General features: G+C 69.2%; 102 protein-coding genes (2 of these 102 only partly in view). 65 read left to right on the top strand and 37 right to left on the bottom strand.

Annotated elements, in window-relative coordinates:
- The 5 genes from ACSYGO_RS06450 to ACSYGO_RS06430 all read right to left on the bottom strand — a co-directional run.
- Positions 1–707: the 5' portion of an alpha/beta hydrolase family protein gene (locus ACSYGO_RS06450; protein WP_460386068.1), read on the bottom strand. It extends 31 nt beyond the left edge of the window; 707 of the gene's 738 nt are visible here — the first part of the coding sequence; the start codon lies at positions 705–707; the stop codon falls past the left edge of the window.
- Positions 698–856, bottom strand: coding sequence for an IS3 family transposase (locus ACSYGO_RS06445; protein WP_435228456.1), 159 nt, complete (start codon positions 854–856; stop codon positions 698–700). The genes ACSYGO_RS06450 and ACSYGO_RS06445 overlap by 10 nt, the downstream gene beginning before the upstream one ends.
- 14 nt (positions 857–870) lie before the next feature.
- Positions 871–1557, bottom strand: coding sequence for a GntR family transcriptional regulator (locus ACSYGO_RS06440; protein WP_460386067.1), 687 nt, complete (start codon positions 1555–1557; stop codon positions 871–873).
- A gap of 171 nt (positions 1558–1728) precedes the next feature.
- Positions 1729–3450 (bottom strand): MFS transporter, encoded by a 1722-nt coding sequence (locus ACSYGO_RS06435; RefSeq protein WP_460386066.1) that lies wholly within the window; start codon positions 3448–3450, stop codon positions 1729–1731.
- Positions 3451–3505: 55 nt separating this feature from the next.
- The gene (locus ACSYGO_RS06430) at positions 3506–3964 is read right to left on the bottom strand and encodes a MarR family winged helix-turn-helix transcriptional regulator (protein ID WP_460386065.1); all 459 of its coding nucleotides are present in this window, start codon (positions 3962–3964) and stop codon (positions 3506–3508) included.
- A 169-nt stretch (positions 3965–4133) separates the two neighbouring features.
- Between ACSYGO_RS06430 and ACSYGO_RS06425 the strand changes: the two genes are divergently transcribed.
- Positions 4134–4673, top strand: a complete 540-nt coding sequence (locus ACSYGO_RS06425; RefSeq protein WP_426679830.1) for a YbhB/YbcL family Raf kinase inhibitor-like protein — start codon at positions 4134–4136, stop codon at positions 4671–4673.
- 66 nt (positions 4674–4739) lie between these two features.
- On the opposite strand, the gene ACSYGO_RS06420 is transcribed toward ACSYGO_RS06425, so the two are convergent.
- Positions 4740–5447: a GntR family transcriptional regulator gene (locus ACSYGO_RS06420; RefSeq protein ID WP_426679829.1), complete on the bottom strand. Its 708-nt coding sequence runs from the start codon at positions 5445–5447 to the stop codon at positions 4740–4742.
- Between the two features lie 112 nt (positions 5448–5559).
- Here ACSYGO_RS06420 and ACSYGO_RS06415 point away from each other — a divergent pair, with 112 nt between their 5' ends.
- The 4 genes from ACSYGO_RS06415 (at position 5560) to ACSYGO_RS06400 (ending at position 10395) form a co-directional block, all read left to right on the top strand.
- On the top strand, positions 5560–6039 hold the full coding sequence (locus tag ACSYGO_RS06415; protein WP_426679828.1) for a MaoC family dehydratase: 480 nt from the start codon (positions 5560–5562) through the stop codon (positions 6037–6039).
- Positions 6040–6066: 27 nt separating this feature from the next.
- The gene (locus ACSYGO_RS06410) at positions 6067–8016 is read left to right on the top strand and encodes an AMP-binding protein (protein WP_460386064.1); all 1950 of its coding nucleotides are present in this window, start codon (positions 6067–6069) and stop codon (positions 8014–8016) included.
- Positions 8016–9179, top strand: a complete 1164-nt coding sequence (locus ACSYGO_RS06405) for an acyl-CoA dehydrogenase family protein (protein ID WP_426679826.1) — start codon at positions 8016–8018, stop codon at positions 9177–9179. The genes ACSYGO_RS06410 and ACSYGO_RS06405 overlap by 1 nt, the downstream gene beginning before the upstream one ends.
- 79 nt (positions 9180–9258) lie before the next feature.
- Positions 9259–10395, top strand: a complete 1137-nt coding sequence (locus ACSYGO_RS06400) for a CaiB/BaiF CoA transferase family protein (RefSeq protein ID WP_460386063.1) — start codon at positions 9259–9261, stop codon at positions 10393–10395.
- Between the two features lie 81 nt (positions 10396–10476).
- On the opposite strand, the gene ACSYGO_RS06395 is transcribed toward ACSYGO_RS06400, so the two are convergent.
- On the bottom strand, positions 10477–13017 hold the full coding sequence (locus ACSYGO_RS06395; protein ID WP_460386062.1) for an FUSC family protein: 2541 nt from the start codon (positions 13015–13017) through the stop codon (positions 10477–10479).
- Positions 13018–13151: 134 nt separating this feature from the next.
- Positions 13152–13607 (bottom strand): MarR family winged helix-turn-helix transcriptional regulator, encoded by a 456-nt coding sequence (locus ACSYGO_RS06390; RefSeq protein WP_426679823.1) that lies wholly within the window; start codon positions 13605–13607, stop codon positions 13152–13154.
- Positions 13608–13868: 261 nt separating this feature from the next.
- Between ACSYGO_RS06390 and ACSYGO_RS06385 the strand changes: the two genes are divergently transcribed.
- The 4 genes from ACSYGO_RS06385 to ACSYGO_RS06370 all read left to right on the top strand — a co-directional run bounded on the left by ACSYGO_RS06385 (position 13869) and on the right by ACSYGO_RS06370 (position 19246).
- Entirely contained in the window at positions 13869–15356 is a 1488-nt protein-coding gene (locus ACSYGO_RS06385) for an aldehyde dehydrogenase family protein (RefSeq protein ID WP_460386061.1), read from the top strand.
- 80 nt (positions 15357–15436) lie between these two features.
- Entirely contained in the window at positions 15437–15778 is a 342-nt protein-coding gene (locus tag ACSYGO_RS06380; RefSeq protein WP_460386060.1) for a hypothetical protein, read from the top strand.
- Between the two features lie 144 nt (positions 15779–15922).
- Positions 15923–17038 carry an NDMA-dependent alcohol dehydrogenase gene (locus ACSYGO_RS06375; protein WP_435229567.1) on the top strand — a complete coding sequence of 372 codons (1116 nt, stop codon included), beginning with the start codon at positions 15923–15925 and terminating at the stop codon, positions 17036–17038.
- A gap of 114 nt (positions 17039–17152) precedes the next feature.
- Complete coding sequence (locus tag ACSYGO_RS06370) at positions 17153–19246, top strand: FUSC family protein (protein WP_460386059.1); 2094 nt, start codon at positions 17153–17155, stop codon at positions 19244–19246.
- 39 nt (positions 19247–19285) lie between these two features.
- On the opposite strand, the gene ACSYGO_RS06365 is transcribed toward ACSYGO_RS06370, so the two are convergent.
- Both ACSYGO_RS06365 and ACSYGO_RS06360 read right to left on the bottom strand, forming a co-directional pair.
- Positions 19286–19750: a MarR family winged helix-turn-helix transcriptional regulator gene (locus tag ACSYGO_RS06365; RefSeq protein ID WP_426679818.1), complete on the bottom strand. Its 465-nt coding sequence runs from the start codon at positions 19748–19750 to the stop codon at positions 19286–19288.
- Positions 19751–19885: 135 nt separating this feature from the next.
- A complete protein-coding gene (locus ACSYGO_RS06360) occupies positions 19886–21238 on the bottom strand; it encodes a phenylacetate--CoA ligase family protein (protein ID WP_460386058.1) in 1353 nt (450 codons plus the stop codon).
- Between the two features lie 286 nt (positions 21239–21524).
- Between ACSYGO_RS06360 and ACSYGO_RS06355 the strand changes: the two genes are divergently transcribed.
- Positions 21525–22724: a CoA transferase gene (locus ACSYGO_RS06355; RefSeq protein ID WP_460386056.1), complete on the top strand. Its 1200-nt coding sequence runs from the start codon at positions 21525–21527 to the stop codon at positions 22722–22724.
- Positions 22725–22728: 4 nt separating this feature from the next.
- Here ACSYGO_RS06355 and ACSYGO_RS06350 read toward each other — a convergent pair whose 3' ends face one another.
- From ACSYGO_RS06350 to ACSYGO_RS06335, 4 genes are all read right to left on the bottom strand, one after another.
- A complete protein-coding gene (locus ACSYGO_RS06350) occupies positions 22729–23433 on the bottom strand; it encodes a GntR family transcriptional regulator (RefSeq protein WP_460386055.1) in 705 nt (234 codons plus the stop codon).
- Positions 23434–23572: 139 nt separating this feature from the next.
- Entirely contained in the window at positions 23573–24382 is an 810-nt protein-coding gene (locus ACSYGO_RS06345) for an HpcH/HpaI aldolase/citrate lyase family protein (protein ID WP_460386053.1), read from the bottom strand.
- Positions 24379–25248, bottom strand: a complete 870-nt coding sequence (locus ACSYGO_RS06340) for an HTD2 family dehydratase (protein ID WP_460386052.1) — start codon at positions 25246–25248, stop codon at positions 24379–24381. Before ACSYGO_RS06340 ends, ACSYGO_RS06345 begins: the two co-directional genes overlap by 4 nt.
- A 223-nt stretch (positions 25249–25471) precedes the next feature.
- Positions 25472–26422, bottom strand: a complete 951-nt coding sequence (locus ACSYGO_RS06335) for a LysR family transcriptional regulator (protein WP_435229833.1) — start codon at positions 26420–26422, stop codon at positions 25472–25474.
- Positions 26423–26712: 290 nt separating this feature from the next.
- Between ACSYGO_RS06335 and ACSYGO_RS06330 the strand changes: the two genes are divergently transcribed.
- The 5 genes from ACSYGO_RS06330 (at position 26713) to ACSYGO_RS06310 (ending at position 33302) form a co-directional block, all read left to right on the top strand.
- On the top strand, positions 26713–27897 hold the full coding sequence (locus ACSYGO_RS06330; RefSeq protein ID WP_460386051.1) for a CaiB/BaiF CoA transferase family protein: 1185 nt from the start codon (positions 26713–26715) through the stop codon (positions 27895–27897).
- Positions 27898–27951: 54 nt separating this feature from the next.
- Positions 27952–29154, top strand: coding sequence for an acyl-CoA dehydrogenase family protein (locus tag ACSYGO_RS06325; RefSeq protein ID WP_426679810.1), 1203 nt, complete (start codon positions 27952–27954; stop codon positions 29152–29154).
- Positions 29155–29221: 67 nt separating this feature from the next.
- Complete coding sequence (locus tag ACSYGO_RS06320; RefSeq protein WP_460386050.1) at positions 29222–30007, top strand: electron transfer flavoprotein subunit beta/FixA family protein; 786 nt, start codon at positions 29222–29224, stop codon at positions 30005–30007.
- A gap of 21 nt (positions 30008–30028) precedes the next feature.
- Positions 30029–30991, top strand: a complete 963-nt coding sequence (locus ACSYGO_RS06315; protein ID WP_460386049.1) for an electron transfer flavoprotein subunit alpha/FixB family protein — start codon at positions 30029–30031, stop codon at positions 30989–30991.
- A gap of 28 nt (positions 30992–31019) precedes the next feature.
- Positions 31020–33302 carry a (Fe-S)-binding protein gene (locus ACSYGO_RS06310; protein ID WP_460386048.1) on the top strand — a complete coding sequence of 761 codons (2283 nt, stop codon included), beginning with the start codon at positions 31020–31022 and terminating at the stop codon, positions 33300–33302.
- Positions 33303–33371: 69 nt separating this feature from the next.
- Here the strand turns inward: ACSYGO_RS06310 and ACSYGO_RS06305 are convergent, their stop codons facing one another.
- Positions 33372–33998, bottom strand: coding sequence for a TetR/AcrR family transcriptional regulator (locus ACSYGO_RS06305; protein WP_460386047.1), 627 nt, complete (start codon positions 33996–33998; stop codon positions 33372–33374).
- Between the two features lie 228 nt (positions 33999–34226).
- On the opposite strand from ACSYGO_RS06305, the gene ACSYGO_RS06300 reads away from it, so the two are divergent.
- Positions 34227–35075, top strand: a complete 849-nt coding sequence (locus tag ACSYGO_RS06300) for an oxidoreductase (RefSeq protein ID WP_460386046.1) — start codon at positions 34227–34229, stop codon at positions 35073–35075.
- A gap of 108 nt (positions 35076–35183) precedes the next feature.
- On the opposite strand, the gene ACSYGO_RS06295 is transcribed toward ACSYGO_RS06300, so the two are convergent.
- Positions 35184–36359 carry a CaiB/BaiF CoA transferase family protein gene (locus ACSYGO_RS06295; protein WP_426682694.1) on the bottom strand — a complete coding sequence of 392 codons (1176 nt, stop codon included), beginning with the start codon at positions 36357–36359 and terminating at the stop codon, positions 35184–35186.
- 215 nt (positions 36360–36574) lie between these two features.
- Between ACSYGO_RS06295 and ACSYGO_RS06290 the strand changes: the two genes are divergently transcribed.
- The 4 genes from ACSYGO_RS06290 to ACSYGO_RS06275 are packed head-to-tail and all read left to right on the top strand — an operon-like array spanning position 36575 to position 41331.
- The gene (locus ACSYGO_RS06290) at positions 36575–38383 is read left to right on the top strand and encodes a CoA-transferase (protein ID WP_460386045.1); all 1809 of its coding nucleotides are present in this window, start codon (positions 36575–36577) and stop codon (positions 38381–38383) included.
- Positions 38367–39551 carry an acyl-CoA dehydrogenase family protein gene (locus ACSYGO_RS06285; protein ID WP_435229797.1) on the top strand — a complete coding sequence of 395 codons (1185 nt, stop codon included), beginning with the start codon at positions 38367–38369 and terminating at the stop codon, positions 39549–39551. Before ACSYGO_RS06290 ends, ACSYGO_RS06285 begins: the two co-directional genes overlap by 17 nt.
- A gap of 54 nt (positions 39552–39605) precedes the next feature.
- Positions 39606–40397, top strand: coding sequence for an enoyl-CoA hydratase/isomerase family protein (locus ACSYGO_RS06280; RefSeq protein ID WP_435229799.1), 792 nt, complete (start codon positions 39606–39608; stop codon positions 40395–40397).
- 37 nt (positions 40398–40434) lie between these two features.
- Positions 40435–41331, top strand: a complete 897-nt coding sequence (locus ACSYGO_RS06275) for an HpcH/HpaI aldolase/citrate lyase family protein (protein WP_460386044.1) — start codon at positions 40435–40437, stop codon at positions 41329–41331.
- A 223-nt stretch (positions 41332–41554) separates the two neighbouring features.
- Here the strand turns inward: ACSYGO_RS06275 and ACSYGO_RS06270 are convergent, their stop codons facing one another.
- Complete coding sequence (locus ACSYGO_RS06270; protein ID WP_460386043.1) at positions 41555–42883, bottom strand: MFS transporter; 1329 nt, start codon at positions 42881–42883, stop codon at positions 41555–41557.
- A gap of 350 nt (positions 42884–43233) precedes the next feature.
- Here ACSYGO_RS06270 and ACSYGO_RS06265 point away from each other — a divergent pair, with 350 nt between their 5' ends.
- From ACSYGO_RS06265 to ACSYGO_RS06245, 5 genes are all read left to right on the top strand, one after another.
- Positions 43234–44430, top strand: coding sequence for an acetyl-CoA C-acetyltransferase (locus ACSYGO_RS06265; protein WP_426682700.1), 1197 nt, complete (start codon positions 43234–43236; stop codon positions 44428–44430).
- A 31-nt stretch (positions 44431–44461) separates the two neighbouring features.
- Entirely contained in the window at positions 44462–44917 is a 456-nt protein-coding gene (locus tag ACSYGO_RS06260) for a MaoC family dehydratase (RefSeq protein ID WP_426682701.1), read from the top strand.
- A gap of 50 nt (positions 44918–44967) precedes the next feature.
- Positions 44968–45738: a 3-oxoacyl-ACP reductase FabG gene (gene fabG / locus ACSYGO_RS06255; protein WP_460386042.1), complete on the top strand. Its 771-nt coding sequence runs from the start codon at positions 44968–44970 to the stop codon at positions 45736–45738.
- Between the two features lie 52 nt (positions 45739–45790).
- Positions 45791–46828: an MBL fold metallo-hydrolase gene (locus ACSYGO_RS06250; protein ID WP_426682703.1), complete on the top strand. Its 1038-nt coding sequence runs from the start codon at positions 45791–45793 to the stop codon at positions 46826–46828.
- A gap of 103 nt (positions 46829–46931) precedes the next feature.
- Entirely contained in the window at positions 46932–49334 is a 2403-nt protein-coding gene (locus ACSYGO_RS06245; RefSeq protein WP_426682704.1) for an ATP-binding SpoIIE family protein phosphatase, read from the top strand.
- A gap of 107 nt (positions 49335–49441) precedes the next feature.
- Here the strand turns inward: ACSYGO_RS06245 and ACSYGO_RS06240 are convergent, their stop codons facing one another.
- Entirely contained in the window at positions 49442–50836 is a 1395-nt protein-coding gene (locus ACSYGO_RS06240) for an MmgE/PrpD family protein (RefSeq protein ID WP_426682705.1), read from the bottom strand.
- 141 nt (positions 50837–50977) lie between these two features.
- Positions 50978–51823, bottom strand: a complete 846-nt coding sequence (locus ACSYGO_RS06235) for a helix-turn-helix domain-containing protein (RefSeq protein ID WP_460386041.1) — start codon at positions 51821–51823, stop codon at positions 50978–50980.
- 196 nt (positions 51824–52019) lie between these two features.
- Between ACSYGO_RS06235 and ACSYGO_RS06230 the strand changes: the two genes are divergently transcribed.
- Positions 52020–52151: a hypothetical protein gene (locus ACSYGO_RS06230; RefSeq protein WP_460386040.1), complete on the top strand. Its 132-nt coding sequence runs from the start codon at positions 52020–52022 to the stop codon at positions 52149–52151.
- 142 nt (positions 52152–52293) lie between these two features.
- Here the strand turns inward: ACSYGO_RS06230 and ACSYGO_RS06225 are convergent, their stop codons facing one another.
- Both ACSYGO_RS06225 and ACSYGO_RS06220 read right to left on the bottom strand, forming a co-directional pair.
- On the bottom strand, positions 52294–52749 hold the full coding sequence (locus tag ACSYGO_RS06225) for an alpha/beta hydrolase family protein (RefSeq protein WP_460386039.1): 456 nt from the start codon (positions 52747–52749) through the stop codon (positions 52294–52296).
- Between the two features lie 255 nt (positions 52750–53004).
- On the bottom strand, positions 53005–53877 hold the full coding sequence (locus ACSYGO_RS06220) for a helix-turn-helix domain-containing protein (protein ID WP_460386038.1): 873 nt from the start codon (positions 53875–53877) through the stop codon (positions 53005–53007).
- 146 nt (positions 53878–54023) lie between these two features.
- Between ACSYGO_RS06220 and ACSYGO_RS06215 the strand changes: the two genes are divergently transcribed.
- From ACSYGO_RS06215 to ACSYGO_RS06195, 5 genes are all read left to right on the top strand, one after another.
- Positions 54024–55004, top strand: coding sequence for an aldo/keto reductase (locus ACSYGO_RS06215; protein ID WP_460386037.1), 981 nt, complete (start codon positions 54024–54026; stop codon positions 55002–55004).
- Between the two features lie 64 nt (positions 55005–55068).
- On the top strand, positions 55069–56118 hold the full coding sequence (locus ACSYGO_RS06210) for an NAD(P)-dependent alcohol dehydrogenase (RefSeq protein ID WP_460386036.1): 1050 nt from the start codon (positions 55069–55071) through the stop codon (positions 56116–56118).
- 96 nt (positions 56119–56214) lie between these two features.
- A complete protein-coding gene (locus ACSYGO_RS06205; protein WP_460386035.1) occupies positions 56215–57057 on the top strand; it encodes an SDR family NAD(P)-dependent oxidoreductase in 843 nt (280 codons plus the stop codon).
- Between the two features lie 32 nt (positions 57058–57089).
- Positions 57090–57503 (top strand): (R)-mandelonitrile lyase, encoded by a 414-nt coding sequence (locus ACSYGO_RS06200; RefSeq protein WP_460386034.1) that lies wholly within the window; start codon positions 57090–57092, stop codon positions 57501–57503.
- Positions 57504–57614: 111 nt separating this feature from the next.
- Positions 57615–58307 carry an NADPH-dependent F420 reductase gene (locus ACSYGO_RS06195; protein ID WP_460386033.1) on the top strand — a complete coding sequence of 231 codons (693 nt, stop codon included), beginning with the start codon at positions 57615–57617 and terminating at the stop codon, positions 58305–58307.
- A gap of 97 nt (positions 58308–58404) precedes the next feature.
- On the opposite strand, the gene ACSYGO_RS06190 is transcribed toward ACSYGO_RS06195, so the two are convergent.
- Entirely contained in the window at positions 58405–59493 is a 1089-nt protein-coding gene (locus tag ACSYGO_RS06190; protein WP_435222883.1) for an aldo/keto reductase, read from the bottom strand.
- Between the two features lie 147 nt (positions 59494–59640).
- Here ACSYGO_RS06190 and ACSYGO_RS06185 point away from each other — a divergent pair, with 147 nt between their 5' ends.
- Positions 59641–60267 carry a TetR/AcrR family transcriptional regulator gene (locus ACSYGO_RS06185; RefSeq protein WP_460386032.1) on the top strand — a complete coding sequence of 209 codons (627 nt, stop codon included), beginning with the start codon at positions 59641–59643 and terminating at the stop codon, positions 60265–60267.
- Between the two features lie 302 nt (positions 60268–60569).
- Here the strand turns inward: ACSYGO_RS06185 and ACSYGO_RS06180 are convergent, their stop codons facing one another.
- Complete coding sequence (locus ACSYGO_RS06180; RefSeq protein WP_435222887.1) at positions 60570–61511, bottom strand: alpha/beta hydrolase; 942 nt, start codon at positions 61509–61511, stop codon at positions 60570–60572.
- A 141-nt stretch (positions 61512–61652) separates the two neighbouring features.
- Between ACSYGO_RS06180 and ACSYGO_RS06175 the strand changes: the two genes are divergently transcribed.
- The 6 genes from ACSYGO_RS06175 (at position 61653) to ACSYGO_RS06150 (ending at position 67715) form a co-directional block, all read left to right on the top strand.
- Positions 61653–62567, top strand: coding sequence for a helix-turn-helix domain-containing protein (locus ACSYGO_RS06175; RefSeq protein WP_460386031.1), 915 nt, complete (start codon positions 61653–61655; stop codon positions 62565–62567).
- 69 nt (positions 62568–62636) lie between these two features.
- Positions 62637–63407: an SDR family oxidoreductase gene (locus ACSYGO_RS06170; protein ID WP_460386029.1), complete on the top strand. Its 771-nt coding sequence runs from the start codon at positions 62637–62639 to the stop codon at positions 63405–63407.
- A 194-nt stretch (positions 63408–63601) separates the two neighbouring features.
- The gene (locus ACSYGO_RS06165; RefSeq protein ID WP_460386028.1) at positions 63602–65065 is read left to right on the top strand and encodes an aldehyde dehydrogenase; all 1464 of its coding nucleotides are present in this window, start codon (positions 63602–63604) and stop codon (positions 65063–65065) included.
- 97 nt (positions 65066–65162) lie between these two features.
- Positions 65163–65696: a cupin domain-containing protein gene (locus ACSYGO_RS06160; protein ID WP_345650985.1), complete on the top strand. Its 534-nt coding sequence runs from the start codon at positions 65163–65165 to the stop codon at positions 65694–65696.
- Between the two features lie 58 nt (positions 65697–65754).
- Positions 65755–66825, top strand: a complete 1071-nt coding sequence (locus ACSYGO_RS06155) for a zinc-dependent alcohol dehydrogenase family protein (RefSeq protein WP_426682719.1) — start codon at positions 65755–65757, stop codon at positions 66823–66825.
- Positions 66826–66968: 143 nt separating this feature from the next.
- Positions 66969–67715 (top strand): nitroreductase, encoded by a 747-nt coding sequence (locus ACSYGO_RS06150; protein ID WP_460386027.1) that lies wholly within the window; start codon positions 66969–66971, stop codon positions 67713–67715.
- 72 nt (positions 67716–67787) lie between these two features.
- On the opposite strand, the gene ACSYGO_RS06145 is transcribed toward ACSYGO_RS06150, so the two are convergent.
- A complete protein-coding gene (locus tag ACSYGO_RS06145; RefSeq protein WP_460386026.1) occupies positions 67788–68669 on the bottom strand; it encodes a helix-turn-helix domain-containing protein in 882 nt (293 codons plus the stop codon).
- A 670-nt stretch (positions 68670–69339) separates the two neighbouring features.
- Here ACSYGO_RS06145 and ACSYGO_RS06140 point away from each other — a divergent pair.
- Positions 69340–69612, top strand: coding sequence for an NAD(P)H-binding protein (locus tag ACSYGO_RS06140; protein WP_460386025.1), 273 nt, complete (start codon positions 69340–69342; stop codon positions 69610–69612).
- A 25-nt stretch (positions 69613–69637) separates the two neighbouring features.
- The gene (locus ACSYGO_RS06135) at positions 69638–70567 is read left to right on the top strand and encodes an alpha/beta hydrolase (RefSeq protein WP_460386024.1); all 930 of its coding nucleotides are present in this window, start codon (positions 69638–69640) and stop codon (positions 70565–70567) included.
- Between the two features lie 187 nt (positions 70568–70754).
- Here the strand turns inward: ACSYGO_RS06135 and ACSYGO_RS06130 are convergent, their stop codons facing one another.
- Together ACSYGO_RS06130 and ACSYGO_RS06125 are read right to left on the bottom strand one after the other, a co-directional pair.
- Positions 70755–71633 carry an alpha/beta fold hydrolase gene (locus ACSYGO_RS06130; protein WP_435222903.1) on the bottom strand — a complete coding sequence of 293 codons (879 nt, stop codon included), beginning with the start codon at positions 71631–71633 and terminating at the stop codon, positions 70755–70757.
- Between the two features lie 119 nt (positions 71634–71752).
- Positions 71753–73132, bottom strand: coding sequence for an MFS transporter (locus ACSYGO_RS06125; RefSeq protein WP_460386023.1), 1380 nt, complete (start codon positions 73130–73132; stop codon positions 71753–71755).
- Positions 73133–73298: 166 nt separating this feature from the next.
- On the opposite strand from ACSYGO_RS06125, the gene ACSYGO_RS06120 reads away from it, so the two are divergent.
- From ACSYGO_RS06120 to ACSYGO_RS06085, 8 genes are all read left to right on the top strand, one after another.
- Complete coding sequence (locus ACSYGO_RS06120; RefSeq protein WP_460386022.1) at positions 73299–74813, top strand: class I adenylate-forming enzyme family protein; 1515 nt, start codon at positions 73299–73301, stop codon at positions 74811–74813.
- 99 nt (positions 74814–74912) lie between these two features.
- Entirely contained in the window at positions 74913–75659 is a 747-nt protein-coding gene (locus ACSYGO_RS06115) for a nitroreductase (RefSeq protein WP_460386021.1), read from the top strand.
- A 96-nt stretch (positions 75660–75755) separates the two neighbouring features.
- Complete coding sequence (locus ACSYGO_RS06110) at positions 75756–77432, top strand: AMP-binding protein (RefSeq protein WP_460386020.1); 1677 nt, start codon at positions 75756–75758, stop codon at positions 77430–77432.
- Entirely contained in the window at positions 77429–78520 is a 1092-nt protein-coding gene (locus ACSYGO_RS06105) for a CaiB/BaiF CoA transferase family protein (RefSeq protein WP_460386018.1), read from the top strand. Before ACSYGO_RS06110 ends, ACSYGO_RS06105 begins: the two co-directional genes overlap by 4 nt.
- Before the next feature lie 83 nt (positions 78521–78603).
- On the top strand, positions 78604–79713 hold the full coding sequence (locus tag ACSYGO_RS06100; protein ID WP_460386017.1) for a CaiB/BaiF CoA transferase family protein: 1110 nt from the start codon (positions 78604–78606) through the stop codon (positions 79711–79713).
- 58 nt (positions 79714–79771) lie between these two features.
- Positions 79772–80893, top strand: coding sequence for an NDMA-dependent alcohol dehydrogenase (locus ACSYGO_RS06095; protein ID WP_460386016.1), 1122 nt, complete (start codon positions 79772–79774; stop codon positions 80891–80893).
- Positions 80894–80907: 14 nt separating this feature from the next.
- A complete protein-coding gene (locus tag ACSYGO_RS06090; RefSeq protein ID WP_460386015.1) occupies positions 80908–81345 on the top strand; it encodes an FAS1-like dehydratase domain-containing protein in 438 nt (145 codons plus the stop codon).
- A complete protein-coding gene (locus tag ACSYGO_RS06085; RefSeq protein ID WP_460386014.1) occupies positions 81342–81761 on the top strand; it encodes a MaoC family dehydratase in 420 nt (139 codons plus the stop codon). The genes ACSYGO_RS06090 and ACSYGO_RS06085 overlap by 4 nt, the downstream gene beginning before the upstream one ends.
- Before the next feature lie 82 nt (positions 81762–81843).
- On the opposite strand, the gene ACSYGO_RS06080 is transcribed toward ACSYGO_RS06085, so the two are convergent.
- Complete coding sequence (locus tag ACSYGO_RS06080; RefSeq protein WP_460386013.1) at positions 81844–83385, bottom strand: aldehyde dehydrogenase family protein; 1542 nt, start codon at positions 83383–83385, stop codon at positions 81844–81846.
- A gap of 325 nt (positions 83386–83710) precedes the next feature.
- Here ACSYGO_RS06080 and ACSYGO_RS06075 point away from each other — a divergent pair, with 325 nt between their 5' ends.
- Together ACSYGO_RS06075 and mftR are read left to right on the top strand one after the other, a co-directional pair.
- The gene (locus tag ACSYGO_RS06075; protein WP_460386011.1) at positions 83711–85318 is read left to right on the top strand and encodes a sigma-54-dependent Fis family transcriptional regulator; all 1608 of its coding nucleotides are present in this window, start codon (positions 83711–83713) and stop codon (positions 85316–85318) included.
- 113 nt (positions 85319–85431) lie between these two features.
- Complete coding sequence (mftR, locus tag ACSYGO_RS06070; protein ID WP_460386010.1) at positions 85432–86052, top strand: mycofactocin system transcriptional regulator; 621 nt, start codon at positions 85432–85434, stop codon at positions 86050–86052.
- A 31-nt stretch (positions 86053–86083) separates the two neighbouring features.
- On the opposite strand, the gene mftG is transcribed toward mftR, so the two are convergent.
- Together mftG and mftF are read right to left on the bottom strand one after the other, a co-directional pair.
- On the bottom strand, positions 86084–87694 hold the full coding sequence (gene mftG / locus ACSYGO_RS06065; protein ID WP_460386009.1) for a mycofactocin dehydrogenase MftG: 1611 nt from the start codon (positions 87692–87694) through the stop codon (positions 86084–86086).
- Complete coding sequence (gene mftF, locus ACSYGO_RS06060) at positions 87687–89123, bottom strand: mycofactocin biosynthesis glycosyltransferase MftF (RefSeq protein ID WP_460386008.1); 1437 nt, start codon at positions 89121–89123, stop codon at positions 87687–87689. Before mftF ends, mftG begins: the two co-directional genes overlap by 8 nt.
- Positions 89124–89356: 233 nt before the next feature.
- Here mftF and mftA point away from each other — a divergent pair, with 233 nt between their 5' ends.
- The 11 genes from mftA (at position 89357) to ACSYGO_RS06005 (ending at position 98528) form a co-directional block, all read left to right on the top strand.
- Positions 89357–89488 carry a mycofactocin precursor MftA gene (gene mftA / locus ACSYGO_RS06055; RefSeq protein WP_426678279.1) on the top strand — a complete coding sequence of 44 codons (132 nt, stop codon included), beginning with the start codon at positions 89357–89359 and terminating at the stop codon, positions 89486–89488.
- A 10-nt stretch (positions 89489–89498) separates the two neighbouring features.
- Positions 89499–89831: a mycofactocin biosynthesis chaperone MftB gene (gene mftB, locus ACSYGO_RS06050; protein WP_460386007.1), complete on the top strand. Its 333-nt coding sequence runs from the start codon at positions 89499–89501 to the stop codon at positions 89829–89831.
- Between the two features lie 26 nt (positions 89832–89857).
- Positions 89858–91087 (top strand): mycofactocin radical SAM maturase, encoded by a 1230-nt coding sequence (gene mftC / locus ACSYGO_RS06045; protein ID WP_460386006.1) that lies wholly within the window; start codon positions 89858–89860, stop codon positions 91085–91087.
- Between the two features lie 52 nt (positions 91088–91139).
- The gene (gene mftD, locus ACSYGO_RS06040; protein ID WP_460386005.1) at positions 91140–92339 is read left to right on the top strand and encodes a pre-mycofactocin synthase MftD; all 1200 of its coding nucleotides are present in this window, start codon (positions 91140–91142) and stop codon (positions 92337–92339) included.
- Entirely contained in the window at positions 92336–93034 is a 699-nt protein-coding gene (gene mftE, locus ACSYGO_RS06035; RefSeq protein WP_460386004.1) for a mycofactocin biosynthesis peptidyl-dipeptidase MftE, read from the top strand. The genes mftD and mftE overlap by 4 nt, the downstream gene beginning before the upstream one ends.
- A 71-nt stretch (positions 93035–93105) precedes the next feature.
- Positions 93106–93921: an N-acyl homoserine lactonase family protein gene (locus ACSYGO_RS06030; RefSeq protein WP_460386002.1), complete on the top strand. Its 816-nt coding sequence runs from the start codon at positions 93106–93108 to the stop codon at positions 93919–93921.
- A gap of 85 nt (positions 93922–94006) precedes the next feature.
- Positions 94007–95488, top strand: coding sequence for an aldehyde dehydrogenase family protein (locus ACSYGO_RS06025; protein ID WP_460386001.1), 1482 nt, complete (start codon positions 94007–94009; stop codon positions 95486–95488).
- A 42-nt stretch (positions 95489–95530) separates the two neighbouring features.
- Complete coding sequence (locus ACSYGO_RS06020; RefSeq protein ID WP_435222940.1) at positions 95531–96649, top strand: NDMA-dependent alcohol dehydrogenase; 1119 nt, start codon at positions 95531–95533, stop codon at positions 96647–96649.
- 132 nt (positions 96650–96781) lie between these two features.
- A complete protein-coding gene (locus ACSYGO_RS06015) occupies positions 96782–97120 on the top strand; it encodes an FCD domain-containing protein (RefSeq protein ID WP_460386000.1) in 339 nt (112 codons plus the stop codon).
- A 40-nt stretch (positions 97121–97160) separates the two neighbouring features.
- Positions 97161–97343 carry a hypothetical protein gene (locus ACSYGO_RS06010; protein WP_426678288.1) on the top strand — a complete coding sequence of 61 codons (183 nt, stop codon included), beginning with the start codon at positions 97161–97163 and terminating at the stop codon, positions 97341–97343.
- Positions 97344–97595: 252 nt separating this feature from the next.
- Positions 97596–98528, top strand: coding sequence for an alpha/beta hydrolase (locus ACSYGO_RS06005; protein ID WP_460385999.1), 933 nt, complete (start codon positions 97596–97598; stop codon positions 98526–98528).
- Between the two features lie 463 nt (positions 98529–98991).
- On the opposite strand, the gene ACSYGO_RS06000 is transcribed toward ACSYGO_RS06005, so the two are convergent.
- Entirely contained in the window at positions 98992–99435 is a 444-nt protein-coding gene (locus ACSYGO_RS06000) for a VOC family protein (RefSeq protein WP_345650928.1), read from the bottom strand.
- 374 nt (positions 99436–99809) lie between these two features.
- On the opposite strand from ACSYGO_RS06000, the gene ACSYGO_RS05995 reads away from it, so the two are divergent.
- Both ACSYGO_RS05995 and ACSYGO_RS05990 read left to right on the top strand, forming a co-directional pair.
- Positions 99810–100577, top strand: a complete 768-nt coding sequence (locus tag ACSYGO_RS05995; RefSeq protein ID WP_460385998.1) for a glucose 1-dehydrogenase — start codon at positions 99810–99812, stop codon at positions 100575–100577.
- Positions 100578–100911: 334 nt separating this feature from the next.
- Complete coding sequence (locus ACSYGO_RS05990) at positions 100912–101067, top strand: hypothetical protein (protein WP_460385996.1); 156 nt, start codon at positions 100912–100914, stop codon at positions 101065–101067.
- Positions 101068–101451: 384 nt separating this feature from the next.
- Here ACSYGO_RS05990 and ACSYGO_RS05985 read toward each other — a convergent pair whose 3' ends face one another.
- Positions 101452–102522, bottom strand: a complete 1071-nt coding sequence (locus tag ACSYGO_RS05985; RefSeq protein ID WP_460385995.1) for an FAD-dependent monooxygenase — start codon at positions 102520–102522, stop codon at positions 101452–101454.
- Between the two features lie 722 nt (positions 102523–103244).
- Positions 103245–103751: a hypothetical protein gene (locus tag ACSYGO_RS05980; RefSeq protein ID WP_460385994.1), complete on the bottom strand. Its 507-nt coding sequence runs from the start codon at positions 103749–103751 to the stop codon at positions 103245–103247.
- An 844-nt stretch (positions 103752–104595) separates the two neighbouring features.
- Here ACSYGO_RS05980 and ACSYGO_RS05975 point away from each other — a divergent pair.
- A complete protein-coding gene (locus ACSYGO_RS05975; RefSeq protein WP_426678293.1) occupies positions 104596–105030 on the top strand; it encodes a (R)-mandelonitrile lyase in 435 nt (144 codons plus the stop codon).
- 385 nt (positions 105031–105415) lie between these two features.
- Here the strand turns inward: ACSYGO_RS05975 and ACSYGO_RS05970 are convergent, their stop codons facing one another.
- The 5 genes from ACSYGO_RS05970 to ACSYGO_RS05950 form a co-directional block, all read right to left on the bottom strand.
- Positions 105416–106891 (bottom strand): aldehyde dehydrogenase family protein, encoded by a 1476-nt coding sequence (locus tag ACSYGO_RS05970; protein WP_460385993.1) that lies wholly within the window; start codon positions 106889–106891, stop codon positions 105416–105418.
- Between the two features lie 55 nt (positions 106892–106946).
- Positions 106947–107963 (bottom strand): alcohol dehydrogenase catalytic domain-containing protein, encoded by a 1017-nt coding sequence (locus tag ACSYGO_RS05965; RefSeq protein WP_426678295.1) that lies wholly within the window; start codon positions 107961–107963, stop codon positions 106947–106949.
- 30 nt (positions 107964–107993) lie between these two features.
- Complete coding sequence (locus ACSYGO_RS05960; RefSeq protein WP_460385992.1) at positions 107994–109937, bottom strand: hydantoinase B/oxoprolinase family protein; 1944 nt, start codon at positions 109935–109937, stop codon at positions 107994–107996.
- A gap of 2 nt (positions 109938–109939) precedes the next feature.
- On the bottom strand, positions 109940–111979 hold the full coding sequence (locus tag ACSYGO_RS05955; RefSeq protein ID WP_460385991.1) for a hydantoinase/oxoprolinase family protein: 2040 nt from the start codon (positions 111977–111979) through the stop codon (positions 109940–109942).
- A gap of 73 nt (positions 111980–112052) precedes the next feature.
- Entirely contained in the window at positions 112053–112262 is a 210-nt protein-coding gene (locus ACSYGO_RS05950; protein ID WP_460385990.1) for a hypothetical protein, read from the bottom strand.
- A 218-nt stretch (positions 112263–112480) separates the two neighbouring features.
- Between ACSYGO_RS05950 and ACSYGO_RS05945 the strand changes: the two genes are divergently transcribed.
- Positions 112481–113336: the 5' portion of an AraC family transcriptional regulator gene (locus ACSYGO_RS05945; protein ID WP_460385989.1), read on the top strand. Its footprint extends 149 nt past the window's final position; the window shows 856 of its 1005 coding nt (coding positions 1–856); it begins with the start codon at positions 112481–112483; its stop codon lies beyond the right edge, outside the window.

The following is a 113336-nucleotide window of genomic DNA, read 5'->3' as shown; positions in this document are numbered from 1 at the left end:
GAGCGGAGCCCTGCTCTCGGCAGTATCGGTCCTGCGGTCGCGGAGGTCACGTGCGCGGACGCTGCTGGGCGCGCCTTGTCGGCGAAGGGGTGCTGAGTTCGTTGCCTTGTCCGGCGGGTTCCGACAAGGCCGGACATAGAAGAGCGGCACCTCCCGGTGCGCCGATGACGATGAGGGGAGGCGGTCGAACCAGCCGATGAGTTTTTCGGGGTGCTGTCCGAAGTAGTTGTAGGCGTAGAAGCGCTGGTTGGAGCCCTCGATCCAGAACAGCTCTTTGTCCTCCGCGCCAGGACACCGCCGAACTCCTCGGGCCAGAAGTTCATCGCGCCGATCGTGGAGTTGGCTCCCATGTACTGGGTGTAGAGGCCGAGCTTCATCGCTGCCGGGCTGTCCTGGCTGCGGACGTGACGCAGCGAACCGACGACGTCGCGGGCCTCGATCGGTCCGAGCCCGCTGGTGACGCCGTTGGTGTCGCTGCTCAGGCCATGGTTGCGAAGGTCGTAGGTGAGGATGTTGTAGTCGGGGTCGTGCAGGAAACGCAGTTCGGTCAGGAAGTCGACCTCGAAGCCACCGAACACACCGAGCTCGGTGTGCCACGGCTCAAGCTGCCCTGGGAATCCGTACCGATTGCAGGCCATCGGGTGGTTGACCACGAGAAGGCGGTCCGAACCTTTGGCGGGGATGTACCAGGCCTCGTTCATGGCCATCGTCTCGGATGGTGGTGCGGATCTTTGCCCCGTCGGGCGCCTTGGAGGCCGAGGTCGCGCATGAGCCGAACGACCGTGCAGCGGGCTGCTGTTATGCCTTCGCGGTGCAGTTGCCGACGGGTGCCGGAGGGTGTGCCCGTGCCGGACATCGGGCGTCCTGGACTCAGGACGCCGCTTTGTCCTCTTTCCAGAGTCCGCGTTCTTCGAGCGTCTCGATGAGGTGGTCGGCGCTGTCGAGGATGTGCTGTTCCATCAGGGACCGGGCCATGCGTGAGCTGCGCCTGCGGAGGGCTTCGAGGATGAGGGGGTGTTCCTCGCGGGTGGCGGTGGCCCGGCCCTCGATGGAGAGGTAGAAGCGGTTGGGCAGTTGCTTGACGACCGAGCGGAGCAGCAGGGCGAGACGAGGGGAGTCGGCCGCGAGGTTGATCTGGCGGTGGAAGGCGTGGCCGTACTCGACCATTTCGTCCTCGTCGCCCGCCTCGATGGCCTCTTCCTGCTGCTTGGCGATGGTTTCGAGTCCGGTGAGCTGCTCGCTGGTGATCTTCTTGGCGGCCCGGGCGGCCAGTTCGCCGCCGAGCTGGGCCTGGACCCAGAACAGGTCGCGTACGTCCTGCTTCGAGAAGGAGGTGACGACGAAGCCGCGGCGGGGGACCAGCTCGATGAAGCCTTCGCTGCTGAGGGAGAGCAGGCCTTCCCGGACGGGCGTGTTGCTGACACCGACCGCTTCGGCGATGGGTTCCATACGCAGGAACTCGCCAGGCTGGACCTTTCCGGAGATGATCAGCTCACGGACGTAGCTCGCCACCTCTTCGGACAGCTGCTGCCGCTTTGAGTCGCGGTCGCGCGTCATGAATGCCTCGTTCCCCGTCGAGTCTCCGGCCGGTCTGGAATAGAAAGCATCATATAGCTTCCGCCTTCGAGGGGACCCTGAGCGGCGGAAACGGCTCCGTGCGCGAGAGCGACAAGGCGGGCTACGGCGCGCGATGCGCACCGCAGCCCGCGGGTGTGTGGCGCGGCCGGCTCAGACCGTGCTGCCGCGCAGCTCCGCCAGGGCTTCCGTGGTCAGGTGCCGGGGCGTGCTGTCGGGATCGACCAGGACGACGGTGCAGCGGGAACTGCGGGTGAGTGCGGTGGTGAAGCTGCCCTCGGTGAACTGGACGACGGGGCCGCGCGGCGAGCGGCCGACGGCCACCGCGCGGGCGTTCACTTCGGCGGCGTGCTGGGCGAGGACGCGGCCGGCGGCGGCGTGGTCGCCGACACTGCTGAGGATCTGGCCGGTGGCGGCGATGCCGCGGGCGGCGAGCCGGTCGAGGTGGGTGGTGACGGCTGCCCGTGCCTGGTCACCGGTCTCGGTGTCGGCGGTCTGCTCCTCGACCACGGCGGTCTGCTGGACGTGGACGACCTCCAGCGGGCTGCCGGTTTCGCGGGCGAGGTGCGCCGCGGCGTCGACGATGGCGGCCGCCTGGTGGTGATCGCCGACAGCGACGACGACCGGAGCCGTGCCGCCGCAGGGCGCGTCGCCGACGGGCGTGAGGGTCGGGACGACCGGCTCTCCTGCGCCGGCGTGCTGCTCGGCCTGACGGAGCAGGCGGTGCCCGCTGGCCAGGACCGGGATGGCGAGAAGGAAGGTACCGGCACCGAGGTAGAAGGGGACGCTCAGGCCGCCGGCGTCGGCGAGCTTGCCGGCGACGTACGGAGCCAGGCCGCCGCCGATGAAGCGCAGAAAGCCGTAGGAGGAGGAGGCCACGGGACGCTCGACCGGGGCGACGAGCATGACGGCCTGGGTGGTGAGGGTGTTGTTGATGCCGATGAAGGCGCCGCTGACGATGACCGCCACGATCACCACGGTCGGGTTGCTCACGCCGGCGGCGATGACGGCCATGACGACACTCAGGCCGAGCAGGTTGGCGTACAGGACCGGCGCGGTGCCGAAGCGGGCCTGCAGGCGCGGGGCGAAGAAGACGCTGAAGGCGGCCACCAGCAGACCCCAGCCGGTGAAGACGAGTCCGAGTTCGTGGGCGCTCAGCTCCATGGGGTACGGCGCGTAGCCGAGCATGGTGAAGAAGCCCCAGTTGTACAGCAGGGCCATGATGCCCATGGTCAGCAGACCGCGGTGACGCAGCGCCTTGAGCGGCGCGACAGGTGAGGTCCGGCGCTCCGGCTTGGGCAGGGAGGGTACGAAGGCGAGGGTCGCGACCAGGGCTATGGCCATCAGGACGGCGACGCCGAAGAACGGGCCGCGCCAGCTGATGGCGCCCAACTCGCCGCCGAGCAGCGGCCCGACGGCGATGCCGAGGCCGAGCGCCGCCTCGTACAGGATGATCGCGCCGCCGAATCCGCCGCTGGCGGAGGCGACGATGACCGCCAGGGAGGTGGCGATGAACAGGGCGTTGCCCAGGCCCCAGCCGGCGCGGAAGCCGACGATGCCGTTGACGGAGCCGGAGGTGCCGGCCAGGGCGGAGAAGACGACGATGACGGCCAGGCCTATGACGAGGGTTCGCTTGGCGCCGAAGCGGCTGGAGAACCAGCCGACGATCAGCATCGCGACCGCGGTCACGATGAGATAGCTGCTGAACAGCAGCGACACCTGGCTCGGCGATGCGTGCAGGCTCTGGGCCAGGGCGGGCAGGATCGGGTCGACGAGACCGATGCCCATGAACGAGATCACGCAGGCGAACGCCACGGCCCAGACGGCCTTCGGCTGCCTGAACGGGCTGGCAGTCTTTCCGTGCGGTCCACTCATTACCGCTTCTCTCCAGTCAGGTGGGGACGGGGACAGAGATCCCGACAGGGCGCGTTCAGGGACGCACTTGGCGATCCCGAATCGCGCGGGCAAGGGCCGGGAGCGCGACCTTCACCACGCGCCGCTCCGGTTCGGTCAGTTGCTCGACCAGCTCCCGCAGGGCGTCGGCACGCTCGGCCCGCCGCTGCCGGAACAGCTCCAGGCCCGTGTCGGTGGCCTCCACCAGCACGCCCCGGCCGTCGGTGCGGTCGGCTGTACGCCGTACCAGCCCCGCACGCTCCATGCGGGTGACGAGCTGCGTCATGTTGGGCTGGGAGACGTTCTCGCCCCGGGCCAGTTCGGTCAGTCGCTGGGGCCCCTCGCGGCCCAGCCGGCCGAGCGCGGACGAGGCCGCACCGCCCAGACCGCCGGCCGTGGCGCTGTGCCGTACGTACCGGACCATCTGCTCCACGGCGGTCATCAGGTCCTCGATGGACGCATCCGAGGAGGCAGGGGCCGCATCCCGATTCTGCATAATCGGATTATGCATCTATGCGTACCGTGAAGCAATCGAACGCGTCACCCTGGCGGGGAGACTGCCGAGCGACGGCACGACCGCCGGGCGGCACCGCATCCGCAGAGTGACGGGTTCATCGCCGAACGGGCGCATTGTGGACAAATATCCGTGGACCAAGGAGACGCGCATGACCCACCCCTTCGATCCCTACAGCGTGCTGCCGCCGGTGCCGCAGTTCACGCTGCGCAGCACCGACATCGCCGACGGGCAGACCCTGGACATCGCCCAGTGCAGCGGCCTGTTCGGCGGCCCCGGGCAGGACCGATCCCCGCAGCTGGCGTGGGAGGGCTACCCGGACGGCACGCGGAGCTTCGCGGTGACCTGCTACGACGCGGACGCGCCGACGGTCAGCGGCTTCTGGCACTGGGCGGTGTACGACATTCCCGCATCCGTGCACGAGTTGCCCGCCGATGCGGGCGCCGTCGGCGGAAAGAACCTTCCCGTCGGTGCCAAGGTGCTGGCCAACGACGCGGGTCAGGCCGGCTACCTCGGCGCCGCACCCCCGCCCGGGCACGGCGCTCACCGCTACATCTTCGTCGTGCACGCGCTGGACGTCCCCACGCTCGACATCGCACCGGACGCCACCCCCGCCTGGCTCGGTTTCCAGCTTCTGGGCCACGCCCTGGCGCGGGCCACGCTCACGCCGGTCTACGCGACGCCGGCCTGAGCAGAGCGAGAGCCCGGGGCGGATCACCCCTGCCCCGGGCTCTCGACCTCATCTCGTGCCCATGCCTCAGTGCGCCGGCTCCTGGTCGTTCCACAGGCCGCGCTCTTCCAGGACTTCGATCAGGCGGTCGGCACCCGCAAGGATGTGCTGCTCCATGAGTGACCTCGCCTTGTGCGCCTGGTGTTTCCGCAGGGCGTCCAGCAGCAGGGGGTGCTCCGTCCGGGTGGCGGCGACCTGCCCCTCGATCGTGGCGTAGAAGCGGTTGGGCAGGTGCTTGACGACGGAACCCAGCAGGAGGGCGAGGCGGTGGGATCCCGCCGCCAGGTTGATCTCGCGGTGGAACGCGTGGCCGAGGCCTGCGACGCGTTCCGTGTCGTCGGCCTCGACGGCCGCTTGATAGCGGTCCAGGATCACTTCGATCCGTGCGATCTGCTGCGCGGTGATCTGCCGCGCGGCGCGAGCGGCCAGCTCGCCGGACAGTCGTGCCTGGGCCCAGAACAGATCGCGTACATCCTGCCGGGTGAACGGTGCGACCACGAATCCGCGGCGCGGGACGAGTTGAACGAAGCCCTCGCTCCGCAGCGCGAGCAGTCCTTCGCGCACCGGTGTGCTGCTGACGCCGACCGCCTCGGCGACGCGCTCGGTGCGCAGGAAGTCACCCGGTCGAACCTCTCCCGAGATGATCAGCTCGCGCACGTAGCTCGCCACCTCCTCGGCAAGCGGCTGCCGCCGGCTCGTACGGTCATGGATCACGACCACGTCGTTGGTTCCCATCGGTCCGTCGCCCCCTCTTCGATCCCGACATCACCCTTGCCTACGCATAATATATTTTGTATGTTCGCTCCGCTCCATTGAGAGTCCACCGAAAGTGAAAGGGCGATCCCTCATGGCAGGTCTTTACTTCGAGGAGTTCGAGCCCGGTGCCGTCATCGAGCACGTGAACCGGCGGACGGTCACCGAGACCGACAACGTGCTCTTCAGCACCCTCACGCTGAACCTGGCCCCGCTGCACCTGGACGCGGAGTACAGCAAGAACAGCATCCACGGTCAGCGACTGGTCAACAGCCTGTTCATCCTGGGACTGGTCTCGGGCATCACGGTTCCGGAGACGACCCAGGGCACCACGCTGGGCAACCTCGGCTTCCAGGAGATCAAGTTCCCCAAGCCGGTCTTCCACGGTGACACGATCCACGTCCGCACCGAGATCGTCGACAAGCGTGAGTCCAAGAGCCGTGACGACTCCGGGATCGTCACCTTCCGCCACCTCGGCATCAACCAGCGCGACGAGATCGTCTGCGACGCCCGCCGGGTCGGCCTGATGCTCAAGCGATCCGCCGCCGAGAAGGCGGACACGGCCGCCTCCTGAGGACGCGGCTCGCAGATAGGAGTCGGTATGCGAAACACCAGCTTGTTCGCCAGGCCCGACCACCCGGTGTGGGTGCCGGGCGAGGCCGAGCGCGAGCGCAGCCGCCTGCTCGCGGCCATGCGCCGATGGGGATACGACAGTGTCGAGGAACTGCACCGGGCATCCGTGGAGCACCCGGAACGGTTCTGGCGTGACGTCGTGGACGACCTCGACATCACCTTCTCGCGGCCGTTCGATCGTGTCCTGGACGACAGTGAAGGCAAGCCGTTCCCCCGCTGGTTCGAGGGCGGACGCCTGAACGCGGCGACGCTGTGCTCCCACCGTCATGCGGTCGGCCCGCTCGCCGACAGGACGGCCGTCGTCTACGAAGGCGACGGAGGCCAGCGGCGCTCGCTGACCTACGCCCAACTGGACACGGAGGTCAGGCGGTTCGCCGCCAACCTCACCGGGCTCGGCGTCAAGCGGGGAGACCGCGTCGTCCTGTTCCTTCCGGTCGTCCCCGAGGCCACCGTCGCCTTCCTGGCCTGCGCGATGATCGGCGCCATCTCGGTTCCGGCCTTCACCGGCTACGGCGCCGAGGCACTGGCCACCCGCCTGCGCGACTCGGAGGCGGTCGTCCTGGTCACCGCCGATGGAACCACCCGCCGCGGCAAGCGGGTTCCGCTGAAGCGGACCGCCGACGAGGCCCTCGCGTCCGCGCCCTCGGTCCGGCACGTCGTCGTGGTCCGCCATCTCGCCGACGGCGTCGACATGGTCGACGGACTCGACGTCTACTGGGACGAGCTCGACCCGCACCCGGCCCCCGTCGACACGGTCGACGCCGACCCCAACGAGCCGCTGACCATCGTCTACACCTCGGGAACCACCGGGGCCCCCAAGGGGATCGTGCATTCCCACGGAGGCCTGGCGGTGAAGGCGGCCGCGGACTTCGGCTACGGCTTCGACGTGCACAGCGAGGACGTCATCGCCTGGATCAGCGACATGGGCTGGCTGGTCGGCCCGCTGCTCATCATGGGCGGCCTGCAGCTGGGCGCCACCGTCGTGTTCACCGAGGGCGTGCCCAACCACCCCACGCCGAAGCGACTTTGGGAGATCGTCGAACGCAACGGCGTCACCCTGCAAGGAGTCGCCCCGACCGCGATCCGCGCCGTGATGGCCGGCAGCGACGGGAAGTTCGGGGACCTCAGCAGTCTGCGCGCGTTCGTGTCCACCGGCGAGGCCTGGGACGAACCGACCTGGCGGTGGCTGTTCGAGACCGTCGGCGAGTCCCGGCGCCCGATCATCAACTACAGCGGCGGCACCGAGGTCGGCGGCGGCCTCCTGAACAGCTATCCCTTCCTGCCCATGGAGCCCGCGTCCTTCAACGGGCCGCTGCTCGGCATCGACGTCGCGATCCTCGACCAGGACGGACGGCCGGCCGTGGACGAAGTCGGCGAGTTGACGGTGCTCAACACGTTCCCCGGTATGACGCACGCCTTCTGGCAGGACCGCAAGCGCTACCTGGAGACGTACTGGAGCCAGTGGTACGGCGTCTGGCTGCACGGCGACCTCGCGAGCGTCGACCACAACGGCACCTGGCGCATCCACGGCCGCTCCGACGACACCATCAAGGTGTCCGGCCGCCGCGTCGGGCCGGCCGAGATCGAGGCGTCCCTCCTCAAGGACCGCCGGATCGTCGAGGCGGCCGTCATCGGCGTCCCCGACGCGCAGCGCGGGCAGCGTGTGGTGGCCTTCGCCGTGCTGGGCGACGCCGACATCGATCCCGACGCCCTGACCACAACCGCGGTGCACAACGTCGGCCGCTCCTTCGCACCGACGCTGCACATCGTGGCGACACTGCCGAAGACCAAGAACGGCAAGATCATGCGCCGTGCCATCCGCGCCCGCTACCTCGGCGCGCCGACGGGCGACCTGTCGTCGCTCGACCCCATGACCCCCCTGGAGGACATTCCCGTCCTCGAAGAAGGAGCCCACTGATGGCCACGACCGAGCTCACCGATCTGGAGCTGATCCGCAAGACCGTCCGCGAGCTGGCGCGCAAGTTCGACTACGGGTACTGGCGGGAGAAGGACAAGAAGGGCGAGTACCCCTGGGAGTTCGTCAAGGCCTTCGCCGACGGCGGCTGGCTCGGCGCGATGATCCCCGAGGAGTACGGCGGCCTCGGCCTCGGCCTGGCCGAGTCCGCCGTCATGATGACGGAGATCGCGCAGTCCGGCGCCGGCATGAGCGGCGGTTCGGCGATCCACTTCTACGTCTTCCCGCCGGCCCCGATCCTGCGGTACGGCTCGGAGGCGATGAAGCGCGAGTTCCTGCCCAAGCTCGCCAAGGGCGAGCTCCTCATGGCGTTCGCCATCACCGAGCCCGACGCGGGTGTGGACACCTCCCGCATCCGCACGCGCGCCGAGAAGATCGACGGCGGCTGGCGGATCAACGGCCAGAAGATCTTCATCACCAACGCGCAGAACGCCCACAAGATCCTGATCGTGGCCCGTACCTCGCCGCGTGACGAGAACAGGCCGCTGGACGGCATGACCCTGTTCTTCACCGACCTCGACCGCTCGAAGATCACCGTGCGCGAGATCGAGAAGCTCGGCCGTGCGGCCATCGACACCAACGAGCTGTTCATCGACAACCTCGAGGTCGGCGACGACGAGGTCGTCGGCGAGGTCGGCCAGGGCTTCCGCTACCTGATCGACGGGCTCAACCCCGAGCGCATCGTCGTCGGCATGGAGGGCATCGGCCTCGGCCGTGCCGCGCTCGAGCTGGCGTCCAAGTACGCCAACGAGCGGGTCGTCTTCAACCGCCCCATCGGCAAGAACCAGGCCGTCGCGCACCCGCTGGCCGACTCCTGGATCCGCCTCGAGGCGGCCGAGCTCGTCGCCATGAACGCCGCCAGGCTCTTCGACAACCAGCAGAACTGCGGCAAGGAGGCCGCCGCCGCGAAGTACCTCGGAGCCGAGGCGGGCTTCGAGGCGTGCGACCGCGCGATGCAGACGCACGGCGGCTACGCGTACGCCAAGGAATACCACGTCGAGCGGCTGTGGCGAGAGGCGCGACTGCTCCCGAACGCTCCCTTCTCCCAGGAGATGGTGCGCAACTACATCGCCACCAAGGCGCTCGGGCTGCCCCGCTCGTACTGAGTCGCACCGACGAGCGGCCGGGCCGCCCACACCGCGGCCCGGCAGGTACGAAGGTCACCGGAGGAAAAGTGAGGACAACATGGGTGACGCGGTGAGCGGCCCCCTGGCCGGAGTGCGCGTCGTCGTCCTGGCGGGCATGGGCCCCGTTCCCTTCACGGGGATGCTCCTGGCCGACATGGGCGCGCACGTCGTACGGGTGACCCGGCCGGCCAACCGGTCCGCACGTGCACTGAGCCAGACCGACGGTCTGGGCCCGGAGCACGACCTGGCCAACCGAGGCGTGGACGCCGTGGCCGTCGACCTCAAGGACCCCGAGGGCGTCGAGACGGTGCTCCGCCTCGTCGAGGCCGCGGACGTCTTCATGGAGGGCTACCGCCCGGGCGTGGCCGAACGCCTCGGCCTCGGACCGGACGTCGTCACGGCCCGTAACGCGGCTGTCGTCTACACCCGCCTCACCGGCTACGGCCAGAGCGGACCGCTGGCGAAGGTGGCCGGACACGACATCAACTACGTCGCCCAGTCGGGCGCGCTGCACGCCATGGCCCGGCGGGGCGAGGCCCCCCGGCCGCCCATCAACCTGCTCGGCGACTACGCGGGCGGCGGGATGATGGCCGCCTACGGGATCGTATGCGCCCTCCTCGAAGCGCGGACGTCGGGACGCGGGCAGGTCCTGGACGCCGCGATGCTCGACGGTGTGGCCGTGCTGACCGCCAAACTGCAGGGCCTGCGGGCGGCAGGTCTGTACGACGACGAACCCGGAACCAACTTCCTCGACTCCGGTGCGCCCTTCTACGACACCTACCGGTGCGCGGACGGACGCTACCTCGCGGTGGGAGCGCTGGAGCCGGACTTCTACCGTGAGTTCACCTCGCGCCTCGGCGTGGACGTCGCCGACTGGCCGGACCAGAACGACCGGTCCCGGTGGCCGAAGCTGCGCGAACTCATCGCCTCGGCGGTCGAGTCGAGGACACGGGCGCAGTGGGCGGACGTCTACGCGGGCACGGATGCCTGCGTCACGCCGGTCCTCTCGTTCGACGAAGCGGCCGCTGACGCCCACAACGCCCAGCGCCAGGTCTTCCAGCGCGTGGACGGCGTGCTCCACCCGTCGCCCGCACCGCGCCTGAGCCGTACGCCCGGGCGGGGCCCCGCGGCGCCGAGCGCCGTGCCCGTCGAGGCGCGCGACCTGATCGAGTCCTGGAAGGCCGGGTCCGTCTGACCGTCCGGTGACCGAGGGGGTGGTGCACGGGAACTCCCGTGCACCACCCCCTCAGCAATCTGCGACGGCCGCCGTCACCTGTTACCCCTCGGACTCCTCGGACTCCTCGGAGGCAAGCGTGATATCGCGGTGCAGGTCGGGGCCGGGTTGGTAGACCAGCAGGGATTCCGCGCGTGGCGGATGCGCCGGACTGGAGACGACCAGTGTGTACGCGCCCGGTGCCAGCCTCGTGACGGTGTAGCGGCCGCCGGCCGTCTGCACCTGCGCCCCACGTTTGCCACGGCTGTCCACCACCGTGATCCGCGCCTCGCAGTTGCCGTGCTCCGGGCAGCGCACCGAGCCCTGCAGGGTCACCGTCCCGTCGACGGCCCGGTCGGCGGCACGCAGGGCGCCGGCCGACGTGCCCGCGAGGCCTGTGCCATGGAGCGGTCGGGTGCCTACCGCTACGGCGGGAGCAGCGGTCGACGTGGTGACGGTCAGGCCACGGTCCTGGGCGATGCTTGCCAACACCTCGTCCAGCGCGGCGAGTTCACACAGCGCCTTGTGCAGGCGGTCGGCGCGAGGTCCCACGGCCGAGTGCAGGACGGCCTTGAGTTCGGAGATCGCGGGGCTGATCCGGACCCAGGTCCCGCCGTCCTCGCCGGTGGTGATCTGCCGGTCGAGCGCGCGAACGGACGTGGTGAGGACCTGCGTGATGTGCTCGACTTCGGTGCGCAGCCGCGGGGCCGGGTCGATGTCGATGTCCGCCGCCGCTGCCAGGGACCCTGCGTGCCGGGTGGCTGTAGCGAGCAGCCCGAGCAGGTTGTCGGCGCCCCGGCCCCGCGTCCCGCGCGGCATCCTGACCAGCGGTTGATGCACGCTCTTCATCTGGTACAGAGCGGCCTCCACGGCACGCGCCGCACCACGCAGCCGCACCGGCGCCTCGGGGTCCGTCCACCGCTCGGCGAGCCGGCCGATCAGCTCCTCCAGCGCGGACAGGTAGCCGTGCGCGGCCTCGCGGGAGATCTTCCGGGTGGACACCGGGAAGATCAGTACGGTGCAGAGGGTGGCCACCAGCATGCCCAGCGCGTTGTCGATCAGCCGGTCCGCCAGCAGCCGGTCCATCTCGTCGTACGGCGTGACGAACCCGTACAGCTGCACCAGCGCGACCACCAGCCCGGTGACCATGTAGGTGTACCGACGCTGTACGCACGCGGCACCCAGGGACAGCCCGGCCACGATGACCAGCAGTGTCCAGTGGATGTGGCCGGGGCCGATGAGGCGCAGCAGCGCGATGCCGATCACCGCGCCGGCGAGCGTGCCCACCACACGGTGTGCGAGCTTGCGAAGCCGCTCATGCGTCGTGTTGGTCCCGAGCATGGCGACCATCACGCCGATGATTCCCCAGTAGTAACGCTCCGGGTTGACGGCATCCGCGATCGGCAGGGCGCTCGCACCCGCGGCAGCGGCCTGAAGGGGAGCGCGCCACGCAGGGACCGCCCGCCGCAGGCCCCGGCCGCTCTGCGCGGACACCACGCGCCGGGCAGCCGGTCCGGCTTCGGGCAGGCGCCCGTTCTCCAGCACGACGCTGGGCTGGAAGGGAACCTTCGCGCGGGTGGTGGGCGTGTTCCAGCCGAGCCGGAGCCACGAGGCGAGCGAATCGGCGAGCGAATCCAGCAGGTCACCGACCCGCCGGGCCAGTGCGCGCACCTCTTCGTCCTGGTCCGTACCCCTCGGTGTGTTCGCGGCGTGGCCACGGATCAGCTCGGCGGCCGGTCGCAGGGCATCGGCCCGGCCCAGGTGGGTGTCGCGGGCGATGGTCAGGCCGACGACCATCGTTTCGCGCAGCGTCGACGGCACCTGGTGACGTGACATCTTCTGCACGGTCTCCCCGATGCCCTGAAGTGCTAGTTCGGCGTCGAACAGGTACTGATGCAGCAGTTCGGCCGCCTCCGGGTCGGCGGCGACCTCGGGCTGCGCGAGCCGCCCGTCGATGATCAGGGTCGTGATGTTGAGCCGGCGCAGGGCTCGCCGCATGCGCTTGATCGCGACAGCCGGGTCCGCGTCCGGGTCCAGGGCGGTGGCCGCGGCGTCGGCGATCCTGCGTGCCTCGACGACGAAGGCCCGCTGGGTCCGCAACAGGTCCTCACGCGGCATCGGGTAACACAGCAGCAAGCGGGCGGCGAGCAAGGCCACCGCCGTCACCACGGAGATGACGAACAGCCGGCCGCACTCGGACAGCGGGACGGCCGCCATCTCTCCCACCACGAGGGCGACGAACACCAGGATGCCGGTCAGCAACCCGAGGGGACCGAACCGGGCCAGCACCATCATGAGGACCAGTGCCACGACGAGGAGGCACAGGCTCAGTAGCCGGTGCGGGTGGAGCCACGCGCTCAGGGGCAGCACGGCGCAGAACGGGACCGGCATCCACAGGACGGCACGTGCCAGTCGCGCGGGGGTGTTCTCGGCGATCAGGAAGGATCCCACCAGCCCCAGCACGCCGCTGACTGTCATACCCAGTACGGGCGGGAGGCCTACGGCGTGGGACATTCCATAGCCCGCGGCCAGGGCGGTGATCATGGACACCAGGGTGCGCCAGGCCGCCTGTATCTGGCCGAGCCCCGGGTCGACCGCGAGCACCCAGTCCCACCAGCGGCGCGGCCCGCCGACCCGGCCGGGAGCGAGTGTGTCCTTAGGTGTCTCAGGGGGAGTGTCTGAAGCGGAGGAAGTCCCGGAGAGGTCGGAGGCGGTGGCCGACGACAGGGGAGGGGTGCTCAAGTAGCCTCGGATTCCAGTGCGTTGAGGAGGGTCAGGACGGTCTCGCGGGCGGCCGCGACGACGCGCTCGGCGTCTTCGACGCTCGGACCCAGTGCGTCGAGCAGGGCCGCGGCGATGCGCTGTCGCCCTTGCCGCAGTAGCTCCTGACCCTGGCTTGTGAGATAGGCGTTGGTCGCGCGCCGGTCGTCGGTGCAGCGCTGCCGCTCGACCAGCCCGCGCTCCTCGAGTTCTTTGAGGAGAACGGTGACCCTCGGCTGGGTGAGCCCGGTGGGGGCGGTCAGGTCGCCCACCCGGTGCGGGCCCGACTCCAGCGCGGTCAGAACGTTGACGTGGCTGTGTGGCACCCCGAACTCGCCGAGGCGGTACATGGTGCGGGTGAGCCTGCCGATGCCGCTGAGCAGGTTCCTGGAGGCCCGAGTGATCCGTTCTTCGTCCTGCGCCCGCGAGTGCATACGCTCATTATATACGCGACTTATGCACTTCCCCTGTTGTGCGGCCGCGTGCCATCGGTGACTCGGGGGAGAGATGCGCCACATAGATAACTCAATTATATAGTGCTATTATGTATCTCGTGCTCATCGCCACTGATGGCCGGCTTCGCCCCTCTCGACGGGCTGGTCGGCGTCGTGGGCGGGCCTGAACGGCCTGGCGTCGCGCCTGGCTGGTTCGCAATCGAGAACAGCGCGAGATCTGGCGCTGGCAGTAGAGGAGAGATGACAGTGACAGCCGACATTCGGACGCCGGGACTCGGCTCGCTCGTCGAGCCGGAGCGCATGCTGATCGGCGACTTCTGGGTTCCGGCCCGGTCCGGTGCGACGTTCCCCGTGGTGGACCCGGGCTCGGGTGACGTGGTGACGCGTATCCCTGAGGGGGACGCCATCGACGTCGACGCGGCGGTCCGGGCGGCTCGGCAGGCCTTCGAGGAGGAGCGCTGGACGGGACTGTCCGGTCAGCAGCGGGCGGTCGTGCTGTGGCGCGTGTCCGATCTGCTGGAGGCTCATGCCGACGAGCTGGCCCGGCTGGAGAGCCTGGACGTGGGCATGCCGGTGTCGGTGGCCCGGGCGATGCTGGGCGAGGCGGTCAACCTCTTCCGGTACTACGCGGGCTGGGCGGACAAGATCCATGGCCAGGCCGTGGAGATCGGTCCCGGTGCGCGCCGCCTGCAGGGCATCACGCTCAAGGAGCCGGTCGGTGTGGCCGGGCTGATCGTGTCGTGGAACGCCCCGCTCATCGGCATCTCCATGAAGCTGGCACCGGCACTGGCGGCGGGCTGCACCTGTGTCGTCAAGCCGTCGGAGGAAGCCTCGCTCTCCGTGCTGGCACTCGTACGCCTCCTGCTGGAGGCGGGCGTCCCCGAGGGCGTGGTGAACGTCGTGACCGGGCACGGTCGGGTCGGTGCGGCTCTGGCCGCGCACGACGACGTGGACAAGGTGAGCTTCACCGGCTCCACCGCGGTCGGCAAGAAGATCGTGCAGGCGGCCGCCGGCAACCTGAAGAAGCTCTCCCTGGAACTCGGCGGCAAGTCCCCGGTGATCGTGCTGCCGGACGCGGAACTGGACCAGGTGATCCCCGGTGTCGCCATGGGCATCTTCTGGAACTCCGGCCAGATCTGCACCTCTGGAACCCGCCTGTTCGTCCACCGGGACATCTACGAGGACGTCGTCCAGGGCATCGCGGGATACGCCCGCTCGCTCAAGGTCGGCCACGGTTCCCAGCCGGGCATGGACCTCGGCCCGCTCATCTCCCAGCGGCAGCTCGACCGGGTCACCGAGTACGTCGAGAGCGGGATCACGGAAGGCGCCCGCGTGGTCACCGGCGGCTCCCGCATCGGCGACAAGGGCTTCTTCTTCGAGCCCACCGTGGTGGCCGACGCCGACCCGTCGATGCGCATGATCCGCGAGGAGATCTTCGGCCCGGTCCTCGGCGTGATCCCGTTCACCGATGTCGCCGAGGCGGTGGCCGCGGCCAACGACACGGACTACGGCCTGGCCGGCAGCGTCTGGACCCGGGACATCGCCACCGCCCACACCGTCGCGCGCAAGCTCCGCACCGGCCGCATCGGCATCAACGTCCACCGCGCGGGCGGAGTCCAGATGCCCGTCGGCGGCTACAAGCAGTCCGGCTGGGGCCGCGAGAACGGCCTGGAAGGCCTCGAGGAATACCTCGAGACCAAGTCCGTCATCACCCTGCTCGACCGCTGAACCCCCAGTCGTCCGTCTTCCGCGGTTCCGCCGAGACGAAGACGAATCACCTGTCCATCACTCATCAAGAAGAAGGCGCAATGCCCAGGTACAGCTATGTCGTTCTGACCAACCCGGTGGAGGGCAAGGAGGACGAATACAACGAGTGGTACACGAACACCCACGTCCACGACGCCCTCGCCGTGCCGGGCTTCGTCAGCGCACAGCGGTTCAAGCTTGCCGACGCCCAGCGCAACGAGGCGCCCTACCCGTGGAGCTACCTCGCGATCTACGAGATCGAGACCGACGACCTCCAGAAGTCGATCGACGAGCTGTCCGCGCGGTACAACACGCCGGCCATGGTGATCAGCGAGGCGCTGAGCCCGGAGCGGCTGGGCCTGATCTTCGAGGCGATGACGCCGCGCCTCGAATCGCAGCCATAGGCCCACAGGCCGGAGGGCCGCATCGACCCTGCGGCCGACAGGGGATCGAATCCCCGCAGACAGGCCCCTCATCGCCGGTGCACCCGCGATGAGGACGGGCCACGCAGCGTACAGCGATATCAGTTCGACAAAGGAGATCATTCGATGCAGACGCGTGGAGCAGTGATTCGCCAGACCCCCGGCGAGCTGGAGGTCGTGGACCTGGAGCTGGACGACCCCCGCCAGGACGAGGTCCAGGTGAAGCTCGTGGCCTCGGGCCTGTGCCACTCCGACAGCCACCACATGTCCGACGTCCCGGTCGGCACCTACCCCTTCGCGCTCGGTCACGAGGGCGCGGGCATCGTCACGAAGGCCTTCCCGAACAGCAAGGGCATCAAGGAGGGCGACCACGTCGTCTTCACCGCGATCCCGTCCTGCGGGCACTGCCGCTGGTGTGCCACGGGGATGGAGAACCTGTGCGACCTGAAGGACGGCATCCTGCGCGGCCCGCGCTGGACCGACGGCTCCTTCCGGCTGCACACCACGGACGGTGCGCCGGTCGGGCAGATGTGCGGCATCTCCACCTTCGTGGAGACGACCACGGTGTCGCTGAACTCGGTCGTGAAGATCGACAAGGACATCCCGCTGGACAAGGCCTGCCTCGTCGGGTGCGCGGTCAGCACCGGCTGGGGCTCGGCCGTCAACCTGGCGCGAGTACAGCCGGGCGAGACCGTGCTGGTGGTCGGTGTCGGCGGTATCGGCGCGGCTGCCCTCCAGGGCGCCCTGCACGCCGGTGCGGCCAACATCATCGCGGTGGACCCGGTGCCGTTCAAGCAGGAGACGGCCAAGCTGTTCGGCGCGACGCACGCCGCCGGGTCGGTCGAGGAGGCCGCCGAGCTCGCCAAGGAGCTCACCCACGGCCAGGGTGCGGATTCGGCGGTCATCGCCATCGGTGTCCGTGACTCGTCCATCGTGGGCGCGGCGCTGCGTGCCATCCGCAAGGCCGGCACCGTCGTGGTGGCCTCGGTGGCCCCGCACTCCGCCGACGAGGCGCCGATCCCGCTGTCCAACCTGACGCTGAACCAGAAGCACCTGGTGGGCTCGCTGTTCGGTGGCACCAACGGCAACCATGACGTCAATCGCCTGCTGGACCTCTACCGGGCCGGCAAGCTCAACCTCGACGACATGATCACCCGGACGTACAAGCTCGACGAGATCCAGCAGGGCTACCACGATCTCCACGCGGGCAAGAACCTCCGCGGAGTCGTGCTCTTCGACTGATCGAGGCCCGTGTCCGGCCAACGGCCGTCGTACACCACCGTCATGAGAGGTGCCGGGTCCGTCCCCGCGTACTCGGCGCCTCCGTGCTCACACGGAAAGAAGTGATACACCGCCATGTGGACCCACTACAGGCGCGCTGTTCTGCACGCCGCGCGCCACGGCTTCAAGCTGGGGCGGCCCCTGCAGAACCCGGAGGCGCTGCTGCGGGTCGCCGTTGCGGTCGTCGTCGCCACGGTCGTCAGCTACTTCCTCAACAATCCGATGGTGACGATCGGCGCCTGGTTCACCGGCATGGGCTCGCTCGTCCCCCGCCGGCGCAACCGCGTGGCCATCTCAGCCGTGAGTACGCTCCTGCTGTGCGTCGCCGGTCCGCTCGTGGGCGTCCATCTGCACGGCACCCCGTGGCTCCTCTACGTTCTGGCCTTCCTCGGCACATTCGTCGGCGGCATGCTGCTGACCCTCGGCATCGGCCCGGGAATGAGGGTGATCATCATGATGATCATGATGGTGGCCTTCGCCGACATCTCGCCCGACATCTCCACGGGGCTGAGCGAGGTGAAGTGGCTCGCCGTCGGCGGCGGCATCGGCTTCGTCTGCCATCTGATCCCGCCCTACGGCCCTCGGTTCGAGGGCCAGCGCGATGCTGTGGCGGCGCTCTACGACGCGCTCGCCGCCGATGCCAGGGCGTACGCGGACGGCGGTGCCCCGGGCCAGCCATGGCCCCAGCCGACGCTCACCGCACGGCAGGCGCTGACCGTCCTGCCGCAGCGCTCCCGCGCCGCGGCCGCACCCCTGTTCGCACTGGTCGGCGAGGCGGAACGCATCGTGCGATACCTGCGCGCCCTCGAGGCGCCCACCGGCCTGGACCCCGACACCCGCAAGGCGCGCTGCGCCGCCGTCGCGGACGTCCTGTCCGAGATCGCCTCGGCCGTGCGAACCGGCCGAACGGTCGCCGCCACGACGGACGAACGCGCGCGGCGCCGGCTGGAGCCGCGACCCGGTGAGCCCCCGGCACGCACGCTGCGGGGCCTCGTGGAGAGCCTCACCGAAGCGGAACGGATCGCCTCGCTGTCCGACTCCGGTGATGCCGGTGCCTCCTGGCAGCACACCGAACTGGCGAAGCAGCACGCCCAGTCCGGTTTCCTCGCCCGTGGACTGCGGCAACTGCGTGCCGAACTCGCCTGGGAATCCCCCGCCTTCCGGCACGCTCTGCGCCTCGCGGTCGCGGCCACCCTCGCCGAGGCCGTCGGCCGCGCCAGCGGTGACTGGGGCGGCATCGGTGTGGCGCACCACGCCGTCTGGGCCTTCCTGACGGCCGCGGTCGTCCTGGTCCCCACCTTCGAGCACACCATCGGCCGCGGCATCAGCCGGAGCGCCGGTGCCGTCGTGGGCGGCTTCCTCGGCTGGGGCCTGACCATGCTTCCCGACGACCGGCTGCTGCACTCCGTCATCGTGGTCCTGCTGATCTTCGGCTACCTGGCCTTCCGCAGCATGGGGCAGCCGCCGACGATCATCTGCATCACGGCTGTGGTGGCCTACATCGGCGGAGAAGGCGCCAGCGCGTGGAGCCGCACCGTGGACACACTGATCGGCGCCTCCATCGCCATGATCGTCTACGTCCTGTGGCCCACCTGGCACAGCAAGCGACTTCCCCGGCTGCTGGGCGACTGGACCCGGATCGAAGGCCGCTACCTCGGTACCCTCGCGGCCGCGTGGGCCGACCCCGCCGGCGCCGACCGTGCGGCCCTGGACAGGATGGGGCACGAAGCCCGCGTCGCCCGCCGTCACTTCCAGGAAGCCGCAGCCGAGGCCACGTCCGAGCCGGTCCACCACCGCGCCCGGTGGAGCGGCCCCGAACTGGAGACACTGTCCCGCTCGACCCGCGAACTCGCCAAGGGATCGGCCCTGCTGGCCGCCCATGCGCCGGGTCCGCGGCAGCCGGGAGTTCCCTCAGCCGCTCGCTACGCGGACTCCTTGCAGGAGGAGTTGTCCGAACTGGCCGAAGCCGCGGAGACGGGCAGGATGCCGGCTCCCGGACTCACCGCTGAGCTGCACGACCTCTTGAGCGTCGAACTCGCGGACACCACACCGTCCGGGATGTACGAGCGTGAGGTCTTCGCCCATGTCACCCACGCCGTGGAGGACCTGGCATCCGCGATCAGCGACCAGCGCGTGACCGGCCGGCACCGGGCGGTCGGAGTGGGGTGAAGGGCTCGCGTCGGGAGAGCACCTGGACGAACAGAAGGTTCAGGAACGTGACTGACGATCCTGGATCGCGCGGGTCAGGGCCGGGAGCGCGACCTTCACCGCGTGCTGTTCCGGCTCGGCCAGCTCCTCGATGAGCTGCTGCAAGGCCTGGGCGCGCTCGGCGTGGCGCTGCCGGAAGATCTCCAGACCGGTCTCGGTGGCTTCCACCAGCACCACCCGGCCGTCGCTGGGATCGGCGACCCGCTGCACCAGCCCGCCACGTTCCATACGGCTGACGAGCTGGGTCATGTTCGGCTGAGTGACTCCCTCGGCCCGGGCCAGCGTGGTCAGTCGCTGGGGGCCTTCCCGGCCCAGTCGGGCGATCGCGGAGGATGCCGCGGTGCTCAGGCCGCCGGCAGTGGCGCTCTTGCGTACGTAGCGGACCAGCTGCTCCACGGCGATCATCAAGTCTTCCGGCGGCACCCCGGGCACCCCAGGGTCGTCAGTTGTAGCCCGCTTATGCATCAACCGATTATATGTGTCCGCCGGTGGGATCACTTTGACGCGCCCCTGGCGGGCGGGCCACCCATCGCCGGGTGGCACCGCGCAGCCCGAGGGTCTGCCACCCTGCGGGCAGTGTCATAGGGCCCAGGGCTGCGGCTACGACGAGACGCGCTCGATCAGTGCGACCTTGACGTGGTCCGGGCGCTTCAGCGTCCCGTCGGGGACGAGCTCGACGACCGTCTTCACATTGAGGGCCGAGTGGATCCGCTGTTCGAGCGCGGCGCGCAGGTCCTGCTGCTGGTCCTGGCTCATGCCGGAGGCGTGCTCGACGACCAGGGGGAGCGGACGCTGGGTCGAGTGCCCCTCGAAGTCCGCCCGGATCCGCATCTCCCCGGTGGTCGCCGGCATCATCTCCAGAACCAGCTGCTTGATCGCGGACGGGAAGACGTTGATTCCGCGCACGATCAGCATGTCGTCCGTGCGGCCGATGCAGCGGACCTTGTAGCCGGTTCGACCGCAGGAGCAGTCGGTTCCGGTGACCACGACGTGGTCCCTGGTGCGGAAGCGCAGCAGGGGAGAGGCCTGGCGGCGCAGGGCCGTGTAGACGAGCTCGCCCTGCGCGCCCTCGACCGGTGCGACCTGCTCACCGGTCTCGGGGTCGATCAGCTCGGCGACCATGAGGTCCGGTGAGAGGAAGTGCATCCCGTCGCCCGCCTCGCACTCACCCCAGTACGTGCAGGCGATGTCGGTTCCCCCGAGCATCTCGCGCGCGGTCGCGCCCCACAACGTCTCAAGGTTCTCGCGCACCGCGGGCAGGCCGCCGCCGGGCTCACCGCCGACACTGATCGCGCGGACACCGAGTTCGCGGGCGGCGCGACCGACGATCTTCGGCGCCTGCTCGGCGAGGTGGGTGAGGAAGTACGGGGTGCCGATCAGGGCGTTGGGCCGCTGATCCGCCTGCACGCGCAGCAGCCGCTCCGCGCCGGCCTCCGCGCCGATCGGGATGTCGACGATGCCCATGTACTGCAGAATCTGGACGATCGGCAGTCCACCGACGAACCCCTTGCTCATGCCGAAGGCGTGCAGCAGCCGGTCACCCGGCCGGAATCCGTTCGCATACAGTGCCCTCGCCCCGAGTTCGCACCAGGTGACGATGTCGCTCGCGGTGAGCCCCACGTACGACGGGCTCCCCGTGGTGCCTGACGAGGCCTGAATCTGCACGATGTCGCAATCGTCCACAGCGACATGAGCTCCCAGCGGCGGAAAACTCGCCAGACTGTCACGGAGCTCCTGCTTCTCGGTGAACGGAAGAGCGGCCAGATCCTCGACCGTCCTGACCTTCGTCACATCGACATGGTGCTGTGAGAACTTCTCGCGGTAGAAGGCGCTGTTCGCGGCCAGATGGGCAATTTGTTCCCGCACGCGCTCATCCTGGACGGCCCGTGCCTCCGCGGCGGAAATGGTCTCGATCGAGTTCCAGTACTTCTCTGAGAACGGAGCACCTGTCATGACGCCTCCCTCTCTTCCAGGGTATTCAGTAATCATATATCTTATTTCAGAGCCGATCCCGGGCTGGTTCGGCGGGGGCGGTGAGATGGATTGCGGGTGGGGTGTCCGGTCCAGCTCGCCGCATCTTGCCCGAGTTTGCGGCCATCCATATGAGCACAGAGTGCGGCCGGGTGTGGCTGCGACTTCGGCGGCCGGGTGACCCTTCCGAGTCTTGTAAATATCATATATGTTAACTGGGTTCCGACAGCGACAGCCCCGCGTACGCCGCCGGGTCGAAGGGATGACCATGCCTCCTGAAGAAGTGCCCCCGAAGGAGGGGCTCCTGTCCGGCCTCAGGGTCGTCGAGATCTCGAGCTACGTGGCCACGCCTCTGTGCGGGCTAACGCTCGCTCAGTTGGGCGCCGACGTGATCCGGGTCGAACCCCTCGGCGGCGCGGCGGACCGGACCAGATGGCCGCTGGCCGACTCCGGAACCAGTCTGTACTGGTCGGGCCTGAACAAGGGCAAGCGCGCCGTCGCCGTCGACATGGAATCCGAGGCGGACCGCCGGCGCGTGGTGGACCTGATCGTGCGGGGCGGTCCATGCGTGGTCGTGAGCAACAGCGACAGATACCCGGAACTGGGCTACGAGGCGCTCAGCGCGCTGCGTCCCGACGTGATTCACGTGGTCCTGCAGGGGCGTGCCGACGGCGGTGCCGGAGTGGACTACACAGTCCAGGCCGCCACCGGGTTCCCTCTGGTCACCGGAGCTCCGGGCACCGCCGCGCCCATAAATCACGTGCTGCCCGCCTGGGACATCGCGGCCGGACTGTATCTGGCGGTCGGCCTGCTCGCCGCGGAGCGGGAGCGGCTGGTCGGCGGCCGGGGCCGGGAGATCCGGGTCGCGCTAGAGGACGTCGCGCTCGCCACGGCGGGCAACCTCGGCTATCTGGCCGAGGCGCAGGTCACGAACCACGAGCGCACGAAGTCCGGCAACGACGTCTTCGGCACCTACGGCCGTGACTTCGTGACCGCGGACGGCGTACGGCTGATGGTCGTGATCCTGACGAAGCGGCACTGGACCAAGCTGTTGACCGCGACCGGTCTGACGGCCGCGTTCGAGGGCCTCGCCGGCGCCCTGGACATCGACTTCTCCAGCGAGTCGCAGCGGTACGAACACCGCGAGCTGATCTCGACCCTGCTGGCGCGCTGGTTCGGCGGTACCCGGTTCGCCGAAGCGGCCGAGATCCTGGACCTTCACCGGATCCTTTGGGAACGCTACCGGAGCTTCGAGGAGCTCGGCCGTGACGGCGGTGCCGCGCTGCGAAAGAGCGACCTGTTCGACGAGGTCGACCAGCCCGGAGTGGGCCCGCACCTGGCGCCGAAGTCACCCATCGTCGTCGACGGCGGGCGCCTGGATCCCCTGCCCGCCCCCGCCGTCGGTGAGCACAACACGCAACTCCTCCCGGTGGTGGGCGAGTCCGACGCTCCCAGGGGCGACGCGTAGGCGCTCAGGACGCCGATTCCCACCTGCTCCACAGCCCGCGCTCATCGAGGGCCTCGACCAGGTGGTCTGCGCCCTCGGTGATGTGTCGCTGCATGAGTGCCCTCGCCTCGCCTGCGTCGCCCGTGCGCAGCGCGTCGAGCAGGAGGGGGTGTGCGTGCCGGGTGGCGGCGACCTGACCCTCGATCGTCGCGTAGAAGCGGTTCGGCACATGCTGGACGGCCGAGTTGAGCAGGAGGGTGAGGCGGTGGGAGTCCGCCGCCAGGTTGATCTCCCGGTGGAAGGCGTGGCCGAATCCGGCGATGCGTTCTTCGTCGCCTGCGGCGATGGCCTTCTCGTGCTCGGCGAGGATCGCCTCGAGCCTGGCGATCTGTTCTGCCGTGATCTTCCTGGCAGCGCGCGCGGCCAACTCGCCGGCCAGGTGTGCCTGGGTCCAGAACAGATCCCGGATGTCCTGCTGAGTGAAGGGGGCGACGATGAAGCCCCGGCGCGGGACCAGTTGGACGAAGCCCTCGCTCTGGAGAGCCAGCATGCCTTCTCGGACCGGTGTGTTGCTGACGCCCACCGCCTCGGCGATGGGCTCGATGCGCAGGAACTCGCCCGCGCGCACCTCGCCGGAGATGATCAGCTCACGGACGTAGCTCGCCACCTCGTCGGGAAGTCGTCTCCGCGTGGCGCCTCGGCCGTGCAGGGTGATTACGTTGCCCGTCATCGTTGTTTCTCGCCTCCTCATGAGGCCCCAGCATAATATACGATCGATCACTCTCTCTTGTTCGTAGCCGAGGCGCAACGAGGTGTTTACGCGCGGCACTGGGCGACCCCTTCGGGGGCCGCCCAGTGCCGCGCGTACCTCAACCGCGGGCGGCCAGGATCCGCCGAGCGCGTTCCAGCACGGGCTTGTCGACCATCTGTCCGTCGACCACGGTGACCGACTCGCCCGCCTCGACCACGGTACGTGCCCACCGCAATTCGCCCTCGGTAGGGGCGAACTGGGCCGTCACGGCGGCGATCTGGGCGGGGTGGATGCACAGCTTCCCGGTGAAGCCCAGGCGGCGGGCGTGCGAGATGTCCGCGGTGAGGGCGTCCGAGTCCTTCACGCTGGTGGTGACGCCGTCGACAGGGGGGCACAGGCCTGTGGCGGCCGCCGCCGAGACCAGTTTCGAGCGCGCGTACGCGAGTGCCATGTGGTCGTCAGGGGAGACGCCGAGCTGGCTGGACAGGTCGGCGTTGCCGAAAGCCAGGCGGACCGCGCCGGGCGTGGCGCACACCGCGAGCGCCCGCTCCACGCCGGCGGCCGTCTCGACCAGCGGGATCAGGGGGCACTTGCGGGCCGTACGACGGGAGAGCTGCGCCAGTACGGTGGGGTCCTCGGACTTGGGCACCATGACGGGGACGCTGAAGCGGGCCGCCACTTCGAGATCGGCGTCGCTCCACGGTGTGCCCGGCGCATTGATCCTGACCACGGCGCTGTTGCCCGCGCCGAGCCATGCGGCCACGTTCTCGCGCGCCAAGTCCTTGTCCTGCGCGGCGACGGCGTCCTCGAGGTCGACGATGACCGCGTCCGCGCCGGCGGAGGCTGCCTTGGCGAACCGGTCCGGTCGGTCACCGGGGACGAACAGCAGGCTGCGGGCGGTCTCGAGCCGGCTTCGGGAGAGAGTCATGCGAAGGTCACCTCGGCCGTGGCGTGGCGCTGTTCACGATGCGTCGCGATGCTCAGGGCGGCGTTCCGGCCCGTCGGCGCCCCGGCCGCCAGCAGGCGCTCGCCCGCGAACGCGGGGCGTCGCAGCCGGTAGGACACGGACCGGACAGGGCGGGTGGGAGCGTTGCGGCGTACCAGTTCGAGCATGGTCAGCACCAGGAGCGGGCCGTGGACGACGAGGCCGGGGTAGCCCTCCACACCCTCGGCGTACGGCGCGTCGTAGTGGATGCGGTGAGCGTTCGCGGTGAGGGCGCTGAACCGGAACAGCAGCGCCGGGTCCGGCTGCAGCGGGAGCTGCCAGGCGTCCTCGGAGTGCGGCCGCGCGGCGATGTCGAGATCCGCCGGATGCTGCCCCGCGCTTCGCCCCGACCGGTAGACGATGTCCTGTTCTTCGACCACGCGCGTGGTGCCGTGCTGAAGGTACTCACTGCGCACGGTGACGAAGAGGAGTTCCCCGGTGGAGCCCTGCTTCGTCGTCACCGTGCTCACGCTGCTGACGCGCTGAGCGGGCTCACCGATGCGCAGCGGTTCGACGACCTTGCAGCGTCCTCCGGCGAACATCCGCTGCCGGTCGGGGATGGGCGGCAGGAAGTGCCCGTGACGGGGGTGTCCGTCGTCTCCCAGGTCCTGCTGCGCCGGCCACTGAAGGAAGTACAGCCAGTGCCACAGCGGGGGCAGCGCGTCACCGGCCACAGCGACCGGCTTCGACTGGTCCAGGAGTGCCGACAAAGCGGCCACCGGGGCGGGGGACAGGACATCGTCCTCGGTGACCGCTCCAGGACTCCACGATTCCACGTAGGAGCCGAGTCCGCTCTGGACGTTGTGCATGGCTTCTCCTCAACGAGTGGCGAGGGCGGTGCGATCGGCCGCGGAGGTCGCCGAAGCGCGACAGGCCTGGTGGCGACGCCGACGGGGCGGCGGCAGGCTCATCATCATGCGCGCTGATGGGTGGTCTTGAGTAATAGAAGTCCCTGATGTCGCTATGCCTCGGCGGTATGGCCGCCTCCACGGACGTACGCCGCCTGGGTGCCGCGCGGTGGGACGGGCGCCGTCACGCTCCCTTCCTCGCGCCCCTGTCGTACAACTCCGCGGACGGCCACCGGCCCTGTCGTACGGCCGAGTGGATCTGGCGGGAGAGTTCCTTGGCCACGACCTCGGCCGCGGGCGTGACCCGCCCCGCCCGGGAGGTGCCGAGCACGATCGAGCGCCACACCTCGGGTTCACACAGCGGCGCCGCGCTCAGCGAACCGTTCGCCACGTCCTCGGCGATGCCGACGCCGGGCAGGATGGTCCAGCCGTGGCCTGCCCGCACGAGCTGTTTCTGCACGAGCATGGAGTTGGTCTGGACGACCAGGTTCATCTCCACCTTGGCCTGCGCGACGGCCGCGTCGATCACCGTACGCAGTCCGTGGCCGGCCGCGGGCACCACCAGCGGACGCGACACGGCCTGCTCCAACGGGACGGGCTCTTCGGCCCGGAGCCCGGCGGACGGCGGCGCGACCGCCCACAGTCTCTCCCGCACCAGCGGTTCCACGTTGAGTGACGGTGTGCCGGCGAGGTTGTACAGCAGTGTCAGATCCAGGTCCCCCTCGTCGAGCCACTGCTGAAGGTGGCCGGAGTACGCGGTGAGCAGGCGCAGCTCGATGCCGGGGTGGTCACGGATGACGGCGGACGCGAGGGGTTCGGCCAGCAGGTCGGTGGCGCTGTCGAGCAGGCCGACGGTCACGATGCCGCTGACCACGTCCGGTGTCGGCCGGATCTCCGCGCGGGCCCGCTCCAGCTCGTTCAGGGCACGCCGGGCGCGCTCCACCATGGTCGTACCGGCCGCCGTGAGCTGCATTCCCTGCCGGGTCCGCTCGAACAGCGCGACGCCCAACTCCTGCTCCAGGGTGCGGATCTGCCGGGTGACGGCCGGCTGGACCAGATGCAGCAGTTCCGCCGCGCGCGTGACACTGCCCGCCTCGGCCACCGTGACGAGAGCTCTGAGCTGTTTGAGGTCCATCGTTCCTTCGCCTTGTTCGTGCTATCTGCGCTGAGCATGGAGCCATCAAAAATCAGCATTTCACCTTCAGCCCCATGAGCATCCATGATGGCACTGCTGCCGGAACGAGGGAGGTTCCCGCAATGCACCGGCTGCACGACGGTGCATCGGGCGGCCGGAGGGCGTCACCGCACCCGTCCTCCGCGTCGGCGGATCTGCCGTATCACCCCGACGGGAGATCCGCCGACGACGAGGCCCCTCCACGCAGCACGTTCCCCGCAAGGCCCTGGAAGGTCCCTGGAGGCCCGAACATGACCGCACTCCCGCTCTCCGGTGTCACCGTCGTGAGTGTCGAGCAGGCGGTGGCGGCGCCGTACGCCACCCGCCAACTGGCCGACCTCGGTGCCCGTGTGATCAAGGTGGAGCGGCCCGGGGGCGGCGACTTCGCGCGCCGCTACGACACCACGGTGCACGGCCAGTCCAGCTATTTCGTCTGGCTGAACCGCTCCAAGGAGTCGGTGACGCTGGATCTGAAGTCCCCGGCCGGCCGGGACGTACTGGAACAACTGCTGGGCCGGGCGGACGTGTTCGTACAGAACCTCGCTCCTGGTGCGGCGGCCCGCCTGGGGTTGGACGCCGAATCCCTCACGCGCCGGCACACGTCACTGATCCCGTGCACCGTCTCCGGATACGGCACCACCGGCCCGTGGGCGGACCGCAAGGCCTACGACCTGCTCATCCAGTGTCAGACCGGCCTGGTCTCGCTGACCGGCACGCCGGAGGAGACCGCCCGGGTCGGGGTGTCGGTCGCCGACATCGCCGCTGGCATGTACGCCTACTCCGGCATCTTGACCGCGCTCTACACACGGGCGACCACCGGCGTCGCGCGGGCCGTGGAGGTGTCGCTCTTCGAGGCGCTGGCGGAGTGGATGGGCCAGCCCGCGTACTACACACGGCACGGCGGCACCCAGCCCCCACGGCTGGGCACCCAGCACGCCACCATCGCACCGTACGGCGCCTACGCGACGGCCGACGGCAAGCAGGTGCTGTTCTCCATCCAGAACGAGCGGGAGTGGGCGGCGTTGTGCGAACGCGTCCTGGTGCGGTTGGAGTTGGTGGACGATCCGCGGTTCGCCATCGGATCGGACCGGGTCGCCCACCGGAACGAACTCGACGTGATCATCGCGGAACGGTTCCTGCGGTCCGGCAGCGACGAGGTCATGAAGCTGCTGGACGCGGCGGGGATCGCGAACGCCGGGGTCAACGACGTACGCGAATTCATCGACCATCCGGTGCTCGCCGAGCGCGGCCGCTGGCACGAAGTGGCCATACCCGGCGCCGTGGTGCCGGCCCTGCGGCCGCCGGCGGACCTGGCCGGAGTCGGGCCGCGCATGGACCCCGTGCCCGCCGTCGGCGAACACACCGAGCGGATCCTGGCCGAACTGGGACTTACCGCAGCCCGGATCGAGGGACTGAGGGCCGACGGCGTCATCTGACAGCACGTCTCGGCACCGAAAGACCTGAACCACCTGAACGACGAGGAGTACACCGTGAGCACCCTGGACGCCCTCTCCGAGGACGAGCAGTTCGTCGTCAAGACCGTACGCGAATTCGTCGACAAGGAGGTGAAGCCCGTCGTCCAGGAACTGGAGCACTCCAACACCTACCCCGAGGCCCTGATCGAGCAGATGAAGAAGCTCGGCATCTATGGGCTGGCGGTCCCCGAGGAGTACGGCGGCAACCCCGTCTCCATGCCCTGCTACGTCCTGGTCACCGAGGAACTCTCCCGCGGCTGGATGAGCCTGGCCGGTGCCATGGGCAGCCACACCGTGGTGGCCAAGCTGCTGGTGCACTTCGGCACCGAGGAGCAGAAGCGCCGCTACCTGCCGAAGATGGCCACCGGTGAGATGCGCGCCACCATGGCCCTGACCGAGCCCGGCGGCGGCTCCGACCTGCAGGCCATGCGTACCGTCGCCCGCAAGGACGATGGGGGCACCTCCCGCTCGAGCGAAGCCGAGAGTGGCGGAGGCTACGTGGTCAACGGGTCCAAGACCTGGATCACCAACTCCCGGCGCGCCGGGCTGATCGCGCTGATGTGCAAGACCGACCCCGACGCGAGCCCCGCGCACAAGGGCATCTCGATCCTCCTCGCCGAACACGGGCCGGGTCTCACGGTCTCCCGCGACCTGCCCAAGCTGGGCTACAAGGGTGTGGAGACCTGCGAGCTGGCGTTCGACGACTACCGAGTGCCCGCGGACGCGGTGCTCGGCGGCGTCGAGGGCAAGGGCTTCTCCCAGATGATGAAGGGTCTGGAGACCGGGCGTCTTCAGGTCGCGGCCCGCGCGCTCGGCGTCGGCCGGGCGGCGCTGGAGGACTCGCTCGCCTATGCCCAGGAGCGCGAGTCGTTCGGCAAGCCCATCTGGCAGCACCAGTCGATCGGCCACTACCTCGCCGACATGGCCACGTCGCTGACCGCCGCCCGCCAGCTCACCCTGTACGCCGCCCGGGAGGCCGAGGCCGGCCGACGGGTGGACATGGAGGCCGGCATGGCCAAGCTGTTCGCCTCCGAGACCGGCATGCAGATCGCCCTCAACGCCGTCCGCATCCACGGCGGTTACGGCTACTCGACCGAGTTCGATGTCGAGCGGTACTTCCGTGACGCTCCGCTGATGATCGTCGGCGAGGGCACCAATGAGATCCAGAAGAACGTGATCGCGGCCCAGCTCGTCAAGCGCGGCGGCCTCGACGCCTGATGGCAGGCGCGAAAGACATGAAGGCGGCCCGGGCCAGGGCTGCCATGGAGAACAGGAGCGCACCCTCATGGTGAATATCGTTGTTTGTGTGAAGTACGTGCCCGATGCCACCGGCGACCGGCACTTCGCCGACGACCTGACCCTCGACCGTGACGACGTGGACGGCCTGCTGTCGGAACTGGACGAGTACGCGGTCGAGCAGGCGCTGCGGATCGCCGAGAACTACGACGGCGACGCGGAGGTCATCGCGCTGACCGTGGGGCCGGAGGATGCCAAGGACGCGCTGCGCAAGGCCCTTTCGATGGGTGCCGACAAGGCCGTCCACGTCGAGGACGACGATCTGCACGGCACCGACGTCATCGGTACGTCGCTGGTGCTGGCGAAGGCGATCGAGAAGGCCGGCTTCGACCTGGTGGTCTCCGGCATGGCGTCGACGGACGGTACCGCCGGTGTGGTCCCCGCGCTGGTGGCCGAGCGCCTGGGCGTCCCGCAGGCCACGCTGCTGTCCGAGGTGTCGCTCGAGGGCGGCACGGTCAAGGGACGCCGGGACACCGATGCCGCCACCGAGCAGGTGGAGGCCTCGCTGCCCGCGCTGGTGTCCGTGACCGACCGGTCCGGTGAGGCGCGGTACCCGTCCTTCAAGGGCATCATGGCGGCCAAGAAGAAGCCGGTGGAGTCCTGGGACCTGTCCGACCTCGACATCGAGGCCTATCAGGTGGGACTCGACGGCGCCTGGACCAAGGTCGACTCGGCGGATCAGCGTCCGGCTCGCACGGTGGGCACGATCGTCAAGGACGAGGGCGACGGCGGCAAGCAGCTCGCCGAGTTCCTCGCGGGCCAGAAGTTCGTCTGAATCGCTAGGAGTTGCTTTCCCATGGCTGAAGTTCTTGTCTACGTCGACCACGTGGACGGTGCCGTCCGCAAGCCCACCCTTGAGCTGCTGACACTCGCCCGTCGGGTCGGTGAGCCGGTCGCCGTCGCGCTGGGCGCCGGTGCGGAGAGCGCGGCTGCCGCGCTGGCCGAGCACGGTGCGACCCGTGTCCTCACCCACGAGGCGCCCGAGTACGCCGACTTCCTGGTCGTACCGAAGGTGGACGCGCTGCAGGCCGCCTACGACGCCGTCTCCCCGGCCGCCGTGCTGGTCCCGTCCTCCGCCGAGGGCAAGGAGATCGCGGCGCGGCTGGCGCTGCGGATCGGTTCGGGCATCATCACGGACGCCGTCGACGTGGAGGCCGGCGAGGAGGGCCCGGTGGCCACCCAGTCGGTGTTCGCCGCCTCGTTCACCACCAAGTCCCGTGTCGTCAAGGGCACCCCGGTCATCACGGTGAAGCCGAACAGCGCTGCCGTGGAGGTCGCTCCGGCGGCCGGTGCGGTCGAGGCGCTGAACGTGTCGTTCTCGGAGCAAGCGACCGGTACGAAGGTCACGGGCCGCACGGCACGTGAGTCGACGGGCCGTCCGGAGCTGACCGAGGCCGCGATCGTGGTCTCCGGTGGCCGTGGCGTCAACGGTGCCGAGAACTTCTCGATCATCGAGGCCCTCGCCGACTCCCTCGGCGCGGCCGTCGGCGCCTCCCGCGCCGCGGTGGACGCCGGCTGGTACCCGCACACCAACCAGGTCGGCCAGACCGGCAAGTCGGTCTCGCCGCAGCTCTACATCGCCAACGGCATCTCCGGCGCGATCCAGCACCGCGCCGGCATGCAGACCTCGAAGACGATCGTCGCCGTCAACAAGGACGCCGAGGCCCCGATCTTCGAGCTGGTCGACTACGGCGTCGTCGGCGACCTCTTCGACGTCGTCCCGCAGCTGACCGAGGAGATCAAGACCCGCAAGGGCTGAATCCCGCGAGAAACAGAAGGCGTTCTCCATGCAACTCGCCGCGATCATAGTGTCGTTGGTCCTGGCCGCGGTCGGCTCGGCACTGTTCGCCCGGGCCATCGGCCGGATCTACCGCTTCGTGCGGCTCGGACAGAACGTGCCCGCGGGCACCCGCACCGACAACCCGAAGCAGCGCAGTCTGACCCTGCTCAGGGAGTTCCTCGGCCACACCCGCCTCAACCGCTGGGGCGTCGTGGGCGTCGCGCACTGGTTCGTGGCGGTGGGCTTCTTCACCCTCGTCCTGACCCTGGTGAACGCCTTCGGACAGCTCTTCCAGGCCGACTGGTACATCCCGATCATCGGGAACTGGGCACCGTACGAGGTCTTCACCGAGCTCATCGGCCTGCTCACCACGCTCGGCATTCTCACGCTCATCGGGATCCGCCAGCTGTCCCACCCGAGGCGAACGGGCCGCAAGTCGCGGTTCACGGGTTCCAACATCGGCCAGGCGTACTTCGTCGAAGCCGTCATCCTCACCATCGGTCTGGCGATCCTGACGCTGCGCGGTCTGGAGGGCGCGTTGCACGGGGTGGGCGGGTACGGGGCCTCCTACCTGGTCTCGTACCCGCTGGTGGTGGCCTTCAAGGGGCTGGGCCTGAGCACGCTGCAGAACCTGGTCTACCTGGTCGCGATGATCAAGATCAGCGTGTCGTTCATCTGGATGATCGTGGTCTCGCTGAACACCAACATGGGTGTGGCCTGGCACCGTTTCCTGGCGTTCCCGAACATCTGGTTCAAGCGCAACGCGGACGGTTCGACCGCGTTGGGCGCGTTGCAGCCGATGACCTCGGGCGGCAAGCCGATCGACTTCACCGACCCGGGCGAGGACGACGTCTTCGGTGTCTCCCAGGTCGAGCAGTTCTCCTGGAAGGGCCTGCTGGACTTCTCCACCTGCACCGAGTGCGGCCGCTGCCAGTCGCAGTGCCCGGCCTGGAACACCGGCAAGCCGCTCTCCCCGAAGCTGCTGATCATGTCGCTGCGCGACCACGCGCACGCCAAGGCCCCCTACCTGCTGGCCGGCGGCGGCAAGACCATGGAGGGCGAGGAGAAGGCGTCCGAGGAGCAGCTCAAGGACGTGCCCGCCGCGGCCCTCGCCGAGGCCGAGCGCCCGCTGATCGGCACCGCGGAAGAGAACGGCGTCATCGACCCGGACGTCCTGTGGTCCTGCACCACCTGCGGCGCCTGCGTCGAGCAGTGCCCCGTCGACATCGAGCACATCGACCACATCGTCGACATGCGCCGCTACCAGGTGATGATCGAGTCCGCGTTCCCGTCCGAGGCGGGCACGATGCTCAAGAACCTGGAGAAGAAGGGCAACCCCTGGGGCCTGGCCAAGAAGCAGCGCCTGGAGTGGCTCAAGGAGCTCGACTTCGAGGTGCCGGTCGTCGGCAAGGACATCGAGGACCTCACCGAGGTCGAGTACCTGTACTGGGTCGGCTGCGCCGGCGCGCTGGAGGACCGGGCCAAGAAGACCACCAAGGCCTTCGCCGAGCTGCTGAACATCGCGGGCGTCAAGTTCGCGATCATGGGCGGCGACGAGAAGTGCACCGGTGACTCCGCCCGCCGCCTCGGCAACGAGCCCCTGTTCCAGGAGCTCGGCATGGAGAACGTCATGGCGCTGAACGCGGCGTTCGGCGAGGAGACGGACGACGAGGGCAACGTCACGCCCGAGTCGAAGAAGCCGAGGTCGGCGAAGAAGATCGTCGCCACCTGCCCGCACTGCCTCAACACGATCGGCAACGAGTACCCGCAGATCGGCGGCGACTACGAGGTCATCCACCACACCCAGCTGCTCCAGCACCTCGTCGACGAGGGCAAGCTCGTCCCCGTCACCCCGGTCGAGGGCATCATCACGTACCACGACCCCTGCTACCTGGGCCGCCACAACAAGATCTACACGCCCCCGCGCGAGATCATCGGCAAGGTCCCGGGCCTCAGGAACGAGGAGATGCACCGCCACAAGGAGCGCGGCTTCTGCTGCGGCGCCGGCGGCGCCCGCATGTGGATGGAAGAGCGCATCGGCAAGCGCATCAACAACGAGCGCGTCGACGAGGCGCTGTCGCTCAACCCGGACATCGTCTCCACCGCCTGCCCGTTCTGCCTCGTCATGCTGACCGACTCGGTCAACGGCAAGAAGGCCGCGGTCGAAAGTGGCTCCGCCACGGGCGTCAAGCCCAAGGAATCTATTCAGGTCGTCGACGTCGCCCAACTCCTGCTGGAATCCGTCAGGACCGCGGTCGACCCGGTGGGCGAGCCGGAGCCGGTGAGGTAACCAGAACCGCCCTTACGACGGACGTCCCCCGCGACCTTTCTGGCGCGGGGGACGTCCGTCGTCACCGGTCTACTGGCCGGTGCACTGCCGGTTGCCGGTGATCAGGCGCCGTGCGGCTCCGGCGGCCTTGCGTTCGATGTCCTCAGCGGTGCGCTGGTGTTGTGCGTATGCGCCGAGGTTGTAGAGGGCGGCGTAGCCGTGGGCGAGGGCGACGACCTGGTCGTACAGGTCGAAGACGTCCTCGTAGGTGCTGCCGGCGGAGGCCGCGGTGACCAGTTCGATCTGCAGGTCGGTGAGTTTGCGGGTGTGTTCGTGCAGGTCCGCGTACTTGGAGTCCTGGAGGCCGTCCAGGAAGACGATCTCCAGGCCGACGCGCTGGTCCATGACGTAGCGGGTGTAGGCGCCGACGGCCGCGGCCACGCGCTCGACCGGGTCGCCTCCGGCCCCATCGGCCGCATTCTGGATGCGCTCCGCGAGCTCGTCGGCGATCCGGGCGGCGACCGCGGCGAGCAGGCTCTCCCGGTCCGGGAAGTGGCGGTACGGAGATGCCGAGCTGACTCCGAGGCTGCGCGCGAGCTTGGCGACCGAGAACCCGGCGAGGCCGTCCGCCGCCAGCAGGCTCATCGCCTCCTGCACCAGTGCCGCACGCAGATCGCCGTGATGGTAGGGCCGAGTGCCCGCGGCGGAGTCTCGCATCACTCTTCATCTCCCTCGTTTGACTCCATGCTAGAGCCCTCTTACATTGATGTGAGAGGGCTCTAGCATGCATGTGACATGCAGGAACGTAGCAAGATGCCGATCTTTGCACGCCTCACAGTGCCCGCGGCGGTGGACTTCGGCGGCGGTGACCTGATCCTGTGACGCACGCCGGTATCCGAAGAAGCAGGACAAGGTGCTGCTGAGCGGCTTCTGCGTAAGAAATCAATGGGAGAATGTCAGATGAAAGCATGGTTCATTACAGGCGCCAGTCGCGGACTTGGTCTTGAGGTGGCTCGGGCAGCACTTGAGTCCGGAGACCGTGTGGTTGCCGCAGCCCGCAAGCCGGAGCAGGCCAGTGCGGCGCTGTCCGGATTTGGTGATCGCCTGCTCACCTTGAAGCTGGACGTCACCGATCATGCCGCGGTCCAGGCCGGCGTCGACCAGGCCGTGGAGCGTTTCGGCCGCATCGACATTCTCGTCAACAACGCCGGATATGGTCAGCTCGGTGCATTCGAGGAAATTTCCGCGACAGCGATGGAGCGGCAATTCGCGACGAACGTATTCGGGACGATGGCTGTGACGCGGGCGGTTCTGCCGGTGATGCGGGAGCAGCGTTCGGGCCATGTCTTCACGGTGTCGTCCATCGCCGGACTGATGGGCTTCGAAGGCGCGTCCGCCTACACGGCGACCAAATTCGCGCTCGAGGGCTGGGCGGAGACCCTCGGCCTGGAAGTCGCCCAGTTCGGTATCAAGGTCACCCTCGTCGAGCCGGGATTCTTCCGTACGGACTTCCTCGATCCGAGCTCGGCCTCCTACGGCGACGTGGAGGTGTCGGATTACGCTGACTACTCGGCCGCGCAAAAGGCCGGCTATGACGCGGCGAACCACAACCAGACCGGTGATCCGGTGAAGTTCGGCAAGGCGGTTGTCGCTCTGGCCGTGGCCGATGAGCCGCCGGTGCGTTTTGCCGCAGGGCCTGACGCGTACGAGATCGTAACCAATCGGGCCGAAACGCTACGCGTCAACGCTGAGAAGTGGCGCGACCTTTCCGTCTCGACCGACTTCCAGAGCTGACGAGCCGTGGGCGACGTTCTCGCCCGACATCCACGAACCGGAGTCAACGCCCGTACGGTAGGCGATCACGGCAACCCCGGCGGCCCGATGGCCGCCGGGGTGACTTGTTCAGGAGTCGGTGAACAGGACCCCGGCGGCGACCAGCTCGTCGATGCGCGAGTCGTCGTACACCTCGCCGGCTATCTCGCGTGTGTGCTGGCCGACCCGCGGTGCGACGCCTTCGCGCTCGGGACGGGAACCACCGAATCGCCACGGCGGCCGGAGCAGGGAGACGCCGTTGTGCTCCGGCTCGACGAGCTCGAGCCACTCGGTCTGCGGGTGGTTGATGTACCCGGAGACGGTGAGCACCGGAGCGAAGGGGACGTCCGCCTCGGTCAGCCGCTTCTCCCACTCGCGCGCCGGCCTGGTGAGGAACTCCGCCTCCACGATCTCGACCAGCTCGAAGTAGTTGCGTTCACGGTCCGGGTACGTGGCGAACCGGGGGTCGTCCGCCAGATCACGCCGGTCGAGCGCTTCGACCAGGCAGTGCCAGAACTTCTGCTGCGACGACAGGTGTATCGCGAAGTCCTCCCCGGTGGCGGACTTGAGGCAGAAATTCTGCGCCTGCGGGTGACGGCTCTGCCGGGTGGGGTCCTGGTGCCCGTCGTCGAAGTACTGGCTGATGGCGTCGGCGGTGATCGTGCTGACCGCCTCCATGATCGAGGTCTCCACGTGCTGCCCGGCGCCGGAGGCGGCGCGGCCGACCAGCGCCGCGAGCACACCGGTGGCGGTGGACAGGCCGGTGACCAGGTCCGCGAGGATGGTGCCGGTCAGCTGGGGAGTACCGGTGTCGCCGAGAAGGGAGTACAGCCCGCCGACCGACTGGCCCATGGTGTCGTAGGCGGGACGCTGGGCGAACGGGCCGCCGTTCCCGAAGCCGGTGACGGACGCGTACACCAGATCGGGTCGGAGTGCCGTGCATTCCGTCTGGCCCAGTCCCAGAGAGGCGAGCTTGCCCGCGCGCAGGTTCTCCAGCACCACGTCGAAGCGGGGGACCAGGGCCTTCACGAGCGCCACGCCCTCGGGCTTCTTGAGGTCCACCGCGAGGCTGCGCTTCCCGGCGTTGTACTGGATGAAGTACGGGCTGCGGTCGTTCTTGTGGCGCCGGAAGTCCTCGCCGGTGCCAGGCCTCTCGACCTTCACCACCTCGGCGCCCAGCGCGCACATCAGCGAGCTGGCGTAGGGTGCCGAGATGTATCCCCCGAGCTCCAGGATCCGGATGCCGTTGAGCGGCTTGTGCTGCATCGGTGACCTCGCTTCATTGTGACGGTCGCCAGCTGATGAAGTATGTAAAATATTTTTCCTGCGCGCTGTCAAGGGTTGAGCCCGGTTGATGCCGGATCGTGTCGACCGGTCCGAGCGTCGCGGCAGATGCTTGCGTGACCTGCGTCTCATTGCCCCTGGCGATGGGTAAATATATTTTATTTAAACTTCGCGACTGAGCAAGAGGGAGTTTCGACATGGCGACCACTGCGACGCCTGCCGGCGCCGAACCCGCGCCGCAGGCCGTCGACTTCTGCCGGCTGGACGAAGCGATCTCCCGGTACGTACACCCAGGTGACGCCGTGCACGTGATGATGGGGCACAGCCGCTGGAGCGCCCTGGTGCGGGAACTCGCCCGTCAGTACTGGGAGAAGCCCGCCGACTTCACGCTGATCATGGCGAGTCTGTCCTCGCTGGGGGCCGTGCTCTTCCGTGCGGGCTGCCTGAAGAAGGTCGTCACGGTGTACTCCGGAGACTCCTTCCCGGTCTTCACCCCCAACCCCGTCTTCCAGGAGGCGTACGCCTCGGGAGCGGTGGAGGTCCAGAACTGGTCCTTCCTGACCTTCATCCAGCGGCTGCGGGCCGCGGCCACCGGCGTCCCCGCGGTCGTGACCGGCTCGGTGCGCGACTCGTCGATGACCGAGAACGAGGCCTACCAGGAGGTCGACACCGCCTTCGGGCGGGTCGGCCTGGTCGCGCCGCTGGTGCCGGACGTGACACTGGTGCACGCCGCGGTGGCCGACCGGCAGGGCAACCTGGCGATCGCGCCACCCATGTTCGAAGGTGTGGTGGGAGCACTCGCCTCACGGCGCGGAGTGATCGCCACGGTCGAGAAGGTCGTGGACGACCTGCGGCCCTGGTCGTCCCTGGTGCGCATCCCCGCCCATCGGGTCCTGGGCATTGTCGAGGCGCCGTTCGGCGCGCACCCCGGTGGCGTCTTCCCCGGACCATCCGGAGCACGGCTGCCCGTACGGGGCTATGTGGAGGACGTCCCCTTCTGGGTCGCCGCCCGCGAGGCCAGCAGGGGACCGGACTTCGAGGACTGGCTGCGCGAGTGGGTCCTGGAACCGGCCGACCACGAGAGCTACCTGGCGAAGCTGGGCACGGCACGGCTCCAAGGACTGGTCCGGGGGGCGGAGGGGCCGCCGACACCGCCCGCCGGGGCCGAGCGCGTCGGCCCGCCGACGGCGGCCGAACGGGCCGCCGTGTGGCTCGCCGACCTCGTGAACCGGCGGATCGCCGAGACCTCGGCGGACACCGTGCTCGCGGGGGCGGGCCTGGCGAACCTCGCCGCCTGGGTCGGGGTCGGACAGGCCAAGGCGGCCGGCCACCGGGTGGCGCTCGCGGCAGAGTTGGGGCTGTGGGACTACACCCCCACCCCCGGCGACCCGTTCATCTTCAGCTTCTCCAACTTCCCGTCCTCGTCCATGCTGCTCGATACGGAGCAGGTGTTGGGGAACCTGGTCAACGGCGCGTTCTTCCGGTCCATCGCCTGCGTGGGCGCCGCCCAGATCGACCGGCACGGCAACATCAACACGACCAAGATCGAAGGCGGCCCCTACCTGGTCGGTTCCGGCGGCGGCAACGACGTCATCACCAACGCAGACGAGGTGCTGGTGGTCGGCACGATGGGCCGCCGCCGCTTCATCGACAAGTGCGGTTACGTCACCAGCCCCGGCCGGCGGGTGCGAGCCGTCGTGACGGACCTCGGCACGCTGACGATGCAGGACGGGGAACTCGTCCTCACCCACATCGCGCCCGGACCGGAGCCACTGGCCGAACGGGTCGCCCACGTCCGCGACCAGTGCGGCTGGGACCTGTCCGTCAGCCCGCACCTCGAAGAACTCCGCCCGGTCACGGCCGCCGACGTCGGGGAACTGCGTGCGTACGACCCGGAGGGGCTGTTCCTCGGCCGGGCACGCGCACAGGCCCCGCAGCCGGCCTCGGACTCGGTTCCCCTCTCCGCCCCGAACACAGAAAGGAAGGAAAATGCCCACACCCGTTGAAGAGACGGTCAGTGCGGACGACTTCGCTCAGATCCATGCCCAGGTACGGGAGTTCATCCGGGAGGAGGTCGTCCCCCGGGAACGTGAGATCGCGGACGGTGACACGATCCCGGACGACCTGCGCCAGAAGGCCGCGGCGATGGGCCTGTTCGGCTACGCGCTGCCGCAGGAGTTCGGCGGGCTGGGGCTTGTCATCACCCAGGACGTCGAGCTGGCCTTCGAGTTCGGCTACACGGCACTGGCCTTCCGCTCGCTGTTCGGGACCAACAACGGCATCGCCGGCCAGGTGCTCGCCGGCTTCGGCACCGACGAGCAGAAGAAGCGGTGGCTGGAGCCGATGGCCGCGGGCGAGTGCATCGCCTCCTTCGCCCTGACCGAGCCGGAGGCGGGATCCGACCCGTCCGGCATGCGTACCACCGCCACGTGGTCGGCCGACGGATGGACCATCAGCGGCCAGAAGAGGTTCATCACCAACGCCCCGCTCGCCGACCTCTTCGTCACCTTCGCCAAGGTGCGGGGGACCGACGCCGAGAACAAGATCGCGGTGTTCCTGGTCCCGGCCGGCAGCAAGGGGCTGACCGTCGCCGCCAAGGACCGCAAGATGGGCCAGGAGGGAGCCACCACCGCCGATGTCTACTTCGATCAGGTCCACGTCGGCCACGAGGCGCTGATCAGCGGCGAGGTGGAGACGGGCTTCCGGGCCGCCATGACCGTCCTCGCCCGCGGCCGGGTGCACATCTCGGCACTGGCCACGGGGCTGGCGGAGCGCGCCCTGGACGAGTCGGTGTCCTACTCCGCCCAGAACCGGCAGGGCGGCGTGCCGACCGGGGAACAGCAGCTCGTCCAGGCCATGCTGGCCGAACAGCAGTCGCTCGTCATGGCGAGCAAGGCGCTCGCCCGGGACGCCGCGCGGCACTACCTCGACGGCTCCGACCGACGGCTCGGGCCCTCCGCGGCCAAGCTGTTCTGCACCGAGTCGGCCGGCCGGGTCGCCGACCTCGCCGTCCAGGTCCACGGGGGCAGCGGCTACATGCGGGAGGTCGCGGTGGAGCGCATCTACCGGGACGCGCGCCTGCTGCGGCTCTACGAGGGCACCAGCGAGATCCAGAAGCTCATCATCGGGCGGGAACTCATGCGGCGGGAGCGTGGTCGTGCGTCCCGCGCATGAGAGCCGGGGCCGGCGCGGCCCGGATGCCGGACCACACGATCGGAAGGAACAACCATGAGCCGCTACGCACGCTTCTCCAACCTCCGCGTGGACGGGCCCGACGAGGCCGGAGTGATCGAGCTCGTGCTCGACGCGCCCAAGCTGAACGCCGTGAGCGAGGCCGCCCACGCGGACCTCGCCGAGATCTGGCGTGAGTTCGACGCGGACCCCGAGGTGAAGGCGGTGCTGCTGCGGGGCGAGGGCAAGGGATTCTCGGCCGGCGGGTCCTTCGATCTCGTCGAGAAGCTGACGAACGACTTCGACACCCGTACCCGCACGATGCGTGAGGCACGGGACCTGGTCTACAACGTCATCGACTGCTCGAAGCCGACCGTCTCGGCGATGCACGGTCCCGCCGTCGGAGCCGGACTGGTGGCCGGTGTGCTCGCCGACGTTTCCGTGGTGAGCAGGACCGCGAAGATCATCGACGGTCACACGCGGCTCGGCGTCGCCGCCGGTGACCACGCGGCGATCTGCTGGCCGCTGCTGTGCGGCATGGCGAAGGCCAAGTACTACCTGATGACGTGCCGTCCGCTGACCGGTGAGGAAGCGGAGCGGATCGGGCTGGTCTCGCTGTGCGTGGACGAGGACGAGCTGCTGCCCACCGCCCGTGAGGTCGCCCGCGAGCTGGCTCTGGGCGCCCCGTCGGCGATCCGCTGGACCAAGCAGTCGCTGAACAACTGGTACCGGCAGGTCGCCGGTTCCATCTTCGACGCCTCGCTCGCCCTGGAGTTCTACGGCTTCGGCGGACCCGAGGTACTGGAGGGACTCGCGTCGCACCGCGAGCGGCGCAAGCCGAGCTTCTGATCCGTCTTTTGTTCATGTAAGTAGAGGAGAGGTTCCCATGAAGCCGTACCGTTCCATGCTGTTCGTGCCGGGCCACAAGCCCACGTGGGCCGAGAAGGCGATCGCCGCGGGTACCGATGCCGTGATCCTCGACCTCGAGGACTCGGTGCCGGCCACGGACAAGAGCGACGCCCGCAAGACGGTCCGCGACACGATCGGGCGGCTGCGCGCCCAGGATGTCCGCGCCGACGTCTGGGTCCGCCCCAACAGCGTCGACAGCGGTCTGTTCGGCGCCGATGTGGAGCAGGTTGTGACGGCCGGCCTGGCCGGGCTGTTCCTGCCCAAGGTGTTCACCGCCGAGGAGATCGTGCGCATCGACGCGGTGGTCTCGCACATCGAGGAGCGGGAGGGACTCGAGCGCGGCTCGATCGGTCTGCTCGTCAGCTTCGAGACCGCGGTCTCGATGGCTCACTGCGAGGAGATCGCGGCGGCCAGCCCGCGGGTCGTGAGTCTGCTCGGCGCGACCGGCCCCAATGCCGATGTCGGCCGTGAGCTCGGATTCGAGTTCACCCCGGAGGGCCTGGAGACGCTCTACCTGCGCAGCCGGATCATCCTCGCCGCCCGGGCCGCCGGTCTGCACCACCCCGTGGGCGGCGTCTGGCAGGACATCGCCGACCTCGACGGTTTCCGGCGGTTCGCCGAGGACAACCGCCGCCTCGGCTACCGGGGCATCGTCCTCATCCACCCGTCGCACGTGGCGCTGGCGAACGAGGTCTTCACGCCCGCGCCCGAGACGGTGGACCACTACCGCAGGATGATCGCCGCTTTCCTTGAGGCGGAGGCGGGCGGCAGCGCGGCGGTCACCTTCGAGGGGCAGCACATCGACCTCGCCCACGCCAAGACGGCACAGGGCGTGATCGACCTCGCCGACGCCATCGCCGGGAACCGACCGTAGGCAAGAGGCACTCGGCGCTCCAGGACGGGCCGGTGCCGGACGCGATCACGTCGCGTCCGGCACCGGCCCGTCCTGGATCAAGGGGGAGGCCGCTACGACCGTGCGCCGAGAGTCTGCGGCAGCGACCACCGAGCAGAACGAATGCAGGGCCTCTCGGTGCCGTGGGGACGGTCACTCGCTTCCCCGAGCCACCAGGAGGCCCTGCCTGCCTTCACCCCCGCGCTCAGCTCGACTCGGCGGATTCCTCCTTGGGCAGCCTGACCAGCGGCACCGCGATCAGGCTGACGACCGATGACGCCGCCATATAGATCGACACCGACACGGTGGTGTGCGTCGCCGCCATCAGCGCGACCATGACGAACGGAGCGAGCCCGGCGCCGAGGATGTTCGCGAGCTGGTTTCCGAGCGAGGCTCCGGAGTAGCGCATACTCGCCGGGAACGCCTCGGCGAGCAGTGCGGTACCCGGTCCGAACATCGCGCCCACGGCGAACTGTCCGACGGCCGCGGCGAGGAGGATCCACGCGAAACCGCGGGTGTCCACCAACGGGAACAGCGCGAAGGCCCATGCCCCGGAGAAGGCGGCTCCCGCCGCGAAGACCTTGCGTCGGCCCACGATGTCGGACAGCCACGCGAAGCCGATCGTGCCCGCCGCGAACGCGATCATCGAGAGCATGACCACGGTGAGCATCGTGTCCTTGGAGATCTTCAGATCCTCCGTCGCGTAGTGGAGCACGCCTGTGACGATGCCGTAGAAGGCGATCGTGGCGGGGAGGAAGGTGAACGCCACCAGCAGGAGCTGCTTGGGACGGCGCAGCACCCGCAGCACGGACGATCGAGGAGCGACGTCCTTCTGAGCCGACAACTCCTCAGCGGCTCGCTGGAATTCAGGCGTCTCCTCGAGGTATCGGTGCACGTAGTAGGCGACCGGGAACATCAGGACGCTGAGCAGGAACGGGACGCGCCATCCCCACGCCGAGAACTGGTCGGCCGTGGTGAGGTGGCTGACGAGCAGGAAGACGAGCGTGCCGCTGATCATGCCGACGACCACACCGAGCTGGGGAAGCGATCCGAAGAGGCCGCGGCGATTGGGTGGCGCGCCCTCCAGCGCCAGCAGGGTCGAGCCGCCGAACTGGCCGCCCACCGAGATGCCCTGGGCGACGCGAAGGATCACCAGGATGACCGGCGCCCCCACGCCGATCGTTCCGTAGGTGGGCAGCAGGCCGATGAGCGTCGAGGAGACGGCCATCAGGAGCATGGCCGTCAGCAGCGCCGGCTTGCGGCCGAACTTGTCACCGATGTGACCGAAGATCGCCGCTCCGATGGGCCGGCCGGCGAACCCGACCGCGAACGTGGCGAACGAGGCGAGCGTGCTGGTCAGCGTGCTTCCCGAGGGGAAGAACAGGGTGTTGAAGACCAGCGAGGCGGCCGTACCGTAGATCAGGAAGTCGTAGTACTCGATCGACTGGGCCGCGACGGCGGCGAAGAGGACGCGCCCCCGGCCTGGGGTCGCGGTCACCTCGGCGGTCGCCGGAATACTTCCTTGTACGCTCATCTTCTCCTCAATCTGTAGCGGTGTCGGAGGTCGCCATGGGGACCTCTTCGGGGGCGCCGGGGCAGCGCTTGGGGAGTGGGGAGGCTGGGACCGGTGCCGCGGTCGTCGTCACGGGGCACCCGAGTGGCAAGCAGGATTGTGTATTAAATTTTCTGTGTCTAGGGGGCGGGCGCGAGCAGTTGCCGCCAGAGGGTCGACGTTCAGCGCGAGCGTCTGATGAGCAACGATTTTGACCGATTTGGCGAGATCGCCGCACGGTCGCGGCGGGTGATCCCTGTGAGGTGAGTCCTTGTTCCCGACGGTCAAGGAAGATATTTTATTTTCTGCACCTCCGTGAGAAAGGGCCCCCCATGCGGCGAGCAGCCATTGTCAGTCCGTTGCGCACCCCCATCGGTGCCTTCGGAGGCACCCTGAAGCCGGTACCCGCCGAGGACCTTGCCGCCACGGTCATCAAGGCCGTGGTCGAGCGGACCGGGATCGACCCGGAGCGCATCGACGACGTGTCCATGGCCCAGTCGTACGCCAACTCCGAGGCGCCCTGCATCGGCCGCTGGGCCGCGCTGCACGCGGGTCTGCCGCTCTCGGTGCCCGGCATCCAGACCGACCGGCGGTGCGGCGGCGGCCTGCAGGCCGTGGTCACCGCGGCGATGATGGTCCAGACCGGCGCCGCCGACGTCGTCATAGCCGGCGGTGTGGAGAGCATGTCCAACATCGAGTACTACTCCACCTCGATGCGCTGGGGAGGGCGCGCGGGCAACGTGGCCATGTACGACCGGCTCGACCGCGGCCGCGAACGCTCTCAGCCCGAGCACCGCTTCGGCAGGATCTCCGGGATGCCCGAGACCGCGGAGAAGCTGGCCGAGCGCTACGGCATCTCCCGTGACTCCGCCGACCGGTTCGCCGTCTCCAGCCACTTGAAGGCCGCCAGGGCGTGGGAGTCGGGGATCTTCAAGGACGAGGTGGTTCCGGTCACGGTGCCGCAGCGGCGAGGCGAACCCCTGATCTTCGACCGGGACGAGGGCGTGCGCCCCGACTCGAACGCCGAAGCCCTCGGGAAGCTGCGCACCGTCCTGCCCGGCGGCACTGTCACGGCCGGCAACGCCTGCCAGCAGAACGACGCCGCCGCGGCGTGCCTGGTGGTCGCCGAGGACCAGCTGGAGTCCCTGGGCCTGGAGCCCATCGCCTTCCTGGAAGGCTGGGCGGCCGCCGGCTGCGACCCGTCGGTCATGGGCATCGGCCCGGTACCTGCGGTGGCCAAGCTGTTCGCCCGCACGGGCAAGTCCTTCGACGACCTGGACCTCGTCGAGGTCAACGAGGCGTTCGCCGTCCAGGTCCTCGCGGTGCTGGCCGAGTGGGGCTGGCACGACCGCGACCGGCTCAACGTCAACGGCTCGGGCATCTCGCTCGGTCACCCCATCGGCGCGACCGGCGTACGGATCATGACCACGATGCTGCACGAACTGCGCCGCCGGGAGGGCCGGTACGCGCTGGAGACCATGTGCATCGGCGGCGGCCAGGGCATGGCCGCCCTGTTCTCCGCCGCGTGACGACGACCCCCGAGAGGCGACAGGACCCCCGATGACCAAGGTCTTCCCTTCCCCCGCAGCGCTCGCCGCGGCGGCCGGCACCCATGTCGGCACCGGTGAGTGGATCTCCGTCGAGCAGCGACGGATCGATCTGTTCGCCGACGCGACCGGCGACGACCAGTGGATCCACGTCGACACCGAGCGCGCCGCCGCGGGACCCTTCGGCGCCACGATCGCGCACGGCTACCTGACGCTGTCCCTGCTCCCCGCACTGGTCAGGGAGGTGTACCGGACCGAGGGGGTGGCCATGGCCGTCAACTACGGCCTGAACAAAGTGCGCTTCATCAACCCGGTGCGCGTCGGCTCCAGGATCCGGGCCTCGGTGGACCTGGTCTCCGCCGACCCGGTGCCCGGCGGCTACCAGGTCGTCTCACGGGTGACCGTCGAGATCGAGGGCGCCGACAAGCCGGCCTGCGTCGCGGAGACCGTCGCTCGCGTCTCCGGCTGACCCCACGCCGTACACCCACACGTTCCGCTCAGTCGTCCAGGAGTACCGACATGTCCGAGTCCACCGCCCCCGCCCATCGCGTCGCCATCGTCACCGGTGCCGCCCGCGGCATCGGCGCCGCCACCGCCCGGCGCCTGGCCCGCGACGGCTTCGCCGTCGCCGTCCTCGACCTCGACGAGGCGGCGTGCGCCGACACCGTCACCGTTATCGAGAAGGGCGGCGGTCGCGCCCTGGCCGTCGGCGTGGACGTCGCCGACGCCGAGCGCGTCGAGTCGGCCGTCGCACGCGTCGCCGCCGAACTCGGCCCGCCCGTCGTGCTGGTGAACAACGCCGGCATCACCCGCGACAACCTGCTGTTCAAGATGGCCGAGGCCGACTGGGACGCGGTTCTGGGCGTTCACCTGCGCGGGGCCTTCCTGATGAGCAAGGCCGCTCAGGCACACATGACCAAGGCCGGCTGGGGCCGCATCGTCAACCTGTCCTCCGTCTCCGCGCTCGGCAACCGGGGCCAGGCCAACTACTCCACCGCCAAGGCCGGTCTGCAGGGCTTCACCAAGACCCTGTCCATCGAGCTCGGCAAGTTCGGCGTCACCGTCAACGCCGTCGCCCCGGGCTTCATCGTGACCGAGATGACCGAGGCCACTGCCGAGCGACTGGGCGTGCCCTTCGAGGAGTTCAAGGCCAAGCGGGCCGCCGTCACCCCCGTGCCCCGGGTCGGGGAGCCCGACGACATCGCCCACGCGGTGTCCTTCTTCGCCGGCGAGGGCGCCGGCTTCGTGACCGGCCAGGTCCTGTACGTTGCGGGCGGCCCGCGAGGCTGACCCGGCGAGGCGGCCGACGAGTTCCACGACGCACCATCACTGAGGGAGAGCCATGACGAAGCGGTTCGATCAGGGACCCTGGGCCACGTCGGGCATCCAGACCGTCCAGCCCGGCGTCCACCGGGTACCGCTCCCGCTCCCCAATGACGGTCTGCACGCCGTCAACGTCTATCTGCTGGAGGACCTGACCGACGACGGCGGCCTCGTCATGATCGATGGCGGATGGGCGATACCCGAGGCGCACAAGGCCCTCGAGGAGGCTCTGTCCGCCATCGGCCGCGACCTCGGCGACATCAGGAACATCCTGGTCACCCACGTCCACCGCGACCACTACACGCAGGCGGTGGAACTGCGCCGGCTGCTGGGCGCCCGCGTCCATCTCGGGGCCGGGGAGCGCCCCGGGCTCGAGCTGCTCAACAAGCTGGGCGGCGGCCTCGCGTGCGCCCTGACGATCCTGCGGCAGGCGGGAGCCGACGAAGTGGCCGACCACGTCGAGGCGACCTGTCCCAACCAGTACGACCCCCGCGACTGGGAGGAGCCGGACCGCTGGCTGGAGGCGGAGACCCTGCGCTTCGGCGACAGCGAACTGAAGGTCATCCCAACTCCCGGCCACACCCAGGGACATGTGGTCTTCCTGGACGAACGGCGCGGACTGCTGTTCTCCGGCGACCACGTCCTGCCGCGCATCACGCCGTCCATCGGCTTCGAGGCGGCCGAGCCGGGCGGCCGACCGCTTGCCGCGTACCTGGACTCGCTGCACCTGATGGCCCGGCATGCGGACGCCCGCCTGCTGCCCGCGCACGGCCCCGTCGCGGACAGCACTCACACCAGGGTCGCCGAACTGCTCGCCCACCACGACGACCGGCTGCACAGGACTCTCGTCGTCCTCAAGGACGGTACGCACGACGCGTACGCGGTCGCGCGCCGGCTCGCCTGGACCCGCCGCGAGGTGCCGTTCGCCGACCTCAACCCCCTCAACCAGATGCTCGCGGTCAACGAGACGGTCGCCCACCTGGACGTGCTCGTACTGCGGGGCGACGCGGCTGTGGCGTTCGTGGACGGAGTGAACCAGTACACGCGCCTGCGGTGACCCCGCCGGAGCGCCACGTCGGGCCGGCGCCGTCCGCTGCAAAGCGGGCGTACCCCCGTGGACGTACCGTGGAGAGGTGGGGGCGCCGACCCAGAGGAGCGGGATGCACGGGTTCAGCCCCGGCGCCGAAGAGCACGTGTTCGCGTTCGCCGGCATCGCGACAGCCGTGCTGGACGACCGGGGCACCGTGGTGCGCTGGTCCGATGCGGCCGCCGAGCTCCTGGGCCGGACGGCCGAAGAGGTCTGCGGCCACCCGGTGCGGGCCCTGCTCACCCACGAGTGCCCGGGCGCGGCGAGTGACGCCGGGATGCCGGCCGCGGGCCGTGCGCTGCTGCGGCACCGGTCCGGCGCTTCGATCGACGTCACCTTCAGGGTGCTGCGGACGCAACCCGCCGCCGAATCCCTCGTGCTGGTCGCGCCCACACAACAGGTGACCCACTGGGAGCAGGGCGCGAGTGTCCTGCGGGCCCTGCTCTCCCAGGACCGTGTCGGGATCGGCATGCACGACGTGGACCTGTCCGTCGTGTGGACCAACATCAGCTCCGAGATGTTCGACGGCGCGGCGCTGTCCCGAGGCGGCAGGCTGAGGGACGTGATGTCCGTGGCGGACGCCGAGGCCGTGGAGGCCGCGCTGCGCCACGTGCTGGACACGGGCGAGCCGCTGATCCGCAAGAGCCTGCGCATGCGGTCGCGGCAGGATCCGGAACGGACGTTGGCCCTGTCGCTGTCCGCCTTCCGGGTCGAGGACGCCCAGAAGGCTCCCGCGGGCGTCGTCACGATGGTCACCGACGCCCCGGACCAGCAGCGGGCTCGCCACCGGCTGGACGTGCTGCATGAGGCCGCCGACCGGATCGGTCGTTCGCTCGACGTCACTCGCACCGCACAGGACCTGATGGACGTCCTCGTCCCCGGCTTCGGGGACGTTGGATGGGTGGAGCTGGCCGACGCCGTGATCGACGGGGACGAACCCCCGAAGACCATCGGCGGGGGAGATCTGCAGCTGCGCCGTGCCGCCATGGCCTCGGTCCACGCCTCCGACGCCGCCGCCCTCCTCCAGCCGGGCGAGACGGTACCCCGGCTGCCCTTCACACTGGAACTGGGAGAAGTCCAGCAGGGCCGCCCCGTTCTTCTGGACCCGGAGAAAGTGACGGTCGTGCTCGGCGACCCGACACACCAGCGCCTGTTCCTCCCCGCACGCGGACACTCGGGCATCTGGGCCCCCCTGTTCGCGCGCGGGCTGATACTCGGGGCCGTCACGGTCTGGCGTACCGAACAGCAGGATCCGTTCGAACAGGACGACGCGGACCTGATGGCGGAGGTCGCCTCTCGGGCCGCGCTGAGTGTGGACAATGCCCGCCGCTACACCCGCGAGCACCGCGTGGCGCTCACGCTGCAACGGCGTCTGCTTCCCTCGGCCACGACCGACACAGCGGCGGCGGAGACCACGGGCGTGTACCTGCCCGCAGGCGGGGGAGCGGGCATCAGCGGCGACTGGTACGACGTCATTCCCCTGCCCTCGTTCCGGGTGGCCCTGGTCGTCGGAGACGTGGTCGGACACGGCCTGAACGCCGCCGCCGCCATGGGCGGCCTGCGCACCGCCGTCCGGACCCTCGCCGACCTGGAGCTCGACCCCACCGAACTCCTCACCCACCTCGACGACCTCGTCCAGCGGATCAGCGACGACACGGACGCCGAGAGCCTCGTCGGTGCCACCTGCCTGTACGTCGTCTACGACCCCGTCACCCGCCGCTGCGCCGTGGCCGGTGCCGGTCATCCGCCGCCCGTCGTGATCGGGCCCGACGGAACCACCAAGGTCGTCCCGGTTCGCCCTGGCCCGCCACTGGGGGTGGGAGGCATGCCGTTCGAGTGCGTCAGCGTCGAACTGGAGCCCGGGAGCATCCTCGCCCTCTACACCGACGGTCTGATCGAACAGGACGACGGCGACGTCGACGCCGGCCTGCGGTGGCTGACGGAGAACCTCGCGGCCGCGTACGCCCCCGACCGCCCCCTGGACGACATGGGTCGCGCGGTGCTGGCCGGCCTGGGCGACGCCCCGCCCCGCGACGACATCGCGCTGCTCCTGGCCCGCACCCGCGCCGTCCCGGAGCGGTCCAGCGCGAGCTGGGAGTTCGCCGCAGACCCGGCCGTCGTGGCCGAGGCCCGGCAGGCCGCCACTCGGCAACTCGCCGCCTGGGGACTGGACGAGGCGGCCTTCGCCACCGAACTGATCGTCAGCGAGCTGGTCACCAACGCGGTCCGCTACGCCGGCGGACCGATCGGCCTGCGGCTGATCCGGGACGACGTACTCGTCTGCGAGGTCACCGACCCCAGCAACACCCAGCCGCGCCTGCGCCGGGCGCGCTGGACCGACGAGGGAGGACGCGGCCTGTTCCTCGTCGCCCAGCTCTCCACCCGGTGGGGCAGCCGTTACGGTCGGAACGGCAAGACCATCTGGGTCGAGCAGTCCCTCGTCCCGGACACCATCGACGTCGCGGCCCTCATGTGAACCGACGTCGCATTCCCCCCGGCGATGCATGTGCGAAGGCGCGCGCCGCTGAACGTGATCGATGGTCCCCCTCCCGGCGGAGGGGGACCATCATCGTGTGGCACGTGTCAGATCACCAGCAGGTCGACCAGCGCCGAGGCGGGCATGGTGAGATCGCCCTCGGTGATGGCGAACAGGAGCGCCTCGCTGCGTTCCGTACCCAGGGCCGCGACCGTGAGGTCCCGGAACTTGGCGTCGAGATCGGGCTGCGAGATCGGGTTCTCGGCGGTGCCGCGTGGGCTGTCGACGAACACACTCTCGCTGGTGCCGTCGGCATAGGTGACCGTGATGTCGGCGACCCACTTGCCGGGGTGGGCGGCGTCGAGCTCGGGTTTGGGTGTGATGCGTATCCGGCCGGCGAGCTTCGCGACCGGGCTGCCGTCACCTATGTCGAGATGTCCGGCCATGTACTCGTGGTGCGTGGTGAAGCCGTTGCCGTGGCCCAGGAGCGAGAGGGCGAACTGATAGGGGAGGCTGTACTGAAGGTTCTCGATGCTCTTGGGCGCGAAGGCGCTCGCGTTGCGGTTTCCGATGACGACGTCGCCGCCGGCCTGGATGCCCAGTTCGATGGTGTCGATCCGGTCGGCCCGGTCGGCCAGCTGCCGGGCACCGTCGATGTAGGCGTGGTTGATGCCGCAGCAGCAGTACGGCTTGATCCAGATCCGGGTGATCTCGAAGGGGGCGTCGAGCGCGAACGCGGCGGCGGCGTCGGCCCCCACCTCACGCCGGACGAAGGTGTGGAAGAACCCCTTGTTGCCGGTCAGGAAGGCCAGGGGGCCGGTGATGCCCGCTTCGGCCATCTCGGCCGAGCGGATACCGCCCCGCGTGGCGATGCCCGCGTGCACCCGCTTCACGGAGCCGCCCGACGAGGTGTACTCGGTGGTTCCCGCGGAGTGGCTCATGGCGATGGACAGGGCGTGGAGCGTCTGTTCCAGATCCAGACCGCGCATCTTCGCGACCACCGCTGCGGCGCCGAAAGTCGACAGGAGCGCGTGTGGATGGAAACCGAGCTCCAGCAGTTCCGGCGCGGCGAGCACACCGATCCGCGTGTAGACCTCGTAGCCCGCGACGATGCCGAGCAGCACCTCGCGCATCGTCGCGCCGATCTCTTCCCCGACCGCCAGCGCCGTGGGCACCACGCAACTACCGGGATGGCTGGAGCTGGCACGGTGCGCGTCGTCGTACTCGAAGCCGTGGCCGAAGCTGGCGTTGACGAACGCCGCGTCGGCCGCGCTCATCGCGTCGCCGGCCATGGTCACCCGCGCCGAACCGGGCACGTGGCGGCTCCGCGTCAGGTCGAGGACCGTCCGACTCCAGGGGAGGGCGGCACAGCCGGCCTGGAGGGCCAGCTGGTCCTGCATCAGCCGACGTGCGCCCTGGATGACGTCGGAGGGCAGTGTGTCGTAGTCGAGCTCGGTCACCAGACGAGCGACTGCTGCCTCGACAGGGGGGATGTTCTGCATGATGTCCGTGTCTCGCTTCCGCTTCGGTCGACCGCCGTCCGGCGATCCGGCAAGGCACTCCTCGTGTTTCCTCATCATATATATTATATTTTGGTTGCTGGCAACCATGGCGTCGTGCGCCGCCCGCCGATGCAGGGCTCCTCAGGGCGTGCGCGCGGCCCAGGACGCGAGGATGCGCAGCCCGTCGTGGGAAGGGGTGCCGGGTTCCGCGGTCAGGGTGACGAGTTGCTGGTCCGGGTCGGCAGGGCAGGTGAGGGTGTCCCAGTGGAGCGTCAGATCGCCGGCGACGGGGTGGTGGAGCACCTTGGTGCCGATGGTGCTGAGGGCGACCTGATGGTCGCCCCACCACCGGCGGAAGTCCTCGTCATGGATGCTCAGCTCGCCCACCAGGCCGCACAGGTGCTGGTCCGTCGAGTCGCGGGCGGCTTCCATGCGCAACTGTGCGACGGAGGTGCGGGCGACGTGCTGCCAGTCGGTGTACAGCGTCCGCATGGCGGGGTCGGTGAAGACCAGCCGCACGTAATTGCGCTTCTTCGCCGGTATCCTCGCGAAATCCGTGATCAGGGCGGCGGCCAGGGGATTCCAAGCGAGGATGTCCGTCCGGCGGCCCAGGACGATCGCCGGGGTGTCGACGAGACCGTGGAGAAGGCGCCGCAGCTGCGGCTGGACCTTCTGCGGTACGCATCGGCGGCGCCGGGTCGCATCCTTGTCCGCGAGTTCGTACATGCGTTCACGCTGGTCGTTGTCGAGGTGGAGAACGCGGGCGATTCTGTTCAGTACCGACGCGGACGCCTGGATACGGCCCTGCTCGATCCGGGCGTAGTAGTCGGCACTGATGGCGGCGAGCAGGGCCACTTCCTCCCGGCGCAGCCCCTTGACCCGCCGTCGGCTGTCGCTGTCCGGCAGCCCCATGGCGCGCAGGCTCAGCGCGCAGCGGCGGTCCTTGAGAAATGCCCCCAGCTCGTTGCGGCTCGGGTTGCTGGTCATACGTGCGAGTCTGGCAGAGCGCTCACCTTCTGTGAGGGGTAGGAATCTCTACCACGATTGGGCCCTCGGGAGTGGGACGCTGTCTCCGGACGCCCTGTCCAGATGGCGGCGCCGTGATCTCCCGCCGATACGCGAAGGCGTTGCGTACGCCGCGTCGCACGCCGTACTGCCGGGACCGGGCGACCAGCGGTTCGGCATGCCGGTGGTGATGGGCATCGGAATGGCCCTGCTGGAGCACACCGCGGTCGACCCCCGGGACGGCCATGTCGTCAACGGCAGCCTTGCGGACCATCTGATCCTTTGCCACGCGGACATCGGTGAGCTGTAGGCGATCTTCGTCGTCGACGACGACCCGCATGTCAATCCGCTGGGGACAAAGGGAGTCGGCGAGATCGCGTCGATCGGCGTGGCCTCAGCCATCGCGAACGCCGCCTACCACGCCACCGGCCGGCGGATGCGCAGTGTTCCCATCACGCCGGAGATGCTATGCCCAGGCGTTCGCGGCCGTAGCGCAGGGATCCGATGACGTCGCGGTACTCGAGCCACCCGAGACCGCAGACGCCAACGCTGGCCGCGTCGCTGCGCCCGTGGTTGCGCAGGTCGTAGGCCAGCACGTTGTAGCCCGCGTCGTGCAGGTTCTTGTAGTCGGGAAGGAAGTTGACCTCGAAGTCGACCGAGGGATTGCTGAACTCCGGCAGGTGCCCGGGGTAGCGGTTGGCGGGCATGGGGTGGTTGGCGATGACGAGCTTGTCGGAGTCGGCCGGGATGAACCAGCCCTCCAGCGTCGTACCGTCCGCAGCCGGGAAACGGACACCCTCGTAGGCCATCCCGTACTCGGCGGGACGCCGCAGGATGGGGGTGCGAGCGGAGAACGCGAGCGCGCGGGCCAGGTTGGAGATGATTCCCTCTGGCGTGATCGTCGACATGAACAAAAGCTCCTGGGTCCAGGGGGGGAATGGCCCGTCAGGCGCCGTTCGTCCGGCGGAGGTTGCGGCAGACGCCGGAAACCGCAGGGAACTGAACTCCCGCTCTGGCAGGGCTTCTTCGACTCAACCGCGACGACCTCTGCCACGCCATGGGGGTTCCGGGGTAGGAAACCCGGCCCCCCCCACGCGCACCGGGGTCGGCGGCACCGGGTGCGGTGTGCCTGCCCGGCCCGGAACGGCCGGCCCTCGAAATCCTCAAGCCTTGTCGGTCTGCCACGAAGCGGTCTGCTCCGTGGCGGCCCAGGAGGCGAGGAAGCGCAGTCCCTCGGCCGAAGGCGTCCCGGGTTCGGCCGTCCACACGGTCAGCTGCTGGTCGGAATCGGCGGCTGAGCCGAGACTCTCCCAGTCGAGGGTGAGCTCACCGGCCACAGGGTGACGCATCGTCTTGGTGCCGAAGGCCCTGTGAGCCACGTGGTGACCGGCCCACCACTGACGGAAGTGCGGGTCCTGGACGGACAGCTCCCCGACGAGCGCGGTGAGACGCGGGTCGTCCGGATTCCGCGCGGCTTCCATGCGCAGGAAGGCGACGCAGTCCCGGGCGGTGGTTTCCCAGTCCAGGTACCGGTCTCGCACCGTGGGATCGGCGAAAACCAGCCGCACGTAATTCCGCCGCTCCTGCGGTATTCGGGAGAAATCCGTGAGCAGGGCGGCCGCGAGGGGATTCCAGGCGAGAATATCCATGCGGCGGCCGAGCACCATGGCGGGAATGTCGGTGAGGGAGTCGAGAAGGCGCTGCAGCGGCGGCCGGACCTGCTGCCCCTTCTGTCGGCGGGGGCGTGCGCTCTCCTTGCCCGCCAATTCGAACAGGTAGTCGCGCTGGTCGTCGTCCAGGCGCAGAACCCTCGCCAAGATGGTCAGTACCGGTGCGGATGCCTGGAGACGACCCTGTTCGAGGCGGGTGTAGTACTGAGCGCTGATCGAAGCCAGCTGGGCCACCTCTTCACGGCGCAGGCCGGGAACCCGCCGTAGCGCCCCGGTCTCCGACAGTCCCATGGCCGCGGGGCTCAGCTCGGCACGCCGGGCCTTGAGGAATTGTCCCAGTTCGCTGCGGTTCACGTCCCTGCTCATGCGAGTCAGGCTACTGCCGCCACCAAGCCGGGGCCGCTCCGCTGGGGGGTACAGATTCATACCCTGCAAAGCCGCCTTCCGGCATGCGATTCTCCATAGAGGCAGGAATTTCTCTGTACATATTCGGAGAACGGAACCACTTTCGCATGAAGCACGTTTCTCTCGGCGGACTCGAGGTCTCCCGCATCGGTCTGGGCGCCATGTCGATGTCCGCCTACTACACCGGCGCGGGCAGTGACGACGCCGAATCCGTCCGCACCATCCACCGGGCGCTGGAGCTCGGCGTCACCCACATCGACACCGCCGAGGTGTACGGCCCCTTCACCAACGAGGAGCTCGTGGGCCGGGCCGTGAAGGGGCGCCGGGACCAGGTGGTGCTGGCGACGAAGTTCGGCGGCGGTATCTCCCACAGTGGTCGTGAGGGTGTGGGGCTGGACAGCAGCCCGGCCAGCATCCGCGTCGCCGTCGAGGGCTCTTTGAAGCGGCTGGGTACCGACTACATCGATCTGTACTACCAGCACCGCGTCGACCCGAGCACGCCCATCGAGGAGACCGTGGGGGCGTTGGCCGAGCTGGTGGCCCAGGGCAAGGTCCGGCACATCGGTCTGTCCGAGGCTTCTCCGGCGACGATCCGCCGCGCCCACGCCGTGCATCCGGTGGCGGCTCTGCAGACGGAGTACTCCCTGTGGACCCGTGATGTGGAGGCGGAGCTGCTGCTCGTGCTGCGGGAGCTGGGTATCGGTCTGGTGCCGTACTCGCCGCTGGGTCACGGCTTCCTCACCGGCCAGATCCGCTCCATGGACCAGCTCGCGGCCGACGACTGGCGTCAGGGCAACCCCCGCTTCATCGGCGAGAACCTCCAGCGCAACCTGCGGATCGTCGACGAGGTCGAGGCGGTCGCGGCCGAGGCGGACGCCACCCCGGCGCAGATCGCGCTGGCCTGGCTTCTCGCCCAGGGCGACGACATCGCCCCGATTCCGGGCACCAAGCGTGTCTCCCGTGTGGAGGAGAACAGCGCCGCCGACGGCATCGAGCTGACCGCGGAGCAGATCGCACGACTGGACAGCCTCACCCCGGCAGTCGGCGACCGCCACGACGAGATCGGCATGGCGGTCATCGACCGTTGACGCGGTCACCGCCACGGCCGTGCCGCTCGACTCGACCCATCCCCCCACACAAGGACCATTCATCATGACTGCCGTATCCGCGTATGCCGCCCCCTCCGCCGGAGCGCCGCTCGAGCGCACGACCATCGAGCGTCGCCCCGTCGGTGAGAACGACGTGCTGATCGAGATCAAGTACGTCGGCATCTGCCACACCGACATCCACAACGCCCGCGACGAATGGGGCCGGGGCGGCTTCCCCCTCGTACCCGGCCACGAGATCGCCGGTGTGGTCACCGAGGTCGGTCCCGGCGTGACGAAGTACAAGGCCGGCGACCGCGTGGGCGTCGGCTGCATGGTCGACTCCTGCCGGAAGTGCGAGAACTGCCGGAACGGGCTCGAGGTGTACTGCACGGGCGGCGGCCTCGTCGCCACCTACGCCGACACCGAGAGGTACACGGACGGCGCGCCCACGCAGGGCGGCTACTCCACCCACATCGTCGTCGACGAGCACTTCGTCCTGCGCATCCCCGACGGCCTGTCCCTGGAGCAGGCCGCCCCGCTGCTGTGCGCGGGCATCACCACCTACTCCCCGCTGCGCCACTGGAACGCCGGCCCCGGCAAGAAGGTCGCCGTCGTCGGCCTGGGCGGCCTCGGACACCTCGGAGTCAAGTTCGCCCACGCGCTCGGCGCCGAGGTCACGGTCCTCTCGCAGTCCCTGCGCAAGAAGGACGACGGCCTCAAGCTCGGCGCCGACCTCTACTACGCCACCAGCGACCCGAAGACCTTCGAGGAACTGGCCGGCACCTTCGACCTCATCCTGAACACGGTCTCGGCGTCCCTGGACGGCGACGCCTATCTGTCCCTGCTGCGTACCGACGGCACCATGGTCTACCTCGGCATCCCGGAGAAGCCCGTCTCGGCGAACATCGGCTCGCTCATGATGGGCCGTAAGTCGATCGCCAGCTCCGGCATCGGCGGCATCCCCGAGACCCAGGAGATGCTCGACTTCGCTGCGGAGCACGGGGTCGGCGCCGACGTCGAGATCATCAGTGCCGAAGAGATCAACGAGGCCTACGACCGCGTCGTGCGTAGTGATGTGCGCTACCGGTTCGTGATCGACAACTCCACCATCTGAGCGTCGGTCGTCACCACGGGCGGCCGGGCCGGACCGAACCACGCGGCCCGGCCCGGCCGCCTGAACCACTTCGCGTCTTCTGGAGCGACATCCCCCATGAGCAAGGTTTTCATCATCACCGGTGCCGGTCGCGGTATGGGCGCGGACTTCGCCCGCCGGGCACTCGAGGCCGGCCACCAGGTGGTGGCCACCGGCCGCCGCCCCGAGAAGGTCCTCGAAGCCCTCGGCGGTGAGCAGGACAACCTCCTGGCGGTCGCCTTGGACGTCACCGACCCGGGCGACGCCGAGAAGGCGGTCGAGGCAACCGTCGACCGCTTCGGCCGCATCGACGTCCTGATCAACAATGCCGCGAACACCTACGGCGGGTTCTTCGAGACGATCTCCGACGCGCAGATGCGGGCTCAGCTGGAGACGAACCTGTTCGGCCCGATGAACGTCACGCGAGCGGTTCTGCCGGTCATGCGGCGCCGGCGCTCCGGACACGTCGTCTCGATCTCCTCCCTGGCCGGTGTGGTCGGCCTGCCCGGCACCACCGCATACGCCACCTCGAAGTTCGGACTGGAGGGCTGGATGGAGGCCCTGCGCTTCGACTTGGAGCCGTTCGGTATCCGTACCACGGTCGTCGAGCCGGGCTACTTCCGCACCGAGCTGTTGACGGACGCCTCCTCCAACGTCGCGGAACTGTCCATCGACGACTACGCGGAGCGTTCGGCGGCCATGCAGGAGGGCCGTGCGCGTATGAACGGCCGGCAGCCCGGTGACCCCGTCAAGCTCGCGGACGCCCTGCTGAAGGTCGTGGATCTGGAGGAGCCGCCGCTGCGGTTCGTCGCCGGCTCGGATGCCATCGAGGCCGTCGCGGTCAAGGCCAGGGAACTGCTGGCGCAGGCCGAGGCCTCGCGTGAGCTGGGTATGGACCTGGCTCACACCGACGCCGCCTGACCGGACACGACACACTTTCCAGCGAGGACACCATGGAATTCGTTCAGCGGCAGGCCACGAGCAAAGCGCCGGCGGACTGGTTCACCGGCGACGTGTGGTGGGACGTCATCCACGCCGGCCAGGAGCCGTCCCGGATGCGGGCCAACCTGGTCCGCTTCGCCCCGGGTGCGCGCACGAACTGGCACTCCCATGGGGTGGGCCAGACCCTGCACGTCGTATCCGGCGTCGCACTGATCGGCACCCGTGACGGCACGGTCTTCGAGGCCCACCCGGGCGAGACCGTCACCTGCCCGCCCGGCGAGGAGCACTGGCACGGCGCCACCCCCGACCGCTTCATGGAGCACATCGCCATGTGGGAGGGCAAGGGCGACGGCAGCCCGGAGACCGAGTGGAACGAGCCGGTCAGCGACGACCGGTACAACGGCCCCCGCACCACCAGCCACTGACGCGCAGGCCTCGTCCACAACGCCATTGACGGTGCGACGGCGTCGAGAAGGCGACCTCCTTCTCGACGCCGTCGGCGTACCCGCGTCACCATCCCAGATCGGAGTCACCCCATGCGTCATGCCGTTCTCGGTACCGGCAATGCCGGCCGGACCATCGCTGCCAGGCTCGTGTCCCTCGGGCACGAGGTCGTCGTCGGCACTCGAGACCCGCAGGACACCCTGGCCCGCACCGAGCCGGACAGGATAGGGAACCCGCCGTTCGCCGAGTGGCGGACCGCCCACCCGCAAGTGGGTCTTGCGGCCTTCGCCGAGGCCGCGGCCTTCGGTGAGGCCGTCGTCAACGCCACCGCCGGCACCACCAGTCTGGTGGCCCTCGAGGCCGCGGGCGCCGAGAACCTGGCCGGGAAGGTGCTCGTCGACATCTCCGACCCGATCGACATCAGCCAGGGACCCGTGCTCAACCCGGGCAACACCGACAGCCTCGGCGAGCAGATCCAGCGAGCGTTCCCTGATCTCAAGGTCGTCAAGGCCCTCAACACCATGAACTGCAAGGTCATGGTCGACCCGTCGCGTGTTCCGGGTCCGCACGACGTGTTCATCTGCGGCGACGACGCCGACGCCAAGAAGAGCGTGACCGAACTGCTCCACTCCTTCGGCTGGCCGCAGGACAGCGTCATCGACCTGGGCGACATCATCTCCGCCCGTTACACCGAGATGCTGGCGCCGATCTGGCTGCGGATACTGCAGAAGCTCGGACACACCGATTTCAACTTCCACATCCAGGTCGCCGGCAACGAGGCCTGAGGGATACACAGAAGAACGGTGTCGGTGCCGCCCTAGGGCGGCACCGACACCGTTCTTCTGTTCACCGCGCCGGCGCCGCTCCGTGCGGCACCCGGGCTCAGTAGCGCTGGGCGTCGGTCTCCGGGGCGAAGTAGATCGGCTCCGTCGCCTGGCCGTTCACGGTGGCGCCGGCGTGTGCGAGGTTCGCCGCCGACTGACCGTTGATGTGGGCGGGGAAGTTGAGCGTGGGCGTGGAGAGGCCGTCGAGCGCGGCGATGTGCTCGGGCGCCAGCTGCAGATCGAGGGCCTTCAGGTTGTCCTCGAGCTGCGAGAGCCGGCGTGCGCCGATGATCGTCGAGGTGACGCCGGGGCGTCCCTGCACCCAGGCCAGCGCCACCGCGGCGGGCGTGGTGTTCAACTCGGCCGCGATCTTGCGCAGTTCGTCCACGATGTCGAAGGTCTTGTCGGCCAGGTAGCCGGACACCATCCAGCCGCGGTCGGCGTCGGTCTTGCCGACGTCCTGCCGGGTGTACTTGCCGGACAGGGCACCGCCGGCCAGCGGGCTCCACGGGGTGACGCCCATGCCGAGCTGCTGTGCCATCGGCATGAGTTCGCCCTCGACGGTGCGCTCGAGGAGCGAGTAGTTGAGCTGCAGGGCGACGAGCGGGGCCCAGCCGCGGAACTGGGCGATGGTGTGCGCCTGGGCGGTCGCCCAGGCCGGGGTGTCGGAGAAGCCGATGTAGCGGACCTTGCCGGAGGTGACGAGGTCGTCGAGGGCCCGCATGGTCTCCTCGACCGGCGTGAACGCGTCGAAGTTGTGCAGCCAGTACAGGTCGATGTAGTCGGTGTTCATGCGGCGCAGGGACTGCTCGGCCTGGGCGATGATCGCCTTGCGGCTCGCGCCGCCGCCGTTCGGGTCGTTGCGGTACAGGTTGCAGAAGAACTTGGTGGCGAGCACCAGGCGGTCACGCAGCCCGCTCCGGCCGGCGACGTAGTCACCGATGATCTTCTCGGAGTGGCCGTACGTGTACACGTTGGCGGTGTCGACGAAGTTGCCGCCCTCCTCGATGTAGCGGGCGAGGATGGCCTCCGCGTCGGCGACGCTCGTCCCCCATCCCCAGTCCTCGCCGAAGGTCATGGTGCCGAGGGAGAAGGGGCTGACCCGCAGGCCCGAGTTCCCGAGAGTGGTGTACGAGTCCAAGGACATGGATGGATGTTCCCGTCAGTACGAGGTGTCAGGAGAAGGTGCGGCAACATCGCCGTCGATGGCGGAACCGAGTCCGGGCACCCAATGTAAGTAGGCTCTCGCATCAATGTAAGAGGGCGCTAGCATGGAGTCAAACCAGGGAGGCGAATGGTGACGAGGGACTCGGCCGCGGGCGCTCGGCCCTACCATCACGGCGGTCTGCGTGCGGCACTGGTGCAGGAGGCGATGAGCCTGCTGGCGGCGGACGGCCTCGCCGGGTTCTCGGTCGCCAAGCTCGCGCGCCGCCTGGGAGTCAGCTCGGCATCTCCGTACCGCCACTTCCCGGACCGGGAGAGCCTGCTCGCCGCGGTCGCCGCCCGCATCGCCCAGGAGCTCGCCGAGCGGGTCCAGGACGTGGCCGACAGGGCCGGAGGCGACCCGGTCGAACGCCTGGCCGCGGCCGTCGGCGCCTACACCCGCTACGTCATCGACCACCGCGTCGGCCTGGACATCGTCTTCCTCGACGGCCTCCAGGACCCCAAGTACGCGGACCTGCACGAACACACCCGCAAACTCACCGACCTGCAGATCGAACTGGTCACCGCAGCCTCCGCCGGCAGCACCTACGAGGACGTCTTCGACCTGTACGACCAGGTCGTCGCCCTCGCCCACGGCTACGCCGCCCTCTACAACCTCGGCGCATACGCACAACACCAGCGCACCGCTGAGGACATCGAACGCAAAGCCGCCGGAGCCGCACGGCGCCTGATCACCGGCAACCGGCAGTCCGCGTAGAGGCCCCGTCGAGACGCCCAGCGGCGTGGGAGGCCGCTCAGCCACCACGCCGCTGGAGATTTTGTCCGGCCTGTGGCCGGGTGTTCCGGTCAGGCCTTGGAGAGATGCTCGCCGAAGAAATCGGTCAGCCGATCCACGGCCCGGCTGACGTACTCGTCGTCGTAGAGGTCGACGCGGGTCGTGCCATCGATCGTGGGTGCCCGACGACGGTGGCCGGAGGGGGAGACCCGCCGTTCCGGGGAGCGGCGGGGTCGCCGGGGGCGTCGGCCAGGGGAGGGGAGCCCGGACCGACGCCGGGAAGCTCAGCTCGCGTCGGCGGGCTTGACGGTGAGGTGCTCGCGGAAGAAGGGGGTGGCCTCCTCGATGGCGCGGTCGACGTACTTCGGGACGTCGTAGAAGTCCATGTGGGCGCCGCCTTCGACGACCACGAGCTTCTTGGGGCTGCGGGCGCGGCCGTGCAGCTCGGTGGACATCCACAGCGAGCCGGCCTCGCTGCCGGCCACGATCAGGATGGGCTGGGTGAGCAGGTCCTCGACCATGTGGAAGGCGTCGAAGGTGAAGATCCGCGAGACGCTCTTGGTGAAGAGGAACTTGTTCTTGGCGTTGGGGTGCTGGGCGCGCGGGGTGAGGTAGTAGTCGTGCGCCTCCACCAGGTCACGGGGGGTGGTCTCGTCCGGCTCGGCCGGCACGTAGGGGAGGTAGGCGACCTCGGCGCCCTGCGCTTCGGCGGTGCGCTGCTGGGCGAGGGCCTGGAGCGTGGGCACGGCGGCCGCGTCGGAGTCGGTGCCGTACCAGTTCCGGCGGAAGGACGTGCCGATGTTCAGGCCGCTGGCCGTGGTGACGGCCTTGATGCGGTAGTCCGTCATCGCGGCGTTCACGGCGTAGCCGCCACCGGCGCAGATGCCCAGCGCGCCGATGCGCTCCGCGTCCACGTAGGGGAGGGACTGGAGATAGTCCACCGCGGCGCGTACGTCGTCGACGCGGGCGTAGGGGTCCTCCAGGTGGTGCGGCTCGCCGCCGCTGTCGCCCTGGAAGGAGGCGTCGAAGGCGAGCGCGACGAAGCCCTGCGCGGCCAGCTTGCTCGCGTACAGGCCGGACGCCTGCTCCTTCACGCCACCGCCGGGGTGGACGGTGACGACCGCGGCGTAGCTGCCCTCGGGGTCGAAGCCGGCGGGGAGGTAGAGGTTGCCGGCCATGTCGATCGGGCCGTTGGGGAACGTGATGGCTTCCACTGACTGCTCCATGTGCTGTCCTGATGCGCTCGACCGGTTGGTTCGGGCGACGACATTCAGACTGCGGGCTTTCGCGCGCCGGTGGGAGACGCTGCTTATCGGGGGTACTGGCAGCCTCTCCATAGCGCTCCAGGAGGCACCTAGCCTCGGAGCATGGACACCGTGGAGACCGCCAAGGACATCAAAGACTTCCTGACTACCCGGCGCGCGAAGATCACCCCCGACCAGGTGGGACTTCCCTCGTCGGGACGCCGCCGGGTGCCCGGCCTGCGCCGTGAGGAGGTCGCGTTCCTGGCCGGAGTGAGTGCCGAGTACTACATCCAGATCGAGCGCGGCCAGGTCGCCGGCGTCTCCGACGAAGTCCTCCACGCCATCACCACGGCCCTGCGACTCGACGAGGTCGAGACGACCCACCTGTTCGACCTTGCCCGCGCCGCCACCGCCAAGGCGGGCAGAAGGCAGGGGCGGGCACGTAGCCCGCGCCGGCAGGTACCGCTGAGCGTCCAGGCACTCATCCACACGATGGTCACCGCGCCGACCATCGTGCAGAACGCCCACCTCGACATAGTGGCGGCCAATCCACTGGGCCGGGCCCTGTACGGCCCGGTCTTCGAGCACCAGGCCGAGCCGCCGAACCTCGCCCACTTCATCTTCCTGAACCCCCGTGCCGACGAGGTCTTCCCCGCCTGGCAGAAGGCGGCCGACGACGCCGTGGCACTGCTGCGTGTCGAAGCCACGCGGTCGCCCTACTCCAAGGCCGTCACCGGCCTCGTCGGAGAACTGGCAACCCGCAGCGCCGAGTTCCGGACCCGGTGGGCGGCCCATGACGTGCGGGCCCACCAGAGCGGCAGCAAGGACTTCCACCACCATGCGGTGGGCGATATGACCCTGCGCTTCGAGGCCCTCGACGTCGCCAGCGCCCCCGGCCTCACGGTCATCGGCTACACCGCCGAACCCGGCTCACCCTCACACGAAGCGCTCATGCTGCTCTCCAGCTGGGCCGCGACGGAACAGGGCGCACCGACGCCGGACGGTGCCGAGAGCGCGGACCCGTACGCCCCGAAGTAGCCCCACCGCCTCCTGGCCGCAGGCGCACGGCAGCCCCGCCGCCCGGAGGCTCGCAGAGGAGATCAGCTCATGGACACCACTCCCACCCGCGTTCTCGTCGTCGGAGCCACCGGACGCACCGGACGCCACGTCATGGCCGCGGCCGCAGGTCGTGGTCTCACCCCCGTCGCGCTCGCCCGCGACGAGAAGCACGCCCGCGACGTCCTGCCCGGCGCGGAGATTGTCGTCGGCGACCTCGAAGACACCGCGAGCCTGGCCGGCGCGGTCCGGGACGTCGACGGCATCATCTTCGTCCACGGCTCCGACAACGACAGCCGGGCCGACTCCGTGCGACGCGTCGACTATGGCGGCGTCGTCAACGTCATGCGGGCCCTGGGCGACCGTAAGCCCCGGATCGTGCTCCAGACCTCGATCTTCGTCACCCGCCGCGACCACTATTTCAACGTGGGCGGCCACGCCCTGGACTGGAAGCGCCGCTCGGAGCGGGTCGTCCGGCTCAGCGGCGCCCCGTACACCATCGTGCGTCCGGGCTGGCTGGACGGCGGCGAGACCGGCCACCACGTCACCATCGCGCAGGGCGACACCGGGGAAGGCGGCATCAGCCGCGAGGTCCTCGCCACCCTCCTGGTGGAGGCGTTGCTGACGAAGGACGCGCTCGGCAAGACCTTCGAGGCGTACTCCGGACCCGGCAGGGTCACCCGCGACTGGGCCGCCCTGTTCGGACGGGCAGTCGAGGATGCCGGCGGGGCACTGGACGCCGTCGAGGACACGGCCAACATGCCGCTGGAGGACGAGCCTTCCCGGGTCCGGTCCGACCTGGCCGAGTTCCGCGCCCACTGAACTGGGCGGTCAGCGGTGCGGATTGCCCATGGGTGCCGACTTTCAAGGTCGGCGCCCGGCTGTGTCGGCGGTGGGGAAATCCCAGCCCACAGAGGGGTTGACGCATTTAATATATTGTATAAAGTAGCGCCATCTTACGAACTGCGCGGCTGCGAGGAGACACCCGGGTCGCCGTTCGGCGGGAGGACGAAGCTGTGGTCTGGCAAGGAAATTACGCGCGGTTCTTCATCGGGGGCGAGTGGGTCGAGCCGCGGTCGACCGAGACGATCGAGGTGATCAACCCCTTCACCGGGAAGCCGATCGCCAACGTGCCGGCGGGCTCCGCCGAGGACATGGACCGCGCCGTGGCCGCCGCGCGGCAGGCGTTCGACCAAGGCGAATGGTCACGGACCACGCTGCAGGAGCGCATGCGGGTCCTGCGTCGGCTCAGCGTGTTGATGGGGGAGCGGACGGACGACATCGCCTCGCTCGTGACGGACGAGATGGGCTGTCCGATCACGCTGTCGCGGTCCATGCAGGCCGCCAGCCCCAAGGTGCTGCTGGACAGCTTCCTGGAACTCGCTCCGCAGTACCCGTTCACCGACGTCCGGCAGTCGGCGACGGGGCGGGCGCTCGTGCTGAGGGAGCCGGTCGGAGTCGTCGCCGCGGTGGTTCCGTGGAACGCGCCCCTGCTCATCACGATGCTCAAGCTGGCTCCTGCGCTGCTCAGCGGTTGCACGATGGTGCTCAAGCCCGCCCCGGACACCCCGCTCGACGCCTATCTGCTCGGCGAGCTCCTGGCGGAGGCGGGGCTTCCGGCCGGCGTCGTGAACATCGTCCCCGCTGACCGGGAGGCGAGCGAGTACCTCGTCACCCACCCCGGCGTCGACAAGGTCACCTTCACCGGTTCCACCGCGGCCGGCCGCCGGGTCGCCTCGCTGTGCGGGAACGACCTGAAGCGGGTGACGCTGGAACTGGGAGGGAAGTCCGCCGCCATCCTCCTGGACGACGCCGACTTCGCGGCCGCCGCCGAGTCGCTGCGCGTGGGGTCGTTCCGTAACAGCGGACAGGTGTGCAGCCTCAAGACCCGCATCGTGGTTCCCCGGTCGCGGGAGGCCGAGTTCCTCGACGCCTTCGAGGCCGTCGTCTCCTCGATGCCGGTGGGTGACCCCAAGGACCCGAGCACGCAGATCGGCCCGCTCGTCAGCGCTCGCCAGCGGGAGCGCGTGGAGGGCTACATCGAGGCCGGCCGTGCGCAGGGCGCTCGGGTCGTGCTGGGTGACGGGCGCCCCGCGAACCTCTCGGAGGGCTTCTTCGTGCAGCCCACGGTGTTCGCCGGTGTCGACCCGTCGATGACCATCGCCCAGGAGGAGATCTTCGGTCCGGTCGTGTCGGTGCTGACCTACGACGACGAGGACCAGGCCGTGGCGATCGCCAACAACTCGTCCTACGGCCTGAACGGCTCCGTGTTCACGGCAGACCCCGAACGTGGCGTCAAGCTCGCGCGCCGCATCCGCACCGGCACCATCGAGGTCAATGGCAGCCCGGTCGGATTCCACGCCCCCATCGGGGGGTTCAAGTCGAGCGGTATCGGCCGTGAGGCCGGGCTGGAGGGGTTCGACGCGTACGTCGAGCTGAAGTCCATCGGCCTGCCGCAAGGGCTCGATGTCTCGGCGTGAAGTCGCCGGACAGCAGAAAAGCACCAAACCGCAAGGCAGCAGCAGAGCACCGAACCACATAACAACAGCAGAGCACCGAACCACAAGGGAGTGGGAAGTGAGCGGAGAGCACCTGAAGGCTCAGGCGCGACGTGTGGTGTCCGGCCTCGACGCCGAAGGCAAGTCGGCGATCATAGCCGACGAGCTGACCCCGACGCGGATGGCGGCGCCGGGCTTCACGGTCATGGATGTGTGGCAGTTCGACAGCCTCCCCTCGCGCGTCGACGGGCCCAACACGCTCGGTGCGGACGCGGTCATCGCACCGCCGCCGGAGGGCCTCGTGGTCCGGCTGGCGAGCTTCCCGCCGGACAGCGAGTTCGACGCGGCCGACTACGCCGCGTCGCTCGACGCCTTCGGCGGGGGCGACACCCACGACGGTGACACCAGTGAGGCGGGCGGGGTCTGGCACCTCACCGACACGGTGGACGTCGTCACGGTCATCTCGGGCGAGCTGCACGCCGTCACCGAGACGGGGGAGACCCTCCTCAAGCAGGGCGACACGTTCGTCACGCGGGGTGTCAAGCACATCTGGAGCAACCGGACCACCGAGCCGGTCGTGATCGTGGCGACGATGACGGCGGCCAAGCGGTGACGCGTCGGACGGCTGCTCGGCCCGCAACACAGCCTGACGGCGAGACTGGAGTCATCTGATGCGCGGCGTGGTGTTCAAGGGGAATCGAGAGCTCGAGGTCAGGGACTTCCCGGACCCGACTCCCGGCCCTGGTGAAGTAGTGATCGAGATCAAGGCCTCGGGTCTGTGCGGCAGCGACCTCAAGTTCTACCGCGACCCGCCCGAGGCCGCCCTGAAGGCCCTCGGGTTCAAGGACTTCGCCTCCCGGGGCATGGCGGAGGTCCCCGCGATCATCGCAGGGCATGAGCCCTGTGGCGTGGTGGCCGAGCTCGGCCCGAACGTCGATCCCCGGAGCTTCAAGGTCGGGGACCGGGTCATGGTCTTCCATTACAAGGGATGCGGATACTGCGACCTGTGTCGCACCGGATGGAGCCAGATGTGTCCCCAGGGGGCCACCATCTACGGCGCCACCGCCCACGGCGGCCACGCGAACTTCATGGTCGCGCCCGCCGAGACCCTCGTCCGCCTGCCCGAGGAGATCAGCTTCTCGGCCGGCGCCGCCATCGCCTGCGGTACCGGTACGGCGTTCGGTGCGCTGAGGCGTGCGGACGTGACCGGTCGGGACACCGTTTCGGTGTTCGGGCTCGGGCCGATCGGCCAGTCGGCCATCCAGTTCGCCTCGGCCATGGGCGCCGAGGTGATCGCGGTCGACATCGCCGCCGACCGGCTCGCCCGGGCACGTGAACTCGGGGCTCACCACGTCGTCGACTCGAGTGACACCGACGCGACAGCCGCTATCAGGGAGATCACCGGCGGCAGGGGGGCGACCGTCTCCATCGAATGTTCCGGTGCTCCCGCGGCACGGGTCGCGGCGACGCGATCTCTCGGTCCTTGGGGTCGTGTGGCGCTGGTCGGGCTCGGTGGCGACATCACTTTGGATGTGTCCCCCGACATCATCATCAAGCAGATCTCGCTCATCGGTTCCTACACCTTCTCCAACGTGGGGCTGGGCGACTGCGCCAGGTTCGTGGCCAAGAACGGCATCGACGTGGACAAGCTGTTCACCGATCGCTGGAGCATCGAGGACGCCGACGCCGCGTACAAGGAGTTCGACAAGCAGGTGCGGGGCAAGGCCGTCATCGAGTTCTGACGGCCACGCTCTCCGAACCAGGATGGCCGGCTGATGCCGGCCGTCCTGGCTCTCCCGCCGGGGAGCTCGGTGAACGAAACACGACTCCCCACGACTGATCGGCACAGAAAGGCCGCCGCACTGCGGCAACCGAAGGGAACCTTGTGAGCACGTCAGAAGCCCTCGAAGAGCAGGTACGTTCCGTGGCCGACCGCCCGAGGGGTGGGTCCGCGGAGGCGGCTGCACCCGTCGGGTTCAAGAGGCTGCTCGGTGATCGCTGGAGCTGCCGTGCGTTTTTGCCGGACGAGGTTTCCGACGACGTGATCGCGGAGATGTTCGGGATCGCGCAGCGGACGGCGTCCTGGTGCAACACCCAGCCGTGGCAGGTGTATCTGACGAAGGGCGAGGCGACCGGACGGTTCGCGGCGAGTCTGACCGACCACGCGAAGACCCATCAGCCGACGCCCGACCTGGAGACGCCGGCGGAGTACCGCGGTGTCTACAAGGAGCGTCGGCGCGGGGCGGGTTACGCGCTGTACGCCAGTCTGGGGATCGCGCGGGAGGACTGGGACGCCCGTGAGGCGCAGCGGCTGAGGAACTTCGAGTTCTTCGGTGCGCCGCATGTCGCCGTGATCACCACCGATCAGGATCAGGGTGTGTACGGGGCGGTCGACTGCGGCGGTTACGTCGCGAACCTCATCAACGCCGCCACGTCGCTGGGCGTCGCGACGATTCCGCAGGCGGCGATCGCGATGCACTCGGACCACGTGCGTGAGTTCTTCCGGATTCCGCAGGACCGGCTGATCGTGTGTGCGGTCTCCTTCGGCTACGCCGACACCGAGCATCCGGTCAACCGGTTCCGCACCACTCGGGCGGACGTCGAGGACACGGTCATCGTCGTCGACCACTGACCGTTCACCGCTGACCGCTGACCGCTGACCGCTGACCGCTGATCACGACTCCCGACGACCCGGCGGAGCCCTTTACGAAAGACGTGCCGGAGGGCGGGGGCATTCATCCGAACCCTGCGCGGCCGCGTTGGCCGCCAGGCGGCGAAGTCCCTGTTCCGAGGGACTGCCAGGCTGCGCGGTCCAGACCACGATGTGCTGGCCGGGGGCCGTGGAACTGGTCAGAGTGTCCCAGTCCAGGACGAGGGTGCCGGCCACCGGGTGGTGGAACACCTTGTTCCCCGTGCCCTGCACAGCGACCTCGCGCGCCTGCCACCAGCGCTGGAAGTCGGCGTGCGGGTCCATTCGCGCAAGGAGGTCGCGCAGGCCAGGGTCGTCCGGGTGGCGTGCGGTGTGCATGCGCAGGTAGGCCACGCAGGCGCGGGCGCCGGCGTGCCAGTCGTCGTACAGCGCGCGCAGCGCGGGGTCGTTGAAGAGCAGCCAGACGTAGTTGCGGTCCTCGGCCGGGACCTGCCCGAAGTCGATGAGCAGGGTTGCGGCGAGCCGGTTCCAGGCAAGGACGTCCATCGTGTCGGACAGCACGAGGGCGGGAGATTCCGTCAGCTGGTCGAGCAGCCTGCGGGTGTGCGGTGCGATGGCTCTGCGTGACGGGGCAGGCGGTTCGTCCGGCGGGCGGCCGGCGAGGTCGAAGAGGTAGGCGCGCTGGTCGTCGTTGAGGCGCAGGGCCCGGGCGAGCGCCTGCAGGACGGGAACGGACGCCTGCATGCGCCCCTGCTCGACCCGCGTGTAGTAGTCGGTGCTGATGGACGCCAGCTTCGCGACCTCCTCGCGGCGCAGGCCCGCCACCTTGCGCGGGGTCACGGTGTCAGGCAGGTCCACCTGGAAGGGATCAAGCTCGGCCCGGCGCGCCTTGAGGAAGGTGCCCAGTTCTTTCCGGTCGCCGGCGCCGGTATTCATGGTTTCAGTGTGGCAGCGGCCCGCGTGGATCGCGCTGTCCTCCGTCTTGATGCAACTCGGGTGGGAGGGAGATTTTTGTCCCTGGACGAGTCCCTCCCGGGATGGGGGTCTCCCCTGGTGGATGCGTGTAGTGCGTGCCAGAGTGCTGGATGTGACCCGGAGTGCATCCCGGAGAGCAGGCAGGGCGAGGATCTTCGGTTTCTCGAAGTCACGACTTCCAGTATTCGTGCAGGGAATCGAGCACGCCATCATGAAAACGCAGGTCACTTTCCCGAGCAGGGGTCTTTACCTGGCCGCGATCCTGTCGACGCCCGAATCAAGGCCGTCGCCACGGTCTCCGCCGTCGACCTCGGCGGCATGTTCCGCGATGGAGTGGACGGCAAGCAAAGCCCCGACGTGCTCCACGGCATGCTCGACGCCAGCGCGGCGGCACGCACCGATGAGGCCCGCGACGGGGAGGTACCCGCCCGCTGCTGATGATCGCCGGAACGGCGAGAACCTCTCCGCATAAGCCCCACCCTGTGAGGTTCCCCCGGGCATCCGGCCACCGGATATCGAATCCGGGACGGAATTCCGTCAGTCGTGATGTTGTTGCCGTCGACACATGAATACCCCTGTCGTGGTCGAGAGGGGATATCCAGTGAATTCAGCGGCGAAAGCCGAGAGTGTCATGACCACCATCAACCGCGTGCTCGTCGTCGGTGTCACCGGCCGCACCGGGCGGCACGTCGTCGCGCAGGCGGCCGCGTACGGCCTGACGCCCGTCGCACTCGCCCGCTCCGAAGCGCACGCACTCGAAGCGCTGCCTCCGGGCACCGAGATCGTGACCGGCGACCCGGACGCGCCCGGCGCCCTCGACGCGGTCGAGGACACAGCCAACCTGCCCGTCGACGCCGAACCCGCCCGCGTCCGGGACGACCTCGCACACCTGCGCATCCCCTGACCCCTCCGAACATGAGGAGCACACGATGGAACCCGTGACCTTCCCCAACGGCCCGGTCGCCATGGCGGGCAACCTCTACCTCCCCGCCGGCTTCGACCCCCAGGGCAGCTACGCAGCGATCGTCGTCGTCCACCCGGGTGGCGGCGTGAAGGAGCAGGCCGCGGGCCTGTACGCGAGCAAGATGGCCGAACAGGGCTATGTCACGCTCGCCTTCGACGCCTCCCACCAGGGCGACAGCGGCGGCGAACCGCACTTCCTGGAGGACCCGGCCACCCGGGTCGAGGACGTGCGCGCGGCCGTCGACTACGTGCAGACGCTGGACTACGTCGACGCGGACCTGATCGGCGCCCTGGGTATCTGTGCCGGCGGCGGCTATGCCGTCAACGCCACGATGACCGACCACCGGATCAAAGCGGTCACCACGGTCAGCGCCGTCAACATCGGCGCCAGCGCCCGACAGGGCTGGTACGGCAGCGAACTCGACTCGGCGGCCGTACCCACGCTCGACGCGGCCGCCCGGCAGCGGACCGCCGAAGCCAGGGGCGCAGAAGTCGCCTACGCTCCGTACGTCCCGCCCGAGCCCGACGAGAACACCCCGCGTGACCTGGTCGAGGCGGGCGACTACTACCTCACCCCGCGCGCCCAGCACCCCAACGCGCAGAACAAGATGCTCTTCGCCAAGAGCATCTCGAAGATGGTCGCGTTCGACGCCTTCCACCTCGTCGAGGACCTGCTCACCCAGCCGATTCTCATGGTGGCCGGCGGCGACGCCGGATCCCTGTGGCACACCACCAGGCTGCACGGCAGCGTGACCAGCCCGAAGAAGCTCGTGGTCGTCGAGGGCGGCACCCACATGGACTTCTACGACGTCCCGAAGTACGTCGACCGCGCCATCGAGGAGGCCACCCCGTTCTTCAAGGAGCACCTCACCGTCAAGCCCGCTGACCAGGGCTGACGAACCGCTATCGGCACGACGTCACGGCGGCCGGGCAGATATGAGACCGGCCGCTGTTGCCTGTCCGCCTTTACCGAGCACTCGGTCACGGGGTAGCAGGGCGGGGCGGCCAGAGGCGCGGGCGCGGGATCGCGCTCTTCAGGCCGGACGGGCGGGGGACTCTGTGCCAGATGCCCCCGCCCGCCGCTCAGACGCCGTCGGCGTGCTGGACGCGCTCGGTGAGAAAGCCGCGGAGGTGGGAGGTGAACACGTCGTTGTCGTCGCCCGTGATCATATGGCCCGCCGCGACCTCGACCAGGCGCGCCGAGGGTACGAGTTCGAGCAGTTCGTTCGCGGCCTCGGCGGTGACCATGTCCGAGTGGTCGCCGCGTACCAGCATGGTCGGCACGGTCACGTTGCTCGCCGCTCGGCGCAGCCTGCCGACGGCGAAGTTCCGTTCGTCCGTGCTGGACTCGAGGAACCGCGGGTCCCAATGCCAGTACCAGCGCCCGTCGGCGTGCTGCCGCACGTTCTTCTTGAGCCCTTCCAAGTTGCGTGAGGTGCGGCGACGGGGGCTGTAGGCGTTGACCGCCTCGGCGACCTCCGCCAGTGACGAGAACCCGTTCGGGGCGCTTGCCATGAACGCGCGAACCCTCGCCTGGCCGGCCGCGTCGACTCGGGGTGCGATGTCGACCAGAACCAGACCGGCCGTCGTGCCAGGGCGTTCGCCCTCTGCGACGAGAGCGGTTCGTCCGCCCAGGGACGCACCTATCACCACGGGTGGCCGGTCGAGCGTGTCCACGACGGAGTACAGATCGGCTACGAAGCCGTCCAGGGTGTACTCGCCATCGGCGGACCATTCGCTGTCGCCGTGCCCGCGTGCGTCCACGGTGATGGCCACCCAGCCGTCCGTGGCGAGTTTCCGTACGGTCCGTGCCCATGAGTGCCGGGTCTGCCCGCCGCCGTGCATGAGCAGGACGACCCCGTGTTCGGGGGTTGTCGGGCTCCACCGGTCGGCGACCACCCGCGCACCTCGTGCGCCGCGGAACGCGATGTGCTCGTGATGGAGGTGGTCCTGCGCAGCCACGCTGCCTCCGTGTGTCTACTCGTCGGCCGTCATTGCAGCATCTAGCATTTTATATGGTTGAGTACTCCGGGCGGCAACGAGAGGGGCGTGAGGCTGCTCGCCACCCACGTTCCCATTCCTCAGTGACCCTGCGGTGCGGCCTTGGCCTGGTCGAGATCGAGCCGATCGAGATCGACCATTCGCGTCTCGCGGAGCCGGAAGGTGCAGATCGCTGCCAGGAGGCACAGTGCGGCCAGGTAGACCCCGAACGCAGGCGCCCCGAAGGACTTCGTCATCGAGGGCGCGATCAGGGGTGAGACGGAACCTCCGATGACGGTTCCCAGGTTGTACGAGACCGCTGACGCGGTGTAGCGGTACCGGGTGTGGAACTGCTCCGGCAGGAAGGCTCCCATCGGCGCGAACTGGATGCCGCTGAGGAGCATCGTGACGCACAGCGCGAGCGTGAACGTGAGACCGGAAGCGTGGGAGAGGACCGGGAAGAGGGCGAGTGCCCAGACGGCCGCGGTGACGCTCGCCCCTCCGATGACCGCCCGGCGGCCGAACCGATCGGACACGGCGGCGCCCACCAGACCTCCCAGTGCCAGCATCAATCCGCTGACCGTTCCCGCTGTGAGCACGAACGTCCGGGACAAGCCGAGCTCGCCGTGCGCGTAGTTGGTCAGGTAGGTGCCTGAGACGTAGAAGAAGGCGAACGGCGTGAGGCCGACGCCGGCCGCGAGAACGATCTCTCGCGCCTGGTGCCGGAAGGCGTCGAAGAACGGCATGCGCGCCGCACCGTTGCGAGCCAGTTCCTGCTGGAAGACCGGAGTCTCGTCGATCTTGAGCCGGACGTAGAGGCCGACCGCGACCAGCACGGCGCTCGTGATGAAGGGGATGCGCCAGCCGTAATTCGTGAAGGTCTCGTTGTCCATGCCAAGGCCCGTGGCGAGGAATGTCGCGTTGGCGAGCGGGAAGGACAGCGTCGCGCCGAGCTGGGGGAATGTGGCCCAGAATCCGCGCTTGTCCTTCGGGGCGTACTCCGTCACGAAGAGGTTGGCTCCGGCCCACTCGCCGCCCGCCGCCAGCCCTTGCACGATCCGCAGGGCGACGAGAATGACGGGTGCGGCGGCACCGATCAGCGCGGGCGTCGGCAGCAAGCCGACTCCCGCGGTGGCTATCCCCATCATCAGCAGGGTCGTGACCAGTGTCCTCTTGCGGCCGAGGCGGTCTCCGAAGTGGCCGAAGAGGGCGCCGCCGATGGGTCGTGCCACGAACGCGACACCGAACGTCGCGAACGACGCCAGGACGCCCGCTGTCGCACTCAGAGCGGGGAAGAAGACGGATGGGAAGACCAGCGCCGCCGCCACCCCGTAGATGGCGAAGTCGTAGAACTCGACCAGAGTCCCGATCATGCTGGTGAAGGCGACGTTCCGTCTTGTCGCGGCGAGGGAGCGTTGTTCGTCGCCCGTGTGATCACGCAGACTGCCGTCTGCGGGTGGGGTGTTCTCCGTGTGATTCATGGGGCCTCATCCGCCTGCGTCGTCGAACAGGGAAGAGCTCTTGAGTCCGGCGGACCGTATATTAAATATTCGAGGAGTTCAAGACTTCCGGAGTCTCCCGATGGCGGCCCGAAGAACCCTATATTCCCTGCGACTTGACCCGTTTCCTCTGCCGGAAGGACGAGCAATGCGCACCTGGTCCGAGATGGTTGCCTACCACGCGGCGCGCAGACCCGACGCCCTCTTTGTGCGCGACGACACGGAGGAAGCGACCTATGCGGAGATGTCCCGCCGGCTCGCCCGGCGTGCCACATGGCTTGTCCACCGTGGAGTCGAGCCGGGTTCCCGGGTGGCGCTGCTGGCCCGGAACAGCGTCGCGCTCGTCGAGACCCTTCTGGCCTGCCATCATCTGGGCGCGGTGGGGGTCCCGCTGAACCATCGGCTGTCCGCCGACGAGATCGCCTACCTGATCGGGCACAGCGAAAGCCACCTACTCGTGGTGGCCCCCGAGTTCGAGGGGCTCGCGGGCCGGGCCGTGGCCGGCCACCCCGGATCGCCGGCGGTCGCCGAGCTCCGGCCCGCGGCCGAGTCCGGGCTCGGCGATCTCGCGCCCGCGGCACCGGTGGAGGTGGGGCTCGACGACGTCTGCCGGATCATGTACACGTCCGGCACGACCAGTCGGCCGAAGGGCGTCGCCCTGACGAACCGCAACATCCTCGTCAAGTGTGCCGCGCAGGCACGTGAGTTCGGTCTGAGCTTTCGCGACCATGGTCTGGTCGCGGGGCCGCTCTTCCATATCGCCGCGCTGGACGTCACGCTGACGAACGCGGCGTACGTCGGCGGTTCCGTGCGTCTGCTGCGCAGGTTCGACGCCGACCGGGTGCTGGACCACCTGCGCAACGACGGCGTGACCCACGTCTGGCTCGCACCGGTGATGATCCGCAGAGTACTCGAGGCGGCTCGACAGGCCGGGGGCGTCGTCCTCGGTGAGGGTCCCCGGCTGATGATCGGCGGCGGCGAGCCGACTCCGAGGGAACTGATGGAGCGGATCGCGACGGTCTTCCCGAACACGTGGTACGCCAATGTCTACGGACTGACCGAGACGAGCACGGGGGACACCGTGCTTCCGCAGTCGCAGGCGGGAATGCGCCCGACGAGTGTGGGGCTCGCGGTCGCGGAGTCGACCGTACGGGTCCTCGATCCGGAGGGGCGGCCCGTCGCGCCGGGCGAGCGCGGTCAGGTGGCCATCGGTGGGCCGAAGCTGAGCCAGGGGTATTGGCGGGACCCCGAGGCGACGGCCGCGAGCAGGCACGAAGGGTTCTTCCTGACCGGTGACGAGGGCTACCTCGACGCCGAGGGTTACCTCTTCATCACCGGACGCTTCAAAGACGTGATCATTTCGGGTGGGGAGAACATCGGCGCGGCCGAGGTGGAACGGGTCCTCGTGATGCACCAGGCGGTGGCCGAGGCCGCCATCGTGGGCCGGCCCGACCCGCAATGGGGAGAGGTCCCCGTGGCCTTCGTGGTGGCGCGGCAGGGTGCCTCGCTGGAGGTCGCCGATCTCGACGAGCACTGCCGGGAGAAGCTCGGCCTGCTGAAGACGCCCAAGGAGTACCGACTCCTGTCGGAGCTGCCCCGGACAGCGATCGGAAAAGTACACAAAGCCCAGCTGAGAGAGCTGCTGGGTCGCGGGGAGAGCTGACCCTCTGTTGCGCGCATGCATCAATATATAATATTCCCACGTTCGCTCTTCTCGTCGACACCGACAGGTCGCCGCATGGCGGCGCGCAAAGGGAGTCTCGTGAGCACGTCAGAAGCCCTCGAAGTCCAGGTACGTTCCGTGGCTGACCGCCCGAGGGGTGGGTCCGCGGAGGCGGCTGCACCCGTCGGGTTCAAGAGGCTGCTCGGTGATCGCTGGAGCTGCCGTGCGTTTTTGCCGGACGAGGTTTCCGACGACGTGATCGCGGAGATGTTCGGGATCGCGCAGCGGACGGCGTCCTGGTGCAACACCCAGCCGTGGCAGGTGTATCTGACGAAGGGCGAGGCGACCGGACGGTTCGCGGCGAGTCTGACCGACCACGCGAAGACCCATCAGCCGACGCCCGACCTGGAGACGCCGGCGGAGTACCGCGGTGTCTACAAGGAGCGTCGGCGCGGGGCGGGTTACGCGCTGTACGCCAGTCTGGGGATCGCGCGGGAGGACTGGGACGCCCGTGAGGCGCAGGGACTGAGGAACTTCGAGTTCTTCGGTGCGCCGCATGTCGCCGTGATCACCACCGATCAGGATCAGGGTGTGTACGGGGCGGTCGACTGCGGCGGTTACGTCGCGAACCTCATCAACGCCGCCACGTCGCTGGGCGTCGCGACGATTCCGCAGGCGGCGATCGCGATGCACTCGGACCACGTGCGTGAGTTCTTCCGGATTCCGCAGGACCGGCTGATCGTGTGCGCGGTCTCCTTCGGCTACGCCGACACCGAGCATCCGGTCAACCGGTTCCGCACCACTCGGGCGGACGTCGAGGACACGGTCATCGTCGTCGACCACTGACCACTCTCCACTGATCGCCGCCCCCTGATCCGGACCACCGGCCGCACGACGGACCCGGGGTTCCCGCTTTCGAGGCAGAGCAGAGAGGACGCGCAGATGATGAAGCCGTGGGCCGAGGCAACTGTCCTGGATGTCTTCGAGTCCGCCGTACGGGACCGGCCGAGAGGCGAGGCGGTGGTCTGTGGGTCGGAGAGACTCAGTTACGAGGACCTCGATGCCCAAGTCGACGGGTTCGCACAGGGGTTGAGGGAGCTCGGCGTCACCGGAGGCGACCGGGTCGCGGTGTGGATGGTCAACCGCACCGAGTGGCTCGTCACTTACTTCGCGGTGGCCCGACTCGGAGCGGTCCTGGTCGCGTTGAACCCCCGGTACACCGTTGACGAGTGCCGGCACGTTCTCGACGCCTCCCGGGCGAAGGCCGTTGTTATGCAGGACCGGTTCCGGCGGCACGACTACCTCGACGCGCTCCGCTCGCTCTGCCCCGAGATCGACGCGGCCGGGCCCGGCCGGTGGTCGAGCGTCGCCGTGCCGAGCCTGCGCGAGGTCGTCGTGGTGGGTGAGACCGGTGCGCGGGGGACACGCTCGTTCTTCGAAGTGGCGGAGCGCGGTCGCCGCTCACTCGACGCCGGCGAACCCGCACCGAGAACCGATGTCTCCCCGGATGACATGTTCCTGCTCCTGTTCACCTCGGGGACGACGTCGCGTTCCAAGGGGGTGATGCTGAGCCATCGCAACATCGTCGCCAACAACTTCCTGAGCGGGGAGCGGCAACGGCTGACCCCGGAGGACAGGATGCTGTTCGTGCTGCCGCTCGCCTCGGCGTTCAGCTGCGCCCACGGGCTGATCGCGATCCTCAGCCATCACGGTACGTTCGTGCTGCTCGACTCCTTCTCGGCACCGGACTGCATGCGCCTGATCGAGCAGGAGCGATGCACGACGATGTACGGCGTCGCCTCGATGTTCCAGGACATCATCGACGCGCCGGAGCGGCCGGACTACGACCTGGGCTCCCTGCGCACGGGCGTCGGCATTCTGACACTCGAGGTGGCGGCCGCCATCAGGGAGGAACTTGGCGTTCCCGAGTACCACAACGGCTGGGGCATGACCGAGTCCGGCGGCGTCAGCACCATGACCAGCGTCGCCGATCCCGTCGAGGTCCGCACGGCCACGGTCGGCACCCCGTTGCCCGGAGTGGAGCTGAAGATCGCCGACCCCGGGACCGGCACGGCAGTCGCCGAGGGCGAGGCCGGGGAGGTCCTGGTGCGGGGCACCGCGGTCACCCAGGGGTACTACCAGGACCTGGAGGCGACCGAGGCGCTGATCGACGAGGACGGCTGGCTGCATTCCGCCGACCTCGGCCAGGTGCTGCCCGGCGGTTACCTGAAATACCTCGGACGGCTCAAAGACCTGATCAAGCCGAACGGATTCAGCGTGTCTCCCGCGGAGATCGAGACGGTGCTGTCCACGTTGCCCGGTATCAAGACCGCCGCGGTTGTCGGGGTGCCCGACCGCCGGACGATGGAGGCGGTCTTCGCCTTCGTCGTACGCGATCCCGCCGCGCAGGAACCCCTCGACACCGAGGCCGTGCGGGAGCACTGCGCCCGCCGGCTCGCCGGATACAAGATCCCCAAGTACGTCGAGTTCCTCGAGGACGATCTGCCCCGCAACGACCTCGGAAAGGTACTCAAGAACCGGCTGCGTGAGGATGCGGCGCGACGGATCTCCGCAGGGGCGGCCGGCCGCCGGTTCCCGCGGGCGAGGACGACCGCATGAGCGGGCCCCTGGAAGGCATCCGGGTGCTGGAACTCGCCGGTATGGGACCGGGTCCTCATGCCGGAATGCAGCTGGCCGACATGGGGGCCGACGTCGTACGCGTCGTCCGGCCGACGGCGGCCGTTCACGAGCGCGAGGGCAACGCGTACGTGCAGCGTGGGCGCACCATCGTCGTCGCGGACCTGAAGGACGAGCGTGCCCGCGGCGGCCTTACGGACCTCGTCCGCCACGCGGACGTGCTGATCGAGGGCTTCCGGCCAGGGGTCGCCGAGCGCCTCGGGCTGGGACCCCAGGAGTGCCGGGCGATGAACCCGCGCCTCGTGTACGCGCGGGTGACGGGCTGGGGCCAGGACGGTCCGCTGTCCGGGCGCGGCGGGCACGACATCAACTACATCGCCCTGACCGGCGCGCTCCACGCCATCGGTACGGCCGACGAGCCGGTGCCCCCACTGAGCCTGGTGGGCAACTACGGCGGTGGCGCCATGTTCGTCGTCACCGGCGTACTGGCGGCACTGCTGCAGCGGAGCCGCACCGGACAAGGCGACGTCGTGGACATCTCCACCGTCGACGGCACCTGCACCCTCCTGCAGCCGATCCTCGAACTGCGCGGTCAGGGGTTGTGGTCGGACCGTCGGCAGGACAACCTGCTCGACGGCGGACGGCCCTATTACCGCACCTACGCGTGCAGCGACGGCCGGCACATGGCCGTGGGCGCCATCGAGCCGCAGTTCTACGCGAACCTGGTCGCAGGACTAGGGCTCGACGGGGTGGATCTCCCGGCGCAGGACGACCCCGACGGCCGACCGGTCGTGGAGAAGGCGTTCGCCGACGCGTTCGGGCGGCATCCCCGCGGCCACTGGGAACAGGTCTTCCGGGATCTCGACGCCTGTGTGACGCCGGTCCTCTCGTTCGACGAGGCCGTGACGCATCCGCACATCGAGGCGCGGGGGACGCTCGTGGACGGCCCGGAAGGCCTGGTCGCGGCCGGCGCGCCCCGCTTCTCGTCCGCGGCCGGCACCATTGCGCCGACTCCACCGGTTTCCCGGACGGCGACCCTGGCGGAGGCGGCCGAGACATGGCGGAGCTGAGAGATCGTCAGGAGGACGGTCGTCCTTCGACGACAGGGAGGTGGCCCGCCCCGCCACCTGGTGCTGAAGACGCCGGCGCGCCGTTGCACGGGATACGGGTGCTCGACTTCTCCGCGTTCCTCCCCGGCCCGTTCGCGTCGCTGGTCCTCGCCGAGGCGGGCGCGGACGTCGTACGCATCGAGCCCGCGGGATCCGGTGATCCGCTGCGGTTCTTCGAACCCCTGCTGGGACCGGGGCGGGTCAGTGCGATGTACGCGATGCTCAATCGCGGAAAGCGTGCCTTCGGCGCCGATATGACCGATCCCGGGGACCGGGCTTCGGTCCTGGAACTGGCCGCGGCCGCCGACGTGGTGATCGTCCAGGAGCGGCCCGGTGTCGCCGAACGCCGGGGCCTCGGCTACGACGAGCTCAGCCGGAGGAACCCGAGGCTCATCCACTGCGCGATCACCGGATACGGCTCGTCCGGGCCGCACGCCGAACGGGCCGGGTTCGACCTGGCGTTCATGGCGGACTCGGGGCTGCTCGGCGCCGCACTGTCCGCTGAGGGCGCCCCGGTACTGCCGGCGACGAGCGTGGCGGACATCGCGGGCGGCACCTATCCCGCGCTGATCAACATCCTGTTGGCGCTGCACCGGCGAGAGCGCACCGGGCGGGGGACCTCGCTGGAGATCTCCATGGCCCACAATCTCCAGGCGCTCGGCTACCGGCACTTCGTGCAGCGACAGGCACGGGGCTCCTGGCCCGATCCGCGGCAGGACTTCCTGGGGGGCGGCAGCGCGCGCTATCACATCTACCCCACGGCCGATGGTCGGTTCGTCGCGGTGTACGCACTGCACGACCGTTCATGGGACCGGCTCGTCGCCGTACTGGGTCTGACCGTGGAGGCCGCCGGGGACGGGAACGGCCGTGATGCGGTGAGGCTGTTGACCGACGCCTTTCTCCAGCATCCGGCGGCCCGTTGGCGGGACGTTTTCGCCTCCACGGGCATCAAAGCGACCGTGGTGTCCCACTTCGGCGAAGCCGAACGGTCCGGGCTGATCGACACGGACTCCGCCGACCGGGTCCGCTGCGGGGACGACGAAGTCGGAACCCTGCCGAGCGTCGTCGACCCGAACCTCCGGCGTCCGCCCGGCACGCTGGACTGCCCCGAGCTCGCCGAGCTCGGCACACCGCACGGCAAGGAGGACCGATGACCGCACTGCTTCTTTGGTGAATCGGTCTGTCACACGCACAAAGTACAAGGAGGCAATCGTGAGGACTCGAGCCGCGATCATTCGGAACAGCCCTGGGAAATTCGAGGTCGTGGACCTCGACCTGGACGAGCCGCGTCAGGGCGAACTCCAGGTCAAGCTGACGGCCGCCGGTCTGTGTCACTCCGACGACCACGCCCAGACGGGCGATCTGGTACTCGCTCACTATCCCATCGTCATGGGGCACGAGGGGGCCGGTGTCGTCGAGGCCGTGGGCCCCGACACGCCTGGCTGGGAGGTGGGGGACCACGTCGTGTTCTCCTTCCTTCCCAGTTGCGGGCGTTGCCGGTGGTGTGCCGAGGGCAGGAGCAACCTGTGCAATCTCGGCGCGTACACGCTGCGTGGGTCGCGGTTCGACGACCTCGACAGCTTCCGGTTCAGTCTCGACGGGCAGCCGGTGGGTCAGGTGTGCGGGCTGGGCACGTTCGCCGAGCGCACGGTGGTGTCGACCCAGTCCGCGGTCAAGGTGGACCAGGACCTGCCGCTGGACAAGGCGGTGCTGGTCGGGTGCGGTGTCGGTACCGGCTGGGGTTCGGCGGTGTACGCCGCCGAGGTGATGCCGGGCGAGGTCGTGATCGTGATGGGCGTGGGTGGCATAGGCATCAACGCGGTGCAGGGCGCGGCGCACGCGGGCGCGGGCACGCTGATCGCGGTGGATCCTGTCGAGTTCAAGCGGGAGACTGCCGAGAAGCTGGGGGCGACGCACTCCTTCCCGACGATCGAGGAGGCGGCCGATTTCGCGCGGTCCGTCACAGACGGGCAGGGGGCGGACAAGGCGATCGTGACGGTCGGTGTCACCACGGGGGAGCATGTCGCCCAGGCCTTCCAGGCGATCCGTAAGGCGGGCACGGTCGTCGTGACCGGCCTCGGAGACATGAACTCCACGGACGGGATGCCGATCAACCCGTGGGAGATCGCGATGCTCCAGAAGCGTATCCAGGGGTCGCTGTTCGGCCAGTGCAACCCCAACGCCGACATCCCCCGGCAGCTGCGCATGTACCGCGACGGGCAGCTCAAGCTCGACGAACTGATCACTCGGACCTACCGCCTCGACGAAGTCGGGCAGGGCTACGACGACATGAAGGCCGGCAGGAACATCCGCGGCATCATCGAATTCGACTGAGGAGCGGGACAGTTGTGGACGCCGATATCGTCGGTAAGACCAGTCCCTCGTTCACGATGCTCGTGGAACTCGGCAAAGTCCGCGAGTTCGTACGAGCGGTCGGCGCGACCGATTCCACGGACTCGCCCGACGAGACGCCTTGCGTCCTTCCGACCTTTCTGTGCACCCAGGACCTCTGGCACGACGAGTCGGCCGACCCGATCGCCATGTCGGGGTTGGATGTGACGCGGGGACTGCACGCGGAGCAGGAGTTCGTCTTCTTCGGCCGACCTCCTCGCGTGGGCAGCCGCCTGACGTGTGCGACGAGGGTCGAGGAAGTCTTCCGCAAGACCGGACGCCGAGGCGGGGACATGACCTTCATGGTCGCCGTGACCGAATTCAGAGATGAGGAAGGTCACTTGGTGGCGGAGTCCCGTAAGACGTCCGTCGAACTGGGAGAAGGGCACGCATGAACGCGGGGGACATCCCGGCGCGCCCGGATCCTCTGGTCGTCGGGCCGGTGACGCGGACCGACTTCGTGAGATACCAAGGTGCGTCCGGAGACATGCAACCGGTCCATCACGACGAGGAGTTCGCTCGGCAGGCCGGCCACCCCAGCCCTTTCTCCGTCGGCATGTACCAGGGCGGCCTGCTGGGCGCGTGGGTGGCGCGGTGGTTCGGCGTCGAGAACGTGCGGCGGTATCGCATGCGGTTCGCGGAGCGGGTCTGGCCGGGGGACGTGCTGACGTGCACGGGCGACGTGACCGGGTGGCGGACGGGTGACGACGGTCTCGAAGTGGACCTGGAGCTGCGTTGCACCCGGCAGAACGGCGACGTGGCCGTGGAGGGCTGGGCGATGTGCGTGGTGCCCCGTGCCCGGGCCGCCTGACGGGCTGCCCACCCGCAGGACGACGGCCGCCCGGCAACTCGGAGAACGAGTTGCCGGGCGGCCGCGGTCAGTGGTGGTGTGCTCAGGCGGTGGCGGGCGGTGTGCCGATGACGAGTCCGTACGCGCGTCGGGAGACGTGGCCGGTGAGGTCGATCGTGATGGCCTTCTCCTCGGTGAACTCGTCGAGGGCGTCGGGGCCGAGTTCCCGGCCGTTGCCGCTCTGCTTGTAGCCGCCGAAGGGCATGTGCTGGGAGATGTTGTGCCAGTCGTTGATCCAGATGCTGCCGGCCTGGAGCCGGCGGGCGACGTCGAGTGCGCGCTGGACGTCCTGGCTCCACACGCCGGCGGACAGGCCGTACTCCGTGTCGTTGGCGATCTTGATGGCTTCGTCCACGGAGTCGTAGCGCAGCACGGACAGGACCGGGCCGAAGATCTCCTCGCGGGCGATGCACATGTCGTTGGTGACGTCGGTGAAGACGGTCGGCTCGACCCAGAAGCCCTTCTCGAAACCGGGCCCGCTGGGGCTGGTGCCGCCGTGGGCCAGGGTGGCGCCCTCCTTCTTGCCACGCTCGATGTACCCGAGGATCCGGTCGCGCTGGACGGCGTTCATCACGGGGCCGATGTCGGTGCCCGCGTCCAGTGGGTTGCCGATCTTCAGCGTCTTCAGGCGGGCGATGAGCCGCTCGACGAACTCGTCGTGCAGCGCGGTGGGCAGCAGCAGCCGCGTGCCGGACTCACAGGCCTGGCCGGCGTGCAGGAGGAAGGCGTAGAGGGAGCCGTCGACGGCCGCGTCCAGGTCGGCGTCGTCGAGGACGATGTTGGGACCCTTGCCGCCGAGTTCGAGGGTGACCTTCTTGATGGTTTCCGCGGCGGTGCGCATGACCTCGCGGCCGACCTCGGTGGATCCGGTGAAGGACACCTTGCGCACGTCCGGGTGGGCGACCAGGTGGGCACCGACGGTCTCACCGTCTCCGGTGACCACGTTGTAGACGCCGTCGGGCAGGCCCGCGTCCCGCAGCATCGTGGCGAGTTCGAGCTGGGCCGTCGGGGTCTTCTCGTCGACCTTGATGACCACGCTGTTGCCGGCCGCGAGCGCCGGGATCGCCTTCCACGCGCCCAGGACCAGAGGGAAGTTCCAGGGCACGATGCCCAGGCAGACACCGATGGGCTCCCGGCGCACCAGCTGGGCGTTGAGCGCCTGCCCGGTGACCGGTCCGGGGCGTTCCCACTCGTAGGCGCGGGTCAGGTCGGCGAAGTGCTGGATGTGCATGAGAGGGAAACCGACACTGATCGCCTGGGACAGACGCAGCGGGAAGCCGCATTCGCGGGAACCGAGCTCGGCGAGTTCGTCCATCCGGCTCGCCAGCGTGGCGAGGACCCGGTCCAGGACGGCGGCCCGCTCCACCGGCGGCGTATTGCGCCACACCCCTTCTTCGAACGACCGCTTCGCCGCCGCGACCGCCGCGTCCGCATGCGCCGTCGTACCCTTCGCCGCGGTGGCGACCAGCTCCTCCGTAGCGGGATTGATCACCTCGTACTGCTCATCGGAGTCCACCCACTCGCCCCCGATGAACATCCGGTAGTGCGGAACACCCTGCCGCTCAACGGCAGCCTTCTCGGTCACAGTCGACACTGTCTGCGCCCCTCCGGTCGTGCTGGCGAACCCCTTCGGCCGCTCCTGCCCAAAGGTAGGAAGGATTCAGGCGCGTGAACGTCCAGGAAATTGGACACCCCCGCGCTTCACGGCTGACGTAGCCGGTGGAGGAACAGGCAAGACGGGGCGTACGCCGACCTGTCGCAACTCGTAGATGTTATATAATGTTTCCTGAGGATTACGTGCTCCAGAACACTGAGCGGGACTGCATCGGCGTAGCGAGTGCGAGTCAGCACCCCCGGGCGGGCGCCACGAGTCAGAGGCCGATGTGTCCGGCGAGAAGAGGTGGCCTCGCGTGTACAGGACCTCCCGGGAAGCCCACGTCGGACAGGCACGGCCCGAGATCGCGTCCTCGTGGACCCGATCCCGGCTGAACGGCCTGCGCGCGGATGACACTCCGGGGCTCAAGCAGGAATCGGTCGCCGGAGCGGGAGGTCTGACCCGCGCGGCCGGTCCCGTGCTGGAACGGGTGCGGGCGGAACTCGACGACACCCCGTTCGCCTTCGTGCTCGCCGACCGCACCGCACGTGTCGTCGACATCCGCTGCGCGGACAAGGCGTTCGGCGGGGCCCTCGTCGATCTGGGCATCGTGCCGGGCGTCAGGCTCGGTGAGGACCAGGTGGGTACGAACGCCGTCGGTACACCGGTGGAGACCCGGAAGGGACTCTTCGTACGGGGAGACGAGCACTTCATGGCGGCGTTCCACGAGTTCGCCTGCTACGGGCATCCGATCATCCATCCGATCACCCGCCGCCTCGAAGGCGTTGTGAACATCGGAGGCCGTGCGGGGGACGAGCACCGGCTGTTCTCGCCCCTGGTGCGACGCGTCGTCCGGGACATCGAGGACCGGCTTCAGCTCGACGCCTCCGGCGCCCAGCGCCGGTTGCTGGCGGCGTTCCAGGCGGCGGCGCGCTCTCCCAGGCGGCCGGTTCTGGTGGTCGGGCGCGGCCTCGTGCTGGCCACGCCGGCCGCGCTCGACCTGCTGGAGCCTGCCGACCACGCGGCGGTCCAGGCGTGCGCGGAGGGAATGCGCGGCGAAGGCGAAGTGACCCATCGGCTGACCCTGGTCTCCGGCCGGACCGTCTGGCTGAGGTGCGCACCGGTCGACGGCGTCGAGGGGGCGTTGGTCGACATCGTCCCGGAGCAGCACGGCCGACGCGGCACTCGGGGTGCGGGCACCGCCACCGGCTGGCCATTGCTGGTCGTCGGGGAGCCGGGCAGCGGCCGCACGACCGAGGCACGTCGGGCCGTGGGACCGGGTTCGATCACGCTCGACGCGACGGATGTCGTTCGGCACGGCGAGCAGGCCTGGGTCTCGAACCTGGTGGCACTGCTCGAGAAGGACGGACCCGCCGTCGTCATCGAGGACATTCAACTGCTCTCCGAACAGGTGACGTTGCTCCTGGCGAGATGCCTTCGCGGCACCCGGCGGATGACCGTGATGACCACGACACCGGGAGGTCACCTGGACGGCGTCCACGCGTCGTTGGCAGCCCTGTGCGGCGCCCGCCGCGATCTGGTACCCCTGCGCCGTCGCAGGCACGAGATCCCCGGACTGGCCCAGCGCATGCTGGCCGACGTAACCGGCCCCGGACACAGGCGACTTACGCCCGACAGCCTGCGGGTGCTGGCTGCCCAACCCTGGCCGGGCAACCTCGCGGAGCTGTGCCGCGTGATCCAGATCGTCGCCAGGACCCGCTCGGCGGGCGACATCATCGCCTCGGACCTGCCCGCCTCGCACCGCGGGGTGCCGGCACCCGTCTCGCCCTTCCGCCAAGCGGAGCGGGAGATCATCGTCGCGGCCATCGAGGCAGCCGGGGGCAACAAACTCCAGGCGGCACGCGCACTCGGCATGAGCCGGTCCACGCTCTACAACCGGATGCGCGCGCTGCGCATCCACTGACGCCCGATGCATGAGCCGGTGCCCGTTCGGCAGGCGATCACGTCACCGCGTCCCGACGGCTCCATCTTCTTCCGTCTCGGGTAACCTCCCCTCCTGACCGGGAGGGAGTGCGTGTGGAGTCGCGGCCGAACGGTGCCAGGACGGGGCGTCCGCCGGCCACGTCGGTCCAGGCACTTGAGCGGATCGGGTTCGAGTTGTTCGCCCGGCAAGGATTCGAGCGGACAACGGTCGACGACATCGCCACCGCCGCCGGCATCGGTCGCCGTACCTTCTTCCGCTACTTCGCCTCGAAGAACGATCTCGTGTGGGGTGACTTCGGGCGTCAACTGGCCCGCCTGGAGCGCCTGCTCGCGGCGGACCCCATGCTGCCGATGATGGACGCGCTGCGCTGCGCGGTGATCGAGTTCAACCGTTTCGACCCCGCCGAAGTGCCGTGGCACCGCCAGCGCATGGAGCTGATCCTCACCGTTCCCACGCTCCAGGCGGACGCCACGCTGCGCTACCGGGCCTGGCGGAAAATCGTCACGGAGTTCGCGGCACGGCGCACCGGCTCGCGTCCGTCCGACATGGGGCCCCGGTTGATCGGTCACGCCTCCCTCGGAGCGGCTCTCGCGGCGTACGAGAGTTGGCTGGCCGAGCCGGAATCCGATCTGACGGAGTTGATGGACAGGGCCGTTCGGCAGCTGACGGTGGGCCTCGCGGTCATGGATGCGGGAGTCACGGGAACCAGGTGAGCGGCGCTCGGGGCTGCTGCCGGTGCTGCGCTCAGGTGAGGTCGCGGCGCATGGCGTCGGCCGTGAACTCCCCGATGAGTACGGCCGTAGCCGCAGGACCACGCAGCGGAGCCGTGGGGAGGAGGGAGGTGTCCGCCACCCGGAGCCCGGGTACACCGTGGACTCTGCCGTACTGGTCGACCGCCGCTGTGCGTGCGTCCGGTCCCATCGGCGCGGTCCCACAGGCATGGTGGGACGTACCGAGGTTGCGGCTGATCCACTGGTCCAACGCGTCGTCGCTGTCGAGGAGTTCGGGGCCGGGCTGGAGCAACCGTCCTTCGGAGACGCGGTCGAAGGCGCGGGTGGCGACGAGTTCCGCCGTTGCGCGGACGACCTCACGCAGGCGGCGGCGGTCGTCCGGCGTGGCGAGATAGCCGTACTCGATGAGCGGGGGCAGGGCGGGGTCGGCGGACTGGATGCGAAGCCGGCCGGTCGAGGCCGGTGACTGGACCGAGACGAGGAACGCCAGCGGTGCGCCGGCGACGGACGGAGTGCCGCCGACGAGCCCGGCGATCGGCACGAGGGACTGCAGGATCTCGAGGTCGCCCGGATACGTGCGGTCCGAGGAGGACAGGTGCAGGCAGCCGCCGAGCCACGATGCGTCGGGCGCGCCCGCATCCTGCCGGGGAGCCCACTCCAGGACGAGTTGGGGGTGGTCGCTGAAGCGGGTACCGACGGCGGGGGCGTCCTTGACGACGGGGATGCCGAATCGTTCGAGGGCGGGCCGGGGCCCGATGCCGGACAGCTGGAGCAGTTGAGGGGTGACGAACGAGCCGGCACACAGGACGACTTCCCCGCAGTGGAGGACGGTCTCTCGGCCGCCTCGCCGGACGACCACCCCGCATGCGCGGCCGCGCCGGACGACGACCCGGCGAACGGGGCAGTCACCGATGGCGGTGAGGTTGGGGCGAGCCAGGGCAGGCAGGAGGTAACCGATGCCGGTGTTGAGCCGCAGACCGTCGACGGCGTTGGAGGGTACGGGGCCGAAGCCCGGCGGTGCCTGGTCGTTCTTGTCGGGCTCGAGAGGATGACCGAGTTCCTCCGCCGCCGCGCGAAAGGCCGCCGTGGCGGGATGGGAAAGCGATACGCGGCGTATGCGCATCGGACCGTCACCGCCGTGCAGTTCACCGGCGCCGTAGTCGAGATCCGTCTCCAGCGCGCGCAGCAGGGGGAGCACCCGCTCGTAGGCCCAGGCCGGGTTGCCGGCCGCCGACCAGCGGTCGAAGTCCTCGCGCCGGGCCCTGATGAAATAGCCGCCGTTCACGGTGGTCGAACCGCCGAGACCGCGCCCGCGGACCACTGTGTAGGGACGCTCGGACGTGAGATGCGCGGCGTACCGCTGGACGGCCGGGTGGCCGGGCTGCGCGCCGGGGACCAGCCGTGCGTCCAGCAGCTCGGGCGGGAAGGCGTCCCGTAGCCCGGCAGGAACGGCGCCGAGAAGCCCGGGCGCGAAGAGCGGTGGACGCTCGGGGACCGGCCCGGCGTCGAGCAGGAGCACGGTTCGCGCGGAGTCCTCACTCAGCCGTGCCGCCAGAGCCGCGCCGGAGGCTCCCGCCCCGACCACGATCACATCGGCGGCCCTTCGCCCGGCGCTCTCACCCACGGGTGCGCTCGGCAGGAGGAGTGATGCCGTCGGCGGAGAACCACCAGAGCTTCGGCCGCAGCGGCTCTGTCGTGCGCTCCCGAAGGCAGCCCCGCCAGACGCCCAGGCTGTAGGCGACGTCATCGGCGAGGCGAATCGCCGTCCAGGGCAGCACCGGAAGGCCGGGGCGGCTGCGCCGGTACTCCATCAGCGGGGCGAGCACCGCGGCCGCGGCCAAGGGAAGCCTCGTCCGGGGTACGGCCGCCGCCAGCGGCAGGGCCAGCGGCCACCAGGCCCTGGTCAGCGTCCGGCCCAGCTGCTCGCCCGCCAGCAACGTACCGCCGCCGCCCAGTCGGGCCGCCGTGGCCCACGGCCGGTCGGACCAGGCCGCGAGCTTACGGGCGAGCAGCGCGGTCGTGCCGACGGTGACCAGGGCGCCGGCGAGGGGCCGTCGCGCGAGCGTCAGACCCCACGCGACCGCGCTCCACCCCGCCATCGCCGTCGCCGGGAGCGTTCCCGGGTGCCGGGCGGCGAGCGGCGCGGCGGAACCGCCGTACTGGATGCGCTGGGCGACCCACTGGCGCGGGCGGGTGCGGTGGACATGGGCCACGGTCACCGACGGGTCGTAGCGCACGTGGAGTCCGGCGGCCGCCAGCCGCCACACCAGGTCGACGTCCTCCCCGACACGCAGGGTCGCGTCGAACCCCCGTCCCACCGCGGCGCGGCGCACGAGCAGCGCGGCGCCGGGCACGTAGGGCACGGCCGCGCCGGGCCGGACGATCGACTCCTCGGTCCCCATGTCGAGGGCCGAGCGCTCGGCTTCGTACGAGGCGAGAAGCCCATGCCCCGGCCCGTCCGCCACGATCCGCGGCGCCACCGCGGCGACGGCGGGGTCCGCGAAGTGGGGGAGCAGGGCGTCGATCCAGCCGGGACGCGGAAGGCAGTCCGAGTCGACGAACGCGACCAACTCCGTGGTGGCATGGGCGAGTCCGGTGTTCCGCGCGGCCGCGGGTCCGCCGTTGACGGCGCGGCGCACCAGCCTGGCACCGGCCGCCCGTACGACGTCCGCCACCGCCGCGGGACGCCGTGAGGCATCGTCCACGACGATCACCTCCAGGCCGTCCCGGAGACCGGACAGACACCGCGCGAGCTGCTCGGCCCGGTCCCGGACCGGCACCACGACCGTCACCGACGGGCGCGGGGAGGCCGGCGGGGGCAGCGGATGCATCATCCCCGCCTGGACCAGACGACGTGCCAGCAGCCCGGCCGGCCGCCTGTCCCCGACCGGCTTCCCGTCGAGCCATCCGGTGATGACCGGAACAGCTTGTGGCGTCAGCCGCATCAAACGGTATGGAGCGCCGCCGAGCAGGACTCTTCCGTACCGCAGGACGTTCAGGCCGGGGTCGGGGCGGAGCCGGAAGGCGGCAGGCAGCGGTGGAACGTCGATCACCAGGCGTCCTCGGGCAGCACGGAGAGCCGACCATGGGGTCGGTGCGGAAAGGGGGACGGGTCCTCAGCATGGCCCTCCGGCTTCCTCCCGACAAGCCTTCGCCGCCGGTTTCCTCCGCCTGTCATATTTCCCATATCAAATTTTGTGCATGGTCTTCATTTCGGCACTCGGTGCCGTTACGTTGTGCCTCCGACGCGGCGAACGGCCGCGTCCGGACGACGAGGGGTTCTCTCATGAGCAATGAGCCGCAGACTTCCGCCCCGACAGCCACCACCGACCTGCGCGCCGTGACGGACGAGCAGCTCATCGAGGACGAGTTGCTCATCGAGGACGTGTCCATCGACGGCATGTGCGGCGTCTACTAGAACGCCCGCGATGCCCGCGCACACCTCCGTGGACGCCGGCCCGCGTACCGCCGGCGCGCGATTCGACCTCGACGCGGCCTGGGACGTACATCCCCAGGTCGCCGTCCGCCCCGAGCCCTTCGGGGCGCTGCTCTACCACTTCGGCACCCGGCGGCTGTCGTTCCTCAAGGACCGCAAGCTGCTCGCCGCCGTGACGTCGCTGGCCGACCACCCGAGTGCGGCGGACGCGTGCCGGCACGTGGGTGTCGAACCCGCCGAGTGGAGGCGCTATCGGGACGCGCTGGCCACGCTGGCGGCGTCTCACATGATCACCGAGCGCGCGGGGCGTGCCGCGCCGTGCTGACGCCCATCGTCAAGAGAGGAGGCGCCGTGTCACTCGCTTCCGCGAGTCCGGCGAGGCCGGTCCGGGCGGCTCGCCTCGTGGACCACTTCCAGCACGGCCTCGACGCTCCCATCTGCCTGACCTGGGAGCTGACTTACGCCTGCAACCTCGCCTGCGTGCACTGCCTGTCCAGCTCCGGGCGGCGCGACCCGCGCGAGTTGACGACCGACGAATGCAAGTCGGTCATCGACGAGTTGGAGCGCATGCAGGTCTTCTACGTCAACATCGGAGGCGGTGAGCCGACGGTCCGCCCCGACTTTTGGGAGCTGGTCGACTACGCCACCGCCCACCACGTGGGCGTGAAGTTCTCCACCAACGGGGTCCGGATCACCCCCGAGGTCGCGCGGCGGCTTGCGGGCAGCGACTACGTGGACGTTCAGCTGTCCCTGGACGGAGCCACCGCCGAGGTCAACGACGCGGTGCGCGGCGAGGGTTCGTACGACACCGTGCTGCGCGCCATGGAGAATCTCGCCGCGGCGGGCTTCGCCGGATTCAAGATCTCCGTGGTGGCCACCCGCCACAACATCGGGCAACTGGACGAGTTCAAGGACCTCGCCGACCGGTACGGGGCGCAACTGCGGCTCACCCGGTTGCGGCCCTCCGGCCGCGGTGCCGATGTGTGGGACGAGCTGCACCCCACCGCCGAGCAGCAACGACAGCTGTACGACTGGCTGGTGGCGAACGGCGAGCAGGTGCTCACCGGCGATTCCTTCTTCCACCTCTCCGCCTACGGTGAGGCGTTGCCCGGTTTGAACCTGTGCGGTGCCGGCCGGGTGGTCTGTCTGATCGACCCGGTGGGCGAGGTGTACGCCTGCCCGTTCGCCATCCACGACGCCTTCCGGGCCGGCAGTGTGCGCGACGAGGGAGGCTTCGCCCGGGTGTGGCGGGAGTCGCCGCTGTTCCTGGAACTGCGGGAGCCGCAGACCGGCGGCGCCTGCACCAAGTGCTCGGCCTACGACGCCTGTCGGGGCGGATGCATGGCCGCCAAGTTCTTCACCGGTCTGCCGCTGGACGGGCCGGACCCCGAGTGCGTACAGGGCCACGCGCAGGCGGCGCTCGCCGGCGACCGCTCCGGCGCGCCTCGCCCCAGCGATGATCACTCCCACAGGGGGCCGGTGCGGGGACAGCCCGTACTCCTCGGCATCCTCACGCGCAGGGACAGCCGCCCCGACCGCATGTGCGACGAGAGTCCGCTGGCCGGACTCGACATCCGCTGAACCAGCACGAGTTGACGTCACGTCAGCCGCGTGCGAGAAGGAAAGGAGCGTCATGCCCAACGCATGGTTCGAGACCGTCGCCGTGGCGCAGTGCCGGGCGAAGCGACGGTTGCCGGGATCGGTCTACGGCGCGCTGCTCGCCGGATCCGAGCGTGGCACCACCTACCAGGACAACATGGCCGCCTTCGCGGAGGTCGGTTTCGCTCCGCATGTCGCGGACCTGTCCGTCGAGCGCGAGCAGGCCACCACGGTCCTGGGCCAGCCCGTCTCGCTCCCGGTGATCATCTCTCCGACCGGAGTGCAGGCCGTGCACCCCGACGGCGAGGTCGCCGTGGCCCGCGCGGCGGCGGCACGGGGCACCGCGATGGGGCTGAGTTCCTTCGCCGGCAAGCCGGTTGAGGAGGTCGTCGCGGCCAACCCGCAGACGTTCTTCCAGATGTACTGGATGGGCGGCAAGGACTCGATGCTCGCCCAGATGCAGCGTGCTCGTGAGGCGGGGGCCAAGGGCCTGATCGTCACCCTGGACTGGTCGTTCTCGCACGGCCGGGACTGGGGCAGCCCCTGGATCCCCGAACGCCTCGGCCTGAAGGCCATGGCGCGCTTCGCCCCCGAGGGCATCACACACCCGCGGTGGCTGCTCGCCTTCGCCCGAAGCCGGCGGCTTCCGGACCTCACCACCCCGAACGTCACCGCCGTCGGCGACGAGGCCCCGACCTTCTTCGGCGCCTATGGCGAATGGATGCAGACCCCGCCGCCTACCTGGGACGACGTGCGGTGGATGCGCGAGGAGTGGGGCGGACCGTTCCTCGTCAAGGGCATCATCCGCCTCGACGACGCCCAGCGTGCCGTGGACGTGGGCGCCGACGCGATCTCGGTCTCCAACCACGGCGGCAACAATCTCGACGGCACCCCGGCCACCATCCGCGCCCTGCCCGCCATCGCCGAAGCCGTGGGCGACCAGGTCGAGGTGCTTCTGGACGGCGGCGTCCGGCGGGGCAGCGACGTGGTCAAGGCCCTGGCGCTCGGCGCCCGCGCCGTGATGATCGGCCGGGCCTACCTGTGGGGCCTGGCCGCGGGCGGACAGGCCGGTGTGGAGAACGTGCTCGACATCCTGCGCGACGGAATCGACTCGGCCCTGCTGGGCCTCGGGCGCTCCTCGGTCCACGAACTGACCCCCGACGACGTCGTCCTCCCGCAGGGCTTCACCCGCGTTCTTGGAGGGCCGTCATCGACCGGGACGCACCGAGGATGAGGACCGAACTGGCTTCGGTGACGTGGATCGAGGCCGCCGGTCTCGCCCGGCGGCGGGCCACCCTCGCCGTGCCCGTCGGCTCCACCGAGCAGCACGGGCCGCACCTCCCGATGTCGACCGACACGGACATCGCCGTCGCCCTGGCCGAGCGCCTGGCCCGGCAGGTCCGCGATGTGGTCGTGGCCCCGGCGGTGGCCTTCGGATCCAGTGGGGAGCACCAGGGGTTCCCCGGCACGCTGTCGATCGGTCAGGAAGCCGTCGAACTGCTCCTGGTCGAGCTGGTGCGGTCCGCGACCCTGACGTTCCCCCGGGTCATCCTGGTCTCCGCACATGGCGGCAACGCACAGCCCGTCACCCGGGCCGTGGGCCGGCTGCGTGCCGAGGGACAGGACGTCCTGGGATGGGGCCCACGCTGGGGAGGCGATGCGCACGCGGGCAGAACGGAGACCTCCGTCATGCTGGCGCTGGCGCCCCACCTCGTAAGGCTTCAGGCGGCCGAGGCCGGAAACACCGCCGCCGTCGAGAGCCTCCTTCCGAGGCTCCGCGAGGCCGGGCTGGCCGCCGTCACCGCCAACGGTGTCCTCGGCGATCCCACCGGGGCGAACGCCGAAGAAGGCCGGCTGCTGATCCAGCGGGCGGCAGCCGATCTCGCGGATCTGGTGCCGGGAGATCGCGGACGAACAGCGGCCGAATGAGATCATCTCGCGGCTCTGCGAATGGTTTTTGACCCTACGGAACCAACATCCCCTCTGGTGCGGAGACAGCTATGCCGAAATCGAAGACGATCAGGCGCGTATGGGCGCTCGACGCCCCCACGATCACCGTTGACAAGAGCATTCTGCTGGTGGGCAGCGGGGGAGAGAACGTGACGGTTCCCGCGCCGTCCTTTCTGATCGAGCATGACGAAGGGCTGCTGCTGTTCGACTCCGGGCTCGCGTCCGAAGCCGCCGGAGATCCGGCAGGCGCGTACGGACCTTTGGCCGCCATGTTCGAGATGCACTTCCCGGAGGCGTGCCGTCTCGACCGGCAGCTCGAGGCGCTCGGTTTCAGCACGGCGGACGTCAAGCGTGTGGTGCTCTCGCACGCGCACTTCGACCACACCGGCGGACTTCAGCATTTTCCGCACGCCGAGGGCTTCATCGGGGCCGGTGAACTGCGCTACGCCCGCAATGCCGACAGCCACACAGCGGCCTTCTTCCGGAACGAGGACCTCAAGGCGGCCGCGAGGATCCAGTGGAACGAGCTGCCGGCCGGCTACGACCACGACATGTTCGGCGACGGCAGCGTCACGCTGCTCTCCCTGCCCGGCCACACACCTGGAGCTCTCGGCCTCCAACTCCGTCTGGAGGATCGCACGTTGATCCTGACCGGTGACGCGGCGCACGTGCGGGAGAACATCGACAACACGGTGGGTATGCCGTTCGACGCCGACATCGTGAACAAGCTGGACTCGCTGCGCAAGCTCAAACTCCTCAAGACGCGGCCGGGCACCACTGTGTGGGTCAATCACGATCCGCAGGACTGGGAAGAGCTGCGTTCCGCGGGCAAGGAGATCACGGCCGGGTCCTTGCAACCCGCATAGCACGGAACCCGATTGAGCACTCGGTTCCGGCTCATGGCAATCGAATCCAGCGCGATATCCAGCACACACCGAAGGAGAGTTGGCAATGACAGTCCACAGTGCGGCGCCGGGGCTCAGCTCCTTGGTGGAGCCGGAACGGATGCTGGTCGGCAGCTCGTGGATTCCGTCACGGTCGGGAAAGACGTTTCCCGCGGTGGACCCCGGCACGGGTGAGGTGGTCGCACAGATACCAGAGGCCGACGCGGACGACGTCGATGCCGCGGTGCGGGCCGCTCGGCAGGCCTTCGAGGAAGAGCGCTGGACGGGGCTTTCCGGTCAGCAGCGGGGGGTGGTGCTGTGGCGCGTCTCCGATCTGCTGGAGGCCAACGCCGAGGAACTGTCCCGGCTGGAGAGCCTGGACGTGGGCATGCCCGTGTCACAGGCGCGGGCCATGCTCGGCGAGGCGGTCAACCTCTTCCGTTACTACGCCGGTTGGGCGGACAAGATCCACGGCCGGAACGTGGAGATCGGCCCCGGTGAGCGCCGCTTCCAGGGCATCACGCTCAAGGAGCCGGTCGGCGTGGCCGGACTGATCGTGTCGTGGAACGCGCCACTGATCGGCGTCTCCATGAAGCTGGCACCGGCGCTGGCCGCCGGCTGCGCCTGCGTGGTCAAGCCGTCGGAGCAAGCGTCCCTCACGGTGCTGGCGATGGGGCGCGTCCTGCTGGAGGCGGGTGTCCCCGAGGGCGTGGTGAACGTGGTGACCGGGCACGGTCGGGTCGGTGCGGCTCTGGCCGCGCATGACGACGTGGACAAGGTGAGCTTCACCGGCTCCACCGCGGTCGGCAAGGAGATCGTGGAGGCGGCCGCCGGGAACCTGAAGAAGCTCTCCCTCGAACTGGGCGGCAAGTCACCCGTCATCGTGCTCCCGGACGCGGACCTGGACCAGGTGATTCAGGGCGTCGCGATGGGCATCTTCTGGAACACCGGCCAGATCTGCACCTCCGGGACGCGCCTGTTCGTCCACCGGGACGTCTTCGAGGAAGTCGTCCAAGGGGTCGCGGAATACGGACGGTCGCTCAAAGTCGGCTATGGCACCGAGCCGGGTGTGGACCTCGGTCCGCTTGTCTCGCAGCGGCAGCTGGACCGGGTCACCGGATATGTGGAGAGCGGCCTCAGGGACGGTGCCCGGCTGGTCAGCGGGGGATCGCGCATCGGGGAGAAGGGCTACTTCTTCGAGCCCACGGTGCTGGCCGATGTCGACCAGTCGATGCGGGTGGTGCGCGAGGAGATCTTCGGCCCGGTGCTCGGCGCGATGCCGTTCACGGACGTGGCCGAGGCGGTGGCCGCGGCCAACGACACCGAGTACGGCCTGGCGGGCAGCGTCTGGACGCGCGACATCGCGAGCGCTCACACCATCGCGCGGAAGCTGCGTACCGGCCGCATCGGCATCAACGTCCACCGCGCGGGCGGCGTGCAGATGCCCGTGGGCGGTTACAAGCAGTCCGGCTGGGGCCGCGAGAACGGCCTGGAGGGTCTTGAGGAGTACCTCGAGACCAAGTCCGTGATCACCCTGCTCGACCGCTGAGTCCGCACAGCAGAATTCGTCAACAATCAAGGAGCTCATGCAATGCGCACGCGTGGAGCGGTGATTCGCCAAGCCCCCGGCAAGCTGGAGGTCGTGGACCTCGAACTGGACGATCCGCGTCCCGACGAGGTCCAGGTGAAGCTGGTCGCCTCCGGTCTCTGCCACTCCGACGACCACCACGTCAAAGGTGATCTGCCGTGCGGTACCTATCCGTTCGCGCTCGGTCACGAGGGTGCGGGCATCGTCACGAAGGCCTTCCCCAACGCCAAGGGCATCAAGGAGGGCGACCACGTCGTCTTCTCCGCGATTCCGTCCTGCGGGTACTGCCGCTGGTGCGCCTCCGGACGGCAGAACCTGTGCGACCTGACCGCCGGGATCCTGGCCGGCCCGCGCTGGACCGACGGCTCCTACCGCCTGCACACCACGGACGGAACCCCGGTCGGTCAGCACTGCGGCATCTCCACCTTCGTGGAGACGACCACGGTGTCGGTGAACTCGGTCGTGAAGATCGACGACGACATTCCGCTGGACAAGGCCTGCCTCGTCGGCTGCGGCGTGAGCACCGGCTGGGGCTCGGCCGTCAACTCCGCGCAGGTGCAGCCGGGCGACGTCGTCATCGTGATGGGTATCGGCGGCATCGGGGCCAGCGCTCTCCAGGGTGCCGTGCACGCCGGAGCATCGGTCGTCATCGCGGTGGACCCGGTGGCCTTCAAGAGGGACGAGGCCTCCGTGTTCGGCGCCACGCACGCCGTCGCCTCGGTGGAGGAAGCGGCGGAACTGGGACGGCAGTTCACCAACGGACAGGGTGCCGACTCCGCGATCATCACGGTCGGGGTGATCAAGCCTGAGCACGTCACCCAGGCGCTGGCCGCCATCCGCAAGGGGGGAACGGTCGTGGTGACCGCGGTGGGCATCCACGACGTCGTGGACACGCCGCTCCCGCTCTTCGACCTGACGCTCTCCCAGAAGCGCATCCAGGGCTCGCTGTTCGGCGGCACGGCCGGCAACTGGGACGTCAAGCGCCTGCTCCAGCTCTACCGCGAGGGCAGGCTCAAGCTGGACGAGATGGTCACCAGGACGTACAAGCTCGACGACATCCAGCAGGGCTATCGCGACCTGCACGACGGCAAGAACATACGCGGCGTCGTCCTCTACGACTGACCGGTGGGTACGGCCGGTCTCGATCACGCCGGTTCGTCGCGCACCCGCTTCGACCGATGTGCCCCCCTGCCCCCGTCCGGGCAGGGGGGCACATCTCGTACCGGGCCGTTGTTCAGCGGTACCACGGATCTCGTGGCGCTGTACGGGATCACCGAGAGGGAGAAGGCCGTCACCGTCACGCACGCCGGCGTGCCGCACCCCGATGCCGAGTTTCACGGGGTGGTCGCGCAGGCGACTCAGAACCGGGTGCTGGTGGTGTTCGTGTCCGCTCTGCAGCGGGTGGCGCACCCGCCGGCCTGCGTCGACACCGACGCCGAAGTCGGCATGCAGGCCGTCCGGCACCGCATCGCGCTCCATGCCGCGATCAAGGACCGCGGCGTCGACACCGCCACCACGGTCATGACGCAACACCTCGGCTGCTCGACGATCAAGCCCGCCGAGGCGGCAAGCACTGACCCGTGGCTTTCGTGATGGCCGCCGGCGTGCCCGGTGGGCCGAGCGAGGCCTCGGGGTGGCCGCGCTGCCCTCGACGACGAACGGCCACCGTCGGGTCCACCTGCCCACCGACGACGATGTCCAGGCCCGCGGTTCGGCGAGCGAGGCCGCCGGGCAGGCGGGCGAGCCCCGGATCACGGACCCCGAGTGCATACTGATCCCGATCATCGCCCCGACGACTTCGGGCACCCTGACGTGAGGGCGTTCGTCGCCGAGACCGTGCGGCGCGCCCGCCGACGCGACGTCGTGGTGTTCGCCGAAATCCACGGTGGGCCGACGGCGCCCGGAAGGGGCGAAGACGGCACATTCCCTGATCACCGCGAGGCAGGGGCTGCCAGTCCCCCCGATAGAGGGCACCCCGCTCAGAGGCTGCGGATCGCCTTGTCGCACGTGAACATGGAGTTGTCGCGACAACGACCTGGAGTTCACCGTTCGACGAGGAATCGCACTCATGACCAACAGCATCAAGCATGTGTCCGTCAAGGCACTGGCCTGGGATCTGGCTGCTGACATCTACTTCCCGCCGGGGTTCGACGAGAGCAAGACGTACCCGGCGATCGTCAGCGTCCACCCCATCGGATCGTGCAAGGAACAGACCTCCGGCAACGTCTACGGAACGGCGCTGGCGGACGAAGGGTTCGTCGTCATCGCCTTCGACGCCAGTTTCCAGGGCGCGAGCGGTGGAGAGCCGCGGTCGATCGAGGACCCGGTGTTCCGCGTCCAGGACATCAGCTACGTCATCGACCACCTGGTGACGCTGCCGTACGTCGACGCCGACCGCATCGGGGTCATCGGCGTGTGCGGTGGTGGCGGTTACTCCATCAACGCCGCCATGACCGATCGTCGTATCAAGGCCGTCGGAAGTGTGACCGGCGTGAACTTCGGACGCCTCATGCACGAGTCCTTCAGCGGCTACGACCCCATCGGCGCCCTCGACGCCATCGCCGCGCAGCGCACCGCCGAGGCGCGTGGAGCCGAGCGTCAGGTGACCCAGTACCTGCCGGCCTCTCCCGAGGTGGCCAAGGAGAACGGCCTCACCGAGCTCGACCTGTTCGAGGCCACCGAGTACTACCGCACCGACCGCGGCCAGGCCCCCGGCGGCCGTACCGAGGGCCTCTTCTCCCGGAATGCCACGTCGGTCGGCTGGGACGCCTTCAACCGCGCCGAGGTTCTCCTCACGCGTCCGCTGTGCGTCGTCGTCGGCGACAAGCCCGGTGCGTTCGGCGCCTACCGGGACGGCATGGAGATCTACCGCCGCGCGGCATCGAAGGACAAGGAGCTCGTCGTCGCGGAAGGTTTCTCCCACTACGACCTGTACGACCAGCCCGAGCCGGTCAAGATCGCCCTGGGCCACCTGATCCCGTTCTACAAGAAGTACCTCTGATCAACACCGAAGAACCGCCCCTGACCAGTCTCTGCAGGTCAGGGGCGGTTCTTTCATGGGTGACGGGTCCCCTCCGCGGCTCGGTGCCGAAGAGGGCGACGCCTCGAATGATCTCGCCGACACGCGCCATGCCGCCGGGTCCGGGAACATCGTCAACGTCTCGTCCGTCGCGGCCACCTGTCCGGCGCCGCACGGGGATCCCTGCTCGCCGAGCCGGGCGGGACCGGCGTCCCCGAGCAGCCGGCCGCCGCCGTCCCGGGCTGTACGGATCCAGCGGGGCGCGACGCACCGGCGGTGGCAGGGGTTCGCAGGGCGGTCCGGGGCAACCCACCAGCTGCAGCACCGGCAGGGCGCCCCGTACCGGCCTGCCGGCACTGCGTTCCGTGGAGGGCGACTGTCGACGACCAAGTGAAGGCCGCCTTCGGTCATTGCCCTCTTGGCCGATACGCCCGTGTGCCGCCCGCTACTTCTTCGCGTGAATGTGCGGAACGGGGTGCGGAATCTTCTGATCCGTGGGCAGGTTGTCGATGACCATGTCCCCGGCGAAGACCTCGATCAGATACCCGTCGGGGTCGGCGGCCATGAAGATGCTGAGAGGTCCCAGACCGACCGGCTCGAACGCCACCTCGTAGCCGGCCGCCGCGAGCTCGTCCCGGGCGACCTGGACGTCGTCGACCTCCAGAACGAGCGGCGACCACCCGGGGCACGAGGGAACGGGCAGCACATCGCCGTTCATGAGGATGACGCGACGTCCCCCGGTCTCGTCCTCGAGGAGAACCTCGGTGATGTCCGGGTCGGTGAAGTTGAATCGCGCGACTTCCCGCAGGCCGAACACGCCCGTGTAGAACGCGAGAGAGCGATCGAGGTCGCCCACCACGACCTTGGTGCTGTAAAAACGACCGTTCATCAGGTGCATCTCCGTATGAGATCGGGGAGTCCAGCGGGCCTGTTCTCGACCGCTCGTGGACGCCGGGCCCGTCCGTGGCCCGCCGAGCCATCTCATCCACTGCATCCCCCTGCGAGGAAGACCTCAGCCCGGAAGTGTCCAGGAAGTTGGACACCGGGTTTCCCGGTGGGGAAATGGGGCCGGAAGCGGGTACGCAGAGCCTTCCCAGGGAGTATTTATATGATATACGATTTTGCGGTTGGTCCTCCGGACGGCGTCGTCGGCATCGTGGCGGCGCATCGCGAGGCACTCGAACACCTGGTGACACGGCCCTGCCGGCTTCCTGCCGATCGGGGCGATCGGATGGGCCCGCGCGCCCGAAAGGATGTCAGCACATGACAGTCACGTACGACTACACGGGAAAGGTCGCGCTGGTCACCGGAGCCGGCTCTGGTATCGGACGGGCCGCGGCGGTGGCCTTCGCCCGGTCGGGAGCCGTGGTCGCTCTGCTTGACCTCAACGCGGAAGGCCTCGACGAGACGGTGGCGCTGATCGCCGAAGCCGGAGGCAAGTCTCATGCCATGGTCACGGACGTGTCGGACGCCGGCCAGGTGGAACGTGCGGTCGCCTCCACCGTCGAGGTGCTCGGCCGGCTCGACGTGGCGTTCAACAACGCCGCGACCTTCGACGCGCCCCAGGCCGTGGACGAGCAGGATGTGGACTCCTGGAACCGCGTTCTCGGGGTGAACCTCTCCGGGATGTTCTATTGCATGAAGTATGAAGCTGCGGCGATGCTGGCGACCGGCGGCGGCGCGATCGTCAACACGGGCTCCGTCGCGAGCGAGATCGCCTCGCTCGGCCTCACGGCCTACACCGCGACCAAGCATGCGGTCGTGGGTCTGACGAAGAAGGCGGCTCTCGACTACGCGACGCGAGGGATCCGAGTCAATGCCGTGCTTCCCGGGGCCATCGACACCCCGATGGCGGCCACCTTCAGCGGAGGAACCGAGGAGGGACGCGCCGCCATGGTCGCCCTCGAACCGATCGGGCGGCTGGGCCGGCCGGAGGAGATCGCGAACGCGGTCCTGTGGCTCAGCTCCGACGCGGCATCGTTCGTCACGGGCCACTGCCTCGCGGTCGAGGGCGGCTGGCTGGCCCGCTGATCGTCCGAGCGCTTCGGTGTCCCCCTTCCCGCCAGGGGACCGACGTGGCGGTTTCCTCGATGCGTGCCGAGCGCTCGACGAGCTCCACACCGGCTGGGCCGTAGCACTCGCTGCCACGGCTCCAGTCGTGTTGCCCCGCAGTACGGCCTGCGCGAACACGTCCGAGTCAACCATCAGGCCATGGGCGCCGGTTGGGACGATGAAGCGCAGGAGTGGGAACTCAAGGTCGTCGAGGGCGGCCGGAACCGCAGGATCGTGCGTGCCACCGCGGTCTGACCTCGCTTGTACATGTGTGGGCACCTGCCTCGGCGGTGCAGTCGCCGGCTGTAGGCCGATGCCCTACGAGTTGCCCTCTGTGAACGCCGCGACGGGGGCCGACGACGCCATGCAGGGCATCGCCCTCATCGGAGAGCTCGCGAGCGTCACCGGTGGCTACTGCGGCGGGTTCGCCGACATGGGCAGCGGCAGAGCGGCGTACGCGGTCGACTGATGTGGCGTCGGCGGTCGGCCGGTCCGGGACCTCGGCGGCGACGGGATGCGCGTCGGCGGGCCGGTCGAAGGTCCGGAACGAGGGGGGAAGGCAGCCGCCTGGTTGAACAGACCTCCGTAGAACTCCAGCCACTTGGACTGGTTGAAGGCGACTGCCGCGGCGATGCGTCCGTGGTGACCGTAGACGGTGACGAAGCGGCGTTGGTCGACCGAACCCTGAGCGATGACGACCTGGTCGGCGAAGGTGGGCACGCCCACGGACTTGATCTCGCTCCCCGGTCGACGAGGGTCACCGGCAGACCCATACTCTTGTCGACGAAGTGGCAGTGGTCGTCACCGGCGATCTGTTCGGTGACCGCTGTGCCCCGGAATCAGTCCGCTCGGGTCAGGCGACTTCGCTGGAGAAGGAGCGGCTGAACTGCTGTCCCGACCGCACCAGGTCACGGGCGCTGTGCAGGCGCGTCATCTGGTACGAGCGGAGGCACTCCGCCATGGTCGATCCGGGCAGACCGGCCGCGAGGGCCTCGGCGAGGGCCTCGGCGTCCTTCACCGACTGGTCGAAGCCCTGGCCGGTCATCGGTGTCTGAACGTGCGCGGCGTTCCCGACGAGCGTGAGACGTCCGTTGGCGATCGTGTCAGGCACGTACTCCGTGATCGGGGTGCCGATGAGCTGACGTCGGCTGATGCGGTCGAGGACCGCGCTCCGCCACGGCTGGGGCCACAGGTCGCGGGCCTGGGCCTCGAGTTCGCGGTACGTCTGCTCCGGGATGTCGTCGTTGCGCAGCGAGCGCCGCACCACGTTGCCGACGATGCGGCCCTTCTCACGAAAGAGGTCGTTGCGGGTCGCGTCGAACCAGGCGAAGCCCAACTGGCGGGCTCCGACGGCGCGACTGCCGTCCTTGCCCAGGAGGGGATAGCCGACGAAGTAGTCGTCTCCGCCCGACATCATGTCGGGTCCTTCCTGGTTGCGACGCAGGCGGTGCGCCGCAGGGAGGTCGGCTTCCTCGGCGATGCCGAGCCAGAGGACGTAGCCGGCGAAGGTCGCGTCGGGCTTGTGCGGTGCGACACCTCGTCGTACGACACTGCGGTGGCCGTCGGCACCGATGACGATGTCGGCTCGGAAGGTCCTGCCGTCCGAGGTGGTCACCCAGGCGGCATCCGCGTCCTGGCCGACGCTCGCCACGACGGTGTGGTGAAGAAGTTCGATACGGGGATCGGCCTCGACGGCCACCCGCAGCCTGGCATGGACCGCGGACCAGGAGTGCATCGCGCTCGACCCGCCGGCGGCGATGGCGATCAGAGACGGTACGGTGCGGTTCGAGCCGTCCAGCAGCTTCGTCTCGCCGTGCAAGTCGACGCCGACAAGGCCGAGCGCGGCGCCGCTTTGCGGAGAGGGACCTGATCGCTCGAGCATCGTGACGTGGAAACCGGCCCGGGAGAGAGTCAGTCCGGTCATCAGGCCCGACAGGGAAGCACCCACGACGATGGCGGTGCCCCGGCGCTGGTGTCGGTCTGCGGCATGGTGTGTTTCGCGTATGTCTGTGCTCATGAGGCTCTGCTGTTCTCGTGGAGTGGTGGGGTGCGGCCGAAGCGGGGGCGGCGAGTGCGGGTAGCCACCGGGAACAGTGGCTGTCCGGTGGCGTGCAGACGCGAGTCGTCCGTGCCGTGGCTTTGGTGGGGCGTGGACGCCCGACCGCTTGTGCGGTGCCCCCGCAGGCGAAGGTGGTGTCCGGGACGCAGCGAAGGCGGCCTCGACTATGGCGGACATGACCTCCGGCTTGCGTGCGGCGGCGGGTGCGAATTCCTCGGGACGGCCATGTCGGACATCCCGTCGACCACCCCGTCGAGGTTCGCACTCCCACATGTCCACGAAAAGGGTAGATTTCTATACCCCTCAGAAGAGGGCTGTTCCAGGTACAAAAAACTGGCCCCCACAGTTCTTTGCGCACAGGAATGCGGGGCGGCATGGGGCCCGGTCGCTGCCGTTCTCGCAGTGGCCGGGAATGCCGCCCCGCCAGGGCTCGCGCTTTACTCGCTGTCCCCTGTCAGCCGCCGCTCAAGTACCGGTGGCTCCCGCACTGGACCGATGGTTCGGCGTAGGTGTTCCGGCGTGTCTTCGGCGGGCGGACCATGCCGGCCGAAGACACCGCTTTTCACGCACCCCAGTAGGTGCGTACCTCAGTTCCGCTCGCCACGGTCGCTGATCCAGTTCTGGAAGCGGCTGTCGCTGTCACGGTACTGACGGCTGTGGTCGTAACCGGTGTCCTTGAAGTTCCGGTAGGACGCGCGGTTGTCGTCCCAGCGGTCGGACCTGTCCTGGTGGTCCCGAACCCAGCGTTCGTCGCGGTTGTAGCGGTGTCCGTCGCGGTTGTGGCGGTGTCCGTCACGGTCGTAACGGTAGTCATCGCGGTCGTAGCGGTGTCCGTCGCGTTCGTAGCGGTAGCCCGAGTTTCGGTCCTCGTCGTGAGTGCGGACCCGCTGGCCCGAACCCTCGTGACCACTCCAGTTGCCCTGTTCACCCCTGTCGTGGGTGGCGTGGCCGAGGGATCCGGCCGAGACGGTGACGGGGGCACCAGTCGACAGGGGCGCCGCCGATGCCGAGCCGCCGGCGCCGACGAGCGCAGCAGTCACCACCGCCGCGGAGGTGACGGCGACAGCAGCCCGACGCGCAATCTTGTGTGCCATGGTCTTTGCTCCTTGCTATCCCCACGTTCCTCTGAAATATGCCAGTGGGGGCTTGTTTTGATTGGCAAAGGAGACCCTACGCCCGCATAAGTGAAGGGCGAGCTGTCTTTGGCGTGATGTGCACCATGTCGGGTCATTCGCCTAATCCGGAATATTTCGCAGGCATCGATCGGCTCTGAGAACACCACGCCGATAGCCTTCGTGGCGCAAAGGAAGATCGATCCGTGGCCGGGTTGCGCCCCTCTCCGTGCAGCACGGGAAGCTCGCCGAAGCGCGGTCGCGCCGGGGGAAGCGAAGAGTGCCGGCGCTCACGCGCCTGAAAGGGCGTGGTCCGCACCCGCTCGGTCCCCTCCCGTGACCGTGCGGCCTCTTCCCGGGCCTCCCTCTCCCGGGTTTCCGGCAGGTCGGGCATCGACGGCGCCAACTGCCGCCACATGCGGACCCGATCAGGCGATCCGCCCCATCTCCCTTGCCGGCGACCGGAGTTCATGCGCACACGGCCATGGCTGCGACATGGGCGCCGGACGCGGCGACGGCTGACGTCCGCAGGCCTTGCCCTGTCAATCGAACACATAATATATTCACGCGAGATGGAAGTCGTGCGCGCTGATCCGAGGCCTGGCGGTCCGCCAGGAGGCACTTGGAGTCGAGCTCGTGAAGAGCCCGCTCGAGAACGCTCCCGAATTCCTGTCACTCATGGGGAAGTTGGTGGCACCGCACCGACCCGCGGGAGATCCATCAAGTGTGCGAGCAGCCGGGGGAGTGGCAGCGCGGCGCTCTTTCCTGGCCCTCCCGCAGTCCGTGGCTCTTGTCTCCCGATCATTCCCACATGCGAGGAGTTCCCATGGAGTTGAAGCCGGTGGCACCTGCCGCCAAAGGCCCCGCGAGCCGGTTCGTGGGGGATGTCTACTCCACCGCGATCGCCGGCCGCGAGGAACCGTCTCCCCTGATCGCCGCAGTCGTACGGTTCGTGCCCGGGGCGCGCACCCATTGGCACTCCCACGCGCTGGGCCAGACGCTGTACGTCACCGAAGGGGTCGGTCTGGTCGGCACTCGGGACGGCGAGGTCGTGTGCGTTCGGGCCGGTGACACGGTGTACGCCCCTCCTGGCGAGGAGCACTGGCACGGCGCGACGGCCGGCGACGTGATGTGTCACGTCGCGATGGTCGTCCGCGACGGGGATACTCCGGACACCACCTGGCTCGAGGCTGTCTCCGACGAGGAGTTCCAGGCGGCCAATGAGGCTGTGGCGCCGTCACGGGTGGACGCCGTCCGATGAGGACCGGAGGCATCGGCCTGGGGAACAGGAGTTGGGTGGAACTGGGTGAGCAGGCCGCGGATGCGGTTGCTTGAAGTTCTGGTACGGGATCCGGGCAGCATTCACGACTCGGTGCCGAAGTACATTCAGCTCGAAGCCCATGGCCACCAGGGCTTCCGCATGGACGTCATGCCGAGAGACCCAGTCCACGACCAGCAACAGCTACACCGCCAAGGACGCTTGCGACGAGCATCGACCAGCTCGTTGCTGTGTGCCGGCCCCCGGTGGTCTCGGCCCACTCCGCGGCCCAGGCCGCATGCCGACACCCCGGGCGAGACGCCCAGGGAGCGGCGAAGGCCGGTGGTGATCCACCGATCACCACCCGGCCCTCGTTCTCGTGTGCGCCCTAGCCCAGGTTCATGTACACGGCCTTCGGGTACAGGTAGCTCTCCACGTGCTCCCGTGCGCCCTTCCAGCCGTAACCGCTCATCTTGGTGCCCCCGAACCCGATCGCGGGGTCGAGCACGCCATAGCAGTTGACCCAGACGGTGCCCGCGTCGATCGCCTTCGACACCTTGTGCGCCGTGGACACGTTCTGCGTCCACAGACCGCCGGCCAGGCCGTACGGAGTGGCGTTGGCCAGCCGGATCGCCTCGTCCATGTCGTCGAACGGGATCACCGTGGCCACCGGGCCGAAGATCTCCTCCTGCGCGATGGTCATGTCGTTGGTGGCGCCCGCGAATACCGTCGGCTCGATGTAGTACCCGTCCGCGTGTTCGCCCCTGAGGCGGCTTCCGCCCGCCACCAGGCGGGCTTCGTTGCTGCCGATCTCGATGTAGTGCTGCACCCGCTCCAGCTGCCGGGCCGAGATCAGCGGGCCGATCTGGGTGTCCGGGTCCAGGCCGTTGCCCACCCGCACCGTCTTGGTGAACTCGCCCAGCCGTTCCACGAACTCGTCGTGGATCGGCCGCTGCACGAAGATCCGCGTGCCGGCCACGCACACCTGGCCGCTGTTCGTGTACACGCCCATCGCGGCGCCGGGCACGGCCAGGTCCAGGTCGGCGTCCGCGAACACGATGTCCGGCGACTTGCCACCCAGCTCCATCTGAAGCCGCTTCATATTGCCCGCCGACGCCCGCACGATGGTCTGCGCCGTGCCCACCGAGCCGGTGAAGGCGATCCGGTCCACGCCGTGATGTTCGGCGAGCGCGCTGCCCGCGTCCTTCCCGTAGCCGGTGACCACGTTGATCACGCCATCCGGCACGCCGGCCTCGGTCAGCAGCTCCGCCACCCGCAGTACCGACAGCGACGCGTCCTCGGCCGGCTTGAGCACCGCCGTGCAGCCGGTGGCGAGCGCCGGGCCGAATATCCACCACAGGCCGATCAGCGGGCCGTTCCACGGGATGATCCCCCCGACGACGCCGACGGGCTCCAGGTACTTCAGCGTCAGGAAGTCCCCGGGCAGGGAGTTCGGTGCCGTCGCCACCGTTGTCGCGCCGGTCTGGCCGGCGAAGAACTGCAGTACCTGGCTCGTCCACTCCTTCAGTCCGCGGGTGCGGGCCAGCGGCGCGCCCATGTCGAGGGTCTCGATCATGGCGAGTTCGTCGAAGTTGTCCATCATCACGTCGTGGACCTTCAGCAGCAGCTTGCGCCGCTCGTGCGGTGTCCACCGCGACCACTCGCCCTCGAATGCGGTGCGCGCCGCCTTGACCGCGGCGTCCACGTCAGCCGCGCCACCCGCGGCGATCGCGCCGAGGGAGGATCCGGTGGCGGGGTTGATCACGTCGATCGTCTCGCCCGACGCGGCCGGTACCCAGCGTCCGCCGATCAGGTTCTGCTTCGTGCTCCCTACGAACGCCGGGAGCTCGTATGTGGTGGTCATCGTCAATTCAATCCGTTCTCATCGGACTCGAAAGCGGTCTGGATCGGATCCGAAGTCAGTCGAACTCGAAGACGCCCTTGCCGGCGTCCTGTTTGTCGAACCACGCATAGGCATCGGCCGCCTGGTCCAGCCGCCAGGTGTGCGAGTACAGGTCGTCCACGGGCAGGTCGTGCGCCACGATGAAATCGGCACACCGCGCCTGCTCGATGGAGGACTGCGTCCAGCTCGTCATCACCGTCCACTGCTTCTTGTAGACCGCCTGCGTGGTGAACTTCACCTCGCCCGGCAGGCCCGTGAACACCACCCGGCCGAACGTGCCCAGCACACTGAACGCGTCATCGGCCGCGCGGCCGGACGTCTCCATCACCACGTCGGCGAGCCGCCCCCGCGTGTACTGCGCGACCACGTCCGCCAGCGACTCCGAGCGGGAATTGACCACCACGTCCGCGCCGAACGCCCGCGACTTCGCCAGCCGCCGGTCGTCCACGTCCACCGCGATCACCTTCGCGCCCGTCGCAGCCGCGAACATCGTCGCCGAGAGGCCCACGGGCCCCTGCCCGATGACGACGGTGACGGTGTCCTCCACCCCGCCGAGCCGCTTGATCGCACCCCACGCGGTGCCCGTGCCGCAGCCGATCGCGGCGCCCGCCTTGAACGACAGCTGCTCCGGCATCGGCAGCAGCGCGGCCACCGGCACCACCGCGTACGGCGCGTGGCCGCCGTTCACGTGGACCGCCATCGTCCTGCCCGGCGCGGTCTCGCACATCTGCGGCCAACCCACCCGGCAGCGGCGACAGGTCCCGCAGCCGAAGTAGTGGTGGATCATCACGCGATCGCCCGGCGTGGCCTGCGCCGGGGTGACGCCCTCACCTACCGCGTACACCTCGCCGCACGGCTCGTGCCCCTGGATCACCGAGTGGTCGAAGTCGAAATTGCCGTGGTAGAAGTGCAGGTCGCTGCCGCACATGCCGGACGCGCGGATCTTCACCACGACCTCGCCGAGGCCGGGCTCGGGGTCGGCGAAGTCCGTCAGGGCGACGGTGCCGTCGCCCGCGAAGGTGATGCCCTTCATGATGTCGGTCTCCTTCGGATGGCCGGGTGGTTACTTCGCGCGGAGTTGGGCGGTGGCGGCGGCGTCGATCCGCAGGCCTTCCGGGTCGTGGTGCGGGTCGCCCACCACCACGACGCCGTAGTCGCGGGCGGCGCCCTCGATGCTCACGTACTCGTTGCGGACGTCGCGCAGCACCGCCTCCGGGTCGCGGGTGAGCGGGTCGCCCCAGCCGCCGCCGCCGTTGGTCAGGCAGCGCAGCACCGTGTTCGGCGCCGTTCGCCACACGTTCTGGCTCGCGAAGTAGTGGTAGCGGCCGTGCTCCGGGTCCAGGTGCTTCGCCTCCGGGTCCAGCACGCCGGCCACCGGGACGCTGTCCCGGTAGACCTCCGGCTCCGTGCCCAGCATGGTGGTGCCGGCGCCGTCAGCCTGCGGGAACAGCCACATCGCGCCGTTCGGGCCCGGACGCCCGCCGTTCGCGCCCACGCCGCTCGGCTCCTTCGTGCGGAACGGTGAGAGGTACTGCTCCGCGGCGGTCAGCCACAGCGTGTCCTTGAGGTTCGCCGCGCCGCCGCGGAACGCCCCGGGCCCGCCGCTGTCGATGGCGTGCTCCTTGCGCAGCAGCACCACCGGCGACTCGTGCTCGATGGTCTCCGTGGCCGGGTCCAGGTTGTTCAGCGGGAACAGCACCGTGTAGCTGTCGCCGTCGCCGTGCCGGGTGGCGCCCCACGGGCCGTGTTCGCCGCCGCACTGGGTGGCGCTGGTCCAGAACGTGCCGTCGTCCCGCGTGCCCGACGCGTTGTGGGTGTTGGTGGAGCCGTAGTCGCCGGCCACGCCGCGCTCGCCCAGCACCGGGTTGAGCGCGTCGAAGATCGCTGACACCACCGCCCCGGAGGCCTCCCAGAACATCATGATGCCGCCGTCGGGCGGCAGCGACGAGACGAACGAGCCGGCCGGGGTGACCACGTCGATGTTGCGCCACGTTCCGGAGGTGAACCGCACCGTCGGGTCGAGCAGCATGGTCAGCGCCACGCCGGCCGCGGTCTTGGTGTCCAGCACACCACAGTTGATGCAGGTGCGGGCCTGCCCGGTGGTACCGGACAGGTCGACCTCGATCTCCGTGCCGCGCTTGCGCAGCGTCACGTGCACCCGGTACTCCTCGGTGTCGTCCAGGCCGTCGGCGTCCACCAGCGCGGAGCCGGGGTAGTCGCCGTCCGGGACCTGCGCGATGGCGTCGCGCATCCGCTCCGCCGAGGTGTCGCACGAGTACGTCAGATTGCCCAGGAAAGCGTCCAGCCCGTAGCGCTCGATATTGCTGTGGACCAGCTGCTCGCCCAGCTTGAGCTGGTGCAGCATGCTCTTGAAGTCGGGCAACAGCATGCTGCCCCAGCGGGTGTTGTCGAAGATCAGGCTGAACGTGCCGCGCACCGGCCGGTCCTGCGACCACAGCAGCATCGGCGGGATCACCAGGCCGTTCTCGTAGACGTTGCGCTTGGTCGCCGAGAACCCGCCGGGCACGGTGCCGCCCATGTCCAACTGGTGCGCGCACATGTTCACGAACGCCACGATCCGGCCCTCGTGGAACACCGGGCGGATGAACGCCACGTCGTTCACGTGCCGGCCGCCGCGGTACGGGTCGTTGCAGATCAGTACGTCGCCGGGGCGCAGGTTCTCCGGGCCGTACTCGACCACGGTGTTGCGCACCGCGTCGCCCATGGTGCCCAGGAACACCATGAGGCTGTTGCTCACCCCGGCCATCGGGTAGCCCTGCTCCGGCGGGCCGCTGATGGTGCAGGCGAAGTCGTACCAGTCGCGGATGATGGGGGAGAAGGCCTCCCGCATGAAGCCGGTGGACATGTGCTCGACGATGTAGTCGAGCCGGTTGCGCAGGACCGACGCGGTGAATCGGTCGCTGCCGTACCGGGCCGCGAAGTCGTCGTCGGACAGGTCACGGATCCGGTCGGCCTGCCGCACGGCGGGTTCGATGGTGTCGGTCATGATCAGTGGTTCCTCCGGATGACGATCTCGCCGTACTCGCCGACGGTGGCGCTCTGGCTCGCGCCGATGTGCGTGGTGGACAGGCCCTCGTGCACGATGGCGGGGCCGACGATCTCGTCGCCGGCGCGCAGCGACTCGCGGTCGTAGACGGTGGCGGTCCGGTCACCGTCGCCGCCGTCCGAGGTGTCGCCCAGGTAGCGCAGCGTGCGGGTGCCCACGGGGAGCAGTGGCACGTCACCGCGCGCGGGGAGCTTCGGGTACTCGATCTTGTCGGTCTTCAGCACGGCGCGGACGCGGAACGTGACGCCCTCGACGGGCATCGCCTCGAACCGGTTGTCGGACCGCGACTCGTAGGTGTCGTGGAAGCCGGCCACCATGGCGGCCACCGCGTCGGCGTCCAGCGTGCCGTCGGGCACCGGGATGAACGGCGTCTCCCAGCTCTGGCCCACCAGGTGGGCGTCCATGCTGCGCTGCAGCTCGACGTCGCCATCGCCCACCTGGGCCCGCAGCTCGTGCTCCATCTCCACGAAGATGGCGTCGATGCGCTCGGCGTTCGCGTCGTCGAGCATCAGGTAGGCGCTGCGGTTGACCGTGAACACCTGGTCCGCCGACAGCAGCCCGAGTGCCGAGAACAGGCCGGGGCTCGGCGGGACGATCACCTCCTTGCACCGCACGGCGTCGAGCACGGCGGGCAGCAGCATGGGGCCGGCCGCCCCGAACGCCACCAGGCTGTAGTCGCGCGGGTCGACGCCGTTCTTGATGGCCACGTTGAACAGACCCTCGGCCATGTTGTGCACGGCCATCTCGTAGGCGTAGCGCACCCGCTGCTGCAGCGTGAACGGGGTCTCGAGCGATTCGAACGCGCGCTGGGACAGGCTCCGGTCGATGGCCACCTCGCCGCCTGCGAAGCCGTCGGGGTCCAGGATGCCGATCATCAGGCAGGTGTCGGTGGTGGTGGGTGCGGTACCGCCGCGACCGAAGCACGCCGGGCCCGGCTCGGCGCGGGCGCTGTCCGGGCCCACCTGGATCTCGCCGCCCCCGCCGATGCGCACGATGGAGCCGCCACCGGCACCGATGCTGGAGATGTCATTGGCGAGCGCGTTGACCACGAGGTCGTGCTCCAGCTCGAACGACGTGTTCACGAACGGCTCGCCGCCGGTCACCACGCTGATGTCACAGCTCGTGCCGCCGACGTCGGCGCACAACAGCTCGGTCCGGCCTGTCAGTTTGCCGAAGTGGGCGCAGGCGACGGTGCCGGCCGCCGGCCCGGAGAACACGATGCGGAACGGCTTCGCCATCGCGTGCTCGGCCGGCACCAGCGTGGCCGCGCAGTCCGCGAAGTTCAGCGAGCCCGTGAAACCGAGCCCGGTGAGGCCGGCGGACAGCCGGTCGGTGTAGTCGGAGTAGATGATCTTCATCAGCGTGTCGATCACCGTGGTGGAAGCCCGCGCGTACTCCTTGGCCAGCGGGGAGACCTCGCTGGAGATCGACACGGGAACGTCACCCACGATCTCCCGGACCAGCTCGCGCAGCCGCAGTTCGTGGGCGGGGTTGACGTACGCGTTGATCAGGCAGATCGCGACGCCCTCGACGCCGCAGCGGGCCAGCGTCTCGATCTCGGCGCGGGCCTGGGCCTCGTCGAGCTTGAACAGCACTTCGCCGCCCGCGAGTATCCGCTCGCCGATGCCGCGCCGCAGGTAGCGGTCGATCAGCGGCTTCGCGGCGTCGCCGAAGCTGCGCCGCCAGCCGGGATCGAGCATCGCGTCGGACGGCCGCCACACGCGACCCATGTCCAGGATGTCGCGGTGCCCCTCGGTCGCCAGGAAGCCGATCTTCGGGAGCTTGCGTGTGATCACCGCGTTCAGACCGTGCGTGCTGGCGTGGTTGAAGACGGTCGATCCGTCGACACCGAGGCGCTCCGCGCCGCGCAGCACGGGCGCGGCGACGTCGGTGTACTCGGTGGACACCTTGGTGGTGAGGATCTTGCCGTCGCGCCAGCCGACGACGTCGGTGAAGGTTCCGCCTACATCAACGGCGATCATGTGGTTCTTCCTTCGGATAGTGGATCGGGGGAGTGGCCGGGATGAGTTGGGCCCGCGAGTGGAGCCCTCCGGCTCAGAGCTGGTCGACGAGCAGGTTGATCGGTCCGAGCCGGTTCGCCGGCGTGCGGCGGACCGAGGTCAGGCAGTGCCGGCACTTGACCACGTGGGTCCACCCGGTCTCGCCGACCACGTCGTACGCGGCGAGACCGGCCCGGCCGCAGCCAGGGCAGTCGCCGGCGACGGGCGTCCGCTCGACGGGGCGCGGGGGTGCGATCTGGCTCATTCGGGTCTCCCGTGCGGTGTCGTCGTGGGTTCGGTGAACGCCGCGCAACGGTAGGAATGAGTGACCTGGGGCACAATCCGCGGGGCGAAGGCCTGTCCGCTCGGCGAAATGGACGTCCGGCGGGTGCACCGGACATCCGACGCGCGAAGCCACGGTCGCCGTAAAAAATATTGTGTACGATGACGTGTGGCGCCTCTCACAACTCACCGGAGGTGACGATGCCCGGTCCGGTGCTCTCGGTCGGTGCGGTGCACCGCACGTTCAAGACCACCGATCCCGACGCGGCGCACGAGTACGTGGAGCGGACCTTCGCCGAGCACGAGATGACGCTCGACGGCCGCGACGGCATGTCCTTCCGGCTGGACTCCGCGGTGACGCCCACGGTCACCGTCGGGCGCATGGCGTACGGCAAGCGTGCCCGCATCACGGGGCCGGCGATGCGGGACTGCTACCACGTGAACCTGCTGGTCTCGGGCAGCTGCAGGGTGGAGCAGTCGGGCCGCCGCAGCGGCTTCAGGGCCGACGGTGACCGCCGCGGCGTGATCTTCGGCCCGGACGAGCCGGTGCTGATCGACTGGAGCGCCGACTCGGCCCAGTACCACCTGAAGATCTCCCGGCGCACGTTCGAGGAGCACGCGGCGAAGCTGGCGGGGCGCCCGGTGGTGGCGCCGATCGCGTTCGGCCTCACGTTCCCGCTGAACGACGCGCCCGGCCGCTCGCTGTCCTCGGCCGTGGCGTTCTACTACCAGCAGCTCGCTCAGGAGGGCGGCCTGGCCACCATGCGCGCCGTGCAGCGGGAGCTCGAATCGGCGCTGATGACCCAGGTACTGCTGGTGGCCCGCAGCGACCTCACGCCGTCGCTGAACCGCGACGCGGATGATCAGGACGCGGACGCGCGGATCCGCTACGTCATGGACTACATCCGGGCCGGAGCGCAGGACGCCCTGACCGTCGACGACCTTGCCCTGGTCGCCGGGGTCACTGTACGTACGCTGCAGTCAGGCTTTCGCCGGTTCGCGGGGGTCACCCCGAGCGAGTTCATCCGCAACGTGCGGCTCGACGGTGCCCGCGGCG

The organism is Streptomyces krungchingensis (genome assembly GCF_054729265.1).
The sequence above is the reverse complement of the archived record's forward strand: the minus strand, read 5'-3'. Positions and strand labels throughout refer to the sequence as shown.

Coding starts and splice junctions, on each gene's coding strand:
- ACSYGO_RS05955 (WP_460385991.1), bottom strand. CDS start 111,979: ATGATCGCCGTTGATGTAGGCGGAACCTTCACCGACGTCGTCGGCTGG.
- ACSYGO_RS06340 (WP_460386052.1), bottom strand. CDS start 25,248: ATGCACAACGTCCAGAGCGGACTCGGCTCCTACGTGGAATCGTGGAGT.
- ACSYGO_RS06420 (WP_426679829.1), bottom strand. CDS start 5,447: ATGGGAACCAACGACGTGGTCGTGATCCATGACCGTACGAGCCGGCGG.
- ACSYGO_RS06330 (WP_460386051.1), top strand. CDS start 26,713: ATGACCGCACTCCCGCTCTCCGGTGTCACCGTCGTGAGTGTCGAGCAG.
- ACSYGO_RS06425 (WP_426679830.1), top strand. CDS start 4,134: ATGACCCACCCCTTCGATCCCTACAGCGTGCTGCCGCCGGTGCCGCAG.
- ACSYGO_RS06270 (WP_460386043.1), bottom strand. CDS start 42,883: ATGAGCGTACAAGGAAGTATTCCGGCGACCGCCGAGGTGACCGCGACC.
- ACSYGO_RS06275 (WP_460386044.1), top strand. CDS start 40,435: ATGAAGCCGTACCGTTCCATGCTGTTCGTGCCGGGCCACAAGCCCACG.
- ACSYGO_RS06370 (WP_460386059.1), top strand. CDS start 17,153: ATGTGGACCCACTACAGGCGCGCTGTTCTGCACGCCGCGCGCCACGGC.
- ACSYGO_RS06175 (WP_460386031.1), top strand. CDS start 61,653: ATGGACACCGTGGAGACCGCCAAGGACATCAAAGACTTCCTGACTACC.
- ACSYGO_RS05975 (WP_426678293.1), top strand. CDS start 104,596: ATGGAGTTGAAGCCGGTGGCACCTGCCGCCAAAGGCCCCGCGAGCCGG.
- ACSYGO_RS06135 (WP_460386024.1), top strand. CDS start 69,638: ATGGAACCCGTGACCTTCCCCAACGGCCCGGTCGCCATGGCGGGCAAC.
- ACSYGO_RS06295 (WP_426682694.1), bottom strand. CDS start 36,359: ATGCAGCACAAGCCGCTCAACGGCATCCGGATCCTGGAGCTCGGGGGA.
- ACSYGO_RS06405 (WP_426679826.1), top strand. CDS start 8,016: ATGGCCACGACCGAGCTCACCGATCTGGAGCTGATCCGCAAGACCGTC.
- ACSYGO_RS06400 (WP_460386063.1), top strand. CDS start 9,259: ATGGGTGACGCGGTGAGCGGCCCCCTGGCCGGAGTGCGCGTCGTCGTC.
- ACSYGO_RS06350 (WP_460386055.1), bottom strand. CDS start 23,433: ATGACGGGCAACGTAATCACCCTGCACGGCCGAGGCGCCACGCGGAGA.
- ACSYGO_RS06265 (WP_426682700.1), top strand. CDS start 43,234: ATGCGGCGAGCAGCCATTGTCAGTCCGTTGCGCACCCCCATCGGTGCC.
- ACSYGO_RS06250 (WP_426682703.1), top strand. CDS start 45,791: ATGACGAAGCGGTTCGATCAGGGACCCTGGGCCACGTCGGGCATCCAG.
- ACSYGO_RS06375 (WP_435229567.1), top strand. CDS start 15,923: ATGCAGACGCGTGGAGCAGTGATTCGCCAGACCCCCGGCGAGCTGGAG.
- ACSYGO_RS06220 (WP_460386038.1), bottom strand. CDS start 53,877: ATGAGCAGGGACGTGAACCGCAGCGAACTGGGACAATTCCTCAAGGCC.
- ACSYGO_RS06445 (WP_435228456.1), bottom strand. CDS start 856: ATGTCCGGCACGGGCACACCCTCCGGCACCCGTCGGCAACTGCACCGC.
- ACSYGO_RS05990 (WP_460385996.1), top strand. CDS start 100,912: ATGCCCTACGAGTTGCCCTCTGTGAACGCCGCGACGGGGGCCGACGAC.
- ACSYGO_RS06355 (WP_460386056.1), top strand. CDS start 21,525: ATGCCTCCTGAAGAAGTGCCCCCGAAGGAGGGGCTCCTGTCCGGCCTC.
- ACSYGO_RS05985 (WP_460385995.1), bottom strand. CDS start 102,522: ATGACCGGACTGACTCTCTCCCGGGCCGGTTTCCACGTCACGATGCTC.
- ACSYGO_RS06205 (WP_460386035.1), top strand. CDS start 56,215: ATGAGCAAGGTTTTCATCATCACCGGTGCCGGTCGCGGTATGGGCGCG.
- ACSYGO_RS06285 (WP_435229797.1), top strand. CDS start 38,367: ATGCCCACACCCGTTGAAGAGACGGTCAGTGCGGACGACTTCGCTCAG.
- ACSYGO_RS05950 (WP_460385990.1), bottom strand. CDS start 112,262: ATGAGCCAGATCGCACCCCCGCGCCCCGTCGAGCGGACGCCCGTCGCC.
- ACSYGO_RS06360 (WP_460386058.1), bottom strand. CDS start 21,238: ATGACAGGTGCTCCGTTCTCAGAGAAGTACTGGAACTCGATCGAGACC.
- ACSYGO_RS06390 (WP_426679823.1), bottom strand. CDS start 13,607: ATGCACTCGCGGGCGCAGGACGAAGAACGGATCACTCGGGCCTCCAGG.
- ACSYGO_RS06290 (WP_460386045.1), top strand. CDS start 36,575: ATGGCGACCACTGCGACGCCTGCCGGCGCCGAACCCGCGCCGCAGGCC.
- ACSYGO_RS06320 (WP_460386050.1), top strand. CDS start 29,222: ATGGTGAATATCGTTGTTTGTGTGAAGTACGTGCCCGATGCCACCGGC.
- ACSYGO_RS06365 (WP_426679818.1), bottom strand. CDS start 19,750: ATGCATAAGCGGGCTACAACTGACGACCCTGGGGTGCCCGGGGTGCCG.
- ACSYGO_RS06140 (WP_460386025.1), top strand. CDS start 69,340: ATGACCACCATCAACCGCGTGCTCGTCGTCGGTGTCACCGGCCGCACC.
- ACSYGO_RS05960 (WP_460385992.1), bottom strand. CDS start 109,937: ATGACCGACACCATCGAACCCGCCGTGCGGCAGGCCGACCGGATCCGT.
- ACSYGO_RS06385 (WP_460386061.1), top strand. CDS start 13,869: ATGACAGTGACAGCCGACATTCGGACGCCGGGACTCGGCTCGCTCGTC.
- ACSYGO_RS06230 (WP_460386040.1), top strand. CDS start 52,020: ATGCCGGTGGTGATGGGCATCGGAATGGCCCTGCTGGAGCACACCGCG.
- ACSYGO_RS06085 (WP_460386014.1), top strand. CDS start 81,342: ATGAACGCGGGGGACATCCCGGCGCGCCCGGATCCTCTGGTCGTCGGG.
- ACSYGO_RS06380 (WP_460386060.1), top strand. CDS start 15,437: ATGCCCAGGTACAGCTATGTCGTTCTGACCAACCCGGTGGAGGGCAAG.
- ACSYGO_RS06305 (WP_460386047.1), bottom strand. CDS start 33,998: ATGCGAGACTCCGCCGCGGGCACTCGGCCCTACCATCACGGCGATCTG.
- ACSYGO_RS06000 (WP_345650928.1), bottom strand. CDS start 99,435: ATGAACGGTCGTTTTTACAGCACCAAGGTCGTGGTGGGCGACCTCGAT.
- ACSYGO_RS06190 (WP_435222883.1), bottom strand. CDS start 59,493: ATGTCCTTGGACTCGTACACCACTCTCGGGAACTCGGGCCTGCGGGTC.
- ACSYGO_RS06110 (WP_460386020.1), top strand. CDS start 75,756: ATGATGAAGCCGTGGGCCGAGGCAACTGTCCTGGATGTCTTCGAGTCC.
- ACSYGO_RS06030 (WP_460386002.1), top strand. CDS start 93,106: ATGCCGAAATCGAAGACGATCAGGCGCGTATGGGCGCTCGACGCCCCC.
- ACSYGO_RS06410 (WP_460386064.1), top strand. CDS start 6,067: ATGCGAAACACCAGCTTGTTCGCCAGGCCCGACCACCCGGTGTGGGTG.
- ACSYGO_RS06300 (WP_460386046.1), top strand. CDS start 34,227: ATGGGAGAATGTCAGATGAAAGCATGGTTCATTACAGGCGCCAGTCGC.
- ACSYGO_RS06260 (WP_426682701.1), top strand. CDS start 44,462: ATGACCAAGGTCTTCCCTTCCCCCGCAGCGCTCGCCGCGGCGGCCGGC.
- ACSYGO_RS06195 (WP_460386033.1), top strand. CDS start 57,615: ATGCGTCATGCCGTTCTCGGTACCGGCAATGCCGGCCGGACCATCGCT.
- ACSYGO_RS06145 (WP_460386026.1), bottom strand. CDS start 68,669: ATGAATACCGGCGCCGGCGACCGGAAAGAACTGGGCACCTTCCTCAAG.
- ACSYGO_RS06185 (WP_460386032.1), top strand. CDS start 59,641: ATGGTGACGAGGGACTCGGCCGCGGGCGCTCGGCCCTACCATCACGGC.
- fabG (WP_460386042.1), top strand. CDS start 44,968: ATGTCCGAGTCCACCGCCCCCGCCCATCGCGTCGCCATCGTCACCGGT.
- ACSYGO_RS06125 (WP_460386023.1), bottom strand. CDS start 73,132: ATGAATCACACGGAGAACACCCCACCCGCAGACGGCAGTCTGCGTGAT.
- ACSYGO_RS06180 (WP_435222887.1), bottom strand. CDS start 61,511: ATGGAGCAGTCAGTGGAAGCCATCACGTTCCCCAACGGCCCGATCGAC.
- mftA (WP_426678279.1), top strand. CDS start 89,357: ATGAGCAATGAGCCGCAGACTTCCGCCCCGACAGCCACCACCGACCTG.
- ACSYGO_RS06200 (WP_460386034.1), top strand. CDS start 57,090: ATGGAATTCGTTCAGCGGCAGGCCACGAGCAAAGCGCCGGCGGACTGG.
- ACSYGO_RS06020 (WP_435222940.1), top strand. CDS start 95,531: ATGCGCACGCGTGGAGCGGTGATTCGCCAAGCCCCCGGCAAGCTGGAG.
- ACSYGO_RS06310 (WP_460386048.1), top strand. CDS start 31,020: ATGCAACTCGCCGCGATCATAGTGTCGTTGGTCCTGGCCGCGGTCGGC.
- ACSYGO_RS06225 (WP_460386039.1), bottom strand. CDS start 52,749: ATGTCGACGATCACGCCAGAGGGAATCATCTCCAACCTGGCCCGCGCG.
- ACSYGO_RS06120 (WP_460386022.1), top strand. CDS start 73,299: ATGCGCACCTGGTCCGAGATGGTTGCCTACCACGCGGCGCGCAGACCC.
- ACSYGO_RS06210 (WP_460386036.1), top strand. CDS start 55,069: ATGACTGCCGTATCCGCGTATGCCGCCCCCTCCGCCGGAGCGCCGCTC.
- ACSYGO_RS05980 (WP_460385994.1), bottom strand. CDS start 103,751: ATGGCACACAAGATTGCGCGTCGGGCTGCTGTCGCCGTCACCTCCGCG.
- ACSYGO_RS06155 (WP_426682719.1), top strand. CDS start 65,755: ATGCGCGGCGTGGTGTTCAAGGGGAATCGAGAGCTCGAGGTCAGGGAC.
- ACSYGO_RS06240 (WP_426682705.1), bottom strand. CDS start 50,836: ATGCAGAACATCCCCCCTGTCGAGGCAGCAGTCGCTCGTCTGGTGACC.
- ACSYGO_RS06440 (WP_460386067.1), bottom strand. CDS start 1,557: ATGACGCGCGACCGCGACTCAAAGCGGCAGCAGCTGTCCGAAGAGGTG.
- ACSYGO_RS06435 (WP_460386066.1), bottom strand. CDS start 3,450: ATGAGTGGACCGCACGGAAAGACTGCCAGCCCGTTCAGGCAGCCGAAG.
- ACSYGO_RS06215 (WP_460386037.1), top strand. CDS start 54,024: ATGAAGCACGTTTCTCTCGGCGGACTCGAGGTCTCCCGCATCGGTCTG.
- ACSYGO_RS06170 (WP_460386029.1), top strand. CDS start 62,637: ATGGACACCACTCCCACCCGCGTTCTCGTCGTCGGAGCCACCGGACGC.
- ACSYGO_RS06235 (WP_460386041.1), bottom strand. CDS start 51,823: ATGACCAGCAACCCGAGCCGCAACGAGCTGGGGGCATTTCTCAAGGAC.
- ACSYGO_RS06345 (WP_460386053.1), bottom strand. CDS start 24,382: ATGACTCTCTCCCGAAGCCGGCTCGAGACCGCCCGCAGCCTGCTGTTC.
- mftE (WP_460386004.1), top strand. CDS start 92,336: ATGAGGACCGAACTGGCTTCGGTGACGTGGATCGAGGCCGCCGGTCTC.
- mftB (WP_460386007.1), top strand. CDS start 89,499: ATGCCCGCGCACACCTCCGTGGACGCCGGCCCGCGTACCGCCGGCGCG.
- ACSYGO_RS06335 (WP_435229833.1), bottom strand. CDS start 26,422: ATGGACCTCAAACAGCTCAGAGCTCTCGTCACGGTGGCCGAGGCGGGC.
- ACSYGO_RS06315 (WP_460386049.1), top strand. CDS start 30,029: ATGGCTGAAGTTCTTGTCTACGTCGACCACGTGGACGGTGCCGTCCGC.
- ACSYGO_RS06105 (WP_460386018.1), top strand. CDS start 77,429: ATGAGCGGGCCCCTGGAAGGCATCCGGGTGCTGGAACTCGCCGGTATG.
- ACSYGO_RS06005 (WP_460385999.1), top strand. CDS start 97,596: ATGACCAACAGCATCAAGCATGTGTCCGTCAAGGCACTGGCCTGGGAT.
- ACSYGO_RS05965 (WP_426678295.1), bottom strand. CDS start 107,963: ATGAAGGGCATCACCTTCGCGGGCGACGGCACCGTCGCCCTGACGGAC.
- ACSYGO_RS06280 (WP_435229799.1), top strand. CDS start 39,606: ATGAGCCGCTACGCACGCTTCTCCAACCTCCGCGTGGACGGGCCCGAC.
- ACSYGO_RS05995 (WP_460385998.1), top strand. CDS start 99,810: ATGACAGTCACGTACGACTACACGGGAAAGGTCGCGCTGGTCACCGGA.
- ACSYGO_RS06245 (WP_426682704.1), top strand. CDS start 46,932: ATGCACGGGTTCAGCCCCGGCGCCGAAGAGCACGTGTTCGCGTTCGCC.
- ACSYGO_RS05970 (WP_460385993.1), bottom strand. CDS start 106,891: ATGACCACCACATACGAGCTCCCGGCGTTCGTAGGGAGCACGAAGCAG.
- ACSYGO_RS06025 (WP_460386001.1), top strand. CDS start 94,007: ATGACAGTCCACAGTGCGGCGCCGGGGCTCAGCTCCTTGGTGGAGCCG.
- mftD (WP_460386005.1), top strand. CDS start 91,140: ATGCCCAACGCATGGTTCGAGACCGTCGCCGTGGCGCAGTGCCGGGCG.
- ACSYGO_RS06430 (WP_460386065.1), bottom strand. CDS start 3,964: ATGCAGAATCGGGATGCGGCCCCTGCCTCCTCGGATGCGTCCATCGAG.
- ACSYGO_RS06415 (WP_426679828.1), top strand. CDS start 5,560: ATGGCAGGTCTTTACTTCGAGGAGTTCGAGCCCGGTGCCGTCATCGAG.